This window comes from Chromobacterium sinusclupearum (genome assembly GCF_002902845.1).
In the GTDB taxonomy this organism is placed as follows: domain Bacteria; phylum Pseudomonadota; class Gammaproteobacteria; order Burkholderiales; family Chromobacteriaceae; genus Chromobacterium; species Chromobacterium sinusclupearum.
Map to the genome: position 1 here is coordinate 56,508 of NZ_PPTF01000019.1, position 114,625 is coordinate 171,132.

At 63.6% G+C, this 114,625-nt stretch carries 95 protein-coding genes, 9 tRNA genes and 1 riboswitch (2 of these 105 only partly in view); of the genes, 46 read left to right on the plus strand and 58 right to left on the minus strand.

Going from position 1 to position 114,625, the window contains the following annotated elements; all coding sequences use genetic code 11:
* Together C2134_RS05500 and C2134_RS05505 are read left to right on the plus strand one after the other, a co-directional pair.
* Positions 1-906, plus strand: partial view of an HBL/NHE enterotoxin family protein gene (locus C2134_RS05500; protein WP_199179880.1) — the 3' portion only. Its footprint begins 180 nt before the window's first position; only the last 906 of its 1,086 coding nucleotides appear in the window; its start codon lies off the left edge, out of view; its stop codon occupies positions 904-906.
* Positions 907-960: 54 nt separating this feature from the next.
* Positions 961-1,761, plus strand: a complete 801-nt coding sequence (locus C2134_RS05505; protein ID WP_103318198.1) for a hypothetical protein — start codon at positions 961-963, stop codon at positions 1,759-1,761.
* 83 nt (positions 1,762-1,844) lie between these two features.
* On the opposite strand, the gene C2134_RS05510 is transcribed toward C2134_RS05505, so the two are convergent.
* The 10 genes from C2134_RS05510 to aldA form a co-directional block, all read right to left on the minus strand.
* Positions 1,845-3,821, minus strand: coding sequence for a flagellar assembly protein A (locus C2134_RS05510; protein WP_158248705.1), 1,977 nt, complete (start codon positions 3,819-3,821; stop codon positions 1,845-1,847).
* A gap of 285 nt (positions 3,822-4,106) precedes the next feature.
* Complete coding sequence (locus C2134_RS05515; protein WP_158248706.1) at positions 4,107-5,729, minus strand: methyl-accepting chemotaxis protein; 1,623 nt, start codon at positions 5,727-5,729, stop codon at positions 4,107-4,109.
* Positions 5,730-6,001: 272 nt separating this feature from the next.
* Positions 6,002-7,192 (minus strand): radical SAM/SPASM domain-containing protein, encoded by a 1,191-nt coding sequence (locus C2134_RS05520; protein WP_103318456.1) that lies wholly within the window; start codon positions 7,190-7,192, stop codon positions 6,002-6,004.
* A gap of 134 nt (positions 7,193-7,326) precedes the next feature.
* Positions 7,327-7,563 (minus strand): hypothetical protein, encoded by a 237-nt coding sequence (locus C2134_RS05525; RefSeq protein ID WP_103318204.1) that lies wholly within the window; start codon positions 7,561-7,563, stop codon positions 7,327-7,329.
* 272 nt (positions 7,564-7,835) lie between these two features.
* Complete coding sequence (locus C2134_RS05530) at positions 7,836-9,077, minus strand: MFS transporter (protein ID WP_103318206.1); 1,242 nt, start codon at positions 9,075-9,077, stop codon at positions 7,836-7,838.
* Positions 9,078-9,122: 45 nt separating this feature from the next.
* Positions 9,123-9,878, minus strand: coding sequence for an IclR family transcriptional regulator (locus C2134_RS05535; RefSeq protein WP_199179881.1), 756 nt, complete (start codon positions 9,876-9,878; stop codon positions 9,123-9,125).
* An 85-nt stretch (positions 9,879-9,963) separates the two neighbouring features.
* On the minus strand, positions 9,964-11,583 hold the full coding sequence (locus C2134_RS05540; protein ID WP_103318208.1) for a GMC family oxidoreductase: 1,620 nt from the start codon (positions 11,581-11,583) through the stop codon (positions 9,964-9,966).
* Complete coding sequence (locus C2134_RS05545) at positions 11,580-12,827, minus strand: mandelate racemase/muconate lactonizing enzyme family protein (RefSeq protein WP_103318210.1); 1,248 nt, start codon at positions 12,825-12,827, stop codon at positions 11,580-11,582. Before C2134_RS05545 ends, C2134_RS05540 begins: the two co-directional genes overlap by 4 nt.
* Positions 12,824-14,104, minus strand: coding sequence for an MFS transporter (locus C2134_RS05550; protein ID WP_103318211.1), 1,281 nt, complete (start codon positions 14,102-14,104; stop codon positions 12,824-12,826). Before C2134_RS05550 ends, C2134_RS05545 begins: the two co-directional genes overlap by 4 nt.
* A gap of 158 nt (positions 14,105-14,262) precedes the next feature.
* Positions 14,263-15,687, minus strand: a complete 1,425-nt coding sequence (aldA, locus tag C2134_RS05555) for an aldehyde dehydrogenase (protein ID WP_103318213.1) — start codon at positions 15,685-15,687, stop codon at positions 14,263-14,265.
* 317 nt (positions 15,688-16,004) lie between these two features.
* Here aldA and C2134_RS05560 point away from each other — a divergent pair, with 317 nt between their 5' ends.
* Positions 16,005-16,427 (plus strand): hypothetical protein, encoded by a 423-nt coding sequence (locus C2134_RS05560; RefSeq protein ID WP_233196363.1) that lies wholly within the window; start codon positions 16,005-16,007, stop codon positions 16,425-16,427.
* A 242-nt stretch (positions 16,428-16,669) separates the two neighbouring features.
* Positions 16,670-17,671 (plus strand): transporter family protein, encoded by a 1,002-nt coding sequence (locus C2134_RS05565; protein WP_103318215.1) that lies wholly within the window; start codon positions 16,670-16,672, stop codon positions 17,669-17,671.
* Positions 17,672-17,732: 61 nt separating this feature from the next.
* Here C2134_RS05565 and C2134_RS05570 read toward each other — a convergent pair whose 3' ends face one another.
* The gene (locus C2134_RS05570) at positions 17,733-20,546 is read right to left on the minus strand and encodes a bifunctional diguanylate cyclase/phosphodiesterase (protein WP_103318217.1); all 2,814 of its coding nucleotides are present in this window, start codon (positions 20,544-20,546) and stop codon (positions 17,733-17,735) included.
* Between the two features lie 248 nt (positions 20,547-20,794).
* Here C2134_RS05570 and C2134_RS05575 point away from each other — a divergent pair, with 248 nt between their 5' ends.
* The 3 genes from C2134_RS05575 to C2134_RS05585 all read left to right on the plus strand — a co-directional run bounded on the left by C2134_RS05575 (position 20,795) and on the right by C2134_RS05585 (position 23,934).
* Positions 20,795-22,114 (plus strand): TRZ/ATZ family hydrolase, encoded by a 1,320-nt coding sequence (locus C2134_RS05575; RefSeq protein WP_103318218.1) that lies wholly within the window; start codon positions 20,795-20,797, stop codon positions 22,112-22,114.
* 4 nt (positions 22,115-22,118) lie between these two features.
* Positions 22,119-22,820 carry a bifunctional 2-polyprenyl-6-hydroxyphenol methylase/3-demethylubiquinol 3-O-methyltransferase UbiG gene (gene ubiG, locus C2134_RS05580; protein ID WP_103318220.1) on the plus strand — a complete coding sequence of 234 codons (702 nt, stop codon included), beginning with the start codon at positions 22,119-22,121 and terminating at the stop codon, positions 22,818-22,820.
* 445 nt (positions 22,821-23,265) lie between these two features.
* On the plus strand, positions 23,266-23,934 hold the full coding sequence (locus tag C2134_RS05585; protein WP_071109666.1) for a GntR family transcriptional regulator: 669 nt from the start codon (positions 23,266-23,268) through the stop codon (positions 23,932-23,934).
* 78 nt (positions 23,935-24,012) lie between these two features.
* On the opposite strand, the gene C2134_RS05590 is transcribed toward C2134_RS05585, so the two are convergent.
* The 5 genes from C2134_RS05590 to C2134_RS05610 form a co-directional block, all read right to left on the minus strand.
* Entirely contained in the window at positions 24,013-25,200 is a 1,188-nt protein-coding gene (locus tag C2134_RS05590; protein WP_103318222.1) for a metallophosphoesterase family protein, read from the minus strand.
* A 30-nt stretch (positions 25,201-25,230) separates the two neighbouring features.
* Positions 25,231-27,117, minus strand: coding sequence for a c-type cytochrome (locus C2134_RS05595; protein ID WP_103318224.1), 1,887 nt, complete (start codon positions 27,115-27,117; stop codon positions 25,231-25,233).
* Positions 27,118-27,173: 56 nt separating this feature from the next.
* The gene (locus tag C2134_RS05600; RefSeq protein ID WP_103318226.1) at positions 27,174-30,626 is read right to left on the minus strand and encodes an alpha/beta fold hydrolase; all 3,453 of its coding nucleotides are present in this window, start codon (positions 30,624-30,626) and stop codon (positions 27,174-27,176) included.
* 288 nt (positions 30,627-30,914) lie between these two features.
* Positions 30,915-31,412, minus strand: coding sequence for a dihydrofolate reductase (locus tag C2134_RS05605; RefSeq protein WP_103318228.1), 498 nt, complete (start codon positions 31,410-31,412; stop codon positions 30,915-30,917).
* The gene (locus tag C2134_RS05610; RefSeq protein WP_103318461.1) at positions 31,409-32,203 is read right to left on the minus strand and encodes a thymidylate synthase; all 795 of its coding nucleotides are present in this window, start codon (positions 32,201-32,203) and stop codon (positions 31,409-31,411) included. The genes C2134_RS05605 and C2134_RS05610 overlap by 4 nt, the downstream gene beginning before the upstream one ends.
* Positions 32,204-32,340: 137 nt before the next feature.
* Here C2134_RS05610 and flhB point away from each other — a divergent pair, with 137 nt between their 5' ends.
* The 6 genes from flhB to C2134_RS05640 are packed head-to-tail and all read left to right on the plus strand — an operon-like array spanning position 32,341 to position 39,506.
* The gene (flhB, locus tag C2134_RS05615) at positions 32,341-33,507 is read left to right on the plus strand and encodes a flagellar biosynthesis protein FlhB (RefSeq protein ID WP_103318231.1); all 1,167 of its coding nucleotides are present in this window, start codon (positions 32,341-32,343) and stop codon (positions 33,505-33,507) included.
* A 6-nt stretch (positions 33,508-33,513) separates the two neighbouring features.
* Positions 33,514-35,595 (plus strand): flagellar biosynthesis protein FlhA, encoded by a 2,082-nt coding sequence (flhA, locus tag C2134_RS05620; RefSeq protein WP_103318233.1) that lies wholly within the window; start codon positions 33,514-33,516, stop codon positions 35,593-35,595.
* A gap of 6 nt (positions 35,596-35,601) precedes the next feature.
* Positions 35,602-37,086, plus strand: a complete 1,485-nt coding sequence (gene flhF, locus C2134_RS05625) for a flagellar biosynthesis GTPase FlhF (RefSeq protein WP_103318235.1) — start codon at positions 35,602-35,604, stop codon at positions 37,084-37,086.
* Positions 37,087-37,089: 3 nt separating this feature from the next.
* Positions 37,090-37,959 carry a MinD/ParA family ATP-binding protein gene (locus C2134_RS05630; RefSeq protein WP_103318237.1) on the plus strand — a complete coding sequence of 290 codons (870 nt, stop codon included), beginning with the start codon at positions 37,090-37,092 and terminating at the stop codon, positions 37,957-37,959.
* Complete coding sequence (locus tag C2134_RS05635; protein ID WP_103318239.1) at positions 37,956-38,699, plus strand: RNA polymerase sigma factor FliA; 744 nt, start codon at positions 37,956-37,958, stop codon at positions 38,697-38,699. Before C2134_RS05630 ends, C2134_RS05635 begins: the two co-directional genes overlap by 4 nt.
* Before the next feature lie 57 nt (positions 38,700-38,756).
* Positions 38,757-39,506: a flagellar motor protein gene (locus C2134_RS05640; RefSeq protein ID WP_103318240.1), complete on the plus strand. Its 750-nt coding sequence runs from the start codon at positions 38,757-38,759 to the stop codon at positions 39,504-39,506.
* Between the two features lie 52 nt (positions 39,507-39,558).
* Here the strand turns inward: C2134_RS05640 and C2134_RS05645 are convergent, their stop codons facing one another.
* Positions 39,559-40,959, minus strand: coding sequence for an exonuclease domain-containing protein (locus C2134_RS05645; RefSeq protein ID WP_233196364.1), 1,401 nt, complete (start codon positions 40,957-40,959; stop codon positions 39,559-39,561).
* A gap of 185 nt (positions 40,960-41,144) precedes the next feature.
* On the opposite strand from C2134_RS05645, the gene C2134_RS05650 reads away from it, so the two are divergent.
* The 4 genes from C2134_RS05650 (at position 41,145) to C2134_RS05665 (ending at position 41,462) form a co-directional block, all read left to right on the plus strand.
* A tRNA-Arg gene (locus C2134_RS05650) sits at positions 41,145-41,221 on the plus strand.
* A 5-nt stretch (positions 41,222-41,226) separates the two neighbouring features.
* Positions 41,227-41,301: transfer RNA gene (locus C2134_RS05655), tRNA-Glu, on the plus strand.
* Positions 41,302-41,307: 6 nt separating this feature from the next.
* Positions 41,308-41,384 (plus strand) — tRNA-Arg (locus C2134_RS05660).
* 3 nt (positions 41,385-41,387) lie between these two features.
* A tRNA-Glu gene (locus C2134_RS05665) sits at positions 41,388-41,462 on the plus strand.
* 87 nt (positions 41,463-41,549) lie between these two features.
* Here the strand turns inward: C2134_RS05665 and C2134_RS05670 are convergent.
* The 5 genes from C2134_RS05670 to C2134_RS05690 all read right to left on the minus strand — a co-directional run bounded on the left by C2134_RS05670 (position 41,550) and on the right by C2134_RS05690 (position 48,666).
* Positions 41,550-44,000, minus strand: coding sequence for an ABC transporter permease (locus C2134_RS05670; RefSeq protein ID WP_158248707.1), 2,451 nt, complete (start codon positions 43,998-44,000; stop codon positions 41,550-41,552).
* A gap of 65 nt (positions 44,001-44,065) precedes the next feature.
* Entirely contained in the window at positions 44,066-46,486 is a 2,421-nt protein-coding gene (locus C2134_RS05675; RefSeq protein ID WP_103318246.1) for an ABC transporter permease, read from the minus strand.
* A 10-nt stretch (positions 46,487-46,496) separates the two neighbouring features.
* Positions 46,497-47,174: an ABC transporter ATP-binding protein gene (locus tag C2134_RS05680; RefSeq protein WP_103318248.1), complete on the minus strand. Its 678-nt coding sequence runs from the start codon at positions 47,172-47,174 to the stop codon at positions 46,497-46,499.
* A 17-nt stretch (positions 47,175-47,191) separates the two neighbouring features.
* On the minus strand, positions 47,192-48,481 hold the full coding sequence (locus C2134_RS05685) for an efflux RND transporter periplasmic adaptor subunit (protein ID WP_199179882.1): 1,290 nt from the start codon (positions 48,479-48,481) through the stop codon (positions 47,192-47,194).
* Positions 48,478-48,666: a hypothetical protein gene (locus tag C2134_RS05690; protein ID WP_071109654.1), complete on the minus strand. Its 189-nt coding sequence runs from the start codon at positions 48,664-48,666 to the stop codon at positions 48,478-48,480. The genes C2134_RS05685 and C2134_RS05690 overlap by 4 nt, the downstream gene beginning before the upstream one ends.
* 226 nt (positions 48,667-48,892) lie before the next feature.
* Between C2134_RS05690 and C2134_RS05695 the strand changes: the two genes are divergently transcribed.
* From C2134_RS05695 to C2134_RS05705, 3 genes are all read left to right on the plus strand, one after another.
* The gene (locus tag C2134_RS05695) at positions 48,893-50,236 is read left to right on the plus strand and encodes a sigma-54-dependent transcriptional regulator (protein ID WP_103318250.1); all 1,344 of its coding nucleotides are present in this window, start codon (positions 48,893-48,895) and stop codon (positions 50,234-50,236) included.
* Positions 50,220-51,431 (plus strand): sensor histidine kinase, encoded by a 1,212-nt coding sequence (locus tag C2134_RS05700; RefSeq protein WP_103318251.1) that lies wholly within the window; start codon positions 50,220-50,222, stop codon positions 51,429-51,431. The genes C2134_RS05695 and C2134_RS05700 overlap by 17 nt, the downstream gene beginning before the upstream one ends.
* 121 nt (positions 51,432-51,552) lie before the next feature.
* Positions 51,553-54,234: a TonB-dependent receptor plug domain-containing protein gene (locus tag C2134_RS05705; RefSeq protein WP_103318253.1), complete on the plus strand. Its 2,682-nt coding sequence runs from the start codon at positions 51,553-51,555 to the stop codon at positions 54,232-54,234.
* A 134-nt stretch (positions 54,235-54,368) separates the two neighbouring features.
* On the opposite strand, the gene C2134_RS05710 is transcribed toward C2134_RS05705, so the two are convergent.
* The 4 genes from C2134_RS05710 to C2134_RS05725 form a co-directional block, all read right to left on the minus strand.
* A tRNA-Glu gene (locus C2134_RS05710) sits at positions 54,369-54,443 on the minus strand.
* Positions 54,444-54,446: 3 nt separating this feature from the next.
* Positions 54,447-54,523 (minus strand) — tRNA-Arg (locus C2134_RS05715).
* A gap of 6 nt (positions 54,524-54,529) precedes the next feature.
* Positions 54,530-54,623 (minus strand) — tRNA-Ser (locus C2134_RS05720).
* 61 nt (positions 54,624-54,684) lie between these two features.
* On the minus strand, positions 54,685-55,911 hold the full coding sequence (locus tag C2134_RS05725) for an aspartate kinase (RefSeq protein WP_103318256.1): 1,227 nt from the start codon (positions 55,909-55,911) through the stop codon (positions 54,685-54,687).
* Positions 55,912-56,130: 219 nt separating this feature from the next.
* Between C2134_RS05725 and C2134_RS05730 the strand changes: the two genes are divergently transcribed.
* The 10 genes from C2134_RS05730 to C2134_RS05775 all read left to right on the plus strand — a co-directional run bounded on the left by C2134_RS05730 (position 56,131) and on the right by C2134_RS05775 (position 66,777).
* Positions 56,131-57,069 carry a hypothetical protein gene (locus C2134_RS05730; RefSeq protein ID WP_146042098.1) on the plus strand — a complete coding sequence of 313 codons (939 nt, stop codon included), beginning with the start codon at positions 56,131-56,133 and terminating at the stop codon, positions 57,067-57,069.
* Between the two features lie 16 nt (positions 57,070-57,085).
* On the plus strand, positions 57,086-57,454 hold the full coding sequence (locus tag C2134_RS05735) for a response regulator (protein WP_043623469.1): 369 nt from the start codon (positions 57,086-57,088) through the stop codon (positions 57,452-57,454).
* A 31-nt stretch (positions 57,455-57,485) separates the two neighbouring features.
* Positions 57,486-57,788, plus strand: a complete 303-nt coding sequence (locus tag C2134_RS05740) for an STAS domain-containing protein (protein ID WP_052246700.1) — start codon at positions 57,486-57,488, stop codon at positions 57,786-57,788.
* Complete coding sequence (locus C2134_RS05745; protein ID WP_103318260.1) at positions 57,778-59,991, plus strand: chemotaxis protein CheA; 2,214 nt, start codon at positions 57,778-57,780, stop codon at positions 59,989-59,991. The genes C2134_RS05740 and C2134_RS05745 overlap by 11 nt, the downstream gene beginning before the upstream one ends.
* Positions 59,978-61,573 carry a methyl-accepting chemotaxis protein gene (locus C2134_RS05750; protein WP_233196365.1) on the plus strand — a complete coding sequence of 532 codons (1,596 nt, stop codon included), beginning with the start codon at positions 59,978-59,980 and terminating at the stop codon, positions 61,571-61,573. Before C2134_RS05745 ends, C2134_RS05750 begins: the two co-directional genes overlap by 14 nt.
* A 17-nt stretch (positions 61,574-61,590) precedes the next feature.
* Complete coding sequence (locus C2134_RS05755; protein ID WP_071109643.1) at positions 61,591-62,136, plus strand: chemotaxis protein CheW; 546 nt, start codon at positions 61,591-61,593, stop codon at positions 62,134-62,136.
* A gap of 67 nt (positions 62,137-62,203) precedes the next feature.
* Positions 62,204-63,823, plus strand: coding sequence for a methyl-accepting chemotaxis protein (locus C2134_RS21490; protein WP_233196366.1), 1,620 nt, complete (start codon positions 62,204-62,206; stop codon positions 63,821-63,823).
* 76 nt (positions 63,824-63,899) lie between these two features.
* Complete coding sequence (locus C2134_RS05765) at positions 63,900-64,463, plus strand: chemotaxis protein CheD (protein WP_233196367.1); 564 nt, start codon at positions 63,900-63,902, stop codon at positions 64,461-64,463.
* Positions 64,460-65,563 carry a protein-glutamate methylesterase/protein-glutamine glutaminase gene (locus tag C2134_RS05770; RefSeq protein ID WP_103318263.1) on the plus strand — a complete coding sequence of 368 codons (1,104 nt, stop codon included), beginning with the start codon at positions 64,460-64,462 and terminating at the stop codon, positions 65,561-65,563. Before C2134_RS05765 ends, C2134_RS05770 begins: the two co-directional genes overlap by 4 nt.
* 20 nt (positions 65,564-65,583) lie before the next feature.
* Positions 65,584-66,777 (plus strand): EAL domain-containing response regulator, encoded by a 1,194-nt coding sequence (locus tag C2134_RS05775; protein WP_233196368.1) that lies wholly within the window; start codon positions 65,584-65,586, stop codon positions 66,775-66,777.
* 9 nt (positions 66,778-66,786) lie between these two features.
* Here C2134_RS05775 and C2134_RS05780 read toward each other — a convergent pair whose 3' ends face one another.
* Positions 66,787-67,776, minus strand: a complete 990-nt coding sequence (locus C2134_RS05780) for a serine/threonine protein kinase (protein ID WP_103318265.1) — start codon at positions 67,774-67,776, stop codon at positions 66,787-66,789.
* A gap of 83 nt (positions 67,777-67,859) precedes the next feature.
* On the opposite strand from C2134_RS05780, the gene C2134_RS05785 reads away from it, so the two are divergent.
* From C2134_RS05785 to C2134_RS05795, 3 genes are all read left to right on the plus strand, one after another.
* Entirely contained in the window at positions 67,860-68,120 is a 261-nt protein-coding gene (locus C2134_RS05785; RefSeq protein ID WP_103318266.1) for a hypothetical protein, read from the plus strand.
* Positions 68,121-68,249: 129 nt separating this feature from the next.
* Positions 68,250-69,194 (plus strand): cation diffusion facilitator family transporter, encoded by a 945-nt coding sequence (locus tag C2134_RS05790; protein ID WP_103318268.1) that lies wholly within the window; start codon positions 68,250-68,252, stop codon positions 69,192-69,194.
* A gap of 97 nt (positions 69,195-69,291) precedes the next feature.
* The gene (locus C2134_RS05795) at positions 69,292-69,531 is read left to right on the plus strand and encodes a hypothetical protein (RefSeq protein WP_146042099.1); all 240 of its coding nucleotides are present in this window, start codon (positions 69,292-69,294) and stop codon (positions 69,529-69,531) included.
* A gap of 70 nt (positions 69,532-69,601) precedes the next feature.
* On the opposite strand, the gene C2134_RS05800 is transcribed toward C2134_RS05795, so the two are convergent.
* The 6 genes from C2134_RS05800 to flgA form a co-directional block, all read right to left on the minus strand.
* The gene (locus tag C2134_RS05800; RefSeq protein ID WP_103318271.1) at positions 69,602-69,871 is read right to left on the minus strand and encodes a hypothetical protein; all 270 of its coding nucleotides are present in this window, start codon (positions 69,869-69,871) and stop codon (positions 69,602-69,604) included.
* A gap of 110 nt (positions 69,872-69,981) precedes the next feature.
* Positions 69,982-71,307 carry a DEAD/DEAH box helicase gene (locus C2134_RS05805; RefSeq protein ID WP_103318273.1) on the minus strand — a complete coding sequence of 442 codons (1,326 nt, stop codon included), beginning with the start codon at positions 71,305-71,307 and terminating at the stop codon, positions 69,982-69,984.
* 120 nt (positions 71,308-71,427) lie between these two features.
* Positions 71,428-72,348 carry a CobD/CbiB family protein gene (locus C2134_RS05810; RefSeq protein ID WP_043623501.1) on the minus strand — a complete coding sequence of 307 codons (921 nt, stop codon included), beginning with the start codon at positions 72,346-72,348 and terminating at the stop codon, positions 71,428-71,430.
* 132 nt (positions 72,349-72,480) lie between these two features.
* Positions 72,481-72,945, minus strand: coding sequence for a flagella synthesis protein FlgN (locus C2134_RS05815; protein ID WP_103318275.1), 465 nt, complete (start codon positions 72,943-72,945; stop codon positions 72,481-72,483).
* A 42-nt stretch (positions 72,946-72,987) separates the two neighbouring features.
* The gene (gene flgM, locus C2134_RS05820) at positions 72,988-73,290 is read right to left on the minus strand and encodes a flagellar biosynthesis anti-sigma factor FlgM (RefSeq protein ID WP_103318277.1); all 303 of its coding nucleotides are present in this window, start codon (positions 73,288-73,290) and stop codon (positions 72,988-72,990) included.
* An 87-nt stretch (positions 73,291-73,377) separates the two neighbouring features.
* The gene (flgA, locus tag C2134_RS05825; RefSeq protein WP_103318278.1) at positions 73,378-74,055 is read right to left on the minus strand and encodes a flagellar basal body P-ring formation chaperone FlgA; all 678 of its coding nucleotides are present in this window, start codon (positions 74,053-74,055) and stop codon (positions 73,378-73,380) included.
* Between the two features lie 140 nt (positions 74,056-74,195).
* Between flgA and C2134_RS05830 the strand changes: the two genes are divergently transcribed.
* Positions 74,196-76,286 carry an autotransporter outer membrane beta-barrel domain-containing protein gene (locus tag C2134_RS05830; RefSeq protein WP_103318280.1) on the plus strand — a complete coding sequence of 697 codons (2,091 nt, stop codon included), beginning with the start codon at positions 74,196-74,198 and terminating at the stop codon, positions 76,284-76,286.
* A 66-nt stretch (positions 76,287-76,352) separates the two neighbouring features.
* On the opposite strand, the gene thrC is transcribed toward C2134_RS05830, so the two are convergent.
* The 4 genes from thrC to C2134_RS05850 all read right to left on the minus strand — a co-directional run bounded on the left by thrC (position 76,353) and on the right by C2134_RS05850 (position 80,743).
* Positions 76,353-77,762 (minus strand): threonine synthase, encoded by a 1,410-nt coding sequence (gene thrC / locus C2134_RS05835; protein WP_103318282.1) that lies wholly within the window; start codon positions 77,760-77,762, stop codon positions 76,353-76,355.
* Entirely contained in the window at positions 77,759-78,094 is a 336-nt protein-coding gene (locus tag C2134_RS05840) for a hypothetical protein (RefSeq protein ID WP_071109634.1), read from the minus strand. Before C2134_RS05840 ends, thrC begins: the two co-directional genes overlap by 4 nt.
* A complete protein-coding gene (locus tag C2134_RS05845; protein WP_103318284.1) occupies positions 78,087-79,397 on the minus strand; it encodes a homoserine dehydrogenase in 1,311 nt (436 codons plus the stop codon). The genes C2134_RS05840 and C2134_RS05845 overlap by 8 nt, the downstream gene beginning before the upstream one ends.
* A gap of 113 nt (positions 79,398-79,510) precedes the next feature.
* Complete coding sequence (locus tag C2134_RS05850) at positions 79,511-80,743, minus strand: pyridoxal phosphate-dependent aminotransferase (RefSeq protein WP_103318287.1); 1,233 nt, start codon at positions 80,741-80,743, stop codon at positions 79,511-79,513.
* A gap of 230 nt (positions 80,744-80,973) precedes the next feature.
* On the opposite strand from C2134_RS05850, the gene C2134_RS05855 reads away from it, so the two are divergent.
* Positions 80,974-81,342 carry an Mth938-like domain-containing protein gene (locus C2134_RS05855; protein WP_103318289.1) on the plus strand — a complete coding sequence of 123 codons (369 nt, stop codon included), beginning with the start codon at positions 80,974-80,976 and terminating at the stop codon, positions 81,340-81,342.
* Here C2134_RS05855 and C2134_RS05860 read toward each other — a convergent pair.
* Positions 81,339-82,652: an MFS transporter gene (locus C2134_RS05860; RefSeq protein WP_103318290.1), complete on the minus strand. Its 1,314-nt coding sequence runs from the start codon at positions 82,650-82,652 to the stop codon at positions 81,339-81,341. The genes C2134_RS05855 and C2134_RS05860 overlap by 4 nt on opposite strands.
* A 436-nt stretch (positions 82,653-83,088) precedes the next feature.
* Positions 83,089-84,405 carry an NAD(P)/FAD-dependent oxidoreductase gene (locus tag C2134_RS05865; protein WP_103318469.1) on the minus strand — a complete coding sequence of 439 codons (1,317 nt, stop codon included), beginning with the start codon at positions 84,403-84,405 and terminating at the stop codon, positions 83,089-83,091.
* A gap of 12 nt (positions 84,406-84,417) precedes the next feature.
* Between C2134_RS05865 and C2134_RS21150 the strand changes: the two genes are divergently transcribed.
* Entirely contained in the window at positions 84,418-84,708 is a 291-nt protein-coding gene (locus C2134_RS21150; protein WP_146042100.1) for a hypothetical protein, read from the plus strand.
* A gap of 111 nt (positions 84,709-84,819) precedes the next feature.
* Here the strand turns inward: C2134_RS21150 and ubiB are convergent, their stop codons facing one another.
* The 6 genes from ubiB to queA form a co-directional block, all read right to left on the minus strand.
* The gene (ubiB, locus tag C2134_RS05870) at positions 84,820-86,346 is read right to left on the minus strand and encodes a ubiquinone biosynthesis regulatory protein kinase UbiB (RefSeq protein ID WP_103318292.1); all 1,527 of its coding nucleotides are present in this window, start codon (positions 86,344-86,346) and stop codon (positions 84,820-84,822) included.
* A gap of 8 nt (positions 86,347-86,354) precedes the next feature.
* The gene (locus C2134_RS05875; RefSeq protein ID WP_103318294.1) at positions 86,355-86,942 is read right to left on the minus strand and encodes a ubiquinone biosynthesis accessory factor UbiJ; all 588 of its coding nucleotides are present in this window, start codon (positions 86,940-86,942) and stop codon (positions 86,355-86,357) included.
* 20 nt (positions 86,943-86,962) lie between these two features.
* On the minus strand, positions 86,963-87,478 hold the full coding sequence (locus C2134_RS05880) for a M15 family metallopeptidase (protein WP_103318296.1): 516 nt from the start codon (positions 87,476-87,478) through the stop codon (positions 86,963-86,965).
* A complete protein-coding gene (ubiE, locus tag C2134_RS05885) occupies positions 87,478-88,212 on the minus strand; it encodes a bifunctional demethylmenaquinone methyltransferase/2-methoxy-6-polyprenyl-1,4-benzoquinol methylase UbiE (RefSeq protein ID WP_103318298.1) in 735 nt (244 codons plus the stop codon). The genes C2134_RS05880 and ubiE overlap by 1 nt, the downstream gene beginning before the upstream one ends.
* A 2-nt stretch (positions 88,213-88,214) precedes the next feature.
* Positions 88,215-88,586, minus strand: coding sequence for a gamma-butyrobetaine hydroxylase family protein (locus C2134_RS05890; RefSeq protein ID WP_103318300.1), 372 nt, complete (start codon positions 88,584-88,586; stop codon positions 88,215-88,217).
* A 167-nt stretch (positions 88,587-88,753) separates the two neighbouring features.
* Positions 88,754-89,776 carry a tRNA preQ1(34) S-adenosylmethionine ribosyltransferase-isomerase QueA gene (gene queA / locus C2134_RS05895; protein ID WP_103318302.1) on the minus strand — a complete coding sequence of 341 codons (1,023 nt, stop codon included), beginning with the start codon at positions 89,774-89,776 and terminating at the stop codon, positions 88,754-88,756.
* Between the two features lie 272 nt (positions 89,777-90,048).
* On the opposite strand from queA, the gene aroQ reads away from it, so the two are divergent.
* The 5 genes from aroQ to C2134_RS05920 all read left to right on the plus strand — a co-directional run bounded on the left by aroQ (position 90,049) and on the right by C2134_RS05920 (position 94,492).
* A complete protein-coding gene (aroQ, locus tag C2134_RS05900) occupies positions 90,049-90,519 on the plus strand; it encodes a type II 3-dehydroquinate dehydratase (RefSeq protein ID WP_199153618.1) in 471 nt (156 codons plus the stop codon).
* 36 nt (positions 90,520-90,555) lie between these two features.
* Complete coding sequence (gene accB, locus C2134_RS05905; RefSeq protein WP_103318303.1) at positions 90,556-91,014, plus strand: acetyl-CoA carboxylase biotin carboxyl carrier protein; 459 nt, start codon at positions 90,556-90,558, stop codon at positions 91,012-91,014.
* A gap of 117 nt (positions 91,015-91,131) precedes the next feature.
* A complete protein-coding gene (gene accC / locus C2134_RS05910) occupies positions 91,132-92,490 on the plus strand; it encodes an acetyl-CoA carboxylase biotin carboxylase subunit (RefSeq protein ID WP_103318305.1) in 1,359 nt (452 codons plus the stop codon).
* A complete protein-coding gene (prmA, locus tag C2134_RS05915) occupies positions 92,490-93,386 on the plus strand; it encodes a 50S ribosomal protein L11 methyltransferase (RefSeq protein WP_103318307.1) in 897 nt (298 codons plus the stop codon). Before accC ends, prmA begins: the two co-directional genes overlap by 1 nt.
* Positions 93,383-94,492 (plus strand): DUF3426 domain-containing protein, encoded by a 1,110-nt coding sequence (locus C2134_RS05920; protein ID WP_103318309.1) that lies wholly within the window; start codon positions 93,383-93,385, stop codon positions 94,490-94,492. Before prmA ends, C2134_RS05920 begins: the two co-directional genes overlap by 4 nt.
* Positions 94,493-94,559: 67 nt before the next feature.
* On the opposite strand, the gene C2134_RS05925 is transcribed toward C2134_RS05920, so the two are convergent.
* A complete protein-coding gene (locus C2134_RS05925) occupies positions 94,560-95,444 on the minus strand; it encodes a LysR family transcriptional regulator (RefSeq protein ID WP_103318311.1) in 885 nt (294 codons plus the stop codon).
* 102 nt (positions 95,445-95,546) lie between these two features.
* On the opposite strand from C2134_RS05925, the gene C2134_RS05930 reads away from it, so the two are divergent.
* The 3 genes from C2134_RS05930 (at position 95,547) to ptsG (ending at position 100,946) form a co-directional block, all read left to right on the plus strand.
* Positions 95,547-95,939: a DoxX family protein gene (locus C2134_RS05930; RefSeq protein WP_103318312.1), complete on the plus strand. Its 393-nt coding sequence runs from the start codon at positions 95,547-95,549 to the stop codon at positions 95,937-95,939.
* A gap of 552 nt (positions 95,940-96,491) precedes the next feature.
* Complete coding sequence (ptsP, locus tag C2134_RS05935) at positions 96,492-99,005, plus strand: phosphoenolpyruvate--protein phosphotransferase (RefSeq protein WP_103318314.1); 2,514 nt, start codon at positions 96,492-96,494, stop codon at positions 99,003-99,005.
* 174 nt (positions 99,006-99,179) lie between these two features.
* Positions 99,180-100,946: a PTS glucose transporter subunit IIBC gene (ptsG, locus tag C2134_RS05940; protein WP_103318316.1), complete on the plus strand. Its 1,767-nt coding sequence runs from the start codon at positions 99,180-99,182 to the stop codon at positions 100,944-100,946.
* 70 nt (positions 100,947-101,016) lie between these two features.
* Here the strand turns inward: ptsG and cfa are convergent, their stop codons facing one another.
* Both cfa and C2134_RS05950 read right to left on the minus strand, forming a co-directional pair.
* Entirely contained in the window at positions 101,017-102,171 is a 1,155-nt protein-coding gene (gene cfa, locus C2134_RS05945) for a cyclopropane fatty acyl phospholipid synthase (RefSeq protein ID WP_103318471.1), read from the minus strand.
* Between the two features lie 198 nt (positions 102,172-102,369).
* A complete protein-coding gene (locus tag C2134_RS05950) occupies positions 102,370-103,167 on the minus strand; it encodes a Cof-type HAD-IIB family hydrolase (RefSeq protein WP_103318317.1) in 798 nt (265 codons plus the stop codon).
* A gap of 280 nt (positions 103,168-103,447) precedes the next feature.
* Here C2134_RS05950 and C2134_RS05955 point away from each other — a divergent pair, with 280 nt between their 5' ends.
* A complete protein-coding gene (locus tag C2134_RS05955; RefSeq protein WP_103318473.1) occupies positions 103,448-104,644 on the plus strand; it encodes an MFS transporter in 1,197 nt (398 codons plus the stop codon).
* 60 nt (positions 104,645-104,704) lie between these two features.
* Here C2134_RS05955 and C2134_RS05960 read toward each other — a convergent pair.
* From C2134_RS05960 to hppD, 6 genes are all read right to left on the minus strand, one after another.
* Positions 104,705-104,780 (minus strand) — tRNA-Phe (locus C2134_RS05960).
* Between the two features lie 6 nt (positions 104,781-104,786).
* A tRNA-Phe gene (locus C2134_RS05965) sits at positions 104,787-104,862 on the minus strand.
* 157 nt (positions 104,863-105,019) lie between these two features.
* Positions 105,020-105,664 carry a maleylacetoacetate isomerase gene (gene maiA, locus C2134_RS05970; protein WP_103318319.1) on the minus strand — a complete coding sequence of 215 codons (645 nt, stop codon included), beginning with the start codon at positions 105,662-105,664 and terminating at the stop codon, positions 105,020-105,022.
* Positions 105,657-106,634 (minus strand): fumarylacetoacetate hydrolase family protein, encoded by a 978-nt coding sequence (locus C2134_RS05975; RefSeq protein WP_103318321.1) that lies wholly within the window; start codon positions 106,632-106,634, stop codon positions 105,657-105,659. Before C2134_RS05975 ends, maiA begins: the two co-directional genes overlap by 8 nt.
* A 181-nt stretch (positions 106,635-106,815) precedes the next feature.
* Complete coding sequence (locus C2134_RS05980) at positions 106,816-107,946, minus strand: homogentisate 1,2-dioxygenase (RefSeq protein WP_103318322.1); 1,131 nt, start codon at positions 107,944-107,946, stop codon at positions 106,816-106,818.
* Positions 107,947-108,160: 214 nt separating this feature from the next.
* Complete coding sequence (gene hppD, locus C2134_RS05985; protein ID WP_103318324.1) at positions 108,161-109,234, minus strand: 4-hydroxyphenylpyruvate dioxygenase; 1,074 nt, start codon at positions 109,232-109,234, stop codon at positions 108,161-108,163.
* 425 nt (positions 109,235-109,659) lie between these two features.
* Here hppD and C2134_RS05990 point away from each other — a divergent pair, with 425 nt between their 5' ends.
* Positions 109,660-110,145 carry an Lrp/AsnC family transcriptional regulator gene (locus tag C2134_RS05990; protein WP_043623593.1) on the plus strand — a complete coding sequence of 162 codons (486 nt, stop codon included), beginning with the start codon at positions 109,660-109,662 and terminating at the stop codon, positions 110,143-110,145.
* Between the two features lie 89 nt (positions 110,146-110,234).
* Here the strand turns inward: C2134_RS05990 and C2134_RS05995 are convergent, their stop codons facing one another.
* From C2134_RS05995 to metK, 4 genes are all read right to left on the minus strand, one after another.
* Positions 110,235-110,780 (minus strand): TIGR00645 family protein, encoded by a 546-nt coding sequence (locus C2134_RS05995; protein ID WP_103318326.1) that lies wholly within the window; start codon positions 110,778-110,780, stop codon positions 110,235-110,237.
* A gap of 51 nt (positions 110,781-110,831) precedes the next feature.
* Positions 110,832-111,668 (minus strand): methylenetetrahydrofolate reductase [NAD(P)H], encoded by an 837-nt coding sequence (metF, locus tag C2134_RS06000; protein ID WP_103318328.1) that lies wholly within the window; start codon positions 111,666-111,668, stop codon positions 110,832-110,834.
* A 130-nt stretch (positions 111,669-111,798) separates the two neighbouring features.
* A complete protein-coding gene (gene ahcY / locus C2134_RS06005; RefSeq protein WP_103318330.1) occupies positions 111,799-113,199 on the minus strand; it encodes an adenosylhomocysteinase in 1,401 nt (466 codons plus the stop codon).
* A 73-nt stretch (positions 113,200-113,272) separates the two neighbouring features.
* A riboswitch (S-adenosyl-L-homocysteine riboswitch) is annotated at positions 113,273-113,362 on the minus strand.
* Positions 113,363-113,597: 235 nt separating this feature from the next.
* Positions 113,598-114,625, minus strand: partial view of a methionine adenosyltransferase gene (gene metK, locus C2134_RS06010; protein ID WP_043623605.1) — the 3' portion only. 142 nt of this gene lie beyond the right edge of the window; only the last 1,028 of its 1,170 coding nucleotides appear in the window; the start codon falls outside the window, past its right edge — the gene reads right to left on this strand; its stop codon occupies positions 113,598-113,600.

Consider the following 114,625-nt stretch of genomic DNA (forward strand, 5'->3'; position numbering starts at 1 on the left):
GGCCATGCCGATCAATACCTGACGCAAATCCAGCCGCAGATCATCACCAACATCGCCAATATCGGCAATTACTACGCGCTGCAAAATGCCATCCCGACCGTGCTGCCTCCCGGCACCAGCAAGGCGGAATGGCTCAATACCCTGGCCGCCCTGCGCGACCAGGCCCAGTCATACCAGGCTTTGTCCAACACCACCCGTCTGGTCATCATCAAGCTCAACGACAACCTGATCGTCGACTCCCAGGCCTTCATGAGCATCGTTGCCAATCTCAACACCAAGGTACAGGGCGATAACGGCGTGCTGGCGCAACTGAACAAGGAAATCGACCAGATCAATTCGGCCATCACCGGAGCCATCGCCGGCATCGTGGCAGGCGGCCTGCTGGTGATTGGCGGCGCCTTCGTCACTGCCGTGGGCGCCGTGGCGGACTTTGTCACTGCCGGCACCTCCACCCCGGTGGTGATAGGCGGCGTGGCGATGATGGTGGCTGGGGCCGGCGGCATCACGGCTGGCGCCATCGTGCTGCACAACTCCTTGAACACCCGTCAGGACCTGTACCAGAAGCAAAGCAGCCTGAAGAGCGAAGTCCTCACCGCGACCCAGATAGGCAACGGCTACCAGGGCCTGCAGGTGCAAGCGCAAAACGCCGTGACGGCCGCCACCCAGATGAGCAACGCCTGGGATGCGCTCACGGCTGACCTGGGCAGCCTGATCACCGACATCGACAAGGGCATCACCAGCCCGGATGCGCTGCGCCAGCTGTGGCTGACCGCAGCCAACACCACGGTGAAGACCGTCCTGACCGACGTGAGCACCATCAAGAGCCAGATGGCCGGCATCTCCCCGCTGCCGGTGCCCAAAACCACCACTATCTCCGACTACATCGGCGCGCTGGCCGCCGCCTAAGTCCCCTCGCAGCCGGGCCCGTCCCGGCTGTTTTCTCATCTGGAGAACCCCAGCATGGCAAACGGCATTCTCACTCAGGCACTGAACAACCTGCTGCAAACCGAAGCCACCATCCGCGCCTTCCAAGGCTTGCCGGACAGCGCAGTCAGCATCCAACGCAATGCGGAACAAGTGGTGGACCAACTGGTGCCGCAAATCCGAACGCTGCAAACCGATACCCAAAGCGTGGGCCAGCGGCTGCAGTCGCAAGTCCAGGGCTTGCTGGCCAACTTCGATCAAGCCAGCCCGCAACAGATCAAAGACAGCGTCAGCCAGATGCAGGCCGAAGCGGGGCCGTTGTCGCAGCAGCTGCAAACGGTACAGCAGGCCTGCTTTTCCTCTAACAACCAGTTGGCTAGCGACAGCCAGCAGCTGCAAGCCATCACTGCTCAACTACAGGCCAACATCGCCGGGCTGCAGTCCAACTTGGCCGGGGCGCAGCAGGAGCTGGACGCGCTGAACAAGAAAAAGCTGTATCTGATCGGCCTGGGCATACTCGGCCTGCCCGGCCTGATCGCCATGGCGGTCTTGTTGAGCCAGGCGCAGGATAAGGTGAACAGCCTGGAAGGGCAGATCAAGTCGCTGCAAAGCCAGATCAACCAGCAGCAGAGCTTCCGCGACCAGACCAGCCACTTCAGCGGCGACATGTCGGACCTGATCGACAAAGTCGGCAAGATCAACAACAGCCTGCAGTTTGTATCCAGCGATCTGGTCAATGCGCTCAATGATCTGGACCAAAGCAACAAGGCTGCCGCCAAGGTCTTCCTCACCGCCGCATCCATGGAAATCAACACCATGTTGCAGGATGCTTCCTGATGCGGGTAGACCAAATGCCACATTAGACGAGGATGGAATGACAGGGCCTGCACCCATGCCAGGCCCTTGTTTGCTCCATGGCTTTAAAGGGGCGTAAAGCGGATTGAGTATTGCCAGATAAAGCAGCCGTTCTGATCGGAAAACAAGAGTTTGGTCTGGCTATCGGCCGTGCGCAGACGCGCCCGCAATGCTTCCACGGTCAAGGTAGACAAGGCTTGGGCGCCGCTGGGCAGCGTCAAGGCGCGGACCACGGTTTCGCCGGTGATTTCCTCCAGTTTGCACTGTATCCCGGCAGCGGCCGCTTCGCGCGCCTTGGCAAGCTCCTCCGCCTGGGCGCGGACAAAGGATTGGGCGTCCTGCATCGTCCTCATGCCCGCATTGAGCTGGTTGATTTGTTTGATTTTTGGCGCCAGCTGTTCCGACTTGCGCTTCAAGCTGGCTTGCTGTTCCGGCGATAATTGCAGTTCGCCTTTCTTGACGCGGGCAACCACGCCGAAATAACGCTTGAGTTCGTCTTCTTGGGTCAATAGCGCCAGCGCCTTTTTCACCGTTTCAAGCTTGTGCAGCCCTTCCTGTTCTTGCTGTTGTATCGCCTCCAGGCGACGGCCAAAGCCGGACAAATCCGGTAGCAGCATGCAAATCGCCGTTTCCTGATCCGCCCGCGCCCCGGCCTTGCCAATATGGACCTGTTTGGCGGCGATGGCGCAGCCGCTGGCCTGCTGGATGTCCACTTCATCCGCCAGGATGGTGCAGCTCTTGGCCTCGACGATATTCACGCGCTGGCCAATCACAATCGCATTTTCCGCGCGCGCGATGGTGATCTCGCCCTGCTCGGCGCGCACCTGGGCATTGGATACCAGCCCCTCCACGCTGATCGGCCCGGCATCGTTGTGGGCGGCGCCGCCCACCAGATTCTGCTTCAGCAGGATGCGTCCGCCGGTGGAGCGGACCGTGCCGTAAACATTGTTGAACATGGTCAGGTTCTTGCCGGTAACGATGCGGCGTTCCTGCACCTCGCCATGCTCCTCGTATTCATCGCCCTGCAAGGCCAAATCGCCGGTCGTGCGGACGCTGACGCCTTCGCGACCGATGATTTTGTCGACAATCGAGATCTGGTTGGTTTCGCTATCGATATTGAGGAAGCCATCGCAGATGGCGACGATCAGCTCATGGCCCTCTTTGTCGATCTGCACTTCCGTCCCGCTGCCGGCCAAGGTGCCCAGATCAAAGTCAAACGGCTCCGGCACATGGATGATGCCGCCGCTGAGGGTACGGCCGGGACGACCGGGACGACAGGGCGTCTTCATCAGCAGCACGGCCCGGGCCTTGATCTGAGGATAGCGGTTTTGGAATTGCGTCAGATCGACGCGGCCGCCGGCAAGCTTGCGCGGGTGATCGTCGCGGTGGATCTCCGCGGTCTGCTCTTGCACCCCGGCATCGACGCCGGGCACCGGCGCGCGCGCAGTGGCAATCAGATAACGGCCGGTCTTGTGTTGAGCGAGGATGTCCTTGATCACCGCCTGGTGCAGGCCAAAGCGCACGCCCTGCTGCCACATGAAGGCAACCAGTTCGTCAAATTCCAGCTGGGTGACAATGGTTTGAATCTCTTCGCGCCGGCCAATCACAATGGCTTGTCCTGAGGCATCCCTGCCATAGACCGGCACCTCAACGGTTTGCGTCAGATACAGCTGCTCAAACAGATACTCGATGCCGGCTTCGGCCCGGATCAAGCCTCGGTAAAGCACTTGCCGCTCGGCAAGAAAAGGCAGGACGCACTGGGCGATATAGTGCGGTTGGGTCACCGCGGGATGCGCGGGGTCAAAATCATATAAGTAATGGCACAGCAGGTCGTAATTCAAGCCATACAGATAATAGCCGGCGCTGAACAGGTGATCGATCGCCTGGCGGAAGTCAGAGGCCGAACCCACCGCATCCGGCAAAACAAAAAAACCATCCGACCGTATTTGCAGGAAATGCGGCAAGGTCAAAGGCTGGCTGTGGTCGATGGGCCGGCCAGGTTCAACGGGCTGGGTTATCGTCGGATCGATGGTGTTGGGCATGATCGCTTCTGTATGGACTCTCGCCGAGTATCCGTCGCGGCCTTGCGTGGGCACTCTGCTGGCGGCGACCATGTTGGAGGATTTCTAGACTGTCCCACACTAGCAAGCTAGCAAACTCCCGCGCGGTTTGCCGATTTTGCCCTAGCGGATACGTCAACAGCCAGGCCGCCATCCCGTCGGTCTGGCTGTCAGCTCATGCCCCCCGTTGTCGATGCCGCGCGCCGGGGGGATGAATCCGGCGATGCGGGCATGACCCCGCGGCGGGATGCCCTCCATCAATCTCCCTCACAAACGGTATTGCTTGAGCGTGGCAATCTGCTGGTTTGCCAAATCATCCAGGCGCACGGCGTTATTGGCCGCCTCCTGCGCGGCGGCGGACGACTCCTCGGTCATCTGCGCAATATCCTCCACCCGCTTGGCGATGTTGTTGGTGGCATTGCCCTGCTCTTTGATCGCGCCGGAAATCTCGGCCACCATGTGCACGGTATCGTTCGTCGCCTGGCCTATCTGGGTGATCGCCTTGTCGGCATTGTCCGCGCGCTCCACGCCGTTGCGGACCAATTCTTCCGCGGTATTCATGTGCTCGGTGGCGGTGGCGGAACGGTCCAGCATGGCGGTAATGGTGGTGGAGATTTCCTGGGTGGACAGCGAGGTGCGCTCCGCCAGTTTTCTGACTTCATCCGCCACCACGGCAAAGCCGCGCCCCATCTCCCCGGCCCGCGCCGCCTCGATGGCGGCGTTCAGCGCCAGCAGATTGGTCTGATCGGCAATGTCCTTGATCACGCCCACCACGGTATTGACCTGCGTGCTGAAGTTTTCCAGATCGCGGATGCTGGTGCCGGCGCTGGCCACGGCGCGCGAGATTTCGCGGATATCCTGTATCGTCTGGGCAATGGTGTTCGAACCCTGCTGCGCCAGCTCGCCGGCATTTTGCGCCAGCTTGCGCGATTCCTCCGCCCGCTCCGCCACATGATTCACGCTGACCGTCATCTGCTCGATGGTGGCCGCCATATTGGCTGCGGATTCGCTTTGCGCCTCCGCGGCGGACGATACCTGGGTGGCGGTTTGCGACAGGTTTTGCGAGGCGCCGGCCACGTTGTTGGCGCCCGCCAGGATGGACTGCAGGCTGCTTTGCAAATTCTCCAGCAAGGCATTGAAGGCGAGCGAGGTTTTGGCGATCTCGTCATTGCCGCGCACCGGCGCCCGCTGCGTGAAATCATGGCTGCGGCTCACCGACTCCAGCGTGCCCTGGATATCGTTCAAACCGCGGCTGATGGTGGCGTAAAGCGACCAAGACAATATCAGCATCACGGCGACCACGACGGCTATCAGCATGCCCATCTGCACCATGACGCCATGGTAAGCCTTGTTATTGGTTTCCAGGGTGTCGAAGGAAAGCTTGATATTGTATTCGATATGGTCGGCCAGGCTTTGGCGCAAGGCGAGAGCGGCCTCCTTGATCGGGCCATTGGTGATCATTTTTGCCGCTTCCGCGCTGCCGCCGGGGGTGCGGTTCATGGCGAAGAAGCTATGCATCGCCGTTACATAGGCGGCCAGATTATTGCGATCAGTAGCCAGCAACTGCCGGTCCTTGTCATCCGAAATGTCGTTTTTCTCATAGGTGGCGAAAGCGGCCTCCGCTCTTTTCACCGCCGCATCCGCTTCGGCCTCCGCCGCCTGCTTGGCGGCCAAATCGCTAGACACCGCATGCTTGGTGACGGCGGACCGCACATCCATGAAGGCATAAGTGGCGGCATTCAGATCGCGCACGCTGGGCGAAAAATTACTGACTACATCGTCGAAACGCTGCTTCGACTGCCCCAACTGGTACACACCCATCGCGCCCAACGCGCCCAAAGCAATCAACGCCACCAGAATCGTCAGCAGCAATTTCCGGATGATGGTCATAACCTTCTCCACGCAATCATGCCTCCCGCGGGCCATCGCCAGACGGGGCGTTGTGACTTTCAGCTTGCGTTCAATTTATAGAGCATTGTCAATGCCACTACTAAGCAAATATACGAGGAGGGAGCGGACAGCCGCGCCGAGGGAGATCGCCCTGCGGCAGATTGAAAATCACTGGATATCCGGCAGCGGCATGCCAATGACAAACCGCGCCAGCGGATGGCTAGCGCGGTTTATCGATTCGGGCTGGCGCAATGGATGCGCGCCCTGGCGACTCAAGGCATGATTTCAACGTATTCGTAAACTTCGCAATCGCGCAGCTGCCGGCGCACCGGCAAGCTTGCGCGCTCAAACCAGGCTTGCGGCTGATGGCGGTCCACCTCCTGGCCGATGAAGCGCAATAGCTCGCAGATCGGCTCCACGACCTGGGTCCGATAGTCGACATCGCCCTGCTCATAGCCCCGGTACAAGTTCTTCATGCAGTTGCCGCGGCACCAGCTATAGGCCTCGCAATCGGGGCACGGCATGGCGGCGGTGGCCTGCAGCGGGCTGGCGCGCAGCCAGTTGCCCTTTACATCGCCCATTTTCATCTGCGGCAAATACAGCATGTCTGGACAGGGGTAGATTTCGCCGCTGGGCATCACATTGAGCAGATGGGTGGAAACCCGGCATTGGGTGCGGCCGGCGTAGCGCTCCTGCGCCAGGGCGGGGAACAGCTTGTTGCGGACAATGCCCATCAGCGGGATCAATGGATAAATACGCTCCGTACAGGCGAAGAAGCGCTCAATCAGCCGGATCAGCACGGCCTTGCGCTTGGCGATGGCGTCTCCGCCATACATGGCGTCGGCCACAAACTGCCAGTACAGGTAATCGAACGGCGAATCCGCCGCCAGCAGCTGGTCCAGCTCTTCAAACGTGGTATCGGCATTGCCCCAGGTGACGCGGGCGGTCAGGCTGCCGCCGAGATGCGGCCGCACCTTGGCCAGATTGCGCAGCACCTGGCGGTAAATGCCGCGGCCGCGGTAGCCGTCGGTGATGGCCTCGCCGCCGTCTATGGACACCAGCACATTCGACAGCCGCGCCAAAGCCCAGGCGGGCACATCGTCCAGCAGCGTGCCGTTGGTCTGCAGCTGGAAGCGGAAGGCGGGAAAGCGCCGCATCACCTCTAGCATCAGCGGCAGATTCAGCGTGGGTTCGCCGCCGTAAAAAGTAACGTAAACGTCCTTGCCGGCCAGATGGGTATCGACAAAGGCGGCCAGTCGTTCGATGTCGTATTCAAGCTCGGTTTGCGAACCCAGCACCTCGCCCACGCCCAGCGAGCAATACGTGCATTTCAGATTGCATTTCAGCGTGGTCAGCAGTTGCAGCTCCACGCGCGCGCCGACGATGGGCGGTTCGGCGCCGGCCTTGGGCGGACAGGATTCGTGAAAACGGATAGGCGTGGCAGGCAGGGAAGAGACGGTCATATCGATGCTCCGGTTGGTGAAACCGGGCATCTTGCGCCTGGGCCGACCGCTCATCTTTGATCTGCGCCAACGTCCCGGCGTCAGATGACAGGCTGCCACAGCGTTGACTGGCTAAGCCAATATGCCAAGGCAACTCACTGAAACTGATCGCCATAGTTCTGCAGCGTCTTGCGCCCGCACGCTTGGCAAATCACATAGCGATCCACCAGATCGATGGCTGCTGCGCCGCCGCCGCCCCAACCGGAAAAGAAACCATCCAGAAAAGCCTTGAGCTTCTCCTTGCGGCTAGCGCCGTACTTGGACGGCTTTTGCTGGATCCACTCCCTATGCTCGGTTTGTTTGCCGCATGTCTCGCAAAATTGCTTGGCCATCTCTGCGGTTCCCTATGTGATCCCGACTCAATGTGCGGAAATCGGCAGCGCGCCATCGCCCGGCTGCGACAATGGCCATTCCTATCCTGCCTTTCTACATAGGCGCGATTTTGATTCTTTTGTCATAAAAATCAATGTGATCGCTTTTGGCATACTAAAACGACAACAGTGCCCGTCACCGCTCACCATGACAGAGCGCCGCGCCGCTCATGCTCGCGCGTCGTGAACAAGCACCCCAGTAGCCACGAAGCCGGTTTAGCTTTCGGATGAAGCTAGAGCCTGGCCCCGATGCGGCGCAGGTAGTCGATGAAAGGAAGCCGCCCCTGGCGCTGCTGCAGCGTCCATATGGCCAGCCCCAAGAGGGCGGCGGCCATGGCTGTGGATACCGCGAAATAGCCCACGGTGCCCAGCGCCCCCATCGCCAGCGAGCACAACAGCGGCCCCAGCGTGCCGCCCAGCGCGTACAGCGTCAGCAGGGCCGCGCTGGTTTCCACCCGTCGCTCGGCCGGCATGGCATCGTTGGCGACGCCGCTCAGCGTGCCGTAGAAAGTAAAAGCCACGCAGACGTACACCAGCACCAAGGGCAGCAGCAATACCGTATCCAGCAGATGGGTCAGCAGCAGCGAAGCCACCACCACGGTCAGCGCAGTGCGCGACAACAGCAGGCAACGGTCGCTGCGGTCCGCCCATTTGCCCATCGGCCACTGCAACAGCGGCGCGGCCAGCAGCGCCAGGCCCATGAAATTGCCGATCTGGTGCGGCAGATAGCTCAACTGGCTCAGCACCACCGGCAACATGCTGTAAAAGGCGCTGTTGAAACAGCCCGCGATCAACACGCCGTACAGCGCCAACGGCGCCAGCCGCCGCAGCTCGCCCACGGTGCGCAATGTGCGCAGCACCACGCTGCCGGCCGGCGCGGCCACCAAGGTCAGCGGCCGCTGGCTGGTCAGCGTCACCGGAATGATGGCCAGCGCGAACAGCATGGCCACCACGATGAAGGGCCAGCCTGGCTGGGTCAGCGGCAGCTTGAGCAGCCATTGGCCGGCGCTGGCGCCGAGGTAGCTGACCATCATGTACAGCGAGAACAACTGGCCGCGCTGCGCATTGCCGACGCAGCCATTGAGCCAGCTCTCCACCACCATGAAGATGCCGACGATGGCCAGGCCGTTGACGAAGCGCACCAGCGCCCACAACAGGGGCGAATGCACCAGCGCCTGCGCCAGCACCACGATGCAGATGACGGCCGCCAGCGCGGCAAAGGCGCGGTGGTGGCCATAGCGGTGCACAATGGCGCTGCAGAAGAAACCGCCGATGAAGAAGCCGGCGTAATAGGCCGACTGCACCAGCCCGGCCACCGTCACCGGCACGCCCTGCTGCAGCAAGGCGAGCGAGGTCTGGGTATTGCTCAGCGCATTGCCCACCATCAGCAAGGCATAGCCCAGCAACAGGCTCGCCACCACGCGCAGCAGCCTGCTCCATTTATGCACCTCTACGACTTCGCCATCCCCGGCCATGCCTTCCCCTCGTCCGCCCTGCTGTATGGTTACGCCATCCGGATTCTACGCAATACGGGCCGCCAGTTGGCGGGCAGCCTGGATCAACGGGCCGGAATACGCGCGTATCTGGGCGTCGCTGAGCGACTCCGCTCCAATACAGATGCTGACGGCGGCCACGGGTTCCCCGCGCAAGTCCGCCACCGGCGCCGCCAGGCAGCAGGTCCGGCTGTCTATCTCGCCGCGGGTGACGGCATAACCGAGCCGGCGCGCGCGTTCCAGCTGTTCGCGCAAGGCGCCGATGTCTTCATCGGCCAGCAGGCCCAGTTGCCGCTCGGCCTGCAGATAGCTGTCCAGATAGGGCGTCGCGCGCAGGCTGAGGATGGCCTTGCCCGCCGCCGCGCGGTGCATGGCCAGCGTCTGCCCGACGTGCACCGGGTAGCCCTTGCCCAGATACGACTCCAGACAACCCAGCACCACCACCTTGTTGCCCACCGGTATGCTCAGCAGCACCGTCTGGTGGATTTCATTCTTGAGGATTTCCGCTATCGGGTGGAAGTACGGCAGGATGCTCTGCCGGCTGTAGATGGCGGAGGCCATCTGAAAAATCTTGGAGCCTATGCAATAGGCGCGCTTGCGCCCCGGATCCAGCGACACCATCTGCGATTCGAGCAGGCTGCCCAGGATGCGGTAGCAACTGGCGGCCGGAATGCCGGTATGGCTGCTGATCTCGTTCTGCGTCAGCGGATACGGCGCGTGGACCAGCAGCTGCAGGATGGCGATGGAATGGTCCACGGCGGGGGCGGTGGGTCTGTCTTGCACGGCTTCTACCAAGTCAAAGCCCGCCGCGGCCACAGACCGAGCGGGCAGGTTCGAAATCAGTTCAAAAAATAGCGCTGGGCAGCGGCTAGCGCCAGTCGTCCAGGATCATCTGCGCGCCCTTCTCCGCCACCATCATCGTCGGCGCATTGGTATTGCCGGAAGTGATGTTGGGGAAGATAGACGCGTCCACCACGCGCAGCCCTGCCACGCCGTGCACCTGCAAGCGGCTGGACACCACGCTGCGTTCCGGGTCCGGCCCCATCGCGCAAGTGCCGCACAGATGATAGATGGAACCCGATTCCTGGCGGAAGAAGTCCAGCAGGCTGTCCGCATCCTCCGCCATCCGGCCGCCGGGGCTGACCTCCTCCACCGTCACCTCGCGCAGCGCGCGGGTGGCGGACAGGCGGCGGATCAGCCGGCAGCCCTCCACCGCCTCGCGCCGGTCATGCTCGGTGGACAGGTAGTTGGGGCGGATCGCCGGCGCGGCCTGCGGATCGGCGGACGCTATGTGTATCTCGCCGCGGCTGGTGGGCCGGCACGGATTCACGCAGATCAGATAACCGGAATACGGCTCCGGCTTCAGCTTGGCCTTGGCATTCTTCGGAATCGTGTAGGACAAGGGGTTGAAATACAGCTGCAGATTGGCTTGCCGCGCCGCTTCGCCGCCGCGAAAGAAACCGCCGGCCTGATTGACGCTGAGCGAGAGCGGGCCGCTGCGGTTCACCGCATAGCGCAGCGCCGCCCAAGCCTGGCCCAGCGGATTGCCCAGCTCGTCGTTCAGCGTCCTGCGGCTGGACTTGTAGTAGAACGACACGCACAGGTGATCCTGCAGATTGCGCCCCACCGCCGGCAAATGGCGCACCGTCGGAATGCCCAGGCCAGACAGGCGCGCCTCGTCGCCGATGCCTGACAGCTGCAACAGCTTGGGCGAATCCACCGCGCCGGCCGCCAGGATCACCTCCTTGCGGGCGCGGAAAGTCCGCTCCGCGCCGTTCTGCAGCACCGTCACGCCGCATGCGCGCTTGTCGTCGTCGAAAAGCACGCGCTGGGTGCGGCAATGGGTTTCCAGCCGCAGATTGAGGCGGGACAATGCCGGCCGCAGATAGGCGCGGCTGCTGGAGGCGCGCACGCCGCCGTCGATATTGGTCTCGTAGAGGCCGGCGCCTTCGAAGCGCTCGCCGTTGAAGTCGTCGCTGCGCGGCAGGCCCAGCTCGTCGCAGGCGGCCAGGTAGTCGGCGCAGATCGGATGGGCATGCGGCTTCAGCGGCGTCAGGCCGATGGCGCCGCTGCCGCCGCGCCAGCGCGTTTCGCCGCCCGGATGGCGTTCCAGTTTTTTGAAATACGGCAGCACATCGGCGTAGCCCCAGCCCGGGTTGCCGGCAGCCGCCCAGTCGTCGAAATCCGCCGGCTGGCCGCGCACATAGATCATCGCGTTGATCGAGCCGGAGCCGCCGACCACCTTGCCGCGCGGCGCGTAGAGCTTGCGCCCGCCCAGGTTAGGCTCCGCCTCGGTGTAATACATCCAGTTGCTGGCCGGATTGTAGTAATGGTTGACGTAGCCCACCGGCAGGCGGAACCAGAAGGAATCGTCCTTGCCGCCGGCCTCCAGCAGCAGCACGCTGTGCCGGCCGCACTCGCTGAGGCGGCTGGCCAGGATGCAGCCGGCCGAGCCGGCGCCGACGATGATGAAATCGTATTCGCTCATAGCATTCCGCCATTGTTCCAACGGTTGTTCCAGGCGTCGCGCGATTGCGGACGCACGTCGAACGGCTTGTCGTCCATCAGCAGGTGCAAGCTGTGGCCCTGGTAAGGCGAATGGGCGCGAACCACGTCCATGTTCAATTCCACGCCCAGGCCCGGGCGATCGGATGGGATGATGAAGCCATCTTCCCACTGGATGGGCTGCTTCAGCACCTCGGCGTGGAAACCGCCCCAGGTCATGATGCTTTCCTGAATCAGGAAATTGGGGCTGGCCGTGGCCAGATGGATGCTGGCGGCGGCGCCGACCGGGCCGTTGTACAGATGCGGCGCGATCTGCACGTAGAAGGCCTCGGCCATGGCGGCGATTTTCTTCGCTTCCAGCAGGCCGCCGACGCGGCCGACATTCATTTGCAGGATGGACGCGCCCTTGCCGCGCAGCAGGTCCAGGAACTCGTACTTGGTGGTCAGGCGCTCGCCGGTGGCCACCGGGATGCTGGTGGCGGCCGCCACCTGCGCCATGGCATCGGTCTGGCCCGGCGGCACCGGCTCCTCGAACCACAGGGGGTCGTACTTCTCCAGCCGCTTGGCCAGACGAATGGCGGAAGCCGGCGTCATCTGGCCGTGGGTGCCGAACAAGAGATCGCAACGGTTGCCCACCGCCTGGCGGATCTTGGCGCAGAACGTCTCGCAACGGTCCATCAGCTCCAGCGACAGATGGTGGCCGGAATACACTGAATACGGGCCGGCCGGATCAAATTTCAGCGCGGTGAAACCCTGGGCCGCGAACTGCGCGGCACATTCCGCCGCCAGGTCCGGATCGTCGTAATCGAACTGACCCTGGGCATTGCGCGGGTAGAGATAGGTGTAGGAGCGCAGCCGCTCATGCACCTTGCCGCCCAGCAGCTGGTAAACCGGCTGGTTGGCCGCCTTGCCGATGATGTCCCAGCAGGCCATTTCCAGACCGCTGACGATGCCCATCATGCTCAGGTCCGGCCGCTGGGTGAAGCCGCTGGAATAGCATTCGCGGAAGAAGCGCTCCACCTGATGCGGGTCATGGTCCAGGAGATAGCGCTCGAACACGTCCTGGATGGCCGGCACCATCACGCGGGGATGGAAGGTGGCGGCGTAGACTTCGCCGACGCCCTCGATGCCGCAGTCCGTCTTCAGGGTGACAAAGATCCAGTACATGCCGCCTACATGCGGTGGCGGCACCGCCACCACATGGGTTTCCATCGATACGATTTTCATGCGTTCTCCTCCTGTCGCTGTTGCGACTTTCTGAATCGGTAGATGACAGCCGCGCCCAGGCAACCGCACAGCGCGATGTAGCCGAAATACAGCTGGTAGCCGAGCACGCCCGGATAACGCGCGCTGATCCAGCCATTAAGCAAGGGCAGGAAAATATCCGGCAGATAGCCGATGACCGAGACCAAGCCGATGGCCAGGCCGGTGACGCGCAGCGGAATCTTGCAATCGTCCAGCAACGACCAGTACAGGCCGCGTATCGCATAGGTCAGCACGCCCACCAGCAGCACCAGCGCCAACAGCGGGTAGATGCCGGCGGAAACCGGCAGCAGGATCAGTCCGAACAGCCCCAGCGACGAGAAAACCATGCTGCCGGCCAGCACGCCGGTGCGGGAAAAACGGTCGCCCAGGAAACCGCCGCCTATGCCACCTATCGGCCGCATCCACAGCTTGGCCACGGTGATGAAGCCGGCCGCCACGGCGCTGAGGCCGTAATGCTGCTGCAGGTAAGCGGAAAACGAATACGTGGCCCAGAACAGCTGGTAGCCGCACAGCACGATCAAGGACATCAGCCATACCTGGCGCTGGCCCAGCAGCAGCTTCAGATCGTCCCATTGCGAGGTGGCGCGGCTTTCCTTTTGTTCCGCCTCGCCACGGCCCTTGTCCAGGAAAATCCAGATCAGCGCGGCGATGGCGAGGCAGGTGAAGGAATACAGATAAATCACCTGCTGCAGCGCCAGCCGGCCATCGCCGTCGCCATCCATGTGATAGGCGAACAAGGCCAGCGCCAGCGTGGCCAGCAGCGCCTCCACCAGGCCGCGGCCGCCGTCCAGCACGCCGAAGAAGCGTCCTTGCTCGTTAGCCGCCGCCAGCATCTTCACGCCTTTCAGCAGGGCGGCCCAGAAGGTCAAGCCGGCCGCCAGCCCCCAGCCAATGAAGATGATCTCCAGCGCGCGGTAGCCCGGAAACGTGGAGAACCACAGGCCGAGCAGACCCACCGCCGCCAGCGAGAAGCTGATCAACAGCCGCGGCGACATGCGATCCGCCAGCCAGCCGCTGGGCAGATAGGCCAGCGCGTAGACCACGCCCAGCATCGAATAGAACACCCCGAGGTCGCCCACGGTGATGCCGAAGCTCTGCAGGATGGTGGTCTCGAAGTTCTGCCGCAGATACAGCAAGGGATAAATGGCGCCGGCCGCCACCAGCAGCAGGCCGAACTGGAAGTAGCGCCCGCGGCCGAGCGCGGCGCGTTCCGGCGCCAACACACGCGTTTCGTTCATTCAAGCTTCTCCTCTGGTCTGCGCCGGACGGGCCGGCGCGCTTTCTCTTTGTCGTGTTTTGCCGCCTGCCTAGCGGCTTATATTTATTTCCCGGCATGGGTACAGCAGGCCGCCCGCCGGGTAAGCGGCGGAACGGCAGTTTGGGTAATGGGGGAAAATCAGTACTTCATGATCACCAGGCGGGTCTGCGTGAACTCCAGCATGCCGTGCTTGCCGTCGTCGCCGCCCAGGCCGGAACGTTTCCAGCCGGAGTGATAGCCCTGGTACGGATCGGCCGGCGTGCGGTTGACGTACAGTTCGCCGGCCTCGATCCGGTTGGCGAAGCGCATCACGGTGCGATAGTTCTCGGTGTACAGCACCGAGGCCAGGCCGAACTGGTGGTCGTTGGCCAGACGCAGCGCCTCTTCGGCGGTCTGGTACTTCAGCACGCACAGCACCGGGCCGAAGATCTCTTCCTGCACGATCTCCATGTCCTGGCGGCAGCCGGTCAGCAGCGTGGGCGGATAGAACCAGCCCTTGCCCTCGGGCAGCACGCCGCCGGTTTCCAGCACTGCGCCGTCATCCACCGCGCGCGCCACCATCTGGTGGATGTTCAAGCGCGACGAGGCGTTGACCAGCGGCCCCATGTAGTTGGGATGCTCGGCGCGGTTGCCCCATTGCCGGGCGGTGAAACGCTCCTTCAGCAGACGCACGAAGTCGTCGTATACCGATTCATGGACATAGGCCCGCTCCACCGAGGTGCACACCTGCCCGCAATGGCTGAGCGCGGAGCCGACGATGTCGTTGGCGGCCTGCGCCAGATTGGCGTCCGGCTCGATGATGGCCGGCGTCTTGCCGCCCAGCTCCAGCGAGGACTTGGCGATGTTGACCTGCGAATACTCCAGCACCTTGCGGCCGGCCCCCACACTGCCGGTCAGCGTGATCATGCCCACCTTGGGGTGGGTGCAGATGGTTTCCGCCACCTGGTGGCTCATGGTCAGAATATTGACCACGCCGGCCGGCAAGCCAGCCTGCTGCACGGCTTTGGCGATTTCAAACGCCGAGCACGGCGTGTTGTTGCTGGGGCGGACCACCACGGCATTGCCGGCGATCAGCGCCGGCGCGATCTTGCGCAGCAGGGTGTAGACGGGGAAATTGAACGGAATCAGGCAGGCCACCACGCCGATGGCTTCGCGCATCAGCAGCAGGTTTTCATCCGGGTTGTCGCTGGGGATGACTTCACCTTCCAGGCGGCGCGCCCATTCGGCGTGATAGCGGGTGATCTCGGCGGCGTAGCGCGCCTCGGCGGTGGCATCCGCCAGGCTCTTGCCGGACTCGGCGGCCAGCGCCTGGCCGATCTCGCCGGCGCGGGCATCCAGCGCGTCGGCCAGCTTGTGCAGATATTGCCCGCGCGCGACGCTGGGCAGCGCGGCCCAGTCCTTTTGCGCCCGCGCCGCGGCATCCACCGCCGCGCGCGCCTCTTCGGCGCTGGCGGACGGGACTTGGGCCACTATTTGCTCGGTGGCCGGGTCCTGCACGTCGATGGCGCCGCCGCCGATGGACTCGACAAACTGGTTATTGATGAAATTGCGGTAATCACGCATGTCTCTGGCCTCGTGCTTGTGTTGGCATCCATCACACCAGCCAGGCCAGACAGCGTCAAAACAATTTCAGATATGGATTTTTTATTTCATATATGAAATCAAAGTCCTTCCATCCCTCCCGAGTCCCACGCGCCGCCCTTCCCTGGCCAGCCTTCCTCGCCACAGCGAGGCCCTCGCAGCAGCGCATCGATGAGCAATCATTGCGCCAGCCGCCAGGGTACAAAATTGGAAACCATTGCCGGCGTGAAGTTCGCGGATGAGCAAACAGGGCCTGCCAAAGTCAGAGCATGCAAGCAAGATTCAACAAGGAACACATCATGAAACGCATGCTCGTCGCCACGGCATTGGCCTCCTGCGCGCTCGCCGCCACTCTGCCCGCCCGGGCCGACGTGGGCGTGTCCGTCCATATAGGCGAGCCCAGCTTCTACGGCCAGCTCGACATCGGCGGCGCGCCCGCGCCGCAACTGGTCTACCCGCAGCCGGTGATCGTCCAGCCGGTGCCGGTGGCCGCCCCGCCCATCTATCTGCGCGTGCAGCCGGAGCATATGCGGCACTGGGACCGTTACTGCCGCCAATATCATGCCTGCAACCACAGGGTCTATTTCGTTCGCGACGAATGGTATAGACAGGTTTATGTGCCGCACTACCACACGCGCTACTCGATGCCGCCGCACGATCATCATGAATATCATGAGGCCTGGCACGGCGATCATGATAGGCGCGACTGGTATCAGCGCTGACAGCCATTCACGCCAAGGGCGTGCGGCAAGCACGCCCTCTTCACACAAATTAATCACGCCGCATCGGCATCATGTTCTGCTTTTACCGTTGCAGACAGTGTAATTCGCCGAAATGGACAACATCCGAGAAATTGGATTTCAATAAGCGGCTTCCGCCCACAGCGTGCGGCATTTTGCCGCAGCCTCAGCAGCGACGGCCTTGGCCATACTTCCCAGACAATGTGAACAAAAAGGGAAATCCCATGACCGCTCGTCATCTCGTCAAACTGCTGCCGGCCCTCCTCGCCGTCACCGCCTCTTCCGGCGCCTACGCCTGCGCCAGCTGCGGCTGCACGCTGAGTTCCGATTGGGAAAGCCAGGGCTTCACCACCCAGCCCGGCCTGAAAATGGACATCCGTTACGATTACCTGGACCAGGACCAGCTGCGCAGCGGCAGCGGCACCATCTCGCCGGCGGCGGCCAGCCAGCTGAATCAAGGCAATCAGGAAGTGGAGAAGTACACCCGCAATAATTATCTGACGCTGGGTTTCGACTATTCCTTCTCGCCGGCCTGGGGCGTCAACGTGACGGTTCCGTACATCGATCGCAAGCACAGCACACTGGGCACCGGCTCCGATGGTTACACCGCGGCCAGTGACGGCGGGGCATACAACTCCAGCACCTCCGGCCTCGGCGATATCAAAGTGATCGGCCGCTATCAGGGCTTCGCCGAAGCGCGCAACTTCGGCCTGCTGTTAGGCCTGAAGCTGCCCACCGGCAGTCACACCGAAACCGGCACCTCCACCGACCCGGCCAATCCGGGCGCGCCAGCCGTGATCGACCGCGGCCTGCAACCCGGCACCGGCACCACCGACGCCATCTTCGGCGCCTACTATTTCGGCGAATTCAACCGCAACTGGAGCTACTTCACCCAGGCCACCGTGCAGAGCGCGCTGGATACCTCAGACCAATACCGCCCCGGCACCGGCGTCAATCTGAATCTGGGCGTGCGTTACACCGGCTTGGCCGGCTGGATGCCGCAATTGCAGATCAATGCCCGCTACGTCCAGCACGATGCCGGCAACAACGCCGATACCGTCAGCACCGGCGGCACGCTGATCTACCTGAGTCCGGGACTGACAGTGCCGCTGACCAAACAGACCTCGATATACGGCTTCGTACAGCTGCCGCTATACCAGAACGTCAACGGCGTGCAACTGGCGCCGCGCTATACCGCGTCCGTGGGCGCGCGCATTTCGTTCTGACCACGCGGCAAGAAAAAGGCCCGCGTCTTCTGCGCGGGCCTTGTGCATGCCTGAACGGCTGTCACCCATCCTGCGGCAGCAGGCTGCCCTGGGTCAGCAGCGCGGCGAACTCCTCCGCCGGCAGCGGCTTGGCGATCAAATAGCCCTGGACGAAATCGCAACCCTCTTGTTCCAGGAACTGCCACTGCTCCATCGTCTCCACCCCCTCCGCCACCACCTGCATATTCAGGTTCTTCGCCATATTGATGATGGCGCGGGCGATGGCGCTGTCGTCGGCGTCCTGCGGGATGTCGCGGACGAAGGAGCGGTCGATCTTCAGCTTGTCGGCCTTGAAGCGCTTGAGGTAGGACAGGCTGGAGTAGCCGGTGCCGAAGTCGTCGATAGACAGCCGCAGCCCCATGCTCTTCATGGTGTCGATCGCCTGGATGGTGGCCTGCGCGTCCTCCATGATGACGCTCTCGGTCACTTCGATATCCAGGGCGTGGCCCGGCAGATCATGCGACGACAAGGCCTGCTGCACCTGTTCGGCCAAGTCGGGCTGGCGGAACTGCAGCGCCGACAGGTTGATGGCCAGCGTCACCTCCGGCAAGCCGGCCTGGCGCCACGCCACCATCTGCCGCGTGGCCTCGGCGATCACCCAATTGCCGATCTGCACGATGAAGCCGCGCTCCTCGGCCACCTGGATGAAGCGCACCGGGCCGAGCAGGCCCAGCGACGGGTGGTTCCAGCGGATCAGCGCCTCGGCGCCGATGATGCAGCCGGTTTTCATGTCCACCTGCGGCTGGTAGTGCAGCACGAACTCGTCGCGCTCCAGCGCGAAACGCAGCTGGCTTTCGATGGCCAGGATCTCGCGGGCGCGGGCGTTCAGGTCCGCGGTGTAGAACTTGTAGCTGTTGCGGCCGGAGGACTTGGCGTGGTACATCGCCGCGTCGGCGTTGCGCACCAGGGTTTCGTAGTCGCGGCCGTCGTCCGGGTAGACGCTGATGCCGATGGACGGCGTGATGGTGATCACGTGGTTGTGCAGCTCGATCGGGCTGGCGAACACCTCGCGCACCCGCTCCGCCGCCAGCGCCGCCTCGCCCGGATCGGAAATCAGAGGCAAGAGGATGATGAATTCGTCGCCGCCCTGGCGCGCCAGCATTTCGCCCGGACCCAGCACCGAGCGGATGCGGTCCGCCGCCACCTGCAGCAGGGTATCGCCGGCCGAGTGGCCCAGCGACTCGTTGACGGTCTTGAAGCGGTCCAGGTCCAGCAGCAGCAGGGCCAGCCGCTGGTTGTCGCGCACCGCGTTGTGGATGGCCAGCTCCACCCGGTCCTGCATGTGCACGCGGTTGGGCAGGCTGGTCAGCACGTCGAAGTGCGCCAGGAACTGGATGCGGTCGTCAGCGGCCTTGCGCTCGGTCAGGTCGCTGAAAATCGCCACATAGTGGGTGATCTCGCCCAGGCTGTTGCGCACCGCGTTGATCGCCAGCCACTCCGGATACACCTCGCCGTTTTTGCGGCGGTTCCACAGCTCGCCCTGCCAGGAGCCGTTCTCGCCGATGGCCTGCCACATCTGTTCGTAGAACGGCGCGTCGTGGCGGCCGGACGACAGGATGCTGGTCTTCTGGCCCAGCACCTCGTGCTGGGTATAGCCGGTGATTTCGGTGAAGGCGCGGTTGACGCTGCGGATGCGCTTGTCGGCGTCGGTAATCATGATGCCTTCGACGGTGTTCTCGAACACCTTGGCGGCCAGTTGCACCCGCTCCTCGGCCGCGCGCTTTTCCGAGATGTCGCGCACCATGCGCCACACCGCGTTGATGCGGCCGAAGGCGTCGCGCATCGCCACCGTCTTGACGCTGACCGGCACCTGGTTGTCGAAGCGGTTGAGATAAGTGGCTTCGAATTCGTCGCAATAGCCGAAGCGCAACACCTTGTTGTCCAGATTGAAGCGCTCCAGCGCCTCGCTCTCCTCCGCCACCAGGCTCCAGAAATTCTGCTGCTTGAGCTGGTCCAGGCTGTAGCACATCAGGTTGAGGAAGGCCGGGTTGGCGTCGATGACCTGCCCGTCCAGCGAGCTGATGACGATGCCGTCCAGATTGGACCAGAACAGCTCGCGGTATTTGTTCTCGGAGCGGCGCAGCGCGTCTTCCACTTCGCGGCGGCGCGAGATATCGGCCTCCAGCGCCAGCGTCTTGGCGCGCAGCTCGTCCACCAGGCGTTTCAGTTCCGAACGGGTCCACTCCAGGTGGGTGCCCAAGCGGCCCAGCTCGTCGCGGCGCGACCATTCAAACGGCGTGTCCAGTTTCAACTCGGCCAATAGCCGCGCCTGCTCGGTCAGCAAGCGCATCGGCCGCAGGAAACGCGAGTGCAGGATGCTCATGATCAGCATGATGGACAGCACCAGCTGCGCCGCCAGAATCGTCAGGATGTTCTTGACCTGATTGCTCAGCGCGATGGCCAGGTTCTCGTTGTCGAACTCCATCGTCACCTGGCCGATGGCCTCGCCGCGGTAGATGACCGGCTTTTCGACAAAGGACACGCTGCCGATGCGGCGCTCGCTGTGCACCGCCGACAGAAACACCTGGTTGGATTGGGTGTCGGTGACGCGGATGGAGATCACGCGCGGGTCTTCCATCACCGACGCGATCAAGGGGTTGCCGGCCTGGCGGCTGAGGTTCCACAGCGGCTCCTGCATGCCGAGGGCGACGATGTCGAGCAGACGCCGCTGGTCGGTGTCCAGCTGCGCCGTCAGATTGTCTTTCTGGATGTTGAAACTGAGATAGCTGATGATGGAGGCAGGGATCAGCAAGCCGAGTATCACGGCGATGAGAAACACGTCCCTCAGATTCAGGCCAGTGCTGGCAGTGGTTTTATCGTCTGCTTGTTGAGCCATGTCGCGCTAGTCTTTGCTTCGCCGAAGTTTCGGAGTTCGTATCCGGAGTGGGTTTTATATGTGCAATCAGCAGTATACACCGGCGTCGGCCGGCATTTCCTCTATATATCCACAAGTCATCTGCAATTGTCATTTTCACGCATGGATGCGCCAATACCGCTGGAGATAAAGGGCGGCGCATTGCCTTGCCGGGGCCACAGGGCCTAAAATCCACGACACTTTTTGACAACGCGTTCAGGATTCACACCATGCCGCAATCACGTTATGAAAAGATTATCTCCGCCCGCTGGATCATCACCGTGGAAACGGATGGCGAAATCCTGGAAAACCACGCGCTGGCGATCAAGGATGGCAGGATTGCCGCCATTATTCCAGCGGCCGACGCCGCCGCGCTGGAAGCCGACGAACGGCTGGAGCTGCCCGACCACGTGCTGATGCCCGGCCTCGTCAACCTGCACGGCCATTCGGCGATGACGCTGCTGCGCGGCCTGGCCGACGACAAGGCGCTGATGGACTGGCTGCAAAACCACATCTGGCCGGCCGAAGGCAAGCATGTGCGCGACGATTTCGTGTTCGACGGCGCGCTGTTGGCCATGGGCGAAATGATCCGCGGCGGCACCACCACCATCAACGACATGTATTTCTACAACGCCGCGATGGCGCGCGCCGGCCTGGCTTCCGGCATGCGCACCTTCGTCGGCTGTTCCATCCTGGAATTCCCGACCAACTACGCGACCAACGCCGACGATTACATCGCCAAGGGCATGGCCGAGCGCAGCCAGTTCCTGGGCGAAGAGCTGGTGACCTTCACCCTGGCTCCGCACGCGCCCTACACCGTATCGGACGATACCTTCCGCAAGGTTGTGACGCTGGCCGAGCAGGAAGACATGCTGATCCACTGCCACATCCACGAAACCGCCGACGAGGTGAACAACAGCGTCAAGGAGCACGGCCAACGCCCGCTGGCCCGCCTGCAGCAGCTGGGCATGCTGTCGCCGCGGCTGGTGGCCGCCCACATGGTGCATCTGAACGACGCCGAAATCGAGCTGGTGGCGAAATACGGCGTGTCCACCGCCCACAATCCGGCCTCGAACATGAAGCTGGCCTCCGGCATCGCTCCCATCGGCAAGATGCTGGACGCCGGCATCGCCGTGGGCATCGGCACCGACGGCGCCGCCTCCAACAACAAGCTGGACATGCTGGCGGAAACTCGCCTGGCCGCCCTGCTGGCCAAGGTGGGCACGCTGGACCCGACCACCGTGCCCGCCGCCGCCGCCATCCGCATGGCCACGCTGAACGGCGCGCGCGCGCTGGGCATCGCCGAGAAGACCGGCTCGGTCAAGGTGGGCAAGGATGCCGACCTGATCGCCATCGACCTGTCCGAACTGGAAACCGCGCCGGCCTTCGACCCGATCTCGCATGTGGTGTACGCCGCCGGCCGCGAGCAAGTCAGCCACGTCTGGGTCAAGGGCCGCGCGCTGATGGCCGGCCGCAAGCTCAAGACGCTGGACGAGGCCACTCTGAAAGCCCGCGCCGACGACTGGCGCAACCGCATCCTGGCAAAGTAAAAGCATGAGCAACGTAGACGAACTCGAAATCGACAAATTCAGCCAGCTGGCGCACAAGTGGTGGGACAAGGACAGCGAATTCAAGCCGCTGCACGAAATCAACCCGCTGCGTCTGGACTACATCGACCGCCACGCCTCCCTCGCCGGCAAAAAGGTGCTGGACGTGGGCTGCGGCGGCGGCATCCTGGCCGAGAGCATGGCGCTAAAAGGCGCCCAGGTGACCGGCATCGACCTGGCCAAGAAGTCGCTGAAGGTCGCGCAGCTGCACAGCCTGGAATCCGGCGTGCCCATCGATTACCGCTGCGTGCCGGTGGAGGAACTGGCGGCGGAGATGCCGGCCAGCTTCGACGTGGTGACTTGCATGGAAATGCTGGAACACGTGCCGGACCCGCAAAGCGTGGTGCGCGCCTGCGCCACGCTGGTCAAGCCGGGCGGCTGGGTGTTCTTCTCCACGCTGAACCGCAACGCCAAGGCCTATATGCTCGCCGTCCTCGGCGCGGAGTATGTGCTGAACATGCTGCCGCGCGGCACGCATGAATATGCGCGCTTCATCAAGCCGTCCGAGCTGGGGCGCATGGTGCGGCACGCCGGCCTGGGCCTGCACGGCCTCAGCGGCATGGGTTATAACCCCATCACCCGCATCTACTCCTTGAACGACGATACCGACGTCAACTACCTGATGGCCACCCGCCGCTCGGCGGAGTAAGCCTCCCGCGCGCCGCTCTAGCAATCTTGGACGGCGCGCGCCTCCCTCAGACCCGCTAACAAAACCCCTGATCCTGCGTTGCGCCGCCTTGCCGTACGATTTGTACTGTCTGCGTCGGCGCGCCTTGGCTCAGGTTCTCTAACGAGGTTTTGTCAGCGGCTCTATGCGCAAGCACTCAGCCCCTTCCGCGCCGCTGGCGACAGATAATTCCACGCCCAGCTGTCAACAGAAACACAAAACATGCGTTTTAATCGTCTGATTGATATCATGGCCGCCCTTTCTGAAGCAGATGCATGATAATGCGCCACCGCAGGGTTGCGTCATTAGGCTCGACGCCCGCACTGGATACAAACCGGCAAACCAACAGGATATTGCCGGACAATCTGGCATCATCATGCCTTACAATACGTACGAGAACGATAACATTCCATTCCGGAGATGACGCATGACATTCAAGGCCAACGACCTGTTGACCGAACAGATCGCCCAATATCTCGGCAGGCAGATCATCCAAGGCGAGATGAAACCGGGAGAGCGGATACAGGAACTGCGCATCGCGTCCGAGCTGGAAGTCAGCCGCGGCTCGGTGCGCGAGGCCTTGCTGATTTTGCAGCGCCGCCATCTGGTGGACATCTTCCCGCGCCGCGGCGCGGTGGTGGCCAGCATCAGCGCGCGCGACGTGCGGGACTTCTTCGATCTATGGTTTCTACTGCTGGAGCGCGTGGTGCAAAATCTGGCCGCCGGCTGGCAGAACGACGACCTGGCGCGCTTCATCGAGCTGATGGCGCAGCTGGAAGAAGCCAAGCGCCGCGATGACCTGCAAGCCTTCTACGATTACGGCATCGAATTCCTGTCCGCGCTGTACCGTCATGCCGACAACCGTTACCTGACCGACACCCTGAACGACATGCTGCCGCTGACCCAGCGCTGCCTGTACGCCATTCTGCGCGCCGGCCAGAGCCAGATGGAGCGCACCCACCTGTTCCTGGAAAGCCTGCTGAAAACCTTGATCGCGCGCGATACCGCGCGACTGAAGCAAATGGTGGCCGATTTCGGCCGCGATTACAGCCAACTGGCGCAAAGCGCGGCCGAGGCCTTGGAGGGCCGCGGCTGAGCGTGGCAGGCGCTTGCCGAGGCATGGAATGACAAGGGCTGCCCCAGGCAGCCCTTTGCTTTTGTCCATCTCAGGCCATCACGGCAATGGCCAGCGGCGCTGCCCGTTTTCGTCGTACAGGGTTTCCGTCAGCGCCATGCCATTCAGTTCCAGCCGAATGAAGCCGTTCAGCACCCGCTGCGGGTACTGGCTGTCGTCGGCCGAGCGCGTTTCCGCCCATGCCACCTGCGGCTTCCCGTCCAGAATGCTGGCCGGGCCATAGGGAATGGCGCCATGGCCGACGCAGCGCCCCAGCATGCCGTTGCGCGGCTGATAGCAGATCACATTGTGCAGATGTCCCCAGTACCAGTAGTCCGGCGCCCGCCCCAAGGCCGCGGTCACTTCGTCGTACAGCGGGGTGGTCGCCGAACCGTCTATCGAATAACCCTGGTGGTGCGACAGCAGCAATATCTTGCCCTGCCAGCCGGCGGCCATGTTTTTCAGCCAAGCCGCCTGCGCGTCGCCCAAGGCGCCGTCCATATACAGTTTGTACTTGTCCGACCAATAGGCGGTATCCAGGCCAAGAATCAGCCAATTGGCGTTGCACAGGCTGAAATAGCTGGTGCCCTGCTGCAGCGGGAAGCGCAGCCCTAGCTCCTGGAAATAGCCAAACGCGCCGCTGTACATCTCATGGTTGGAGTTCAGCGTGAATTGCCCGCGTCCGCCGGCCGGCCAGTTGGCAAAGTCGCGGCTCTCATCCGGGCTGGAGCCGGCGTAATAGACATCGCCCAGGTGGATGGTGTAATCGGCCGGCTGCTTGGCCATCGCCGCCGCCACCTTGCCGGCGATATAGTCGCCGCTGCCCCAGTCTCCAGCGATATTGAAGCTGACCTGATCAGGCAGGGTCAGCGCCGCCGGCTGGCTCGCCCACGGCGCGCGATTCGCCAGGTGCTCGAACCAGGCCACCAGCGACTCGCCCCATAGCGGGTCCAGCAGCTCCCACTTGCGGCAGCCCAGCAGCGTGCCGTCATCCATCACGCGGGTGGGCAGCTCGGCCTCGGTAGTGGGCAGCGGCTTGCCGTCCAGCACGCCCTCGAGGATGGACAGGCCATGGGCAAACTCCCACGGGATGCCGGCCGAAGAGGTGGAGCCGCTATTGATCACCTCCCACACCTGATCATGCGCCTGCTGCAAGCGCGCCAGCATCTGCTGCTTCTGCTGCAGATTCTGTTCGGTCGCCGCCAGATCGCTCTCAATCCTGCTCTTCCAATCTGCAAACACATCCATCGCCCGCCTCCTTGTTTCATCGCCGATGATTTACAGCGTCTTCATGTACTCAATCAGCGCCCATTTATCGCTGTCGCTCAGATGAACGCCGTATTCATGCCCGGTGTTGTGATTGCCCGGCAAGCGCGTATCGAACTGGAAGTAACCGCCGCCCTTGCTGTCCGGCCCGCCGCTGAGAAAACCCACATTGCGGGTGTCGAACACGCTGGAGCCGCGATAGAACATCTTGGGCCGCTTGTCCGATGGCTGCAGCAGGTCCCACAAGGTCGGCACCGAACCGTTGTGCAGATAGGGCGCGCGTAGCCAGATGCCATCGGTGGGCGTATTGCTGTAGCTCTGCGTCTTCCTATAGGCGCCAAAATCGAACGGCGGTTTCTTGAACTGATGAAATTTGTCCACCAGGCCGACGGTGAAAGAGTTGACGCGGTAGGGATCGGTGCCCAGCTCATCCAGCCCCACCGTCACCTGCCCGGTGTCGGCTTTGCCAAAATCATGGCACTGGGCGCAGTTCTGCTCCCACAGCGTGCGCCCGCGCGCCACCCGCACTTGATCGAGGCCGCCGAACGGCCATTTGGGCGGTTCATGCGTCAGCAGCCAGTCGGTCACGCGCTGGAATTCGGCCGGCAGCACCGACTGCGGCGTCGCCCCCACGGCCATGGCCGCGGCATAGTTGCGCTCGTGGATGTCGTTGTTATTGCCGTCCCAGTGCAGGTACATTGATTCGCGCGGCTTCTGGTTCCAGATTTGCGGCAAGTCCACCGTGCCTATGGTGGAGTCGTCCGGGAAACCGAAGATCGCCATCTTGGTGGGGTTGAAGGTGTCGGTGCGTCCCGGCCCCTGCAGCGGCCGCAGCTTTTGCCAGGCGTACTGCTTCTCCTGCTTGAGAAAAGCCTGCTGGGTGGCCGGCACGATCAGGAAGCGGTAGAACAGCTTTTCGATGGGCCCCAGATCGTAATGCTGATTGATGGCGTCCATCACCTTGGACTTGAAGTCCGGATCGCCGGCGCAGTCGTAGAGGAACCACTGGAACGACTCCAGATCCAGCAGCGCCGCCGGCGCCGTGGGCACCGGCACCGGCACGTCATCCGCGCTCTTGCGGTACTGGCCGGTATGGCACAGGGCGCAATTGGGCTCCACCGACGGATAGCCGATCTGCCGCTTGGCCAGTCCGATGGGCAAATCATGTCCGCCTTCATAGATGAAGCCGAAAGTCTGCCAGCCCGTTCCCATTCTCGGCATGCGTTGCGCGCACACCTGGGGCAAAACCGCGAACACATACAACGGAATGCGGGCGTCCGGCCCCAGGCCGATGGCGGCATACTTGAAATGCTCGACATCGGATTGCAGCGCGGGCTGCGGCACTTCGCGGAACAGATTGGTCCAGGTTTCATAGCCGACGAAGGCCAATACCAGCACGATGACAATCGCCGCCTTGCGCCTGGCGCCGCTGAAACCATGCGCCACGCAGCGCCACAGGGTGCACAGACCGGAGCACAGCAAGGACCACGGCCGCTGCTCCGGCGGCATGCCGGCATACAGCAGCCCGCCCAGAATCAGGAACATCGCTCCGTCCGAATACAGCAAGGGCCGGAAGGCGTCCGGATAACCCGAAGTCTGGATCAGGTAGACCCAGAACACCGCGGCGATCAGCCTGGACAGCACGCACAGCCAGGCATACACCGGGTAGCGCGTGGCGCAGATGCCGGCCGGCGCATAGAACAGGCTGATCCCCACCAGCAGCATGCCGGCGTTTTGCAGCCAAGGGTAAACCGCCTGGGTAGGCAGGCCGAAGCTGGCATTCAGATAGCCCGGCCAGAACAGCGCCGGCACCGCGAATACCATATTGATGACGATCCCGATCCAGATGAAACGCTGAAACCACCGGATCCAGGGGTTGGCGGAGCATGCGTTTTCCATGACTTGTCCTCGTGGCGGCAGAGAACCCGCGCCGCAAGGCGCGGGTACGGCAAGAGTCAAACCTGAGCGGTCTTGTCCAGATGGGCGGCGATGGCCGGATAGACATCCGCGGCGGCGTCCTTGCCGAAGATGCAGTCGATATGGCCATACCCCGGCACCACCACGCGGCTGTAACGCTCCGGCCCATAGCGCTCCACCAATTTGTCGTAGGTGCGCTGGGTACTCTCCGGCAGGTAACACTCGTTGTCCGCGCCGCTGATGAACAGAATCGGCAGCTGCAGCCGCTCGAAATGCGGCATGTAGACATCGGCGCCGTCGAACGCCACCAGCCGGCCTTCGCGGCACATGCGCGCCAGATGCTCCATCGTGCGCATATTGGCGATGCCGAACAGTTCGTGCAGATTGTCATGCAGGGTTTCGTTCAGCGTGGCATGCCGGTACAGGGACGCGTACATGAAGGTGATGCGGTGGCACACCGGGTTGTCGCAATAGCCCTGCGCCTCCTCCAGCGCGTAGTCCTTCAGCGCGGCGTCGTACAGCTTCTCGAACCAGCTCGAGTCAGAAGCGGTGTAGGCCGTCAGCGAATGCACGCCGAGTTTGTCCAGCACCGACGGCAGATGCAGCCCGGTTTTGACCTTGGTGGCCGGCGGCACCACGATGTCTGCGGCGATCTGCGAGCACACCACCGAACGCACGCCCTCCAGACCGGCCAGCAGCGACATGAAAAAGGTGGTGGCGCCGTAGCAATGCACCACGCATTGCACATCGGGTGCGCCGGTCCGCTCCCGGATCTGCCGGATCGCCGCCGGGAAGTCGTAGCGGGCCACCTGGTCGCCGTCCCACTGTTGCTTGCTGGCGTCCAGCAGGATGCTGACGCGGAAGTCCAGCAGCCACACATCGTAGCCTCGCTGGTACAGGTACTCCACAAGATTGGTGGGGATGGTGTCGGTGGAAAAGATATTGGAGCCCACGCCCAGGCCATGCACCAGCATGACCGGCCCCTTGCCGCCGCCCTGGTAGCGGGTCAGGCGCAGATGGACGCCGTCGTCGGTCGCAAAAAACACGACCTCAGGCGCGCCGACGTTCAACGGCCGCTTCTTGCGCGGCGGCGCGTCCGGGTTGAAATAGACATTGGGCGCCAGCACCCCGCCGTAGCTGTCCCACAGCACGCCGGCAAAGTATTCCCCGAAGCGCGCCAGCTGCTTGAGCCGCTCGGCTTCGCTCTCCACATTGAGCACCTTCATCGTGGTCATCTGCCGCGCGAAATCCGCCGGCTCGATATGCAGCACGCCGCTGCCCACCACTTCTCCGCCCTCATCCCCGCCGCGATACACGGTGACGTACAAGGTGCTGGTATCGGACCACGCCTGCAGCACGCTGTGGTTGCTCGGCACGGACTTGAAGGCGCTGAAGAAGTATTCTGCGCCGTCCTCCGCCGTCAGCCGCATCTTGTAGTTCATGTGCCGCACGCCCACCTGATCGGGAAACGTTTCGAACAGATTGAATACGCCGTGGGTGACGGTCAACGGCCGCGGCGACAGCGCCGGCGTGTCCAGGGTGCCGACAATGGTCGCCGGGTGTTGCGGGTTCGATATCAGTTGATCCAGATCGTCCGAGCGCACGGTGACCGTGAAGCCCATGTTCGACCCCGCATCCTTGCCAGCCTGATACGCCGCCTGGTAGGCCGCCAGATCGGTGCCGGCCGGCTGGCGGCGGGCGGTGGAGAAGAAGCCCTTCATCGTCTCGGTGAATTCGATGCCGGGTTTGGCGGGCGACTGACGCCGGCGCGGCGCCGACGGCAAGGCATAGTCTATGGTCCAGCCGCGATCGGCCGCCAACAAGGCCATCGCCCGCTCGCTGACCGCGGAGATGGTGAGCAAGGGATTGACCGCCAATGAGGTGGGGATCACGGAACCATCGGTGACATACAGCCCCGGATAGACCGCGTCTCCAGCCGCGCCGCTGAACACCTGGCCCTTGTGGTTGACCACGCCCTGGGCCGCGTCCTCGCCCATCACGCAGCCGCCCAGCGGATGAACGGTGATCAGGCTGTGGCGAAACAGGTCGGTCCAGATCGGGTTGCGCACATAGATGCCGCCCAGCGCGCGGGTCGACTCCAGCAGCCGCGCGTTGCCGATCTCGAAATTGGGCTGCTCGCCCACGCCAGGCCATTCCAGCTTCAACTGGTCATGCTCGTCCAGCGCCATGGTGCCTGCGCCATCGTCGTGGCTCATGATCAGATACGTCTGCAGCCGGTTCATCGCGCCGTGATAGGGCCCGCGCAAGGCGCTTTCCGCCTCTCGCGCAAGGTATTTGAGCTTGGCCAGCGGCCCGCTCTCCGCCGCTTGCCCCAGCTCCGCCGAAGCCGCCGCCATCGCCGGCACCATGGCAACGCCTATCGCGCCCGGAATGGAGCCCTCCTCTATCACCATGCGCTTGCGCCAGTCGGTCTCGTCGCGCATGTCGATGATGGAGGTGATACAGGGCCCCACTGGACCGATGTCCTTGCCCGAATGGCTGCCGAAGCCGATGCCGTTGATTTTGTCGTCGTTGTTGTAGCCGAAGCCCAGGATGTCGCCGTTGCCGCTCATGTGCTTCCCGAGCTCGCCGGACAGCGCGAGTCCTTGATCGCGCGAGCGCAGCAGGATCTCGGTGGAGCCCAGGGTGCCGGCGGACAGGATGACGATGTCGGCCTTGACGAACAGCGTCGGCGCGTCGAATTGTTCCCGGCCGGTGCCCACGTACTGGTAATGCACGATCCAGCCGTCGCCGTCGCGCTGCAGATAGCGCACCGAGGCCTGGCAGAAAATTTCCGCGCCATGATTGCAGGCGTCGGGCAGATAGTTCATCAGCGTGGTGTTCTTGGCCTTGTTGTTGCAGCCGGAAACGCAGTCGCCACAGTAATTGCACGGCTGTTGCTCCACGCCGACGTGATTGAGATCGTCCGGAAACGGCTCGAAAGTGACGTTGATCGGCGGCCGATAGAAACTGTGCTTGTCCTTGAGCCGCTCCGAGGATTTCTGGTTGGCCTGCAGCTTGGGCAAGGGCGGAGCCGTGTCCGGATAGGGATTGGGCCGCAGCATCTCCTGAGCGCGGGCGAAGCCGTCTTTCAGCAGGGTGTCGGCGTGCTCCCGCACCGCGCGCGGCCAACGCGGATCTTCAAACACCTGCGGCTCCGGCTGCAGCGAGACATTGGCGTTGATCAGCGAGGTGCCGCCCAGGCCGCATCCCACCATGACGTTCTGCTGCGGATTGACGTGCAGATCATACAAGCCGGTGCGCGAGCCGAGATGGCCGTCCGGATGGTGCACCTGGAATTCCGGCGTGGCTTCGGCCAGCGTGGCCGGGTATTCGCCGGGAACGATCTCGCGCCCGCGCTCCAGCAGACAGACGCTGCGGCCCGCCCGCGCCATGCGGGAAGCGGCAATGCCGCCGCCGTAGCCGGAACCGATCACCACGACTTCGTAATGCTCTTTGATCTCGCTGATGGGGGTGGAGATGCGCGCCATTCTCGTGCTCCTGTATCGGATAGGATTTCAGGCCACGAATACCATGCAGAAGGCGCGGCGCAGTCAGGCTGCGGGCGCGAGGCCGGCCAGGCCGGCGTTGTTATTGATTTGAGCGTTTGAACACGCGCTAAACGCTTTTCATCAGGTCTAGATCAAAAAAATAACGTTATCAATGATAAATGATTAGGGCTGATCATAAAGACATTCCGCTTCTGCAAATGACAAAGCCGGAAGCAAACGCTTCCGGCCAGATAATCCACAGGCGCGGCGTCTCGCGAATACGCTGAGTCAGCGGCGCAGGTACTCGACAAAGGCGTAAGCCAGCCCGTTGGCGCCCACCGTCGGCTCGCGCGCGGTCTCGCGCCAGTCAGCGGCGGAAAACGCCGGAAAATGTGCGTCGCCGTCGAAAGCCTGGCCGATCTCGGTCAGGCACAGCTTATCGGCGATGGCCAGCGCCTGGCGGTACAACTCGGCGCCGCCGATCAGGCAGGCCTCGTCCACCGCGCCGGCCAAGGCCAGCGCTTCCTCCAGGGAATGGGCCACTTCCGCGCCGTCCGCGCGCCAGTCGGCTTGGCGCGTCACCACGATATTGCGGCGCCCCGGCAGCGGCCGGCCAATCGAGTCCCAGGTCTTGCGGCCCATGATCACCGGCTTGCCCAAGGTCACCGCCTTGAAATGCTTCAGGTCTTCCGGCAGATGCCAGGGCAGCGCGTTGTTGATGCCTATGGTGCGGTTGGCGGCCATCGCGGCCACCAGCGTCAGCATCGGTTTGCTCGCCTCGCTCATACCGCCACCGGCGCCTTGATGTGCGGATGCGGATCATAGCCTTCCAGCGCGAAGTCCTCGAACGTGAAGGCGAACAGGTCTTTGACTGCCGGATTCAGTTTCATGGTCGGCAGCGGGCGCGGCTCGCGCGTCAATTGCAGCCTGGCCTGCTCCAGATGGTTGCTGTAAAGATGGGCGTCGCCCAGGGTGTGGACAAAATCGCCTGGCTGCAAGCCGCAGACCTGCGCCACCATCATGGTCAGCAAGGCATAGCTGGCGATGTTGAACGGCACGCCGAGGAAAATATCGGCCGAGCGCTGATAAAGCTGGCAGGACAGCTTGCCGTCGGCGACGTAAAACTGAAACAGGCTGTGGCACGGCGGCAGCGCCATCTGGTCCACCAGCGCCGGATTCCACGCCGATACGATCAGCCGGCGCGAGTCCGGATTCTTCTTGATCATGTCCAAGAGCTGGCTGATCTGGTCTATGCTGCGGCCATCCGGCGCCGGCCAGCTGCGCCATTGATAGCCGTACACCGGGCCAAGGTCGCCGTTCTCGTCGGCCCACTCGTCCCAGATCGATACGCCGTTTTCCTTCAGATAACGGATATTGGTGTCGCCGGACAGGAACCACAGCAGCTCATGGATGATCGATTTCAGATGCAGCTTCTTGGTGGTGACCAGCGGAAAGCCGTCCTGCAGATCGAAACGCATCTGGTAGCCGAACACCGAACGGGTGCCGGTGCCGGTGCGGTCGGCCTTGTCATGGCCGTGTTCCAGCACATGGCGCATCAGGTCGAGGTACTGTTGCATGTCGATTTTCCCCACTCCGCCAAGGCGGCAAAACCAAAGGCCCAGATTGTAACACTGGCCGGAGCGGCCCGGCATACGCTAACATTCATTTTAAAATCAAGACAAAAGCATTATTAAAGCAAAACTGAAACGAGCCCATGGCAGAAGACTCTGACCTCGAACGCACCGAACCCGCGTCAGCCAAACGGCTGTCAACGGCTCGAGAAGACGGCAATATTCCCCGATCGCGGGAATTGTCGACGTTCGCCATCACCATGGCCGGCGTTTCCCTGCTGATGGTGCTGGGCGGCAAGATGGCCGTTTTCCTGCGCGAAACCATGCGGCAACTGCTCACCTTCAATCAAAGCACCGTGCAGAACACCGAGCCGGCGCTGCGTCAATTCAAGGAAGCGATCTTCGGCGCGCTGTCGCAATTGGCGCCGTTTTTCGGCGGGCTGGTGCTGGTAGCCCTGTTCATCCCCACCCTGGTGGGCGGCTGGAATCTCACCACCAAGGCGCTGGAGCCGAATTTCGGCAAGCTCAATCCCCTGCCCGGCATCAAGCGCCTCTTTTCGCTGAATGCCGCCACCGAGGGCCTGAAAGCCATTCTGAAAAGCCTGCTGATCGGCGGCATCGCCACCTGGTACATCTGGAAAGAGCGGGATGAGATCATCGGTCTGATCGCCATGCCGCTGGAAGCCGCCATCCTGAAGATGACCGACATGATCATCCACACCTTCTTCATCGTCACCGCGGCGATGATACTGCTGGTGGCGATCGATGTTCCCTATCAACTGTGGAGCTACTACAAGAAACTCAGGATGACCAAGGAAGAGGTCAAGCAGGAATACAAGGAGGCGGAAGGCTCGCCGGAAGTGAAGGGCCGCATCCGCCAGATGCAGCGCGAAGCCGCGCGCAAGCGCATGATGCAGGAAGTGCCCAAGGCCAACGTGATCGTCACCAACCCAACCCACTTCGCGGTCGCGCTGAAGTACGAAGACGGCATGCGCGCGCCGCAGGTGGTGGCCAAGGGCTCGCTGAAACTGGCGGAAAAGATCATAGACACCGGCAAGGACAGCCGGGTGCCGGTGATGCGGTCGCCGCGTTTCGCCCGGGCGCTGTATTTCAATGCCGAACTGGGCGAAGACATCCCGGCCGCGCTGTACGCGGCGGCGGCCCAGGTGCTGGCCTATGTGTTCCAGCTGCAGCAATACCAGTCGGTCGGCGGCGCGGCTCCGGTGTTCCCTGACCAGTTGGATGTGCCCGAGGAGCTTGACCCGTACAGCAAACGTCCGCAAGATTCGGCGCCAGAAGAAAGCCGATAAGCCAGCATGGACGCCATCCTCCAAATACTGCGAAACATGAAGATCGCCCAGCTTGCCGGGCCGCTGCTGATCATCCTCATCCTGACGATGATGATCCTGCCGCTGCCGCCGGTGCTGCTCGACATCTTCTTTACCTTCAACATCGCGGTGTCGGTAATCGTGCTGCTGGTGGGCATCAATGTCCGCAAGCCGCTGGACTTTTCGTCCTTCCCGTCGGTGCTCTTGATCACCACCATGCTGCGGCTGTCGCTGAACGTGGCCTCCAGCCGCGTGGTGCTGCTGGAGGGCCATACCGGCCCGGACGCCGCCGGCAAGGTGATCGAATCGTTTTCCCACTTTCTGGTGGGCGGCAATGTCGCCATCGGCATCGTGGTGTTCATCATCATCACCATCATCAACTTCGTGGTGATCACCAAGGGCGCCGGCCGGATCGCCGAAGTCTCGGCCCGCTTCACCCTGGATGCGATGCCCGGCAAGCAGATGGCCATCGACGCCGATCTCAACGCCGGCCTGATCGGCGAGGACGATGCGCGCAAACGCCGCGCCACCATCGCCGAGGAAGCCAACTTCTTCGGCGCCATGGACGGTGCCTCCAAATATGTGCGCGGCGATGCCATGGCCGGCATCCTGATCATCCTGATCAACGTCATCGGCGGCCTGATCGTCGGCGTGGTGCAGCACGACCTGCCAGTGGGCCAGGCGGCGGAAACCTACACCCTGCTGAGCATAGGCGACGGCCTGGTGGCGCAGATCCCGGCGCTGATCATCTCCACCGCCGCCGGTATCGTGGTGACGCGCGTCGGCACCGATCAGGACATGTCGGAGCAGTTCCTGACCCAGCTGTTCACCAAGCCGCAGGTGCTGTACATCACCTCGGCGGTGATCGGCATGATAGGCCTGGTCCCCAATATGCCTCATCTGTCCTTCCTGCTGATCGCCGGCTGTCTGCTGGCGCTGGCGCGGACGATGGAGAACCGCAACAAACAGCAACTGGCCAAGGAACTGCAGGCCGCCCAGCCGGCGCCGGCGCCGGAGCAACAAGCGGCGGAGGTCGGTTGGAACGATGTGCAGCATGTCGACCAATTGGGCATGGAAGTCGGTTACCGGCTGATCCCGCTGGTGGACCGCTCGCAGGATGGCGAGCTGCTGCGCCGCATCCGCGGCATCCGCAAGAAGATCGCCCAGGACCTGGGCTTCCTGGTGCCGCCGGTCCACATCCGCGACAACCTCGAAATCAAGCCCAGCGCCTACCGCATCCTGCTCAAAGGCGTGGAAGTCGGCCAGGGCGAGGCCTTCATCGGACAGTTCCTGGCGATCAATCCCGGGCGCGTCACCAGCGAGATCGGCGGCACACCGACCACCGATCCTGCCTTTGGCCTGCCGGCGGTGTGGATAGACGCCGGCAAACGCGAGGAAGCGCAAAGCCTGGGCTACACCGTGGTCGACGCCAGCACCGTGGTGGCGACCCACATCTCCAACCTGTTGCAGACCCATGCCGCGGAATTGCTCGGCCGCGAAGAAGTGCAGGCGCTGATCGACCATCAGGCCAAGGAATCGCCGAAACTGATTGAAGACCTGGTGCCCAAGGTGGTGCCGGTGGGCACCTTGCAGAAAGTGCTGCAGCAATTGCTGACCGATGGCATCCACATCCGCGACTTCCGCACCATCATTGAAACGCTGGCCGATCATATCCCGCAGAATCAGGACATAGACGAGCTGACCAGCGCGGTGCGCACCGCGTTGTCACGCGTCATCGTGCAGCAGCTGTTCCCCGGCGAATCGGAACTGCCGCTGATGACGCTGGAGCCGCAGCTGGAAAACGTGCTGATGCAGGCGGTTCAATCCAAGGCCGGCGGCGGACTGGAGCCGGGCTTGGCGGAAAATCTGCTGTCCAGCGCCGCACAACAGACCGAGCAAGTGGAAATTCAAGGGTACAATCCGGTATTGCTGACGGCGCCGGGCTTGCGGCCGCTACTGGCCCGCTTCTTGCGTCGGGCATTGCCGCAGCTGCGTGTGATTTCGCATAATGAGATTCCAGACAATAAATCCATTCGTATAATTGCGGTAATAGGTGGCAGCAAGGGCTAATCGACAATGGTGGTGAAAAAGTTCTTCGGGAAGACCACTCGAGACGCACTCAGGCAAGTTCGCGAAGAACTGGGGGCGGACGCCCTCATTTTGTCCAATCGCCCCACCATGGGCGGCGGCGTGGAAATCATGGCGGTGGCCGATTCCGACGTCGCCAACCTCGCCAGCACCCTGTCCACCTCCAGCAGCAAGCATCCGCCGCGCAACGCCCCGCCGGTGGTCAACCGGCCGCAACAACCGGCCCCTATTCCCCCTGCCGTCAACGGCAACGCCATGAACCGGGCCATCGCCCGCACTTACGCCATGCCGGTGGAGCCGCTAGAAAGCCCGGCCCCGCCGCGCGTAGACGCGGTCCAGCCGCGGCTGGAGCCGGTTTATGCGCCGCCGCAGCCGGCCCCCGCCATGGCGCCGCAATATCAAGCCCCGGCCATGCCCGCGCAGCCTGCGCCGGCTGTGGCCCAAGCGCCGCGCGCCGCGCCCGCCTCGCCGCCGCCTCGGCTAGACATCGCGCCGCCAACGCATGCCAATGGGGAGGAGCCGGAGCAGATGGCGCAGGAATTGAAACTGATCGGCGACGAGATCAAGCTGCTCCGCAGCCTGCTGCAAAGCCAGTTGGCCAGCTTCGCCTGGTCCGATATGGAAGGCAAGGCGCCCAACCGCATCGAATTGTTCAAGCACCTGCTGGCGATGGGTTTCTCCGCCCAGTTGATCCGACAGCTGATCGAAAAAATGCCGGCGCAGTATCAGGGCGAAGTGGCGGTGAAATGGGCGCGCTCCGCCCTGGTGCATAACCTGAAGTGCGCCGACGCCGACCGCGAAGTGATGGACCGCGGCGGCATCTTCGCGCTGGTCGGCCCGACGGGCGTCGGCAAGACCACCACGGTGGCCAAGCTGGCGGCGCGGGCGACAATGCGCTTCGGCGCCCAGCACGTGGCGCTGATCACCACCGACAGCTACCGGATCGGCGCGCAGGACCAGCTGCGCATCTACGGCAAGATCCTCGGCGTGCCGGTGTTCTCCATCCAGAACGAGGGAGATCTGCAGCTGACGCTGGCCGACCTGTCCAATCGCCACATCGTCTTCATCGACACCGTGGGCATGGGGCAGCGCGACGCCCGGGTGCTGGCGCAGATCGACATGCTGCGCACCGCCGGCCGGCCCATCGAACGGCTGCTGCTCCTGGCCGCCAACACCGATGGCCACACGCTGGAAGACGTGGTGCGGCGTTACCGCGGCGAGGGTCTGACCGGCTGCATCCTGTCCAAGATTGACGAAGCCGTGGCGCAAGGCCCGAGCCTGGACGTGATCATCCGCAATCGCCTGAAGCTGTTTTACATCACCAACGGCCAGCGCGTGCCGGAGGACTTGCACTCCGCCAATGCCGCCTTCCTGGTGGACCGCGCGATGCGGGCGCAACAGATCGGCTCGCCGTTCTCGCTGCAGGGGGACGAACTGCCCATCATGAACGCCGCCCAGTCAGGTTGGTTGTAAGAGATGCAGGACCAAGCCGCCAGTCTCCGCTTGCTCGCCGCGCAACAGAAGCGCGCCCCCAGCTTCGCCTTCATCGGCTCGCCGCACGCCGGCGCCACCACGGTGGTGACCGAGCTGTCGCTGGGACTCGCCTACGCCGGGCTGCGGCCGCTGGTGGTAGACTGCTGCCTGGGCCAGGTGCAGACGCGCCGGCTGGGCGTCCCCGCCACCGCCACCCTGGAAAGCCAGGTGACCAGCGTGGGCGGGCTGGACGAAATGATGATTCTGTCGCGCCAGGGCGTGCAGCTGATCAATCTGTACGCGCGGCCGGAGCAGCGCGCGCTGTTTTCCGCCCAATTGTGGCTGAGGATGGGCAGCGAGTTCGGCGCGCTGGAGCGCGATGCCTCCGCCCTGCTGATCGATGCGCCTAACCCAAGCCAGGACGCGATCCCTGCCAGCGTGGCCGACAATCTGATTTTGGTATTAACACCGGATGCCGATTCTCTGACCACCGCCTACGCTAATATCAAGCGGCTGGCCAGCCTTTATGGCCGCCAGCGCTTCAATGTGCTGATCAACCGCGCGCGCCATCTGGACGAAGCGCGCGAGCTGTTCACCCGGCTGTCGGCGGTGGCCAGCGAGTTTCTGACGGTCTCGCTGCGCTGGGTGGGCTTCGTGCCGCACGACAATGCGGTGCGACGCAGCCAGACGCTGCACCGCCCGCTGATGGAGGCGTTTCCGGACAGCGAGGCCGCCGCCGCCTTCTCGCAGCTGGCTGCGGTCCTGCTGCAATGGGACGCGCCGGAAACCGTGCGTGACAGCACCGGATACATGGACTTGCTGATTGCCGCCTCGCGCGATTGGGCCGAGGCGGATGGAGCCAAACTGTTATGAACCCGTCCTTCCGCCGATCGGGCTACGTCGCAGCCGCCCCCAGCGTCGAGATCGACGTGGAGGCCTACGCGCCGCTGGTGCGCAAGCTGGCGAGCATCATGATCGCCCGGCTGCCTGCCTCGGTGGAGTTGGGCGACCTCATCCAAGTGGGCATGATCGGCCTGATCGAGGCTTCGCGCCAATTCGACCCGGCCCAGGGCGTGATGTTCGAAACCTTCGCCAGCCAGCGCATCCGCGGCGCCATGCTGGATGAGCTGCGCCGCGAAGACTGGTTGCCGCGCCAGGCGCGGCGCAACTCGCGACAGATCGAGGAAGCCATCTGCAAGCTGGAACAGCTGCAGGGGCGCGCGCCGCTGGAATCGGAAATCGCCGCCGAACTGGGCATGGAGCTGGAGCAATACCAGGAAATGCTGGGAGAATGCAAAGGCACCACGCTGCTGCATTTCGAGGACTTCAACAGCGGCGACGACGAGCACGGCCATAATCCTGTAGCCAATGTCGCCGATGATGACTCGCCGGACCCGCTGGCCGCGCTATCGGACGACAGCTTCCGCCAGCAGCTGATCTCCGCCATCAAGCTGCTGCCGGAGCGCGACCAACTGGTGATGGCGCTGTATTACGAGCAGGAACTGAACCTGAAGGAAATCGGCGCGGTGCTCGGCGTCACCGAGTCCCGCGTCTGCCAATTGCACAGCCAGGCCATCGCCCGGCTGCGCGCCAAACTGAAAGACTGGCTGTAAGGGAGAGTTCGGTGATTAAGGCGCCGGATTTCAGACCAGATCAATAACGGAAACCATGTGGACAAGATCAGTTTAATCGCAGTGGTGATGGGCTTGACGGCCATTATTGCGGGGCAAGCCATCGAAGGGGGCAGCATCGGCTCGCTGATGCAGCTGACGGCTTTCATGATCGTCATCGGCGGCACCACCAGCGCGGTGATGCTGCAAAGCACGCCCAAGCAATTCATGGCCGGCCTGCGCATGCTGCGCTGGGTATTCCGCCCGCCCAACTTCGACCACGAACGAATGATCCGCGAAGTGGTCAGCTGGAGCCAGGGTTCGCGCAAGGGCGGCCTGCTGTCGCTAGAAGGCATGATCGCCCAGCAGCGCGATCCCTTCACCAAGAAGGCGCTGCAGATGCTGGTGGACGGCACCGAGCCGGAAACGCTGCGCGCGGTGATGGAGGTGGAAATCAGCATGTTCGAGCATGCCCGCAAGCAGGCCGCGCGCATCTGGGAATCGGCCGGCGGCTATGCGCCGACCATGGGCATTCTGGGCGCCGTGCTGGGCCTGATCCACGTGATGGAAAACCTGTCGGACCCGTCCAAGCTGGGCGGCGGCATCGCCGTGGCCTTCGTCGCCACCGTATACGGCGTCGGCTCGGCCAACCTGTTTTTCCTGCCGATGGGCAACAAGCTGAAGCACTTGGTGGCTGCCGAGGTCGCCATGAAGGAGCTGGTGGTGGAAGGCGTGGTCGCCATCGCCAACGGCGAAAACCCGCGCATCATTGAAAGCCGGCTGCGCGGCTACCTGGCAATGCACGAATAAACCTCGGCCATCGGACATCAAAAAGGCAAGCTGCGCAGCTTGCCTTTTCTGTTTACAGCATGCGCAATTCGCGGTCCGGCTTGCGCAGCTCGCTCTCCAGCAGCTTGTAGTAATCGAGATCGAATGCCGGCTCGCCTTCCAGCGCCCCGCCATTGCGGCGGCTGCCCAGGTAGCACCAGCGGTCGAACAGATGTTCCACCACGTCGCCGCACACGATGTCGCGCTCTTGCACCGCGATGGCGCCCTCGAACGGCCACGGCTTGACCTTCAGCCGCTGCAGAGCAGACAACAGACGAGCATTGTGGCTGTCCACCGCCTCCTGGCCCACGCAGCCGCCGCGGCAGCGGCCGATCTGGTAGGCCGCGCAGGGCATGCCTTTGCGGCTGGTCACCTGCTCCACCCCCAGCACGGACTGGCACAGGCCCTGAGCCAAGGCGATCTGCGCGAGCGCCTTGCGGCCCTCGCGCGCATTGCGGAACAGGCCGTACAAATCCGCCGTGCGGCTGAAATCGATATCGCGCGCCGACACCGTCAACGGGCGGACAAAGCCGTCGGCTCCAGTCTGCAGCTGCAAGGTGCACACCTCGCCCATCATCCTGGCCCGCGGATTGTGCGCCGGCTGCAAACGCCCCAGCCACTGCAGCTCCAGCAACTGCGCGCCAAACTCGCTCAAGCACTCGCGCCATTCCACCCGGGCCACCGGCTCGTCTATCCGCACTTCGTGGCGGCTGGGCTTGCGCTCGGCGAAATGCCCCAGCGTCTTGCGGTACAAATTGGGCGCGCGGCCCACATACAAGGCCCGGCTATCCTCGCCGAACAAGGCATACACCCCGGCGGAATCCGGCATGTCTTCGATCTGCCGCTGCAATTCCGCCGGCAGGCTGGAGACTTCGGCAGGTTGCGACAACAATTGCGCCGCCTCATGCGCCACTTTGTCCGCGCCCAGCTCGCGGCTGGCGATGCCGATGAAGCGGTATACCGCCTCGGCGTCGGCCAGGGCGCGGTGGCGCTCAGGCATGTCTATGCCATGGCGGGCGATCAGGCTATCCAGGCTATGTTTGAAATGCTGCGGGTACAGCCGGCGCGACAGCTTGACCGTGCACAGCGCGCGCGCCTGAAAACGGCGGCCCAAGCGGCGGAATTCGTTGCGCAGGAAGCCGTAATCGAAACGGGCATTGTGCGCCAGCAGCAGACGCCCTTGCAGGCGGGCCAGCAATTCGTCGGCCAGTTCGGCAAACGGCGGCGCGGCAGCCACCATTTCATTGCTGATGCCGGTCATGTTTTCGATGAAGGGCGGGATGGGCTGGCCGGGATTGACCAGCCAGGACAGGCGCTCGACGCGCTCGCCATCCACCAGCACCAGGCCGACTTCGGTGATGCGGTCGCGGGCGATGTCGCCGCCGGTGGTTTCCAGATCGACAATGGCGCAAGGCTGTTCAAACAGGGTATTCAATCTCGCTTCGCTTTCCTTGGCGCAGCCATGAATCATGACGTTTAGTTCAAAATGTTGGCCTGCCGCGACAGGAACAGGCGGCCAGTTTACCGGCTTTATAAAAAAAATCCTACGCTGTGTTGACACCCATATTTCACCTCTGTATTATCCGGTCTCTCGCAAGACACAACGTCTCGCGACACAGCGCACCCGTAGCTCAGTTGGATAGAGTATCTGGCTACGAACCAGAGGGTCGGGCGTTCGAATCGCTCCGGGTGCGCCAGGCATGTCCCTATAGTTTAGCGGTTAGAACACCGCCCTTTCACGGCGGTAGCCGGGGTTCGATTCCCCGTGGGGACGCCACAATACGCACCCGTAGCTCAGTTGGATAGAGTATCTGGCTACGAACCAGAGGGTCGGGCGTTCGAATCGCTCCGGGTGCGCCAGCTGTCCCTATAGTTTAGCGGTTAGAACACCGCCCTTTCACGGCGGTAGCCGGGGTTCGATTCCCCGTGGGGACGCCAGGATTCAGAAAAAGCCCAGCATTGCAAAATGCTGGGCTTTTTCGCGTTTCCACGCCGGAACGCAGGCGGCTTGCGCCGCCCCGCCGCCTAACTTTGCAATGCCAGCGTCGGCCGCAGCCGCATGGCGCCGAGCACATGGCGGCACACCGCCAGCGCCGCCACCACCAGGCATAGCAGCAAGGACAATAACAGCGTCCAGCCGCCAATCGGTGCCCTGGCGACAAAACCAGCCAGATAGTGGCGAATGAACAGCCAGGCTGGCGGCAGCGACAGCGCCGCGCTGACCGCCAACACCAGCAGGAACTCGCGGCTGACCAGCCCGGCAATCGCCAGGCCGCCGGCGCCATACAGCTTGCGCAGCACCACCTCCCGCGCCATGCGCTGCACCGAGTATGCCGACAGCACATAAATGCCGAAGGCGGCGATGAGCATGGCCACCGCAGAGGCAATCGCCAGCAACTGCGCTGTGCGGATGTCCTGGCCGTAGCGCTTGTCCAGTTGCTGGCCGGCGCTGACCGGCAGCAAGGGATAATCCGGAAAGTAGCGCGGCCATAGCTCGGCCAAGGCCTGCCGCATGGCGGACTCGCTGCCGCGGTAGCGTATCGCCAGCGTGCTGGCATAGGGGTTTTGCGAGCCAATCACGAAATACACCATCGGAATCGCCCGTTCACGCGAGGTTTGCTCGGCGATATCCGCCACCACGGCGCTGATCGGCTTCTTGCCGTCGGCAAAAGCCTCGGACTCGACAATGCGGCCAATGGCCTGCTGCGGCGAGGCGAAACCCAGGCGACGCGCGGCCGATTCGGACACGACCAGTCCCGCGCCGGGCCGCGCGGCGCCATTGCCGTCGCATGCCGCGGCGCTCCCCCTCGCCAACAACGGCAGACGATAGGTCGGCAAAAAACCGCAATCAACCATGCGATAGCGCATGTTCTGGTAGGTTCCGCCGGCCAGGCGGAAATTGTTGGCGTTGTTGCTGTCGCCAGCCGGCGGCCCATCCACGTAGCTCAGAGCCGCCACTTGCGGCTGGCGCGATAGCGCCGCGCGCAGCACCCTGCGTTGCGCCAGATCCTTGGCATTGGCGTCGCCCGCCGCCACGAACAGCAGCCCATCGCGCTCGAACCCAGCCGGCAGACGCGTGCCATGCCAGGTTTGCCAGGCCACGGCCAGCGTCACCCCCGCCAGGCCCATGGCGATGCCGAACTGTACCACCGTCAGCCCGCGCCGAAGCCAGACGCCTTGGCGGGTTTCCTGCTGATCGCGACCGGACAAAGCCTGGGTCGCGCGCACACGGGCGGCAATCCAGGCCGGATAAACGCCGCTGAGCCCGCCTAGCGCGGCGGCGCCTAGCAGCGTCAGCGCAATACTCCGCCAGCCTATCATGCCGGCCAGGTCGCGCTGCAACAGTTGGCCGAACAGGGGCAGCAGCAGCCAGGCCAACAGCAGGCCAAGCAGAGCCGCCACCAGCGCGATCAACATCGATTCGGCGATGAACTGCCCAGCCACCCGCCCCACGCCGGCGCCCAACACCTTGCGCACGCCGATTTCGCGCTGGCGCCGTATCGTGCGGACTGTCGCCAGATTGATGTAATTGATGGCTGCCAGCAGCAGGATCAGCAGGCCGATGGCGGCGCAGCCCAGCAGCATGGCGCGGTTGCCATGGCGCGCCGGGTCGGCGCTCTGATCGAGTTCCGGGTCCAAGTAGACATCCGGCAGCTTCACCGCGGAGAAGTCAATCAAGCTTCTCCCCTGCTGCTTGGCCTCAATCGCCTGAAGGCTGGGATCGCGATAGCTGGGAGATTGCTTCAAGGCTTGCGCCAGCAGTGGCCCGACCTCAGCCGCCTCATGCCCCGGCTTGAGACGGAAATACAAGGACGCGCCCCAGCTGAACCAGTGTGTATAGAAGTCGGCGTACACGCCATCGCTGGCCATTCCGCTCACCCGCCCGCCGAGAATGGCGTAGCGTTGGGTGGCGGTTGCCGGCGGGGTGGCGACAATCGCCGCCACGGTCTGCAGCTTGCCCGCTACGGAAAACGTCTTGCCCAGCGCCGCGGCGGTGCCAAACATCCGCATCGCTTCTTCTTCGGTCAACGCGGCGCTGTCGGGCCGGGTCAAGGCCTGATGCAGGTCTCCCGCAAGCGTTTTCAGCTCGAACAATTCGGCAAAATCCGGATCGACCAGCGTCACCCAGCGATTGCTGACCGCGTTGCCCACGCGCACCGGCGCGAAGTTGCCCATCGCCATGCTGACCCGCTCCGCCACGCCATGATCGCGCAGCACCTGGCCTGCAATCACTGGGACTTCCTGCTGCCAGTCATTGCGCACGCCATCCATATTCGGCTTGGCCTTCAGCATGTAAACGCGCTCGCGCCCGGCGATATGCCGGTCAAACTGCACAGAGTAGGCGACATAAGCCCACAGCAGCACGCAGCAGGCAAAGCCGATGGCCAAGCCGCCGATCACCAGCGCGGACCAGCCCGGTTCTTTAAGCAGCCAGCGCCAGCCGACGCGAAAATCTTCCCCTCGCAGGAAAGCCATGTGTTCTCCCCTATTCCATACAGGCCAGACCGTCGCCAGGCGCGCCCGGTCTGGCCATTTTCTTGTCAACCGCGCAGGGCCAATACCGGACGCAAGCTCAAGGCAGCCAGCAGATGGCGGCACACCGCCAGCGCCGCCACCACCAAGCATAGCAGCAAGGACAATAACAGCGTCCAGCCACCAATCGGCGCGCGCTCGACGAAACCGGCCATGTACTGCTGGATATACAGCCACGCCGGCAGCAAGCCGATGACCGCGCCCGCCAGCAGCACCCACAGGAATTCCCGGCCGATCAGGCTGGCGATGGCGGCCTTGCCCGCGCCGTGCAATTTGCGCAACACCACTTCGCGCGCCATGCGCTGCACGGAATAGGCGGCGAGCACATAAATGCCAAAAGAAGCGATCAGCAAAGCGACGCCAGCCGCCGCGGCCAGTAGGCCCGCCTGCCTGGCGTCAGAAGCGTAACGCTGATCCAGCCTGTAACGCGCGCTTTCCATCTTCAAGGGATAGTCCGGGAAATAACGCGGCCACAAACCGGCAATGCCCGCGCGCACCGCGGCTTCGCTGCCCTGGAAACGCACGGACAGCACGTCGGCGACATGCCCGCTCGCCAAATACAGCCAGGAACGCGCTTTTTCATGCGCCGACTGCAGGCGAATATCCGACACCACACCCACCACCATGCAGCCGTCACCAGAGCCTTCGGCCCGCAGTTTTCTGCCCAGCGCCAACTGCGGCGCGGCATAACCCAGATCGCGCGCGCCAGACGCGCTCAGCACGCACTCGCGCCTTGCCTCATCCTGCGGGCTGGCGCAGCCGGGCAGCAAATGCCCGGCCAACAGCTTGACGCAATAGGTCTCCAGATAATCGCAGCCAACGCTGCGCACTTCCAGATTGACCGAGCTGCCCCCGTTCTTGACGCTGGTGAGGTTCATGCTGCTGTCGGCCAAGTTATTGACGCTCAGCGCCGCGCCGCGCACGCCGGGCAAGGCGGCCACCGCGGTACGCAGGGCCGCGCGCTCGGAGACGCTGCTGCCAGTCTGCAGGGTCAGCAGCCCCTCCACCTGCAGGCCGGTGTCCAGCCGGCTGCCATACCAGGCCTGCCAAGCGATGGCCAAGGTCACGCCGCTCAGCGCCATGGCGACGGCGAATTGCGTCACCGTCAAGGCGCGGCGCAGCCAGACGCCGCGCGCCGTTTCCTGCTGATCTCGCCCAGACAGCGCCTGCGTAGCCCGCACCCTCGTCGCCACCCAGGCCGGGTAAGCGCCCGCCAAGCCGCCCACGGCCACCGCCGCCAGCAGGGCCAGCGCCACGCTGCCCAGAGTGAACATGCCGGCCAACTCACGTTGCATCAGGAATGCGAAACCCGGCAGCAGCAGCCACGCCAGCAGCAAACCCAGCATCATCGCCAGCACGGACACCAGCACGGACTCCAGCAGGAACTGCCCGGCCACGCGGCCCACGCTGGCGCCCAATACCTTGCGCACGCCTATTTCGCGCTGGCGGCGTATCGTGCGCACCGTGCTCAAGTTGACGTAATTGATCGCCGCCAGCAGCAGGATCAGCAGGCCGATGGCGGCCAGCCCCCACACCTCGCCCGGTTTGGCATGGTCTTGACCGTCGCCCCCCAGGCCGGAGTCCAGCTTGGGGTCCAGGTACACATCGGCCAGCGAGGCTGCGTCATACGTCACCATGGGCCGGTTCTTCAGCATTTGCCGAAACTCCGGAGGCAAGCCGCGCGAGAAGGCGGAATGCTCGAAAGCCTGCTGCAGCTTGGCCACCACCTGCTCGCTGGAAACGCCGGCGCGCGGCTGGAAATAGACACTGCCTGACACCCCGCCCCAGTTATCCAGCATGGCCCGCGCCATTTTGTCATCCATCACCGAGAAATGGCGCGCCGCCAAAATGTCATAGCTCCGGGTGGAGGTGGGCGGCGGCGCCGCCACTACGGCGGCCACCACGATGTTCTCGCCGTTGATGCGCAGCGTCTTGCCGACCACAGCCGCGCTGCCGAACAATTGCCTGGCCTTGTCATCGGTCAGCGCCACCCGATCCGGCCGGCTCAACGCCGCGGCCAGATCCCCCGCCAGCACCTTGACTTCGAACAAGTGGGCGAAGTCAGGATCCACCTGCAACACCTCCTGCATGCTGACCGCCCGTCCCACCCGCACCGCCAACAGGCTGCTCCAGGCGATGCTGGTCCGATCGACCAAGCCGCCGTCGCGCATCGCCTGAGCGGCGGGAAAAGGCGCGACGTTAAGCCACTTGTTATCCATGCCCGGCAGATTGAAGCGCGCCTCCAGCTGGTAGACCCGCTCCCTATCCTGCAGATGCTGGTTGTATTGCAGCGAATAGCGCGCGTAGCCCATCAACAGGAAGCAGCAGGCGAAGCCCACCGCCAGGCCGGCGATCACCAACGCCGACCAGCCCGGCTCCTTGATCAGCCAACGCCAGCCGACCCGAAAATCTCGCAGGATTTCATGCATGCCCGTCTCCTTACAGCTGGATGGCGTCAACCACTACGCGGCCGTCCAGCATATTGATCGTGCGCGAGGCCAGCGCGGCGTGGGACGGCGAGTGGGTGACCATCACCACGGTGGTGCCGTCGGCGTTGATTTCCCGCAGCATTTTCATCACCTCGTCGCCGTGGGCGCTATCCAGATTGCCGGTGGGTTCGTCGGCCAGCAGCAAGGCCGGCCGCGACACCAGCGCGCGGGCGATGGCCACCCGTTGCTGCTGGCCGCCAGACAACTGCGACGGACGGTGGCCGGCGCGATGGGCCACGCCCAGCCGCTCCAGCGCCGCGTCCACGCGCTGCTTGCGTTCGGCCGACGGCACGTCTGAATACTCCAGCGCCAGCGCCACGTTTTCGCGCACCGTCAGCTCCTCGATCAGGTTGAAGCTCTGAAAAATGAAGCCGATGCGGCCGCGCCGCAGCTGGTTGAGCCGCGATTCGCTCCAACCGGCGACGTTTTGGCCGTCGAACCAGTATTCGCCGCCATTGGGCACGTCCAAGAGGCCCAGCAGCGACAGCAACGTGGACTTGCCGCAGCCGGACGGGCCGGTCACCGCCACGTACTCGCCGGCCTCGATTTCCAGATCCACGCCATTGAGCGCGCGGGTTTGCACTTCGCCGCCGATATGCAGCTTGCTGATGTTCTTCAGCTTGATCATCGTTTTCTTCTCCCTTGTCATTGCAGCGTCAGTTGCGCGTATTTGCCGAAGGCGGCGTAAGACGAGACGATGACCCGCTCGCCGGCCTTCAATCCGTCCACTACTTCCAGCTGGGTCTGGCTGCGGCGGCCCAGGCGGATGGCGCGGCGCTCGGCGCGGCTGCCGTCGGCATTCAGCACCATGGCCCATGCGCCGCCGGTATCGTTGACGAAAGCGCCGTTGGGCAACACCAAGCCCGACACCGCCTGTCCCAGCATCAGCCTGCCGTCCAGCCCCTGGCCCGCGTTCAGCGCGCCGGCCGGCTGCGCGTCGAACAACAGCTCAAGCTGGAAATGGCCGTCCTGCACCTGCGGATTGATATTGCTGACTCTGGCGGTCGTCGTCGCGCCGCCGTCCAGCTCGATGGCGGCCTGCTGGCCGCGCTTCACCCGCGCCAGATAGAACTCGTCCACTTGCGCCGTCAGCTTGTAACGGCCCTGCCCATCGACCCGGCCCACGCGGTCGCCCGGCTTCAGCGAGCTGCCGACCTGGGCGGTGAAATTGGTCAGCTGGCCATCCATGGGCGCGCGCAGCGACAACGCCGCCAGGCTGTCCGATGCCATCTTTGTGCCGCGGCTCAGCTCATCCTGCGCCTGCTGCATCTGCCGCAACGCATTTGCCTTGATGCCCAGCTCGCGCGCCTGGCTCTGCTGCTCGTCGCGGTAGTCTTCGCGATACTGCTGCAGCCGGTCGCGCGAATCCTCCAGCGCGGCGGTGGAGATAAAACCCTGCGCCGCCAGCGTCGCATCGCGCCGGTATTGGCGCTCCTGCTGCTTCAGTTTCAGGGCCAGGTCGCTTAGCCGGCGGCGGTAGTCGCTGCGCGTCGCCTCCAACTGTTCGCGGGTGGACGACAGATTGGCGTACTGCTGCGCCAGATCGGACTTGCGCGCCAATAGGTCCAGCTGGCGCTGCGGATTGGACAGCCGCAACAGCACCTGGCCGGCCTTGACCTTGTCGCCATCGTGAACCAGCACCTCGTCCACCCGGCCGCCCTCTACCAGATCCAGCAGCACCGACTGCGCCGGCTGCACCGTGGCGCGCAGGATCACCTCGTCGCTGAAGCGGCCCTGGGTGACGGTGGCGATCTGCAGCTCGCTCGCCGCCACGCGCAATCCGGACGGCTGCCAAGCCCACCATGCCGCAGCGCCGCCCAAGGCCAACAACAGCGCGGCCAGGCCAGCCAGGCGGCCGCGGCTCCAGCGCTTGCGCGCCACCACCTCATCCATGGCCGCGCCGCTGACCGGCGCCTCCGCATGCGCCTCGCTCACGCCACTCCTCCCGCCAGCCAGGACAATTGCAGTTTCAGACTGAATACGCCCAGATTGGCCGCCACCCGCATGCCGCCCGCTCCCAGGTGGCAGGCGAAAGACAGCGACGCCTCCTCCAGGACGATGCCCATCAGGACCAAAACGGCAAACAGCGCCAACACTATCCAGGGAAATTTGCGGTTCATGACATCACCTCGCTTCGACTATGCCCTTGTCACAGCAAGCTCCGTGCCAGAATTTAAATCATTGAATATGAATGGAAAATTGATTCAGCCTCCCAAAACCGTCCGGAACCGGACAGCCATCGGCGTCCGATAGCGGACACTGTCCGCCCGGCGGACAGCGCCGCACTTGCCAAGCCGCCGGCGACGACGCAACATCATGACTTTGTGCTAATTAAAAGGTGGGCCGATGAGCCGCCCCGTGATCTTGCTGATAGAAGACGACGAAGACGTCGCGCTAGCAGCGCGCATGCTGCTGCGCAAACTCGATGCCGACTTCGTCCACCTGCCGCATCCGCAGCTGTTCGATGCTTGGCAACGCCATCGTCAAGCCGATATCGTGCTGCTGGATCTGAACTACTCCCCCGGCGCGATAGACGGCGCGGAAGGCTTGGCCATGCTGGCCAGGCTGCGCGCGCTGGCTCGGCCGCCGCAGGTCTTCGCCTTGACCGCCTATGCCGACGTGCCGCTGGCGGTGGCCGCGCTGAAGCAAGGCGCCAGCGACTTCATCACCAAGCCCTGGCAAAACGACAAGCTGCTGCAGACGGTGGCCAGCGCGCTGCGCGCATTGCAAGCCGCGTCACCGTCCAGCCACGCGGCGGACGACGAACTGCTAGGCCAATCGCCGGCGATGCGGACTTTGCGCGCGCTGATCGCCAGCGTGGCGCCCACCGATGCCAATGTGCTGATTCTGGGCGAAAACGGCGTCGGCAAGGAGCTGGTGGCGCGGGCGATCCATCGCGCCTCGCAGCGGCGTCATGGCCCCTTCCAAAGCGTGGACATGGGCGCGGTGCCGGAATCGACGTTCGATAGCGAACTGTTCGGCCACCGCAAGGGCGCGTTCACCGACGCCCGCGCCGACCGCACAGGCCGCTTCCAGAGCGCGGCTGGCGGCACGCTGTTTCTGGACGAGATAGGCAATCTGCCCTTGGCCAACCAGGCCAGGCTGCTGACCGCGCTGGAACGCCGCCAGATCACGCCATTGGGCGCAGACCGGCCGGAAGCGCTGGACGTGCGGGTGGTCAGCGCCACCAATCTGCCGGAAATCCAGCTGCATGATCCGCAATGTTTCCGCCGCGACCTGCTGTTCCGCCTCAATACCATCGTGCTGCGCGTGCCGCCGCTGCGCGAGCGGCGTGAGGATGTCCCGCTGCTGGCGCGACACTACCTGCTCCATTACGCCGAGCAATACCGCAAGCCCTTGCGCGAGCTGTCCGAAGCCGCGCAGCAAAGCTTGCAGGCGCATGACTGGCCGGGCAATGTGCGGGCCCTGCGCCACGCCTGCGAACGCGCGGTCATTCTGGCCCAGGGCGAGCGTTACCAGGCGGCGGATTTCGATTTGGCCGGGGTCCCGGCGATGGAAACGCCTTTGGCGGCCCCAGCCGGCGGGCTGAAACTGGAAGAACAGGAAAGGCAGACCATACGCCAGGCGCTGGAGCAATCCGCCGGCAACATCAGTCACGCCGCCAAGCTATTGGGCCTGTCGCGCGCCGCGCTGTATCGCCGGATGGAAAAACATGGCCTTCAAGCTTGAGCGCCTGCGCGGCCTGATCCTGTCGCAAAGCGCCGGCCTTGCCGCCATCGCCGCCACGGCCATGGCATGCCGCGATGCCCCGCGCGTGCTTGTGCTCTGCCTGTTGGCCGCGCTGTTGCTGGCCGCCTGGCAATGGCGCAGCAGCGCCTTGCTGGGCAAGCTGTCGGTCCAGGCGGCTGCCGAAGCCGAGCCGGAACCGCCCAGACCATCTGCGCTGGCCGTCCATCCGCCGGAAATCCGCCTGGAGCACGCGCCAGTGGCCTTGTTCCGGCTCAGCGCCGACCATGTCGAACCACTGAACGCCCGCGCCCGCAAACTGACTGCGCCCGGCAACAGCCGTGATCCCGCCGCCCTGTATCAGGCCTTGCAGGAGCAAAGCAGCGACCGCCGCTGGATACGATTTGAAACCGAGCGCGGCGTGGAGCGGGCGCTGGCCTCGGCCAGCAGCCTGGTGATAGAAGGCCGCCCCGAGCGGCTGCTGGCGGTGCTGCCGCTGGAAAGCGAACTGGAGGCGGAAACGCTGCGGGCCTGGCAGCAACTGGTGCATGTGCTGACGCATGAGATCATGAATTCGCTGACGCCGGTGGCCTCGCTCTCGCGCAGCGCCGCCGGCATGCTGGAAGACACGCCGGCGCTGCCTGACGATTTGCGCCAGGAGCTGGAGCTGGCTTTCTCCGCCATCAGCCGCCGGGCCGACAGCCTGGCCGATTTCGTCACCAGCTACCGCAATCTGTCCGCCGTGCCGGACCCCAGCCCGGAAATCGTCGACATCGCCGAATTGTTCGAACGCCTGCAGGCGCTGACCGCGCCCGCCTGGCGCGCCCGCGGCGGCCAGGCCGTCTTCCTGGTGGAGTCGGCCGCCATGGAGTTGAAAGCCGACGGCGGGCAGCTGGAGCAAGCCTTGATCAACCTGATCAAGAACGCCTACGAGGCCACCGCCCACCTGGCCGAGGCCAGGCTGACTGTCAGCGCCAGCCTGGGACGCGGCGGCCGGCTGAAGCTGGAAGTCAGCGACAACGGCCCCGGCGTGGCGGACGACAAGATCGAACAGATCTTCACGCCGTTTTACTCCACCAAGGCCAAAGGGCGCGGCATCGGCCTGGCGCTGGTGCGCCAGCTGGTCAACAACAACGGCGGCACCGTGCGCTATGCCCGCAGCCTGGGCGGCGGCGCCCGGCTGATCCTGACATTCTGAACTAAGCGATATATTCCTAAGTCATTAGTTTTGCAATAATTATTGGCTAAACAAAAATGACATAGTGTTAAATTGTGTTTTCCGAAATTTGCATAGGACCAGCCAAGCCTGGTTAGATTCCGTGAAAACACAGTTTAATTTTCATTTTACTGTCATTGCAGCAGCCCTGCTGTCTTACACCGGCTTGGCGCACGCAGACGACTCCCAGCCCGACGCGCTGGACAAAATCACCGTCACCGGATCGCGCATAGCGCGCTCGGCCAAGGAAGGCCCGACCAGCGTCACCGTCCTCACCGGCGCCGACATCGAAAAACAGGGTTACACCAATGTCTACGACGCGCTGAACAATCTGACGCAAAACACCGGCTTCACCCAGGGCGCGGACTTCGGCAACACCTTTACCCCCGCCGCCAACGCGATCAGCCTGCGCGGGCTCGGCCCCAACCATACGCTGACGCTGATCAACGGCCGCCGCATGGCCGACTATCCCACCGCCTACGATGGCCAAGTCAACTTCGTCAACTTGGCCGATATCCCATCGGTGCTAATCGACCGCATCGAAATCCTCAACGGCGGCGCATCAGCCATCTACGGCTCGGATGCCATCGCCGGCGTGGTCAACATCATCCTGAAAAAGCACCTCGATGGCGTCAACCTCAACCTCAAAGTCGGCGGCGCCGAGCATCATGGCGGCGAGAATGCCCGCCTGCAGCTGACCGGCGGCAAAAGCTGGGATCAGCTGAACGTGATTTACGGCCTGGAGCTGAGCCAGCGCAATCCGATCTGGTCGCGCCAGCGCGGCTTCATGTCGGACGCCACGGCGCAGGGCGAGGCGCCGGCTCCCATCCTGGCGCGGCGCATCGCAGGCGGACGCTATCTGGACGCGGGCAGCGCCTGCGGCAACTTCGCCGGCATGTTTGCAGGCAGCGTACAAACCGTAGGCAATGCCCAAAAAGGCTATTGCGCCAGCGGGCTGCTGAAGCCGTCCTACTGGACGATCCAGACCGGCCAAACCACGCAGAACGGTTTTTTCAGCGCCAACTATCTGCTCAACCCGCACGCCGAATTCTTTACCGATGCCATGCTCGGCTTCAAGCGCACCGAGAACAACACCCGCGGCCCCAGCTGGACAGCGGCGGCGGGCCAGGGCAATTATTTCCTGAACCAGAACACCGGCAATTATGAAAGCTGGGCCAAGCGCTTCGCGCCGGAGGAACTGGGCGGCGCCAGCAATTACAACCGCAAGTGGGATGATCTGGCCGCCAACCTGACCCTGGGCGTGCGCGGCGATCTGATTGGCAGCTGGAATTACGAAGCGGCCTACAACGCTTCGCTCTACACCAGCCAGACCACCACACCCGCGCTGTTGAGCAGCGTGAATAGCTATTTCCTGGGGCCCCAACTCGGCACCGACAGCAGCGGCGTGCCGATTTACGCGCCCAACCTCGGCCGTTTCTACCAGCCGCTGACGCCGGCCCAGGCATCCAGCCTGATAGACAATAGCGTCAGCCACAATAAATCCTGGCTGCAGGTGCTGAGCCTCAGCGCCAGCGGCGAGGCCTTCCAGCTGCCGGCCGGTCCGGCCAAATTGGCCGGCCTGCTGGAATGGGGCAGCCAGGGCTTCAGCAACGAGCCGGACCAAAGGCTGAACCAGGGCGTGTTCTACAACGCTTCTCCAGCCATCAATGCCAGCGGCTCCCGCTCGCGCCAGGCGCTTGGGGCCGAGCTGCTGCTGCCGCTGGCCAAACCGGTCAACCTGACGCTGTCCGGCCGTTATGACCGCTATGAGATCACCGGCAACAGCGAAGGGAAGTTCACCTATGGCGCCGGGCTGGAGTATCGCCCCGCCAGCAGCCTGCTGCTGCGCGGCAACTATGCCACCAGCTTCCGCGCGCCGGACATGAGCTATCTGTTCCAGACCCAAACCCGCGGCTACTACTCCTCCACCACAGACTACTGGCGCTGCGCCCAGTCCGGCCAGCCGCTCGCCAATTGCCAGTACGCCGGCATGTCGCCGGGCTCCAACTACGTCAGCAATGGCAACCCCAATCTGAAGCCGGAAAACGGCAAGTCCTATGGACTCGGCTTCGTCTGGTCGCCAAGCAAGGATGCCGACCTGTCGCTGGATTACTGGAATATCACCATCAACGATCTGGTCACCACGCTGAGCGCCGATAAACTACTGCGCGACGAAGCCGCATGCCGCGGCGGCACTCTCGACATCCATTCATCGGCATGCCAAGACGCGCTCAGTCGCGTGCAGCGCAATCCGGCCAATGCGCTGGTGGATCCGGGCGCCATCAACACCATCGTGGTCAATCCGATCAACGCCGCCAGCGAGCGCACCAGCGGCATCGACCTGAGCGGCAAGTACCGTTTGCGCACGGCAAAACTCGGCGACTTCCTGTTCAAGGCGACTTACACCAAGGTGCTGACGCATACCTACCAGCAGTTTGCCAACGATCCGGTGCAGAACGAATTGACCGACTTGACCAACACCGACTGGCCGGACAAGCTCAGCCTGACCACCGACTGGAACATCGGCGACTGGTCCAGCACGCTGCAGTTGACGCGCTACGGCAAGATTCCCAACGGCGCGGGCACCGGCTACCTGACACCCACCGTGCTGGCCAACCTGAGCATCACCTATCAGGTCAACAAGAAAACCTCGGTCGGACTGATCGTCAACAATCTGCAGGACTTCATCAAGAAAGACTACACTGGCGGCTGGCCTTACTACCCTGTGGGCAGCTACACGCCTTACGGCCGGCAAGCCTGGCTTGAACTGAATCACAAGTTTTGAGAGGGGAATATCAAGCGACGGGATGCCGATAGGCATCTCGTTTTTATTTGCGCGCGGGAAACCGCAAATCTCTCGCGGATGACGGAAATGCGAAAAAGCCCAGCATTTTGCAATGCTGGGCTTTTTCTGAATCCTGGCGTCCCCACGGGGAATCGAACCCCGGCTACCGCCGTGAAAGGGCGGTGTTCTAACCGCTAAACTATAGGGACAGCTGGCGCACCCGGAGCGATTCGAACGCCCGACCCTCTGGTTCGTAGCCAGATACTCTATCCAACTGAGCTACGGGTGCGTTATCTGGCGGAGAAAGAGGGATTCGAACCCTCGATACAGGTTTAAGCCCGTATGCTTCCTTAGCAGGGAAGTGCCTTCGACCACTCGGCCATTTCTCCGTTCAGAGAGCGCCATATTAAATATCGACGCCCCTGGTGTCAAGCATCAATCCGAAATTATTTACGCCGGCTGGTCCAGTCCGAAAACCTTATGCAATACGCGAACCGCCAGTTCCAGGTACTTTTCGTCCACCAGCACCGACACTTTGATTTCCGAGGTGGAGATCATCTGGATGTTGATGCCCTCTTCCGCCAACGTGCGGAACATGGTGGAGGCGATGCCGCAGTGCGAGCGCATGCCCACTCCGACAATGGAAATCTTGGCCACCTTGTCGTCGGCGTCGATCTTGGCGGCGCCGATATGGGTCTGCACTTCGCGCAGGATGGACAGCGCGCGCTGGAATTCGCCGCGCGGCACGGTAAACGAAAAGTCCGTGGTGCCGTTCTCGCCGACATTCTGGATGATCATATCCACTTCGATGTTGGCATCGGCGATCGGCCCGAGGATCTGGTAGGCGATGCCCGGCTTGTCCGGCACGCCCTTGACATTGATGCGGGCTTCGTTGCGATCGAACGCGATGCCTGCCACTACCGCCTTTTCCATGCTCTCATCTTCCTCAAACGTAATCAGGGTGCCCTCGCCTTCTTCCTCGAAGCTGGAGAGCACGCGCAAGCGTACCTTGTATTTGCCGGCGAATTCCACCGAACGTATCTGCAAAACCTTGGAGCCGAGCGACGCCATCTCGATCATTTCTTCGAAGGTGACCGTCTTCAGGCGGCGCGCCTCCGGCACCACGCGCGGATCGGTGGTGTAGACGCCGTCCACGTCGGTGTAGATCTGGCACTCGTCGGCCTTCAGCGCCGCGGCCAGCGCCACGGCGGAAGTATCCGAACCGCCGCGGCCCAGCGTGGTGATATTGCCTTCCTCATCTACGCCCTGGAAGCCGGCGACGATAACCACGCGGCCTTCTTTCAAATCGCCGCGCATCACATGCTCGTCTATCGACTGAATGCGCGCCTTGGTATGCGCCTGGTCGGTCACCACCTTCACCTGCCAGCCGCAATAGCTCTTGGCCGGCACGCCGATTTCCTTCAATGCCATCGCCAACAGGCCGATGGTGACTTGCTCGCCAGTGGACACCACCACATCCAGCTCGCGCGGATCGGGATAGTCCTGAATGTCCTTGGCCAGGGCGATCAGGCGGTTGGTTTCGCCGCTCATCGCGGAAACCACCACCACCACATCATGCCCCTGGGCCTTCCACTTGGCGACGCGGCGGGCCACATTCTTGATGCGCTCGGTCGTCCCGACCGATGTGCCGCCGTACTTCTGTACGATGAGTGCCATACGTGCTTCTTAATTGATAAAAGTTGAATATCGAGCTTCGATTCTGACCATAGAATGTCCAGAATTGCAAGACGGAAATGCCCTGCGCCTATCCCCTGGCGAAATATCCGTCTATTCCCGGCGTGGGTTCGCCAGCACATCCGGCAGGCTGTTTGCATCCCCACAGCGCAACGGCTACAAACAGTATGAAGACTATGTATCCGAAGACGGGACCGATGCATGATTGCCCCTGTTCAACCCTGGCGCTGGATCCGGCTGGAAATAGGCTTGGCCATCAACGGGGCAATACAGTATGCCTTGTTCATAGATCATCCCCTGTTCTGGCCCGCCGTCGGCCTGAGCACGCTCCTGATCACGCTGCTGGTATTGTGGCCATCATCGGCGCCCGCCATTGCGGCGCATGACGGCGACCAATCCGCGTACTGGCGCAGCGTGGCTGCCCATGTCTACGCGCTGCTGCCCCTGTGGGCCGGCCATGTCGCGCTGGGGCGGGAGCAGATAGACGAAGCGGCCCTGCAGTTGACCGCCCGCTTCGACCACATGCTGCGCCAATTGGACAGGCCCTCCCCGCCATCGGATGATTCGCCCCATCCTCTGGCCGCGGCGCAGAACAAGCTGACCGATGCGCTGGAAGCGATGCAACTGCCGGCGCCGCTGCAAAAGCAACTGTTGCCGCAATTGCAGCAATTGAAGCAATCCGGCCAGCAACTGGCGCTGCTGGCTAAAAACCTGCCTGCCGGCGAAGCTTCGCCGGCAGCCGCTGCCGAGCAGATCGGCGAGCAAGTCGGCTTATTGCTGCGGCAACTGGAGTCCATCGATGCCGATGTCCACGACAGTTGCCGCGCCTGTCAGATGAAACTGGACGACCCTGCCGCCAGCCAGGATCTGCAGGCGACGATAGAAGAGGTGTTGACTCATTTGCAGTTCCAGGATCGGGTCAATCAGATTTTGTCCCATGTGCAAAACGATATCTGGCAACTGGAAGCCATGCTGCATGAATCCTTGAACAGTCGAGAGGACGCGCTGCCTGAGCCGCCGGATACCGAGGCCTGGCTCACCGCCCTGAAAAACAGCTACACCACCCATGAACAACGCGCGCTGCACAACCGGGATCAAAACGACAAAACGCCCGGCGCCAGCGACATCACTTTTTTCTGAATGACGGGGAAGGCGGATGAGCAAAACGATATTGATCGTCGACGACTCCACCACGCTGCGCCAAGTGGTGAGGATGACCCTGGTCGGCGCCGGCTATGAGGTGCTGGAGGCCGGCAACGGCAAGGAAGCGCTGGACATCCTGGACGGCCGCAAAATCCACCTGATCATTTCCGACGTCAACATGCCGGTGCTGGACGGCATCGAATTGCTCAAGAACATCAAGCTATTGGCCCACTACAAGTTCACTCCGGTCATCATGCTGACCACCGAATCCTCCGAGGATAAAAAACGTGAGGGAAAGGAGGCCGGCGCCAAGGCCTGGGTGGTCAAGCCATTCCAGCCGCCAGCGCTGCTGACAGCCGTTTCCAAACTGATCCTGCCCTGAACGGCAACCGATACCTGACGCAGGAGAGGACATGACGCTTTCCCTTGTCGCCGGGCATGAGCAAACCATCTACCAGGCCGCGCAATGGCGCGCCGATCTGGAACAGGCGCTGCGCAGCGAAGAGGACATCGTGCTCGACTTGTCCACCATAGAGGAGCTCGACTGCGCCGGCGCCCAGGTGCTGATCTGGCTGCGCCGCGAAGCAGAACGGCGCGGCCGCAAAGTGGACCTGCGCGACCCCAGCCGCTGCGTGCGCGAGTTCGCCCTGCTGATGGGCCTCCAGCGCGAGCTGCTCCCCGCCGCAGACAACGAGGAGACCGGCGATGGATCTTGAGCTGGCCATGCAAACCTTCCTGGAGGAAGCGCGCGAACTGCTTGGCGACATGGAAGGCATTCTGCTGGACATCGATCCGGCTCGCGCCGATGGCGAACAGCTGAACGCGCTGTTCCGCACCATGCACACCATCAAGGGCTCAGCCGGCCTGTTCGGCCTGGATGACATCGTCGGCTTCACCCATCAGGCGGAAAATCTTCTGGATCAGCTGCGCGACGGCCAACTGCGGCTGGACGATGAGCTGGTGGGACTGCTGCTGCGCTGCCACGACCACGTCAAGCTGATGATACAGGCGCTGGACGACAAGGCCGATCTGGCGTCTCTGCACGACGCGGCCTTGCTGGAATCGCTGCAGGCTTATCTGGCCGCGCCGCCCCCGGCGCCCGCGCCTGAACTCGCCTCGGCCATGGAGGCGCAAGAAGGACAAGCCGAACAAGACCCGCCCGACGCCCTGCCGCCGCAAGAACCCTGGCTGCTGTCGCTGCGCTTCGGCCCGGATGTGCTGCGCAACGGCCTCGACCCTTCTTCCTTCCTGCGTTATCTGGCCACGCTGGGCAGCATCGAACAGATCGAAGCGGTCAGCTGCAATCTGCCCATCGGCGAGGACTTCGACGCCGAAACCAATTATCTGCGCCTGGAAGTGCTGTATCGCAGCGACATCGACGAACAGACGCTGAACGAGGTATTCGAATTCGTCCGCGAGGACAGCGAGCTGCATATCTGGCCGCTCGGCCGCGCAGGCGTCCATCTGGCGGAGGCTTACGCCAATGCGACGCCGGCAGAGGCCGAGGCGGTGCGACTGGCTTGGCGGCGGTTCGGCGCGCTGGGCGATGACGAAACCGAAGTCCAAGCCATCGAGCCGGCGCAGCCTCCCGCCGCCGAACCCGAGCCGCCGCGCGAGGCCGCCGAAGCGATTCACGAGCCGGCTCACCCAACAACGGACACCATGCCGGCCGCCGGCGAAAGCCGCCGCCAGCACGAGAGCAAATTTCTCAAGGTGGAAGCCGGCAAGCTAGACAGCCTGATCAATCTGATCGGCGAACTGGTCATCGCCGGCGCGGCGGCCAATCTGCTGGCCCGCCGCTCGCAACAGCCGCAATTGGTGGAATCGACGCTGGCGATCGCCAATCTGATCGAACAAATTCGCGCCGGCACCCTGTCGATGCGCATGGTGCAGATAGGCGAAATCTTCCAGCGCTTCCCCCGCGTGGTGCGCGACGTCTCGCGCGAGCTGGGCAAGGACATCCAGCTGCACATCGTCGGCGCGGAAACCGAACTGGACAAATCGATGGTGGAAAAGCTGGGCGACCCGCTGCTGCACATCGTGCGCAACGCCATCGACCATGGCATAGAATCGCCGCCCATCCGGCAAGCGCACGGCAAGCCGGCCACCGGCAATCTATGGCTGAACGCCTATCACGAATCCGGCAGCATCGTCATCGAAGTGGCGGACGACGGCGGCGGCCTGGATCGCCAACGTATCCTGGCCAAGGCGCGCGAACGCGGCCTGCTGGGCCACGAGGACGAACCGCCGGACAGCGTGGTGTTCCAGCAGATATTCGAAGCCGGCTTCTCCACTGCCGACCATGTGACCAATCTGTCCGGCCGCGGCGTGGGCATGGACGTGGTCAAACGCGGCATAGAACAACTGCACGGCACGATAGAGATCGACAGCGAAGCCAGCCGCGGCACCACCTTCCGCCTGCGGCTGCCGCTGACGCTGGCCATCATCGACGGCTTCCTGGTCGATGTCGGGCATTCCACTTTCGTGCTGCCGCTGGAAGCCGTGGTGGAGTGTATAGAGCTGCCGGCCGATCTGCCGGAAAACGGCGTGCACGACTGCATCAACCTGCGCGGCGAACTGCTGCCGCTTCTGCATCTGGGCCGCTTCTTCGAACTGCCGCCCATCGCCGCCGCCCGCCGCAACATCGTGGTCGCGCAATACGGCGAGCGCAAGGCCGGCCTGGTGGTGGACGCGCTGCAAGGCGAGTTCCAAACCGTGATCAAACCGCTGGGCACGCTGTTCAGCGCGCTGAAAGCGATCAGCGGCTCCACCATACTCGGCACTGGCGAAGTGGCGCTGATTCTAGACGTGCCGGCTCTGATCCAGCACGCCTGCCGCAAGGAGCTGGAGCGCCTCGCCCACACCATGCCCTCCACCGCCGATATCCTAGCCAACGGAGCACGCCATGACGGCCCTTAAAGACATGCGCATCGCCACCCAGCAAGCACTCGGCTACGGCGCCATCATCGCGCTGCTGCTGGCATGCATCGCGCTCGCCATGCTCGGCCTCCAGGATCTGGGCGAAGTGATCCACGGCATCACCGTCAACAATCAGGAAAACCGGCTGGCGCATCAGCTGCTGGAGCAGAACCAGGAAGTACGCATCAATATCCGCACCTCCCTGCTGGCGGACCAGCCGGGAGAAACCATGCAGGCCAACCAGGCGTTTCAGGATTCGCTGCGCCGTTACCAGGACATCGAACAACAGCTGGCGCAGCTGTTCCAGCGCGAGTCAGACACCCGAGTCCGCGAGCGCGAGCTGATGGGCGCGATCCAGACCGCCAGCCGCGACGCGCACCAGGGCTACCAGCGAGCGCTGGAACTAGCCATGCAGCAGAGAGGCCCGGAAGCGCGCGCGCTGGCCACTGCCGGCAAGGGCGCGATTTTGAATCAGAGCATCGCCGCGCTGGCCGAGTATGAAGACCAGCTGAACAAGAGCCTGGTGCAGCAAAGCGAACACACCACCGCATCCAGCCGCAATCGCCTGTTGCTCATGGCTGGATTGGCCATCGCCGCCAGCGTGCTGATCGCCTTGTTCACCCGCAATGAACTGCTGCGCACGCTGGGCGGCGAGCCGCGACAGGTGGCGGCCATGATGCACGAAGTGGCCAAGGGCAATCTGCAGTGCCGGATTACGCTGCGCGAGGGGGACCGCGGCAGCCTGGCGGCCTCCATCATGCAAACCGTGCAGACGCTGGCCACCATCATCGCCGAGGTCAAGGGCGGCTCGGAAAGCCTGTCCGTGGCCGCGCAGCACATCCACGCCACCTCGCAGCTGCTGGCGCAATCGGCGAGCGAGCAGGCCTCGGGCCTGGAGGAAACCTCCAGCTCGGTGCAGCAGATGTCGGCCTCGATCAATCAGACCAGCGACAACGCCAGGATGACGGAAGGCATCGCGGAAAAAGCCTCCAGCGAAGCCGCCGCCGGCGGCCAGGCGGTGCAGGAAACGATACGGGCGATGCGCCAGATCGCCGACAAGATCAGCATCGTCGACGACATCGCCTACCAGACCAATCTGTTGGCGCTGAACGCCGCCATCGAGGCGGCGCGCGCAGGCGAGCACGGCAAGGGCTTCGCCGTGGTGGCGGCCGAAGTCCGCAAGCTGGCGGAGCGCAGCCAGGTGGCGGCGCAGGAAATCAGCACCCTGGCGCGGGGCAGCGTCGGACTGGTGGATCAGGCCGGGGGCCTGCTGGAGGAGATCGTCCGCTCCAGCCGCCGCACTTCCGACCTGGTGCAGGAGATCGCCGCCGCTTCCGGCGAGCAGTCCGGCGGCGTCGGCCAGATCAGCCTGGCGATACAGCAGCTGAGCCACACCACGCAGCAGAACGCCAGCGCCAGCGAAGAGCTGGCCGCCACCGCGGAACAGATGAACCGCCAGGCGGAAAACCTGCATGATCTGATCGGCTTCTTCCATCTGGGTACGCTGCAGGGCGGCTCGCACGGCGCGCCCGCGGCGCCGCGGGCCAGCCACAGCGCCGATGCTTTCCGACGCATCGAATGACCACCGGAGACGCAGCCATGGCAGCACTGAACATTCTGCGCCGCAGCGACGGCCACCCGGTCCAGGAGGAACAAGGCGACATTCGCCAGTTCCTGACCTTTCAACTGGCCGGCGAAACCTTCGCCGTCGGCATCCTGCGGATACGCGAAATCCTGGAATACATCAAGCTGACCACCGTGCCGCTGATGCCGCCGTTCATCCGCGGCGTGATGAACTTGCGCGGCGCGGTGGTGCCGGTGATCGACCTGTCGCTGCGCTTCGCGCGCGATCAAACGGCGATCAACCGCCGAACCTGCATCGTCATCATCGAAATGGAACATGCGGAACAGTGCCAGCTGATCGGCGTGCTGGTGGACACCGTGCACGAAGTGCTGGCCATCCCGGACAGCGAAATCGAGCCGCCGCCGCAGTTCGGCAGCAAGATCCGGGTGGACTTCATCGAAGGCATGGCCAAGGTGGACAGCCACTTCGTGGTGCTGTTGAACGTGGACAAAGTGCTGTCGCTGGAAGAAATGTCGCTGCTGTCCGAACTGAGCCGCCAGGAAATGGCAGAGGAGGAGTGATGCGCGCTCGCCATCATGCAGTTGCGGGCCGTCGTGGACAGCCACCGGCCCGACGCGGAGACCCCCGATGAAAAACCTCACCATCCGCCAACAATTCAGCCTGTTGATCGTCTGCGTGCTGCTGGGACTGGGCCTGCTGACCGTCACCGCCTGGCAGGGCTTGCGCACCGTGATGATCAATGGCGCGCTGTATCATCAGATAGTCATCGGCAAGGATTTCATCAACGACCTGGACCCGCCCAATCAGGACCTGGTCGCCGCCTTTCTGGCGGTGAACATGCTGCGCAACACCACCGACCCCTCGCTGCGCCAGCAGTGGTTCAACCAGCTGCGAGCCAAGCGCGCCGAGTTCTATGACAGCCAGAAAAAGTGGCAGGCCAGCGATCTGCCGCCAGATATGCGCGCCATGCTGGAACAGAAAGTCAAGCCCACGGCGGATGCCTTCTTCCAGGAATTGGAGACGCATTTGCTGCCAGCGCTGGAAGCCCATGATCAACTGGAGATCAACCGCTCATTCGACCGGCTGTCGGCCGACTATGAGCTCAACCATCAGGCCATCCTGCCCTTGATCGACAAAACCAACCAGATGCAGCAGGCAACGGAAACGGAAGCCGAACGCAATACCCGGCTCACCTTCTCCTTGCTCGGTTCGGTCAGCCTCGCCGTGCTGCTGCTGCTGACCGGCTCCTTGACCTGGATATACCGTCAGCTGGTGCGCCAATTGGGCGGCGAGCCGCAGGCGGTGGCCGATATCGCGCGCGAAGTAGCCGCGGGCCGGTTGAACATCACCACCACGCCCGCGCCGCAGGAGAGTCTGCGCGACGCCATGCAGCAAATGTGCCAGCAACTGCGGACCATCATCGGCGATGTGAAGATAGGCGCGGATGGCATCGCCAGCGCGGCCCAGCAAATCAGCGCCACCTCCATGGCCTTGTCGCAAAGCGCCAGCGCCTCGGCCGCCGGCGTGGAACAAAGTTCGGCCTCGATCGAGCAGGTCTCGGCCTCGGTCAGCCAGACCAGCGACAACTCGCGCACCACCGAAGCCATCGCCGAAAAGGCATCGGAAGAAGCCACCGAAGGCGGCAAGGCGGTGCAGCAGACGGTGCTGGCGATGCGCCAGATCGCCGAACGGGTCGGCATCATCGACGACATCGCCTACCAGACCAATCTATTGGCGCTGAACGCCGCCATCGAGGCGGCGCGGGCAGGCAAACACGGCGCCGGCTTCGCCGTGGTGGCGGCCGAAGTGCGCAAGCTGGCGGAGCGCAGCCAGGTGGCGGCGCAAGAAATCGGCGAACTGGCCGAACACAGCGTCACCGTGGCCGAGCAGGCCGGCCGCCTGCTGCTGGAGATCGTCCGCTCCAGCGGCCGCACCGCCGACCTGGTGCAGGAAATCGCCGCCGCCACCCAGGAGCAGGCCGGCGGCATAGGCCAGATCAGCCAGGCCATTCAGCATCTGAACCATTCCACCCAGCAGAACGCCGCCGCCAGCGAGCAGTTGGCCTCCACCGCGGCGGAGATGAATATGCAGGCGGAGCGGCTGCAACAGGCCATGGCCTTCTTCCATCTGGGCCATACGGCGGGGATGGCAGCCGGCGCTGCGCCCGCCTTAGCCATGGCGGCAGCGCCGGCCTTCACGCCGGATGCGGCCAAAACGGACGAGCACGACGATATGTACCGTTTCTGAAACTCGGACTGTACTAGATTGAAATGACACACAAGCCGCCGGCTCGACCCGACGCAAAACAAGGAAGCCTTGCATCATGGCGCCATCCCCGCCCAGCGCAACAGGAGCCCCGCCCGCAGCCGATTCGTCCAGCGACGCGGTATTCCTGCATCCTGGCGAATGGCACTTCGGCGGCAGCGGCACCCGCATCCGCACGCTGCTCGGCTCCTGCGTGTCGATTGTGCTATGGCACCCGCAGGCCCGCGTCGGCGGCATGTGCCATTACCTGCTGGCCCAGCGCAACCACCGCCGTACCGAAACCCTGTCCGGCCGCTACGGCGACGAGGCGATGCTGTTGCTGCTGCGGGAAATTCTGGCCTGCGGCCTGCCGCTGCAGGAGTTTCAGGCGCGGCTGGTCGGCGGGGCCTCGATGATGCTCAGCCGCGAACGCAAGCTCAGCCACGATGTCCCGTCGCGCAACATCAATCTGGCGCGCGCGATGGTCAAGCAGCTTGGCCTGCGGCTGCAGGGGGAAGACTTGGGCGGCAACTGCCCGAGGCTGGTGCTGTTCGATGTCGCCAGCGGCAATGTTTGGATCAAACAATCACAAGAGGCCGAGCTGGAAGCGATGCCGCCTCCCAACGCAAGGACGCGCACATGAGCATCAAGGTTCTGATCGTCGACGACTCCGCCGTGGTGCGGCAGGTGTTGAGCCAGGTTTTCGACAAGGCCAGCGGCATCGAGGTGATGGACGTCGCAAATGATCCGTATATGGCGATGGACAAGATGAAGCTGCATTGGCCGGACGTGATCGTGCTGGATGTGGAAATGCCGCGGATGGATGGCATCACCTTCCTCAAGCAGCTGATGGCGACCCGTCCGACGCCGGTGGTGATCTGCTCCTCGCTGACGCAAAAAGGCACCGACATCAGCATGCAGGCATTGGCGGCCGGCGCGGTGGAGGTGATCGCCAAACCGGCGGCCGGGGTCAAGGGCTTCCTGGAGGAAAGCGCAAATCAACTGGTGATGGCGGTGCGCAGCGCCGCCGCCGCGCGCATGAACCGGATGCGGGTGATGCCGTCGGCCAGCGGCGCGGCGCCCAGCGGTGGCAGCAGCGCGGCGGCGCTGGAGACGCGCCCCAAGTTGTCGGCGGACGCCATCCTGTCCGCGCCGACCGGCAGCAATGTCTTCGCCACCACCGAACGCATCGTCGCCATCGGCACCTCCACCGGCGGCACCCAGGCGCTGGAGGCCATCCTGACCGAGCTGCCGCGCACCTGCCCGGGCCTGGCCATCGTGCAGCACATGCCGGAGAAATTCACCCGCTCCTTCGCCGACCGCCTGAACAGCCTGTCGCAAATCGAAGTCAAGGAGGCCAGCAACGGCGACCGCATCCTGCCCGGCCGCGCGCTGATCGCGCCAGGCGGCAAGCATATGATGGTCAAGCGCAGCGGCGCCTACTACCAGGTGGAAGTGGTGGACGGCCCGCTGGTCAGCCGCCACAAGCCATCGGTGGATGTGCTGTTCCGCTCCGCCGCCAAGTTCGCCGGCCGCAACGCGCTGGGCGTCATCATGACCGGCATGGGCGACGATGGCGCCAAGGGGCTGAAGGAAATGCATGACTGCGGCGCCAAGACCATCGCCCAGGACGAAGAAAGCTGCGTGGTGTTCGGCATGCCCAAGGAAGCGATCAAGCTGGGCGCCGCCGACGAAGTGATGTCCTTGGACATGATCGCCAAGGCGATCTGCCGGCAGGGATAGGCGCCGCCATGGTGCTGCAGATGGACGATGTACTGGTGGTGGAAGACAGCGCGGTGCAACGCCAGCATGCCTGCGATCTGTGCCGACAGCTCGGCATCGTCAATCTGCGGCAGGCGGCGGATGGCAACGAGGCGCTGGCGCGGATGCGCGAACAACTGCCCAGCCTGGTGCTGATCGATCTGGAAATGCCGCAGCTGGATGGCGTGCAGCTGATCCAGCAGATGGCCAAGGAAGGCTTGTCCGCGCCCATCATCGTCACCTCCGGCAAAGACTACCTGTTGATTTCCACCGTCGAACTGATGGGGCGGGAGCTGGGCCTGCCGGTGCTGGGCGGCATCAAGAAGCCGCTGCAGCAACAGGCGCTGGAGGATCTGCTCCGACGGGTATGGACGCCGCCATCGGAAAGCGGCGCCGAGGTGGAGCTGTGCCAGGATAAGGACGTGCGGCTGGCGCTGGACCAAGGCCAGCTGGTGCCGTATTACCAACCCAAGGTGACCCTGGATGGCGGCCTGTTGAAAGGCGCGGAAATGCTGGTGCGCTGGCATCATCCGGAGCTGGGGGTGATCCCGCCGTCGCGCTTCATTCCGGTGATAGAAGCCTGCGACTGGGCTACCGAGCTGACGCTGACCATGCTGGAACAAGGCTTGCAACAATGGCAGGAGTGGGCGCGGCGCGGCCTGCGGCTGCCGCTGTCGGTCAACCTGTCCGCGCTGTCGCTGAAAGGCACGACCCTGGCCGACGAGATAGACCAGCGCATCCGCGCCAGCCGGGTGCCGCCTCGCTTCATCGTGTTCGAGATCACCGAAACCGCCGTCGCCGACAACCTGGCCGAAGCCATAGGCATCGCCGCGCGGCTGCGTCTCAGCGGCGTCGGGCTGTCCATCGACGACTTCGGCACCGGCTTCGCCACCTTCCAGCAACTGATGCGCTTCCCGTTCACCGAGCTGAAAATCGACCAGTCGCTGGTGACGTCGATCTCCAACAAGCCGCACCTGGAGGCGGTGTTCAACAGCATACTGGAACTGGCGCGCCGGCTGCAGCTGACCACGGTGGCCGAAGGCATCGAAACGCCCAAGGACCTGAGCTTCGTCGGCGAGCGCGGCTGCGTGATGGGACAAGGCTATTATTTCGCCAAGCCGCTCGCGGCCGATCAATTTGAAAGCTGGGTCAAGAACCGCATGCAGCGCAAGCCCGAACCCAGCCAGGAAAACTAATTCAGCGCGTCAGTTGGACCACAGCGGCGGCTCGTCCATCAGCGCGATCTGCTCGCGCAGCCCCAGAATCTGCTCCTCCCAATAGCGCGGGCTGCCAAACCACGGGAAGGCCGCCGGAAACGCCGGATCATGCCAGCGCCGCGCCAGCCAGGCGCTGTAATGGATCAGCCGCAGCGTGCGCAGCGCTTCCACCAGGTTCAGCTCGCGCAAATCGAAGTCGCAGAAGTCTTCGTAGCCGGCCAAGACTTCGGCCAATTGGCGCGACTGCTCCTCTCGCTCGCCCGACAAAAGCATCCACAAATCCTGTACCGCCGGTCCGCTGCGGCTGTCGTCGAAATCGACGAAGTGCGGACCGGCGTCGGTCCACAACAGATTGCCGACATGGCAATCGCCATGCAGCCGCAGAGCGGCGACATGGCCGGCGCGCTCGAAACAACGCGCCACGCCGTCCAGCGCCTGCTCCGCCACGCCGCGATATACCGATGCCAGCTCCGGCGGCAGCCAGTCGCCGGCCAAGATGAAGGCGGCCGGCTCGCGGCCAAAGCTTTGCAAATCCAGGACCGGACGATGCTGATAAGCCTCGGTCCGGCCCAAGGCGTGGATGCGGCCGAGAAAACGGCCAATCCATTGCAGCGTGTCGGCCCGGTCCAGCTCCGGCACCCGGCCGCCGCGGCGCTCGAACAAGGCGAAGCGGAAACCGCCGTGATGATGCAAGGTCTGGCCCTGCAACAGCAGCGGCGGCACCGCCGGGATCTCGCGCTCGGCCAGCGCCAGGCTGAATGCGTGCTCCTCCAGGATGGCCGCGTCGCTCCAGCGCTGTGGCCGGTAGAACTTGGCGATCAGCGGCGGCGCGTCATCGATGCCGATCTGATAGACGCGATTTTCATAGCTGTTCAGCGCCAGCAGGCTGCCGCTGGCCCTCAGGCCCAGGCTCTCGACCGCATCGAGAATGGCGTCCGGCGTCAAGGCGGCGAACGGGGGAAGCAGTGTGTTTTCCATCGCTCGATTATAGCGGCGCGCGCCACAAAGCGGCCGCTGATCTGCTAAGCCTAAAGTGTGGTATCGGCGCGCGGAGGCAAACGATGAAACTGCATCTTCCTCACCCCCATCTGCATTTCGACGGCGAGCAATGGCAACAAGGCACCGAGCGCTGGGCCGATATCACGCTGCAAGGCTGGCTGCTGTTATTGGACAGCCAAGCTCGTCGCCAAGCCTGGTTGCGCTGGCGCGAGCGCCGCCCGCCCGCGCGCGAGGTCTTGCTCGGCCTCGCCTGCTGGCTCAGCGGCAGCATGGTGTTGCTAGGCCTGGTCTACTTGCTGTACCTGCTTTCCACGCACTGGTAAGCCATGTGGACGACAGGGTCTCTGCAGCTCATTCTCGTTTTCATTATCATTTACTTTTGCAATCGAAATTTAATGACCGATAGCAAAAACAATGAGAAAATAGCGCCTTCCCTCGTACGGACAACCGAGATGAGCCACAGCCACCACCACATCGACACGCGCAAGGAACCGGACAGCGCCGAACGCCAGCAGGCCGCGCGCACCAGCACGCTGGTCAGCGTGGTGGTCAATATCGTCCTGTCCACGGTACAGATCATCGTCGGCGCCTGGGCGCACTCTTCCGCCCTGATCGCCGACGGCATCCATTCGCTGTCCGACCTGTTCGCCGATTTTGTCGTACTGTTCGCCGGCAAGCACAGCGGCAAGGGCCCGGACCACGATCATCAATACGGCCATCAGCGCTATGAGAACGCCGCGTCTTTGGTGCTGGGCCTGCTGTTGCTGGCCGTGGGCGGCGGCATGCTGTATTCCGCCGCGAATAAATTCATCCATCCCGAAGACATTCCGTCGGTGCATGCGCTGGCCTTGTGGATCGCCGCGCTGGCGCTGATCGCCAAGGAAAGCCTGTTCCGCTACATGCTGGCGGCTGCGCAGCGGGTGCGCTCCAGCATGCTGGTGGCCAATGCCTGGCACGCGCGCTCCGACGCCGCGTCATCGCTGGTGGTGGCGGCCGGCGTCGCCGGCAACCTGCTGGGCTATCCGATACTGGACCCGGTGGCCGCGCTGGTGGTGGGGCTGCTGGTGGGCAAGATGGGTTGGAGCTTCGCCTGGGACGCGCTGCATGATCTGATGGACCGCGCCGCCAGCGAAGACGATGTCGCGGCCATTCGCGCCACCTTGCTGGACACCCCAGGCATCATCGGCGTGCACGACCTGCGCACGCGCAAGATGGGCGATCTGATCCTGGTGGACGTGCATCTGGAAGTCGACGGCAGCATCAATGTGTTCCAGGCCCACGCCATCACCGAAGAAGCCCAGCAGCGCGTCATGCGCAGCCATCCGGTGCTGGACGTGATGACCCACATCGACCCAGCCGAGCACTATCAATCAAATAGCATAACCATCGCCAGTTGATGGTATAGTAGCCGGCTGCAACTTTTGCGGCGCCAGCCCGTCTATTGCTAACATGACGCCACAACTCCGATACTCACAACGCAGATTGCTGCAGATCATGACGGCGCTGACCGTGCTGTGGCAGTTCGAGACCTATGCCGTAGGCCACGCGCCGCTTGCGCCGGCCGCGGAGGAACCCGCCATCAGCACCTGGAGCGAGCATTTGCCGCCGGACACGCCTTTCCTGCTGGTGCAGGAGGTCCGCGACCAGTTCCGCCATACCGACGCCAAGCGCGATGCCGGCACCCCGGTGCGCGACATCGCCGCGCTGCCGCCCCGGCCTGACGACGCCGCCTGACGGCGCAAGGCAAAAGGGCCGGTTGTCTCGCGACAAACGGCCCTTGCGCTTTCATTCCCGGCTCAACGATTCATAGCGCTTTCGGCAACTGTCCCTGCGGATTGCAAAGCGGGCAGCCCGGATTGCTGCAATGAATCGAGCTGTTATGCACCAGCCCTCGCAGCTGGGAAAGCCGCTCAAAGTCGGCCGCGCCATCCCGGCTCTTTTTCGTCAGCAAAGCGCTGCCATGGCTGCTCAGCGTCGGCTCCATCGCCATCTGCAACGGCTCCGCCTGCGCGGCCGCGCCAGCGCCCAGCATCACGCCGCCAGCGCTCAATACATAAACCAGACTTTTCTTCATACGCATTCTCCCCTTTGCAGGATCTGATGTCCTGACATGTTTGAAGCATATCTCCGCCCGCGCGGAGTCGTTGAAAAAACAAACCCCGCCAAAGCGGGGTTGCGTCAAAATCAGCGAATCAGCTCCACTTTGTAGCGTGGAGGCAACAGCAAAGCCGGAATCTCGCGCTTGCCTTTGCGGCTGCGGCGGCCAGGCGGGCGCGGCTGCTTCAGGCCTTCGCCCTTGACGGCCGCCAGCACCGGCATCGACGACATCGCAGGTTCGCGCTGCGCCGGTTTCGGCCGCGGCAACCAGGATGGCCAGAAGCCATCCACGTTCTGCGGCGGCAGCGTCTGTTTGGTCAGACGCTCGATCGCCTCGTGCTGCTTGGTTTCTTCCGGGGACATCAGCGAAATCGCCACGCCCTTGGCGCCTGCCCGGCCGGTACGGCCGATCCGATGCACATAGTCCTCGGGCGAGTTCGGCAGCTCAAAGTTCACCACATACGGCAGCTCGGAAATATCCAGGCCGCGCGCGGCCACGTCGGTGGCCACCAGCACGCGCAGATTGCCGTCCTTGAATCCGGCCAGCGTCTCCAGCCGCGCGCCCTGCGTCTTGTCGCCGTGAATCGCCTCGGCATCCAGGCCGTCGCGCTTCAGATCGCGCGCCAACTGGTCGGCGCTGATCTTGGTCTTGCAGAACACGATCACCTGGCTCATCTCGCGCGAACGGATCAAGTGGGCCAGCAGCTGGCGCTTCTTGAAGTTGTCCACCTGGAACACCAGCTGCTCGACTTGGTCGTTGGTGGCGTTCTGACGGGCCACTTCCACCGTCTGCGGCGAATGCATGAAGTCCGCCGACAGCCGACGGATTTCCGGGGCAAAGGTGGCGGAGAACAGCAGCGTCTGCCTGTCCTTGGGCAGCATGCCCATGATCTTGCGGATATCCTGGATGAAGCCCATGTCCAGCATGCGGTCGGCCTCGTCCAGCACCAACACTTCCACCTTGTTCAGCTGAATCGACTTCTGCTGGATGTGATCCAGCAGACGGCCCGGCGTGGCGATCAGGATTTCCACGCCGCGGCGCAATTCCTGCGTCTGCGGGTCCATATTGACGCCGCCGTAGACGGTGGTGGCGCGCAACGGCAGGTATTTGGTGTAGCTCTTGACGTTCTCGCCGATCTGGTCGGCCAGTTCCCGGGTCGGGGAAATCACCAGGGCGCGCACCGGGTGCATGGCCGGCGATACGCTGGTATTGGCAAACTTCTTCAGCCGCTCCAGGATGGGCAGCATGAAGGCGGCAGTCTTGCCGGTGCCGGTTTGCGCCGCAGCCAGCAGGTCGCGGCCCGACAATACCAGCGGGATGGCCTTTTCCTGGATCGGCGTCGGCTGGCTATAGCCCTGCTCCTCGATCGCTCGCAGGATCTCAGGCGACAAGCCCAGTTCCGAAAACAACATTTAACACACTCCTGCAATACGGAGGGGCACGTTGCGCCATTGCGCCAACGCGCCCCGATGTTCATCAATCGACCGGCGGCGGATAAAGCAATTGCCACTCCTGAGAGTGGCAACACACCGTCAGCCCATATGGCTGGCCACGCTGATCAACAGCACAACCGCCAGCCACAACAAGGCGGATCGCCATACCAAACCCACCGCGCTTCTCAGGTAACTGGGATCGGCTTCGTCGCCCAAGCCCAGCTCCGGACGGTATTTCACCGAATAATCCTGGCGCAGCGGATCGCCCAAGCGGACGCCCAGCGCGCCGGCGGCGGAGGCCAGCAAAATCCCATTGGCGTAGTTGCCCCAGGTTCTTGCCTGGGAACGCCAGCAGTACACGGCATCCTCGAAATCGCCCATCACGGCGAAAGCCGCCGCCGTCAAGCGCACCGGCAGCCAATCCAGCCAAGCCGCCGCTCTGGCGGCAAACAGGCCAAACAAGTCATCTGTCGCGCCGCGGATGCCCCACTTCTGATTCAGCATAGAACACAAGCGGTACAGCAAGGCGCCGGATGGGCCCGGCAGCAACACGAACCAGAACATGGTTCCGAACACGTGGCGGTAGCTGTCCACCACGCCTTGCTCTATCGCCAGACGGGAGATCTCCTCCACCGACAACTCGGCAGTGGGTTGCCCGGTCCAGTTGGCCAGCGCTACGCGCGCATCCAGGTCCCGTCCCTCCGCCAGGGCCAGCGAAATCTCGGAAAACGCGCTGGAAAAATGGCGGAAGCCCATGGTCAGATACAGGATCAGCACGTTGAAGGCCAGCGCCAGCAAGGGACTGACCGCCTTCAGCGAATAGAACACCAACAGGCTCAGCGCTATGGCGGGCACAATGGCGGCCAGCCAAGCCAGCACGCCGTGACGTTCGGCACCGGCATTCAAGTTGCGCTCGAGATGGTTGGCGTAACGGGTGAACAACAGCCACACCCGGTTGCGGTTGCCGAGCGGCCGCAACTGTTCCAAGGCCAGGGCGAGAATCAAGGAAATCAGGGTCATGGGTTCTGGATGTGATTTTCACGGGACCGCTGGGGAAGATACCACAAAGGGGGCGACTGCGCCCAGCCGCGATGATTCGGACAGCGGGCAAAGAAAAGGCGCCTTGCGGCGCCAAGCTAACAGACCGGCGGCTCAAGCCGATCCCAATAAGCGGCGGCCGGTCACCACGTCGGGACGATTGCCGTCGCGGTCGTAGCCCAGCGTGGAGGCGGCCGCCGCGCGCAATGCGGTCAAGGCGCCCTCAACTTCCTGCAAACGTTCGGATACGAAGCCGGCGTTAAGCTGGTTGACGCCCTGCGCGCGGCCAACCACGTCTTCCAATTGCACCCAGGCTTCGCAGGCGGCTGGCTTGTCGGCCAGCCAGATATACAAGGTATCCTTATCCTGCACACCCTGCCCCGCCAGCAGCTTGCCGCGCAAGGCGGACTGCTGCGCCAGTTCGTCCAGCACTTCGCTCTTTTCGTCGGCCAGCGCATCCAATTGGTGCTCCAGCCTATGGACCAGCAAGGATTGCTCCTGCTCCAACAACGCAAGCAGCCGGGACATGAGTGCTATCTCAGCCCGGCACAACTCTGTGAATTCATCTATGACAGACATCTTGTCGCCTCATCGCTACCGGCGATCCGCCCGGTTCGCCGCTCAGCCGTGCAGCAGTTCCTGAGCCGAGGAGATCAGACCGTCGGCAATCTTGTCGGCATTGATGCTGAAGCTGCCGTTGGCGATGGCGGACTTGATCGACTCCACCTTGGCGGCGTCGAAAGACGGCTGCTGCGCGCTGGGATCATTGCCGATGGCGCTCAAGCGGCTGGCCACCGAATTGATCTTCACACTGTCGCTGCTCGCGCTGCTGTCGCTGGTGCTGGAACTGGACGGCGCCCGGGGAGTGGTCTTGCTCTGGGTGCTGTAGGTACCCGACAGCTTGCCCGAATTGTCGATTTTCATGGCCTGGCCTTCCAGAAGCTATACTCAACTGACTCTATTATCGACCGAAAAAACAATCTCTTGAACTATTTTTCTAGACGATATCTGCTAAAAAACCACAGCGACGCTGCCATCCTGCCGAACCATGCCGCGCACCACCCTTCCCGTGCTGAGCCGCACATTGACCTGCTCGCCCAAAGCGGCGTTGCCCATCGCCATGCCCTCCGCCTCCGCGGCGAAGCCTTCGCCTTCCGCCGACACCTTGACCTGCTGGTTCACCCGCACCAGATAGGGCGCCCGCACCATGAAGTTGCGCAGCCAGGCGCCAGACGGCGCACCTGAGCGCATCACCTGCCCCACAGCCTGGCTGGCATCGGTCAGCACATTGCTGGCTAGCGCCGGATTGCTGATCTCGACCATTCTGACATCATCCGCCGTCAGCTGCTCGCCTGGGGCCACGGCCCGGTTCAGCGCCACGCCCAATCGCTTTTCATTGATCATCACCGGCAGGCGCAAGGTCCAGCCTAAATCGGGACACGAGAGCAAAACCGCTGTCGCGCCAGTGGTGACTGCCGGATTGGCCCATTCCGCCTTCGGTTTGGCACAGGCCGGCACAGCCAGCCTGCGATCCAGTTGCCCCAGCTTCCAACTGGCCTCGCGCAAGCCCAGCTCGCGTTTCAAAAACTGCTCGGCCAGCTTTTCCAACACGCCCAGATTCTGGATGCCGTCGGCTCGGGCCGACAGGGCCAGCAGCAGGCAGCAACCGCACAAAAAAAGTCTTCGCATGGCTGCATTTTAGCTCAAGCGCCCCATGACATGGGATGTCATTGACAAGTGGCTGCAACATTCGAATAATCGTTTGAATAGAGTTTAGACTCTTAAACCAAATAAAACATTTGCATGCTCGTTTTCACGAGGAGACCCTGATGCGCATCCGCTTGACCGCTCTCGCCCTGGCCACCGCAATGGCCCTGCCCGCCGCTGCCAATGCTTACAGCAATATCTACTTCTTTGGGGATAGTCTGTCCGATGTGGGCGCATTCCAACTGCTGCCCACGCCTACCGGAGGTCAATGGCCGCTTAATGCTCGCTGGACCACAGGTAATGGCGCCAACTGGACTGACGTGCTCAGCGGTCATTACGGCCTAAACTCCGTCGCCAATAATCCGAGCAATGCGAATACCAGCAAGCAGGGCAACAATTATGCCCAAGGCGGGGCCATCGCCCAGGACTACACATCGGCGACGACCAACTTCCCCACAGCAGCCGCAGGCATCGAATCGGTCGGTCCCGACAACGCTACCAAAATCCTAGAGTTGCCCACCCAGATCCAGAATTACCTGACCGCCACTGGCGGCAAGGCCGACGCCAATGCCTTGTACACCGTGTGGATCGGAGGCAATGACGTGATCGCCGCGCTCTCTACCGCATCGAGCACCACCGGCCAGCAATTCATTACAGCGTCCGCCCAGGCTGCCGCCACCAGCGTAGGGATGCTGGAACGCGCAGGCGCCAAAACAATCATTGTTCCGACACTGCCAGACATGTCGGCTGCGCCGCTGGCAATATATGCCTCGCTGCAAGCGGTGCAACAAAAACTTGGCCTGACTGACAATCAAGTGAATACCGCCTATGGCGCAGCATGGCAACAATTGAGCGCCGCATCCGGCGCGGGCAACGACCCCAAGTTGATCCAGGCCGCTCTGGCCGCGGCAAACAGCGCTTTGAGCCTGCCGACAGGCACGGTTGCGGCGTTCTACAACGGCACATCGACCCAAGCTGGGGTGCAACCTAGCCTGCAGCAATTGTCCTCCGGCTATAACCAGCTAGTAGACATGATGTTGAGCGGCAGCAACCTGCAGCACAATGTGGTGCGCGCCAATGTCGCCTTGCTGTTCCAAGAAATCCTGGCTAATCCGGGCAAGTATGGTTTCACCAATGTGACCGGCTCGGCCTGCCCCCAATCCGCCATCAGTTGCCCAGCCAACGTTCTGCCTAATCAGGTCTATGTTTTCACCGACCCTCTGCATCCGACGCCGGCTGCGCATAAGCTGATAGGCGACTATACCTACGGCCTTCTGCAAGCGCCGTTGTTCGCCGCCGCCATGCCTGAATCTGCCTTGAACAACGCCCGCCAGCTCGGCAGTGCGCTCGATGCCCGCTACCAGGCTATCCGCTCGCAACAGCGCGCCGTCGGCACGGTCAGCGCCTTTGTGGACGGCGCATTCAACCAGGACAAGATTGCTTACAACGGACTGGAATCCAAGCCCAAGGGCCAGCTATACACCCTGGGCCTGGATTTCCAGGCCACGCCGGCGCTGAGCATGGGTCTCGCCATGTCACGCCAGCAAGGCAAGTCCGATGTGACGAGCTCCGGCACCCCTGGCACGCTGAACGACCGCACCACGCTGATGACCGGCCTGGTGAGCTACAACCAGGACAAGTTCTGGATAGACGGCGACGTGCATGTCGGCTCCGGCGACGTCGACACCAGCCGCAGCGTGACGGAAGGCCCGGCGACGATCAACATCGGCGGCAAGACGCGCCAGACGCAGTACGGCATGCGCATTGGCGGCGGCTATCGCCTGCAATACGGCAGCCTCACCCATGGCCCGGTGGCGGGTCTGGATTTCGCGCACGCCAAGGTTGGAGGATTTACCGAACAAGGCGGCAACAGCAGCAGCATGTATTTCAACGAGCAAACCCGCAGCTCACTGGTGGGCCGCGTGGGTTGGCAGCTGGACGCCACCGTGGGCCAGTTCAGCCCTTACGCCAAGGTCAGCTACGCCCACGAGTTCAAGCAGGATGACCGCAATGTCACCGCAGGCCTCGCCACCGCTCAGGGCGACTGGACGACCAATCTGGGCAAACCCGCCAGCAACTGGATGGAATGGACGGCGGGCGTCAGCGCCAACTTCAACAAGAAGGTCACCGCCTTTGGCCAACTCACCGCCACCAGCGGCAAGAACGGCGGCAACCAAACTGGCGGCAACATCGGCGTGGCCGTCTCGTTCTGATCCTTCACGCAAGAAACAAAACAGGCTCCGCATGCGGAGCCTGTTTTTTTATGCCATCACGGCGGCTTAGGCCAAGGTCTTCTCGATCAAGGCCTTGACCTGGCCGGCATCCGCCGGCAGCGTCACCACGCGCTGCGGCAAGGATTCCAGCCGCTCGAAACCAGCCGGCCGCGGCGGGTCGCGATCCAGCGCCTCGCGTATGGTTTCGGCGAACTTGGCCGGCAGCGCGGTTTCCAGGCAAACGATGGTTTCGCCGGGACGGCGCAGCGCGCGCGCCACCTTGATGCCGTCGGCGGTGTGGGTGTCCACCACTACGCCGTCCTCGGCGTCGACTTGGCGGATGGTGGCGAGGCGGTCGGCGTGCGCGCTCCTGCCGGAGACGAAGCCAAACTGCTCGCGCACGCGGCTCATCGTTTCCGCATCCAGCTGGAAGCCGCCGCCGGCGTCCACCTCGGCCCACAAGCGCTTCACCGTCTCGCCGTCGCGGCCCATCAGGTCGAACACGAAGCGCTCGAAGTTGGAGGCCTTGGAGATGTCCATGGACGGGCTGGAGGTGACATAGGTGCGCTCGCTGCCGCGCGGCGCGTAGCGGCCGGTGCGGAAGAACTCGTCCAACACGTCGTTTTCGTTGGTGGCGACGATCAGGCGGTCTATCGGCAGGCCCATCTGCCGCGCCACATGGCCGGCGCAGACATTGCCGAAGTTGCCGGACGGCACGCAGAAGCTGACTGGCTGATCGTTGCTGTCCGTCGCGCGGAAGTAGCCGTGGAAGTAGTACACCACCTGGGCCACCACGCGCGCCCAGTTGATCGAGTTGACGGTGCCGATCTTGTGGCGCGCCTTGAAGGCATGGTCGTTCTGCACCGCCTTCACGATGTCCTGGCAGTCGTCGAACATGCCCTGGATGGCGATGTTATGGATGTTTTCATCCTGCAGGCTGTACATCTGCGCGCGCTGGAAAGCGCTCATCTTGCCGTCCGGGCTCAGCATGAACACATGGATGCCGCGCTTGCCGCGCATGGCATACTCGGCAGCGGAGCCGGTGTCGCCGGAGGTGGCGCCCAGGATGTTCAGCGTCTCGCCGCGCTTATCCAGCACGTATTCGAACAGCTGGCCGAGGAACTGCATGGCCATGTCCTTGAACGCCAGCGTCGGGCCATTGGATAGCTCCAGGATGACCAGGCCGTCATGCAGGCGCTTGATCGGCGTGATGGCCTCGCTGCCGAAGGTTTCCGCGCGGTAAGCGCGCTCGACGATGCCCTTCAGGTCTTGCGCAGGGATGTCGTCGGCGAACAGGCGGATGATTTCAAACGCCAGCTCGGCATAGCTCAAGCCGCGCCAGGCCTCCAGCGTGGCGCGGTCAATCTGCGGGTAGCGCTCCGGCAGCAGCAGGCCGCCGTCCGGCGCCAGGCCCATCAGCACGGTTTCGCAAAACGGCAGCGGCGCCATGCCGCCGCGGGTACTGACATATTTCATTGCTGTGTTTCCAGATATTGGCCGCAGGCGGCGGACGCCTCCTTCAGGCGCTGTTTGCCGCGCGGGTCGTCTTTCTTGATCTGGCCGGTGAGCACGCCCATCACCTCCTCCGCGGTGAAGGTATTGGCCAGTTTCTCGCTGGCGCACTGGCAATAACGCTGCACCTGCTCGTTGCCGGGCTGGCCGACGCCGTCGGAAGCCGGCGTGCGCTTCAGGCAACCGCGCATCAGGAAACCCTGCAGCAACTGATGCTGACCGGGGCTCAGCGGCGTCGCCGCGGCGACGCCGGTAAACAGCGCGGCGTACAAGCCGGCTTGCAAAGACTTAGTCATTCAACTCTTCCATCCTCAGACGCACTACCTTGCCAGCCACGCTGTCCAGCGCTTCGATGCTGGCTATGGCCCGATTGATCGCTTTTTCCTGCACGCGGTGGGTCAGGATCACCACTTCGGCGGTGCCGTCGCTGACCGATCCCTTCTGGATCAGCGCCTCGATCGAGATGCCGTTCTCGGCCAGCAGGCGGGTGATATTGGCCAGCACGCCGGCGCGGTCCACGGCGCCGATGCGCAGGTAATAGGAGCTGGTGACGTCCGCAATCGGCAGAATCGGCAAGTCCTGCAACTGGTCCGGCTGGAAGGCCAGATGCGGCACGCGATGCTCCGGGTCCGAAGTCAGCAAACGGGTGACATCGACAATGTCGGCCACCACCGCCGACGCGGTGGGCAGGGCACCTGCGCCGGCGCCGTAATACAGCGTCGGCCCCAGCGCGTCGCCCTTGACCAGCACCGCGTTCATCACGCCGTTGACGTTGGCGATCAGCCGGCTTTCCGGAATCAGCGTCGGATGCACGCGCAGCTCCACGCCCTTGTCGGTGCGGCGGGTCAGGCCCAGCAGCTTGACGCGGTAGCCGAGCTCCTCGGCGTAGCGGATGTCGCGCCCATCCAGCTTGCTGATGCCCTCCAGATAGCACTGATCGAACTGCATCGGGATGCCGAAGGCCAACGCCGCCATGATGGTCAGCTTGTGGCCGGCGTCGTGGCCTTCGATGTCGAACGTAGGGTCTGCCTCGGCATAGCCAAGCCGCTGCGCCTCGGCCAGCACGTCGGCGAAACTGGCGCCCTTGTCGCGCATCTCGGTCAGGATGAAGTTGGAGGTGCCGTTGATGATGCCGGCAATCCATTCGATGCGGTTGGCGGCCAGGCCTTCGCGCAAGGTCTTGATGATGGGAATGCCGCCGGCCACGGCCGCCTCGAACGCCACCATCACGCCCTTCTCCTGGGCGCGGGCGAAAATTTCCGTGCCGTGCAACGCCAGCAGCTTCTTGTTGGCGGTGACCACGTGCTTGCCGTTGGCGATGGCCTTCAGCACCAGCTCCTTGGCGATGGTGTCGCCGCCGATCAATTCAACCACGATGTCCACGTCCGGGTTGTTGACGACCAGCAGCGCATCGTCCACCACCTGCACATCCGGCCCCAAGGCGGCGCGGGCCTTGGCCACGTCGCGGTTGGCGGCCTGGATCAGACGGATTTCGCGGCCGGCGCGGCGGGTAATCTCGCCGGCGTTGCGTTTCAACACGGTGGCGGTGCCGCCGCCGACGGTGCCGACGCCCATCAGGCCGATATTGATCGGTTTCATATACATCTCCATTCTGTCCCTGGTTTTTATTCGGCTCAAGGCCGTCTGGACAGGCTGCGCCTGTCCGCACGGTCCTGGCGGCGAGGTTTCCCCCGCCGCCCGCTTTCATGCGCTTATTCGGCGCTGCCGTGGCGCTTGCGGTAACGCTCGAGGAAGCTGGCGATCCGGCCGATGGCCTCGATCAGATCATCCGAGTTGGGAAGGAATACCACGCGGAAGTGATCGTGCGCAATCCAGTTGAAGCCGCTGCCCTGCACCAGCAGCACCTTCTCCTGTTGCAACAGCTCCAGGATGAACTGCTGGTCGTCGGCGATCGGATAAACCTTGGGGTCCAGCTTGGGGAACAAGTACAAGGCGCCCTGCGGCTTGACGCAGCTGACGCCCGGGATCTCGGTCAACAGCTTGTGCGCCAGATCGCGCTGGCGCGCCAGGCGGCCGCCCGGCGCCACCAGGTCGTCTATGCTCTGGTAGCCGCCCAGCGCCGTCTGGATCGCATACTGCGATGGCACGTTGGCGCACAGCCGCATCGAGGCCAGCATGTTCAGGCCCTCGATATAGTCCTTGGCATGCGTCTTCTCGCCGGACAGCACCATCCAGCCGGCGCGGTAGCCGCAGGCGCGGTAGTTCTTGGACAGGCCATTCAGCGTCACCACAAAGAGGTCCGGCGCCAGCGAGGCGATGGAAGTGTGCTTGACCGCGTCGTACAGCACCTTGTCGTAGATTTCGTCGGCGTAGATGATCAGCTGGTGCTGGCGCGCCAGGTCGACGATCTGCTGCAGCAAGGCCGGCGGATAGACCGCGCCGGTCGGGTTGTTGGGGTTGATGATGACGATGGCGCGGCTGGACGGGGTGATCTTGGCGCGGATGTCGTCGATGCTGGGGAACCAGCCCTGCTCTTCGTCGCAGACGTAGTGCACGGCCTTGCCGCCGGCCAGGCTGACCGCCGCGGTCCACAGCGGATAATCCGGCGCCGGCACCAGCACTTCATCGCCGTTGTCCAGCAGCGCCTGCATGGCCATCACGATCAGTTCGGACACGCCGTTGCCGATGATGATGTCGTCCATCGCGACATTGGGCAGGTTCTTCTGCTGCGCGTAATGCATGATGGCCTTGCGCGCGGCGAACAGGCCCTTGGAATCGGAATAGCCGGAGGCGGCCGGCAGGTTGACGATCACGTCTTCGATGATCTCGTCCGGCGCGAAAAAACCAAACGGCGCCGGGTTGCCGATATTCAGCTTGATGATGCGATGGCCCTCATCCTCCATCTTCTTGGCGTGCTCGAGCACCGGGCCACGAATGTCGTAGCAGACGTTGGCGAGCTTGTTGGATTTATGTACGGGCTGCATGGAGGGGGTTTCCGTTTCGGGCTGCCCGCCAGACGCTATGGCGTTTCTTTGGCGGTGTGGCTGTTTCATGGGATCTCTCGTATTGGTTGGCCGGCGGGAAACCACATACAGGGCGTGGTCGCGTCCACTCCGGGTCTGGGTATAATCCTATCCCAATCTTTGACGCACTGCACAGCGCCGACGCGCGGCGCGCGCATCGTCCGCAACCCAGAGTCAATGGAGCCATTCCGATGAAAATGCATCAGTCGCTGGGACAGGGCAAAAACCTGTTCACCGGCTACGGCGAAGGCCATGTGCTGATCAACGCCCAACGCCACGACGGCAACCTGATCGTCAGCGGCGACGAGATCGTCAGCTGGGCCGCGCCGGACTTCCCCAACCTGGCCGCGGAGCATTTCGAGGTCTTGCTGGCTTATCAGCCGGAAGTGGTTCTGTTCGGTTCCGGCAAGAGCCAACGCTTCGTCCATCCCAAGCTGTACGCCGCGCTGACCCAGGCCGGCATCGGCATCGAGTGCATGGACACCCAGGCCGCCTGCCGCACCTTCAACATCCTGCTGGCGGAAGACCGCCGCGTGATCGCCGCGCTGCTGGCGATCTAAGCCGCCTCCTCCGCCCGCGTCCGCGCGGGCTCGCGGTGATAGGCCCACACCACGCCCGCCGCAGCCAAGGCCAATAGCGCGAGCAGGGCGAACAGCGCCGGCTGGCTCCACGACAGCCCGATCAGCACGCCGCCCAGCCACGGCCCCAGCACCGAACCGATGCGGCCGATGCCGAGGCTCCAGCCTACGCCGGTGGCGCGCAGGCAGGTGGGATAGGCGCTGGCCGCCAGCGCATTGACCGCCGGCTGGACGCCGATGACGCAGAAGCCGGCGCAAAACAGCAGCCCATACAGCCACAAGGCCTCGCCTTCGATGCCGCCCAGCGTCCACAAGCCCAATGCCGCCAGCAGAAAGCTGGCCAGCAACACCTTGCGGAAGCCCAGACGGTCTATCCAGTGACCGAAGGCCAACGTGCCCACCACTCCGCCCAGTTGCAGCATGCTGCCCGCCAGCAGGGCATGGCGCATGTCCAGCCCTTGCGCCCGCAGCAGCGATGGCATCCAGTTGGACAGGAAATACAGCACGATCAGATTCAGAAAACTGAGCAGCCACAGCAGCAGCGTGCGCCGGGCCAAGCCATGGCGGAACAGTTCGATCACCGGATTGCGCGAAGCCGGCTGTTCCGCCAGCCACGGCTGACAATCGGCCGGCAAGGCAGGGTCCATCCGCCGCAGCCAGAACAGGGCCTGCGCCGGCCGACCGCGCAGCAGCAGGAATTTCGCCGACTCGGGCAGACCGCGCAGCATAGGCAGCCACAAGAGCAGCGGCGCGGCGCCGCCGACGATGAACACCGCGCGCCAGCCATGGGCCGGAATCAGCCAGGCGGCCAGCAAGCCCCCCAGCAGCGCGCCGGCGGTGAAGCCGCAGGAAATGATCATCATCAGGCTGGCGCGCCGCCGCGCCGGGCTATATTCGCCGGCCAGAGCCATCGCATTGGGCATGATGCCGCCCAAGCCGATGCCGGTGATCAGCCGCAGCGCGATCAACTGCGGCAGGCTGGCGGCCAGGGACGTGGCCAGCATGCCGGCGGAAAAGAGCAGCGTGCACAGCAGCAACACCGGGCGGCGGCCGATGCGGTCCGCCACAGCGCCGAACAGCAGCGCGCCCAGCATCAGCCCCAGCAGGCCGGAGCCGAACACCGGCCCCAGCGCCGCCTTGGCAATGCCCCAGTCTTCCAGCAGGGCCGGCGCCACATAACCCATGGCCTGCACGTCGAAGCCGTCCAGAATCATGCACAAGCCGCACAGAATCAACAGCCGATACTGAAATGCGCCCAACGGCCGCTCGTCCAACCACTTGCCCAGCTCCATGCCCGCCCCTTCGATATGCAAATGTCAAAACAGCATCGAGGAATGCGGGGAATGGGTCAAGCTGCGGCGCAGCACCAGATGCTGGCAAGCAAATACAAAAGAATAATAAATGACGGCATTAATCGGCAGCGTCCCACTCCCCTTTGGCCCGTGCCGGCAAAACAGACTTGGGCCAGGGGCTTTTAAGCCGCCGTTTTTTTGATCGGCGGCGCCTGGTCCAAGCCTGTTTTGTCGGGGTTTCTCGGGCCGTAGGGGCGGCCTGGGGGTGCCGGGGGGCTGGCCGCGCAGCCCCCTGGCCTGCCCATCGGGCAGCCTAGCCATGCAAACATCCATCCGTACAGCGGACTCCACATAAAACAAAATGCCGCTCACTTTCCGCAAGTGAACGGCATTCGCTAAAACCTTCCGAGCCGGACCTAAACGGCCCAGCACACCATCAATGCAGCTTCAAGGCCGGCCGCGCCGCGCGGCGCAGCTTGTCGCCGATGAACAGCAGCACCGCCAGCACCCAGCCGTGCACTGCCGCCTGGTGCATGCGGTACAGCGAGGCGTAGATCAGCTTCGCGCCGCGGCCTTCCACGTGGTAATCGCGCTTCGGCCCCACCACGGCCGCCAGGCTGCCGACCGCGGTATGCTTGCCCAGCGACACCATCATGCCCTGCGGCTTGAAGACAAACGGCCGAGCCGGCTTGTCGTCCAGCCGGCGCGCCAACTCTTCGGCCAGATAGCGCGCCTGCTGGTGCGCCACCTGGGCGGTGGCGGACAGCATGCGGCCGCTGTCGCCGTCCGGCGCGGCGGCGCAATCGCCCATCGCGTAGATGCAGTCGCCGCCGGCACAATGCAGCCGGGTATCCACCACCAGTTGATTGACGCGGTTCACTTCCAGACCGTCCAGCGTGGCCAGCCAAGCCGGCGCCTTGACGCCGGCGGCCCACACCGTAATGTCTGCCTCGATCTTGCGGCCATCCTTCAACGCCACGCCATCGGCCTCCACCGCAGCCACCAGGCTATTGGTCAGCACCTGGATGCGCTTGCCGGCCAACTGTTCCTCGGCGTAAGCGGACAGCGACGGCGGCGCGGCGGCCAAGATACGTTCGGCGCCTTCTATCACGCTGATCCTCACCCGCTCCGGCTGCAGACGCGCGCCGTAGTGGTGCAGTTCGCACATGGTATGGTTCAGCTCGGCGGCCAGTTCCACGCCGGTGGCGCCGCCGCCGACGATGGCGATGGACAGCGCGCGCGCCGGCGCCGCGGCGCCGCTGGCGCGGAAGGCCTGCTCCAGCACCCGATGGCGCAGCTTTTCGGCATCGGCCGGCGTGTTCAGGAACATCGCATGCTCGGCCACGCCGGGCGTGCCGAAGTCGTTGGCCTGGGCGCCCACCGCGATCACCAGCCAGTCATAGGACACATCGCGCGCCGGGCTCAGTTCGTTCCCATCCTGGCTCTGGATGGCAGACAACCGTATCGTGCGTTGCGCCTGGTCCAGGCCGGTCATGTAGCCGAATTCGAAATCGTAGCCGTTGCGGTAGCCGTGGGCGAAGTAATTGACTTCGTCCTCGCCGGTATTCAGCGCGCCGGTGGCGACTTCGTGCAGCAGCGGTTTCCAGATATGGGTGGGCGAGCCATCGACCAGCACGATCTGCGCGCGGTGGCGCGCGCCCAATGTGCGGCCCAAACGGGTGGCCAGCTCCAGCCCCCCGGCGCCTCCCCCGACAATGACGATGCGCGGCAGCGCCGCGTTGCGGCTTAACATAAGCAGCTCCTGATGAGTGGTATTTTTGGCCAAGATTACCGTATTTTTCCTGCCATCAACGGTGAACGGCGAAAATTAGCCAGCGTCATGGGCGGGTCATGCCAATGGCGCGTAAACGCTGCGGATAATCGCGCGCCGACGGGTAGCTTATCCACAGCCATGCTAGATTTTGATTTTTATCCACAGATCATGCGCATGATCCATGCTTGCGCCAGCAGCCTAGTAGGGCGGATGCCCCACAGGGGCGATCCGCCATGCCGCGGCATCGCCGGCCGAACCTTTCGAATGAATGCGTTCGCATGAAGGCATTGCGCGGGCAAGACCTGCCGGCCTGCCCGCCCCACGCGGTTGACGTAAGAATCGACGGGCCAGCGCGGAAGTGGGGCGGATCGCCCCGCAAGCGGGGCATCCGCCCTACAGCAGATTTTTGGCCAGCAGCGCCGCCAGCAGCAGGGCGATCAGCAGCAGCAGGAAATTCTGCCGCTTCTGTTCGCGCATCAGCTGGATATAGCCTTCCACCAGCAGGTCGGTCTTGGCCGAGCTCAGCGTATCGTTCAGCTTGCGCGGCAAGGTCGGCAAGGTAGTAGCCCATTGCGGCGCTTCGTGCTTCAGCGTGCGCAACAGGCCGCGCCAACCGACCTGCTCGTTCATCCACTTGGTCAGGAAGGGCTTGGCGGTGTCCCACAAATCCAGCTCCGGGTCCAGCTGGCGGCCCAGACCTTCGATATTCAGCAAAGTCTTCTGCAGCAACACCAGCTGCGGCTGGATTTCCACATTGAAGCGGCGGCTGGTTTCAAACAGCCGCAACAGCACCATGCCGAAGGAAATTTGCGACAGCGGCTTCTCGAAGATCGGTTCGCACACGGTGCGCACCGCGGCTTCCAGCTCCTCGGCGCGGGTATCCTTGGGCACCCAGCCCGATTCGATGTGGGCGGTGGCCACGCGGTGGTAATCGCGGTTGAAGAAAGCCAGGAAGTTGACCGCCAGATAGTGCTTGTCGGTATCGGTGAGGCTGCCGACAATGCCGAAGTCCAACGCGATATAGCGGCCGTCGGCGGCCACGAAGATATTGCCCGGATGCATGTCGGCATGGAAAAAGCCGTGGCGGAACACTTGGGTGAAAAAGATTTCCACGCCGTAGCGGCTGAGCTTGCTCAGATCGATGCCGGCCTGTCGCAGCCGCTCCACCTGGCCTACCGGAATCCCATGCATCCACTCCAGCGTCAGCACTTCGCGGCTGGAGTAGTCGTAGAACACTTCCGGCACGATCAGCTTGTCCGAGCCCTTGAAGTTGCGCCGCAGCTGCGAGGCGTTGGCCGCCTCGTGCATCATGTCCAGCTCGTCGTGCAGGTATTTGTCGAACTCGGCCACCACTTCGCGCGGCTTGAGCCGCTTGCCGTCGGCGAACAGCTTCTCCACCCAGCCGGCCAGCGTGCGCATCAGCGACAGGTCCTGCTCGATCACCGGCAAAATGCCGGGCCGCAGCACCTTGACCGCCACTTCGCGGCCGCGGCTGCCGTCCGCTTGCCGCAGCCAGGCCTTGTGCACCTGGGCGACGGAGGCGCTGGCCACCGGGGTCTGGTTGAAATCGACATAGATTTCATCGATCTTGCGGCCCAGGCTGCTTTCCACCGCCTGTTGCGCCAGCGCGCCGTCGAACGGCGGGACCCGGTCTTGCAGCAAGGCCAGCTCGTCCGCATATTCCGGCGGCAGCAGGTCGCGCCGCGTGGACAGCACCTGGCCGAACTTGACGAAGATCGGCCCCAGGCTCTCCAGCGCCATGCGCATCCGCGCCGGCAGGGGCGCGGAGGTGTCGCGCGGGATAGGACACAGGCGGAGCAGCTTGTGCAGGAAGGCCAGCCTGGAATGCCCTTCCAGGAAATCATCCAGACCGTAGCGGTACAGGGTGGCAACAATCTTCAGCGAGCGCGATATCGACATAAAGTCCGTCAGGTCTGGGAATTCTGTTTATGGTTGAGCGCGGCTTCCAGCCGCTCCAGCCGCTTGTCCAGCCGGCCGGCGTCATCACGCAGCTTGTCCACGTCTTGCACGAAGCGGCCCACCTGATGCCGTCCAGCCAGCACGGCGCCGTCTTCGCGCAAGTGCTCCAGCCAGTTGTCGGCCAGGCGGAAGGCCAACTGCCCCTTGAAGCCGAACAGGCCGCGCGCCAGCGTTTCGATGCGCTGCGCCGCCACATCGCCAAGCACCCGCGACAGGTCTTCGCTGGCGTGCCATTGCAGCTGGCCGATAATGCGGCCGAGCGCGGCAGCCAGCTCGGCGTCGCCCTCCAGCGCGATGTCAGACAACTGCGGCGCCTGGCCGGTCAGGTGAGAGAACAGCACGCCGTGGCGCAACACCAGCTTGGCTTCCGGCTCGCCCTCGCAGGCGGCCAGCCAGCCCTCATCGGTAATCACGCCGGCCACATGCAGCGGCGGCAGCGCGATGGCGACCCGCCGGCCGAAAAAGCGCGCTAGCTCGGCGCGGCGCGCCGGATGCTGGTTCAAGAGATGATTGAATGCGGCGATGGTCAGAGCCATGTGTTTACTCCGGTGAACCGTCACGCCCGCCAGCGCCAATGCCAGGGCTCGTACAGATAGCCGCTGGCGTTGCCGCGCGGGTAGCTCAGATGAAAGCCGAAATCCGCCGCCCGCCGCTCAAGCCAGCCAAAGGCGGCGGTGGTTTCAAACGCTTCCTCCAGCGGCGGCGAGCCCGGCGCGCCGATATCGACGGCGCAGCCGCTATGGTGCTCGCTGAAGCCGGGCGCGGCGCTGACTCGCAGTATCTCGTCCAGCCGCTGGCCGCGCGCCAGTTTGGCGGCCACGATTTCATGCTGCCGCGCCACGCTGCGAAAAGCCGACAGCAGGAACATCTCCACGCCCTCGTCCGCCGCCGCGCGTCGCATAGCCTGCCAGGCGGCCGCCGCCGCTGGGACGAGCAGAAACTCTCGCCCTTCGGCATTGGTCTCCGCCAACGCCAGCTCGGCCGGCTCGGCATGGATTTCCAGCCCCCGCGCGAGCAAGTCAGCCGGAGCGATACCCAGCTCGGCCAGACGCTCCGCCAGCTCCGGCGTCATCAGAACTTAACGCCCTTGTGCAGCGCAACAACGCCGCCGGTCAGATTATGGTAGTCCACCTTGCCGAAGCCCGCGTCCAACATCATCTGCTTCAGCGTCTCCTGATCGGGATGCATGCGGATCGATTCGGCCAGGTACTGGTAGCTGTCGGCGTCGTTCGCCACCAGCTTGCCCATGATGGGCAGGGCCTTGAAGGAGTAGAAGTCGTAGAGCGGCGACAAGGGCTTCCACACCTTGGAGAACTCCAGCACGAACAGCTTGCCGCCCGGCTTCAGCACGCGGCACATCTCCTTCAGCGCCGCGTCCTTGTGCGTCATGTTGCGCAGGCCGAAAGCCACCGACACCGCGTCGAAATAATTGTCCGGGAACGGCAGCTTCTCGGCATCAGCCAGCGACACCGGCAAGATCATGCCTTCGTCCAACAGGCGGTCGCGCCCCACGGTCAGCATTGAGCTGTTGATGTCGGTCAGCCAGACTTCGCCGCTCTTGCCCACGCGCTTGGCCCAGCCGCGCGCCAGATCGCCTGTGCCGCCGGCGATGTCCAGCACCTTGTCGCCGGCGCGCACGCCGGAGGTGGTCAGCGTGAAATGCTTCCACACCCGGTGCAGACCGCCGGACATCAGGTCGTTCATCACATCGTACTTGCCGGCCACCGAGTGGAAGACTTCGGCCACCTTGCTGGCCTTCTCGCTCTCCGCCACGGTCTTGTAACCGAAATGCGTGGTCTTATCCATGTTCACTCCCTGCTCGCGCCGGCGGCGGCGAGCTTGTCCAGATATTGCTGCCAGTACTGGTCGCGCTTGGCGCCCAGCTCGTATAGATAGCTCCAGCTGTAGAGGCCGCTGTCGTGGCCATCGTCGAAGGTGATCTTCAGCGCATAATGGCCCATGGGCTCCAGCGCGGTGATGCCGACATGGCGCTTGCCGGTCTGCAGCTTCTCCTGACCCACGCCATGGCCGCGCACTTCGGCCGAAGGCGAATAGACGCGCAGATACTCGCACGGCAGCTCGAAACGGGCGCCATCGTCAAAGGCGATCTCCAGCACCTTGGAGATTTGGTGCAGCTGGATTTCCACCGGCTGCGCGGCGTCGGGGGTGAGTCCGGACATGGCCTTATCCTCGGTTAAATCCTGAAAAAACTCATTAGCCACTTAATCCACGAAAACCACAAAAAAACGACCGTAAACAAAGCGCTTAAAACTCACACAGACTTCCACACCTTCTTTGTGCGTTTTTTCGTGTCGTTTCGTGGATTTCGTGGCTAAAAAATGCTCAATCAATCTTTCCGTTCCAGCAGCATGGCGTCGCCGTAGCTGAAGAAACGGTATTGCTGCTCCACCGCATGGCGGTAGGCATGGAACATCTCGTCATAGCCGGCGAAGGCCGACACCAGCATCAGCAGCGTCGATTTCGGCAGATGGAAATTGGTCAGCAGGCGGTCCACCACGCGGAAACGGTAACCTGGCGTGATGAAGATGTCGGTCTCGCCGCGTCCCGCTTTCAGTTCGCCATGCTGCGCGGCCGATTCCAGCGCGCGCACGCTGGTGGTGCCGATCGCCACCACGCGGCCGCCGCGGGCGCGCGCCGCGGCGACCGCGTCCACCGTGGACTGCGGAATATCGTAGATCTCGCTGTGCATCTTGTGATCGGCCACATTGTCCACCTTCACCGGCTGGAAAGTGCCGGCGCCGACATGCAGCGTGACGAAGGCGGTGGCGATGCCTTGCGCCTGCAGCGTCGCCAGCATGTCATCGGTGAAGTGCAAACCGGCGGTAGGCGCCGCTACCGCGCCCTGCTCGCGGGCATAGACGGTCTGGTAGCGCTCGTCGTCGTCCTGCTCGGCGCTGCGTTCGATATAAGGCGGCAGCGGCAGCTTGCCGGACGCCTCCAGAATATCGTAGACGTTCTCTTCGGCCAGGAAACGCAGCTTGAACATCGAGTCGTGGCGTTCCACCATCTCCGCTTCCCAGCGGCCGGCGAAAATCAGCCGGCTGCCCGGTTTGGGCGACTTGGACGCGCGGACATGCGCCAGCGCGGTGTGGTCGTCCAGCACGCGTTCAATCAGCGCCTCAACCTTGCCGCCGCTGGCTTTTTCGCCGAACAGGCGGGCGCGGATGACGCGGGTGTCGTTGAACACCAGCAAATCGCCGGCTTGCAAACGCGATGGGAAATCGGCGAAAGTGAGGTCGGACAGCATCATGCCGTCCACATGCAACAGTCGGCTGGCGCCGCGCACGGCCGGCGGGTGCTGGGCGATCAAGGCCTCAGGCAGGTGGTAATCGAAATCGGAGAGCTGCATGGTGAAAGCTATGGTTCAGAACCGGCCGATTATACCTGCGCCCAACCATCGGGCACAGTGCCGGGAACGCCAATACCCAATGCCATGACGTACTAGACGCGTAAATATTTTCTTGACATATTGCAGATACGCTACACTGCGGCACCCTGATTCAGCTAAGTTTTTTACTCTAAAACCAAGATCTTGCCCTGCATTCCAGCCGCTAAACGATTGTTTTAATTTCTGCAAACGCTGGACATCTTGCGGCGAAGTGCGGCAAACTCGCGGCCAAGATGAAAAACGGGAGTCAGGCCTTGAGCCGATCCATCCTTGTGCTGCACGGTCCCAACCTCAATCTGCTAGGGGTCAGGGAGCCACAACACTACGGCCGGGACACACTTGACGCCATCAACCAGCGGCTGGCCGATCAGGCCAAAGCCGCCGGCTTTGCTTTGACAGCATTGCAGAGCAACGCCGAGCATGTACTGATTGAACGCATACATCAATGTCTGGATGACGGCACCGCCTTCATCCTGATCAATCCGGCGGCGTTCACCCATACCAGCGTCGCGCTGCGCGATGCGCTGGCGGCGGTGAAAGTGCCGTTTATCGAAGTGCATCTATCCAATGTCCATGCCCGTGAACCCTTCCGCCAGCATTCGTATTTTTCGGATCTGGCGCTCGGAGTGATTTGCGGGTTGGGCCCCCACGGTTACGAGCTGGCGCTGGCGCACGCGCTGCGGCATTTGTCCGCGCAGCCCTGATCGCCGTAACTGAACACCCCATTCGAAGGATCAACAATGGATTTGCGTAAACTCAAGAAACTGATCGACCTGGTCGAAGAGTCCGGCATCGCCGAACTGGAAGTGACCGAGGGCGAAGAAAAAGTCCGCATCACCCGCGTATCCGCCAACCAACAGCAAGGCTACGCCCAGCCGGTGGCGCAAATGTACGCCGCCGCGCCCGCCGCCCCTGCGGCTGCCGCGCCGGTTGCGGCCGCTGCCCCGGCCCCTGCCGCCGCCAATGAAAACGCGATGAAGTCGCCGATGGTCGGCACCTTCTACCGCTCGCCCAGCCCCGGCGCCAAGTCCTTCGTCGAAGTGGGCCAAAGCGTCAACGCCGGCGACACCCTGTGCATCATCGAAGCGATGAAGCTGATGAACGAGATCGAAGCCGACCGCTCCGGCGTGATCAAGGCCATCCTGGCGGAAGACGGCCAGCCGGTGGAATACGGCGAGCCGCTGTTCGTCATCGAGTAAGACGCTCCGACGACCTCGCGAGATTCAGGGCACGGCCAAGGTCTGTGCCCTTGTCGTTTGACGTGACAGCAAAGGCCGGTCGATCATCCCAACGCTGGCCGGCTTGTGGAGAATTCCATGTTCGAAAAAATTCTAATCGCCAACCGTGGTGAAATCGCCCTGCGCATCCAACGCGCCTGCCGCGAAATGGGCATCAAGACCGTGGTCGTGCATTCCGAGGCCGACCGCGACGCCAAATACGTGAAGCTGGCCGACGAGTCGGTGTGCATCGGCCCCGCCCCGTCCGCCAAGAGCTATCTCAACGTGCCGGCGCTGATCGCCGCCGCCGAAGTCACCGACGCCCAGGCCATCCACCCCGGCTACGGCTTCCTGTCGGAAAACGCCGACTTCGCCGAGCGCGTCGAGCAATCCGGCTTCGTCTTCATCGGCCCGCGCCCGGACACCATCCGCCTGATGGGCGACAAGGTATCGGCCAAGAACGCGATGATCGAAGCCGGCGTGCCCTGCGTGCCCGGCTCCGACGGCGCCTTGCCGGACGACCCGGTGGAAATCACCAAGATCGCTAAGAAGATCGGCTTCCCGGTCATCATCAAGGCCGCCGGCGGCGGCGGCGGTCGCGGCATGCGCGTGGTGCATACCGAAGGCGCGCTGATCAGCTCGGTGCAGATGACGCGCACCGAAGCCGGCGCGGCGTTCGGCAATCCCACCGTCTACATGGAAAAATTCCTGGAGCATCCGCGCCACATCGAAATCCAGGTGCTGGCCGACGAATACGGCAACGCCATCTATCTGGGCGAGCGCGACTGCTCCATGCAGCGCCGCCACCAGAAAGTGATCGAGGAAGCGCCGGCGCCAGGCATCACCGACAAGCAGCGCCAGAGAATCGGCGAAGCTTGCGCCGAAGCCTGCCGCCGCATCGGCTACCGCGGCGCCGGCACCTTTGAATTCCTGTTCGAAAACGGCGAGTTCTACTTCATCGAGATGAACACCCGCGTGCAGGTGGAACACCCGGTGACCGAAATGATCACCGGCGTGGACATCGTGCAGGAGCAGATCCGCATCGCAGCGGGCGAGAAACTGCGCTATAAGCAAAAAGACATCGTGATCTCCGGCCACGCCATGGAATGCCGCATCAATGCCGAGGACCCGTTCACCTTCGTGCCGTCTCCCGGCAAGATCGAGAGCTACCACCCGGCCGGCGGCCCCGGCATCCGCATCGACTCGCACATCTACCAAGGCTACGTCGTGCCGCCCCACTATGACTCGATGGTGGGCAAGCTGATCGCCTACGGCGACACCCGCGAGCAAGCGATGGCCCGGATGCGCGTGGCGCTGTCGGAAATGGCGATTTCCGGCATCAAGACCAATATCCCGCTGCACCAGGAGCTGTTCATGGATGCGGCCTTCCAGCGCGGCGGCACCAGCATCCACTACTTGGAAAACCGCCTGTCGCAGCAGAAAAAAGGGAGCGCCTGATGGCCTGGTTGCAAGCCACCATTGATTCCGATTCCTCTGTCGCCGAACGGCTAGCCGACGCGCTGATGGACGCCGGCGCGCTGTCCACCGCCATCGAGGACGCCTGGGCCGGCACCGACAAGGAGCAGCCCATCTTCGGCGAACCGGGCGAGCCGGTTGACCAGCTATGGAGCCAGAGCCGCATCATCACGCTATTCGACGAGAACGACGACCCGGCGCTGCTGATCGCCGCCGCCGCCACCGCCTGCCAGCTGACCATGCCCAGCTACAAGATCGAGCGCGTGGAAGAGCAGGACTGGGTGCGGCTGACCCAATCGCAGTTCGACCCGATCCGCATCTCCGACCGGCTGTGGATCACCCCCACCTGGCACGAGGCGCCGGAACCGAACGCGGTCAACCTGCAGCTGGACCCGGGCCTCGCCTTCGGCACCGGCAGCCACCCCACCACCCGGCTGTGTCTGCAATGGCTGGACAAGCAGCTGAAAGGCGGCGAGTCCGTGCTCGACTACGGCTGCGGCTCCGGCATCCTGGCCATCGCCGCGCTGAAACTCGGCGCGGCCTCGGCCGTGGGCATCGACATCGACCCGCAAGCGGTGCGCTCAAGCAAGGACAATGCCGAGCAGAACGGCGTGCAGGCCGACTTCTTCCTGCCGGACGCCAATCCGCAAGCCCAATACAACGTAGTGCTGGCCAATATTCTGGCTAATCCGTTGCGCATGTTGGGCGACTTGCTGGCAAGCCATGTGAAAACCGGTGGTAGAATCGTGCTTTCCGGCATCCTCGCCGAGCAGGCCGACGAGCTGTCCGCCATCTATAACCAGTGGTTTGAGATGGACGCGCCTGTGTTCGACGAAGGGTGGACACGATTGACAGGAACCCGACGCGCCCAGGTATGACATATACGACACAGTGCCCAAACTGCCAGACCCGTTTCAAGGTCAACGACGTCCAGCTGGCCGCCGCCGACGGACTGGTTCGCTGCGGGCGCTGTTCGCATGTCTTCAAGGCGCCGGATCATTTTGTCATCACGCAGCCGGCGCCCGCGCCGGTTGCGCCTCCCCCGCTGATTACCACGCCGCCGCCAGCCATCACGTCGACCGCCGCGCCCGAGCGCGACCCGATGGACGACTTCGAGCTGGAGGTGCCGGACTTCGACCCGCACGCCAACGCCGCCGAACTCTCCTCGCCGATAGCAGCGGCGCCGCAGTACGACCTTCCTGCCGAGCACGCCGCGCAGCCGGCCGAGCCGCCGGCGGAAGAAGTCGAAGCCTTCCAGCGCGCGCTGGCCGAGGCCATGCAGAACCGCAACATCACGGCGCCGATAGGCAATCCCTTCAATGAGCCGGCCCCCGGCCCGGCCATCGCCGCGGAACCGGAAGTATTTGGCAGCCGCCGCCGCGCCGAGACGCCGCCGGAACCGGAGCCGATCAAGCCCGCGGCCCGTATCGAGCCGGAGGAGCCGCTGTTCACCGACGCCGATGCCGAGGAGGAAGACGAGGCCCGCAAGCAAAAGCCCGCCGCGCCCTGGCTCAACGGCTTGCTTGCGGCATTCGCCTTGCTGGGATTGCTGTTTCTGGCCGCGCAGCTGGTCTACATCAATCGCACCCGCATCGCCGCCGAGGCGCCGGAAGCCCGTCCCGCGCTGGAACAGCTGTGCAAGTCCATGGGCTGCGACGTGCCCTGGCCGACCGACATCGCGCTGATCCGCACCGAATGGTCGGAACTGGCCTTCGTGCCGGACTACCCCAATCTGATCCAGCTGTCCGCCACGCTGAAGAACCACGCCCAGTACGCCCAGGCTTACCCGATGCTGGAAGTGACGCTGAAGGACAGCGACGACCAGGTGCTGATCCGCAAGGTATTCACGCCCAAGGAATACCTGAAGCCGGACGACCTCAAGCTGGGGCGCTTCAATGGCAACAGCGAAGTCAAAGTCACCATGCGGCTGGACGCCGGCAAGGTGCACGCCATGGGTTACAGCCTGTATTGGTTCTACCCCTAAGCCACGACTTCGCGCCTGATCTCATCGCTAGCCCGTCGGCGGAACGCCCGCCATGCGGGCTTCCGCCCTAGCGGAAAAACTCTTCCAGATACTCGACAAACACCCTGACCTTGCCCGGCACATGCCGCCGCACCGGATACACCACGGACAGATCCAGGCAGTGCCAATCGTACTCCTGCAGCACCGGCACCAGGCTGCCATCGGCCAGCGCTTTCTCCAGCAGAAAACGCGGCTGCAAGACGATGCCCATGCCGTGCACCGCGGCGTCGGTCAATACGTCGCCGTTATTGGCCCGCAGCGCCCCCTTCACTCTCACCTTGTCCTGGCTGCCGTCGGGCCCGCGGTAATCCCAGATGTTGGGCTGAGCGGTCAAGGCGTACAGCAGGCACTGATGCTCGGCCAGCTCAGCCGGGTGGCGCGGCGTGCCGTGGCGCGCCAGGTAGTCCGGCGATGCCGCCACCAGGTCGCGGATCTGCGCCAAGCGCCTGGCCACCAGGGTGGAGTCGGTCAGATTGGATACCCGCAGCGCCAGATCGAAGCCTTCCTCCACCAGATCCACCCGCCGGTCGTTCAGGTTCAGCTCCACTTCGATGCGCGGATGGCGCTGATGGAAGCCGCCGATGATGGCGCCGAGGTAGCGCATGCCGAACGATACCGGCGCCGACAGCCGCAAGCGTCCCACCGGCTCGCTGGCGCCGTGCGACAGCCGCGCGTCCAGTTCATCCAGCTCCGCCAGCAGGCTGCCCGCCTGCGCCAGATAGGTCTCGCCGGCTTCGGTCAGCGACAGCTTGCGCGTGGTGCGATGCATCAGCCGCGCGCCCAAGCGGTTTTCCAGCGCCGCCACCAGCTTGGTCACCATCGCCCGCGACAACTCCAGCCGCTCCGCCGCGGCGACAAAGCTGCCCAGTTCCGCCACGGCGACGAAGGCGCGTATTTCCGAAAAACGGTCCATATAGTTTCTTATTGGTAAATAATAATTTCAATAGAACGATATTTATTGAATATAAGGCCGATGGTCAAATAGCGCCATCCCCATTCTTCAGGAACAAACACCATGAACCGTCTGCAAAATCCCTACCTCGCCACGCTGTTGCTGCGCGTGGCGCTGGGTCTGATGTATCTGTCGCACGGCGCATTGAAACTTTTCGTCTTTGGTCCGGCCGGCACCGCCGGCTACTTCGCCAGCCTGGGTTTGCCCGGCTTCTTTGGCTATATCGCCATCCTGGTGGAAATCGGCGGCGGCCTGCTGCTGCTGGCCGGCATCCAGGCGCGCTGGGTGGCGCTGCTGCTGATTCCGCAGCTTCTGGGCGCCATCGTGCTGGTTCATGCCGCCAATGGCTGGATGTTCGCCAATGCCGGCGGCGGCTGGGAATATCCGGCCTTCCTGATCGCCGCATCGCTGGCGCTGTTCCTGCAAGGCGATGCCAAGCGCGCCCGCGCCGCCTGAGACCCGCTAATCAAACCCTTGATCCTGCGTTGCGCCTCCTTGCCGTACTCAAGTACTGTCTGCGTCGGCGCGCCTTGGCTCAGGTTCTCTAACGAGGTTTTGTGAGCGGCTCTAAATGCCCTTTCATCCGGCCCTCCCGGGCCGGATGCCGCCTTTCTCCGTTTTAGAGTTGCATTACAAAAATGCAACAACCGCCCCGCCGCCCTTCCCGCCGCTAATTCCAGCGCAATCAAGCTACAATAACGGGCTTGCCCAGCTATGGTGCAACGCAGCACTTAATTCGAACAATTCAGACTTGCACATTTTCTTGATTGCCATCAAGCTGCTGCGTAATTTGCGTGTAGTTTAACTACAAACCTTGGCAAGATATAACGCAACCCAGTCGTCGATGTCTGCAGATGGCGACCTGTATATAATCGCCGAAAGCCAGTCAGGACAAGCCAAGCCGTCAAGAGGCGCAGAAATGGCCCTTGAGCTGGCGCAAACAAGAACCGGTTTGATTGACGCTCGTAATAAAACGACTGGAATTATCCACGAATTGAGGAGTTTCTCATGGGCACCTCCGCACCAAGACTAGACATCCTGGCCCCCCTCTCTGGATGGCTGGTCCCCTTGGACAGCGTTCCGGACCCGGTATTCGCCGGCAAAATGGTCGGCGACGGCATCTCGCTTGACCCCACCTCCGGCAGCCTGCTGGCGCCGGTCGGCGGCGTGGTCAGCAACCTGCATCCGGCCCATCACGCCCTCACCATCACCACTGCGGAAGGCGTGGAAGTCATGGTGCACGTGGGCATCGATACCGTGATGCTGAAGGGCGAAGGCTTCTTCCCGCTGATCGAACAAGGCCAGCAAGTCAGCGCCGGCCAGCCGGTCATCGACTTCGATCTGGACCTGGTGGGACGCAAGGCCGCCAGCCTGTTGACGCAGATCATCATCACCAACGGCGAGACCGTGGCCCGCATGCAGCCGGCCACCGGCATGGTGGATGCCGGCAAGAACGTGGTGCTGTCGCTGCAGCTGGCCAACGGCAAGGATGTGCTGCAAGCCGTCGTCGGCGAGCCGCAACTGTCCGCCGACATCACCATCGGCAACCCGGCCGGCCTGCATGCTCGTCCGGCCGCCGTGTTCGCCAGCAAGGCCAAGAGCTTCGGCTCCGACATCCAGCTGCTCCTGGATGGCAATGAAGCCAATGCCAAGTCGGTGGTCGCCATCATGGGCCTCTCCACCAAGTTCGGCGACAAGGTGCGCATCCGCGCCCAAGGCGACGATGCCGCCGCCGCCATCGCGGAACTGACCCAACTGCTGAATGACCGCTGCGGCGAGAAAGCCGACGAGGCGCCGCTTGCGCCGGCTGCCGCTCCGGCCTCGGCCCAGCAACAGGACAGCGATACCCAGCTGGCTGGCGTGGGCGCTTCGCCCGGCATCGCCATCGGCCGCATCGTCCATCACCGCCTGCAGGAATTCGACGTGCCGGAACAGGGCAAGGGCGCCAATGTGGAACAGCAGGCCTTCGCCCGCGCCACCGAGGAAGCCGCCGCCCAGCTGGATCTGGTCAAGGCGCAGCTGACCGACCCGGCCAAGCAGGCCATCCTGTCCATGCACCAGGAGCTGCTGCAAGACCCGGACCTGCTGGCGCAAACCTATACCGGCCTGGCCGACGGCAAGTCCGCCGCCTGGTCCTGGCGCGCCGCCTTCAGCGCCTACTCCGCCCGCCTGGAAGCGCAGGACAACGCCCTGCTGCGCGAACGCGCCAACGACATCCGCGACGTGGGCCGCCGCGTGCTGGCCCTGCTGGCCGGCGTGAAGCAGGCCTCTCTGGAACTGCCAGCCGGCTCCATCCTGATCGCCGAAGACCTGGCCCCGTCCGACACCGCCTCGCTGGATCCGTCCAAGGTGATGGGCTTCTGTACCCGCACCGGCGGCGCCACCAGCCACGTGGCCATCCTGGCGCGTTCGCTGGGCATCCCGGCGATCTGCGGCATCTCGCAGTCCGCGCTGAAGCTGCCGGAAGGCCTGCAAGTGATTCTGAACGGCAATGAAGGCACGCTGGCCATCGCCCCGACGGCTGAAGACCTGGCCGCCGCCGAGCAGGAAATCGCCCGCCTGGCCGAACGCCGCGCGTCCGAAGCCAAGAGCTCCATGCAGCCGGCCGCCACAAGCGACGGCGTGCGCATCGACGTGGTGGCCAATATCCGCAACGCCGCCGACGCGCGCGAAGCGGTGGCCAAGGGCGCCGAAGGCGTGGGCCTCTTGCGCTCGGAATTCCTGTTCGACAACCGCGACACCGCGCCGACCGAACAGGAACAGGCGGCAGAATATTGCGCCGTGGCCGAAGCGCTGGGCAAGGACCGCCCGCTGGTGGTGCGCACGCTGGACGTGGGCGGCGACAAGCCCCTGTCCTATCTGCCGCTGCCCAAGGAAGACAACCCCTTCCTGGGCCTGCGCGGCATCCGCGTCAGCCTGGACCGTCCTGACCTGTTGCGCACCCAGCTGCGCGCCATTCTGCAGGCCGCGCCGCTGACCAAGCTGCACATCATGTTCCCGATGGTGGCCTCGCTGGAAGAGCTGCGCGCCGCCAAGGCCATTCTGGCTGAGGAACAGGCCGCCGCCGGCGTCACCGACGTCAAGGTCGGCATCATGGTGGAAGTGCCGTCGGCTGCCGTGCTGGCCGCTCGCTTCGCGCCGGAGGTCGACTTCTTCTCCATCGGCACCAACGACCTGACCCAGTACGTGCTGGCGATGGACCGCGGCCACCCGCAACTGGCCAAGCAGGCCGACGCGCTGCACCCGGCGGTGCTGGCGATGATCGCGCTGACCTGCGAAGGCGCGCGCGCCCACGGCAAGTGGGTGGGCGTATGCGGCGGCTTGGCCTCGGACGAACGCGCCGCGCCGCTGCTGGTGGGCATAGGCGTGACCGAACTGTCCGCCAGCACCCCGGCCGTGGCCTCGGTCAAAGCCACGCTGTCGCGCTGGAGCCTGGACGAGTGCCAGCAACTGGCCAAGGATGTGTTGGCGCTGTCCACCGCGACCGACGTCCGCCACTACCTGAATCAACACGCTCGTTAATCGGATAAGCGCCGACGCGGCGGGAGCTGCGGCGCCGGATGGGGAGACCGCCAGGGCAACCTGGCGCCGTCCGGCGCCACCTAGCGCAGCGTCCAGCCACGGCGGTGCTTTATAGAGGGGACGGCCTCACAGCCGCTCGACATTCCATAAGCATGTCAAAGCAGGATAATAATCATGTTTAGTCAATCGTTCGCTTTTCTGCAGAAGATAGGCAAGGCGCTGATGCTTCCAGTAGCGGTGCTGCCTGTCGCGGGCCTGCTGCTCGGCATCGGCGCCACCGACTTCCACACCCAGAACGCCATCGCTCTGGCGATCCTGTCGCTGATGAAGCACTCCGGCGATGTGATCTTCGGCAACCTGCCGCTGATCTTCGCCGTCGGCGTGGCGCTCGGCTTCACGGAAAACGATGGCGTGGCCGCCATCGCCGCGGTGATCGGCCATCTGGTCACCACCGTCACCCTGGGCGTGATGGCCGGCATCATGGGTGTGGAAACCGCCACCATCATGGGCCTGCCGTCGATTCAGACCGGCGTGTTCGGCGGCATTCTGGCCGGCGGTCTGGCAGCCTATATGTTCAACCGCTTCTACCGGATCAATTTGCCCGAATACCTGGGCTTCTTCGCCGGCAAGCGTTTTGTTCCGATCATCACCGCCATCGGCGCCATCGGCCTGGGCGTGATCCTGTCCTTCATCTGGCCGCCGATCGGCAACGGCATCAAGGCGTTCTCGCAATGGGCCGCCGTCAGCGACCCGCGCACCGCCGCCACGGTGTACGGCTTCGTCGAGCGTCTGCTGATCCCGTTCGGTCTGCACCACATCTGGAACGTGCCGTTCTTCTTTGAAATCGGCGCCTTCCCCGACCCGGTGACCGGCAAGGTCATCCACGGCGACATCGCCCGCTTCTTTGCCGGCGACCCGACCGCGGGCATCCTGTCCGGCGCCTTCCTGTTCAAGATGTTCGGCCTGCCGGCCGCCGCCATCGCCATCTGGCACTCGGCCAAGCCGGAAAACCGCGTCAAGGTGGGCGGCATCATGATCTCCGCCGCGCTGACCTCGTTCCTGACCGGCATCACCGAGCCGATCGAGTTCTCCTTCCTGTTCGTGGCGCCGATCCTGTACGTGATCCACGCCGTGCTGGCCGCTTCCACCCAGTTCGTGGCCAACACCCTGGACATGCACATGGGCTTCACCTTCTCGCAGGGCGGCATCGACTTCCTGATGTTCAACCTGATCGGCGACAAGGCCAAGCACGCCTGGTACGTGTTCATCCTGGGCCCGATCTACGCCGTGGTGTACTACAGCGTGTTCCGCTTCGTCATCACCAAGTTCAACCTGAAGACCCCGGGCCGCGAAGATGAAACCCTGGAAAGCGCTGGCGCAGTCAGCGAAGACCAGCGCGCTCGCGAACTGGTGCTGGCCTTCGGCGGCCGCTCCAACATCCGCGGCCTGGACGCCTGCATCACCCGTCTGCGCGTGGCCGTGGCTGAAATCGCCAAAGTGGATCAAGCCAAGCTGAAAGCCATGGGCGCCTCCGGCGTGGTGGTGGTGGGCAATGGCGTGCAAGCCATCTTCGGACCCAAATCGGAAAACCTGAAAACCGATATGGACATCTATCTGCGCAGCGCCGGCAGCGATGCCGAACTGTCTTCCGCTCCGGCAGCCTCCGCGCCGGCGCCGGCAGCCGCTCCCGCGGCCGCCCCGGCTGCGGCCAAGGCCGATGTCGCCGCGCTGAAGCAGGCCCTGGGCGGCAACGCCAACCTGGGCAAGGTAGAGGCCATCGCCCATACCCGCCTGCGCGTGGAACTGAAGGATGCCAGCCGCTTCAACGAAGCCGCTGCCCGCGCCGCCGGCGTGAGCGCGGTGACGCAAGTGTCTCCGGGCACGCTGCACCTGATCGTAGGCGATCAGGCCGCCGCCCTCGCCGCGGCGCTGCAAGCCTGATAGGCCCTGTCTCCGGCCCAAACAAAACGCCAGCGGCTCGCCGCTGGCGTTTTTCATGACCCACCGCGCCTCAGCGCGCCACGCGCAGCCCGCCTTCAATCCCCTGCCGGCTGAACAGCACCTGCCACAGCTGGATGTCCCGCGCCCGGAACGCGCCGGCGCAGACATTCAGGTAATAGCAGAACATGCGGTAGAAACGCGGCGAATAATGGCCCGACAACTGCGGCCAGGCCTGCTGGAAACGCTGCAGCCAAGCCATCAGCGTCAGATCGTAATCGGCGCCGAAGTTGTGCCAGTCCTCCATCAGCCAATATTCCGAGCTGGCTTCGGCGATGTGGATGGCGGATGGCAGGCAGCCGTTGGGAAAGATGTATTTCTCTATCCACGGGTCCACCCACATATCAGTCACCTTGGCGCCTATGGTATGCAGCAAGAACAGGCCATCCGGCTTCAGATTGCGGGCGATGGTTTCAAAGTAGGCGCGGTAGTTGCGCGGGCCGACGTGCTCGAACATGCCGACCGACGCGATGCGATCCGCCCGCAGCTGCAGATGGCGATAATCCTGCAGCAGGATTTCCACGTCCAGCCCGGCGCAGCGCTCTCGCGCCAGCCGCTGCTGCTGTTCGGAAATGGTGATGCCGGTCACGCGAACGCCATAATGACGCGCGGCGTATTCCGCCAGCCCGCCCCAGCCGCAACCGACATCCAGCAGATGCATGCCCGGCTGCAGGCCCAGCTTGTCGCAGATCAGCTTGAGCTTGGCCTCCTGCGCCGCCTCCAGCGTGTCGGCGTCTTTCCAGTAGCCGCAGGAATATTGCATATAGGGGTCGAGCATGGCGGCAAACAAGTCGTTGCCCAAGTCATAGTGATGCTCGCCCACCCGGCGGGCGCGGCGCAAGGATTGATAATTGACCACTCTGGCCGCCAGCACGTACAGGATGTCGCGCCAACGGCGCGGCAGGCGATGCTCCAGACCGGCGCGCAACGTCCGCTGGAAGAAGATGTCCAGCCGCTCGCACTCCCACCAGCCATCCATATAGCTTTCGCCCAGCCCCAGCGAGCCCTGTTGCAGCACGCGCCGGTAAAACTGCGGATGTTTGACCTGGATATCGAACGGCCGGCTGCCGTTGACAGCGATGTCCGCCGCGGACAACAGCTCCTCGATCACCGCCTGCCCCGGTTGGCGAACGGCATTGCCCTCGTTTTCAAGACAAGATGAATTCATGGCATCCCCCATGGCCTCAGCCACACTGCACAGCGAACTCGATCGACAATCTTAAAATCAGTTTTGTTTTGGATGGAGACCCGCCAGCCCCAGGCCCGGCATGACGCCTTGACGCCGGCGGGCTGCGAAGTTTTCTCGGATGGTCTTAGCTTAGCGCGCTCCCGCGGCACTTGGCTAGCGGGAGCGAGAAGAGGCGATTTACAGCGCGAATAATTCGCGCAAGTGCCGCGCCACGCCGGAGTCGGCATGGCTGGCGATCTGCCGCGCATGCGGCAGCTCGCGGCGCAGCCGGGGATGCGCGTTGCCCATCAGCCGCGGATGGCCGGCAGCCTGCAGCAGCTCGATGTCGTTCTGCCCGTCGCCAAAGGCCAGGCACTCGCTGGCGGGAATCGCCAGCCTATCCAACACCAGTTGCAGCGCATGGCCCTTGGACACCCCTGCCGCCATCACTTCCAGGCAATGATCGAGCGAGAAGGTGATGTACAGCTGGTCGCCAAAGCGCGCTCTCAACTTGCGCTCCACCTCCAGCAAATGGGCGTGCGGCGCGATGTACAGCACCTTGCCCACGCGCGCGCCGTCGTGGCGGCCCAGATCGCACACCCGATAGACCATGCCGGAATCGCGGTGCATGTCCAGCAACGCTTGGCTCGGTTCGCTGATCAGCCATTCGTCGTCGAGGTAGAAGTTGACGATGGCGCCGGCGGCGAACTCCGGCTGCGCCATCTGGCGCACCAGCTCCGCGTCGATGTCCTGGCGGTGGATCAGCGCATTGTCGGGATCGTGCACGCGGGCGCCGTTCGAGGTGATCAAGTGGGCGCGCACGCCCAAGGCCTGGCGGATGCCCTTGACGTCGAGATAATGACGTCCGGTGGCGATGGCGAACTGGACGCCGCGCCGCTCCAGACGCTGCAGGGTGTCGGCGGTCAGCGGATCGACGGCATGATGCACATCCAGCAACGTGCCGTCCAGGTCGGAAGCGATGAAACGATAGGACATGGAAACTCCAATGCTGCGCGAAGCCAAGATTATACGCCGGCCGACCAAGCCGCACCGCGTTACGCGGCGCTATGCTGATTATCCGCAAATTGACAAAGCCATAAGCGGCAGATAACTTGGCCTATTCAGAGCCGCAAGCAAAACCTCGCAGGGAAGCTGGGCCAAGGCGCGCCGACGCAGGCAGTACGGCAAGGAGGCGCAACGCAGGGTCAGGGGTTTTGCTGGCGGCTCTTCGCAGAAAATTTCCTGCCCATCGGCAGGAAGCCTAATGGGAGCCGACATGGCCAATCGATATGGCGAGTTGTTCCGCACCCCCGGCGTCGTTACGCTAGCGCTGGCGGGCGGCGTAGCGCGCCTGCCCGGCGCCATGGTCGGCATCGGCGTCATCACCATGCTGTCGCTGACGCAGAACAGCTATGGCTTAGCCGGAGCGGTGGCCGCCACCTTGACGCTGGCCGCGGCTTTCCTGTCGCCGCAAGTCTCGCGGCTGGCGGACCGCTACGGCCAGAGCCGCGTGCTGCCGCCGGCCGTCGGCATCGGCGCATCGGCCCTGCTGGCGCTGGCGCTATGCAGCTGGCTGAGCGCCCCGCCCTGGGCCTTGTTTGTCTGCGCCGCGCTGGCCGGCTGCCTGCCCAGCATCCCGGCCATGACCCGCGCGCGCTGGGCCCGGCTGCTGGACGGCCGCACCCTGCTGCCCACCGCGTTTGCGCTGGACAGCGTGCTCAGCGAACTCGCCTTCGTCATCGGCCCGCCGCTGGCCATCGCCTTGTGCATGGGTTGGTTCGCGGAAGCCGGGCCGATCTGCGCCGTACTGATGCTGCTGCTGGGCGCCGCCGTGCTGCTGCGCCAGAAAGCCACCGAACCGCCGGTCCACCCAGATGCGCAGCACGGCGGCCGGCCGGCGCTCTTTTTGCGGCCGGTGCCGACGCTGGCCCTGCTGCTCGGCACCTTGGGCGCCATCAATGGGGCGATAGACGTCACCGCGGTCGCCATCGCCAAGGCGGAAGGCTCGCCGTCGGCCGCCAGTTGGGTGCTGGCGCTGTACGCGCTGGGTTCGGCCACCGGCGGGCTGACCTTCGGCGCGCTCAAGCCCGCCCTGCCCTTGGGCCGGCTGCTGCTGTATTGCTGCGTAGCCACCGCGCTCAGCTCCATCCTGATCGCCCTGGCGCCCGACAGCGCCTGGCTGGCGGCCGCCATGTTGCTGTCTGGCTTGTCGTTTGCGCCGACCCTGATCGTCGCCATGGAAATGGTGGAAAAATCCGTGCCGCGCGCCCGCTTGACCGAGAGCCTGACCTGGCTGGTCACCGGCATCCAGCTGGGATTGGCCGGCGGCGCCTCGCTGTGCGGCCTGTTGACGGACGACTACGGCCCACGCGCAGGCCAGAGCCTGGCCCTGGCGGCGGGCCTGGCCGCGCTGCTGGTCGCCTCCATGCTGCCGCGCGCGGCCATCCGCAAGGACGTCAAACCGGCTTGCTGAGCGCTGCGAGGCGCGGCAATGCAAAAAGCCGAACCCTTGCGGATTCGGCTTTTCGTAATCTGGTGGCCAGTCGCGGAATCGAACCACGGACACGCGGATTTTCAATCCGCTGCTCTACCAACTGAGCTAACTGGCCTTGCTGTGGTGGCCAGTCGCGGAATCGAACCACGGACACGCGGATTTTCAATCCGCTGCTCTACCAACTGAGCTAACTGGCCACTTCTTCTTTCAGCGCTAGTCGCGCCGTCAGAGCCACGCATTTAATCAGAGGACGGCTTTTGAGTCAAGGCATAATTGCAAAAAAACGGCTCGCCCTCCGCCTGAAAACATAAACAGCCCGGCCACTCAGCGCGCCCGGGCTGCCGGATCAAACACTTACACCGCGTCAGGCTGCTTGGCAGGATGCGCGTCGGCAAATGCAGGCAGCGCCTCCAACGCCTCCGCAATACGGACGATGGTCGGATACGACGCCAGGTCCACGCCGAAGCGGCGCGCGCTGAATACCTGCGGCAGCAGACACACGTCGGCCAGCGTCGGCGCGTCGCCCACGGCATAGCGCCCGGCCGATTCAGCCAATTGCCGCTCCAGCGCGGCCAAACCGGTGCGTATCCAGTGGCGTATCCACTCAGTCTTGCCCTCTTCGCCCACGCCGAACTCCGCCTGCAGATACTTGCCGACGCGCGGATTCTGCAACGGGTGGATGTCCGCGGCGATGGCCAGCGCGATCGAACGCGCCTGCGCCCGGAGCGCCGGATCGGCCGGCAACAGCCGCGGCGTGTCCGGATAGGCCTCGTCCAGGTATTCGCAGATGGCCAGCGACTGGGCGATCTTCACCTCGCCGTCGTCCAGCAGCGGCACCAGGCCGTGCGGATTGATGGCCAAGTACTCGGCGCTGCGCTGCTCGCCCTGCAGCAGATTGACCGCCCGGTACTGGTATGGCAAGCCCTTCAGGTTCAGCGCGATGCGCACCCGATACGCCGCGCTGGAGCGGAAGTAGCCGTATAGGACGCGCTCAGCCATGCGCCACCACGGCTTGCTCGATGGCGCCGAAGATGCTGCGGCCGGCGGCGTCTTTCATCTCGATGCGCACGGTGTCGCCCGCCTTCATGAACGCGGTTTTAGGCGCGCCATGCTCGATAGTCTCAATCATGCGCTGCTCGGCCAGGCAGCAGGAGCCGACGCTGCGGTCATGATTGGAGATGGTGCCGGAGCCGACGATGGAACCGGCCGCCAGCTCGCGGGTCTTGGACACATGCGCCACCAGTTGCGGAAAGCTGAACTGCATCTCCACGCCGCAATTGGGCTTGCCGTAGAACGCGCCGTTATAGTCCACCAGCAAGGGCAGATGCACCTTGCCGCCCTGCCAGGCTTCGCCCAACTCGTCCGGGGTGACGGCGACCGGCGAGAACGCGGTGGCCGGCTTGCTCTGGAAGAAGCCGAAGCCCTTGGCCAGCTCGGCCGGGATCAGGTTGCGCAGCGTGACGTCATTCACCAGCATCAAGAGGCGGATGTGCTTCTCATCGGCCGGCGCGCCCAAGGGCACATCGCCGGTGATCACCGCGACTTCGCCTTCGAAATCCAGGCCCCAGGCTTCGTCGCGCAGCGGGATGTCGGCCGTCGGCGCGAGGAAGGCGTCGGAGCCGCCCTGGTACATCAGCGGATCGGTGTAGAAGCTGGCCGGCACCTCGGCGCCGCGCGCCTTGCGCACCAGCTCCACGTGGTTCAGGTAGGCGCTGCCGTCTGCCCATTGGTAGGCCCGCGGCAAAGGACTCAGGCAACGTTTGGCGTCGAAGGAGACTTCGTCCGGCACTTGGCCATGGTTGATGGCGTTGTAGACTTCCTTCAGCCGCGGCTCGGCTTGCGCCCAGTTGTCCAGCGCGGCCTGCAGTGTGGCGGCGATGGCCGGCACCGCCACGGCGCGGGTCAGATCGCGGCTGACCACCATCAGCTGGCCGTCGCGGGTATGGTTATGATAGGTAGCTAATTTCATCTTGATGTTCTTTCTGCTAACAGGCAGTGACGCGCTTGCTTGGTATTTAAATGCTTAACGCGGCTTGAGGAGCATTTCGTCGCGAGCGGCCCGAGGTCGAAGCGAGACGCGCAGCTGTACAAGTGGTACAGCGAGCATCGCAGCTTCGAGATCGGCCCGCGCAGCAGAAATGAACTCAAGCTCAAGCTTTGGGCTTCCAGCTTTCCACGTAACCCTGCCACTCGACGGCGGCGAGGCCTGGGCCCTGCTCCAGCGCGTCGCGGGTATCGATCATCACCGCCACTTCGTCGGTGAACTTCTTCGGATCGCTCATCGCCTTGGCGAAGGCCTTCGGATGCGGGCCGTGGGTGAAACCGGCCGGGTGGAAGGTCATCATGCCAGGCTTGATGTTGTCGCGGCTGAAGAAGTCGCCCGCGTGGTAGAAGATCACTTCGTCGTAATCGTCGTTGTTGTGATAGAACGGCACCTTGAGCGCGCCCGGATCGGACTCGATCGGCCGCGGCACGAAGGTGCACACCACGAAGCCGTCTGCGACGAAGGTGGTGTGCGCCGACGGCGGCAGGTGGTAGCGATGGCTCATCAACGGACGGATGTCGCGCCAGTTGACGCGCGCCACCGACAGATTGCCGTGCCAACCTATGGCGTCCAGCGGGTTGAAGGGGTAGGTGACGGTAGACAGCGCGCCGCGGCGCTTGATCACCACCTGCCATGGGTCTTCGGTCTGCTGCGCGCGGAAGGCGTCGTCGATGGCCGGCACGTCCAGCACCGCCTCATCGAAAATGGCATGCGGCCCCACCAGGCCCTTGTCCGGCAATTGGTAGGCGCCGTTGCTGGTTTCGATCATCAGCATGGTGGTGGCTTCGGCCGGCTCGATGCGCCAGCTGGTGGAGCGCGGCACCAGGAGGTAGTCGCCGTCGCGGTAGCTCAAGTGGCCATAGTCGCAGAACAGCTCGCCGCTGCCGGCGTGGATGAACAGTAGATCGTCGCCGTCGGCATTGCGGAACAGCTGGGTCATCGCCTGGTCGCAGCGCCAGATGCGGACTTTGCACTGGGCGTTGTGCAACACCAGCGGCACCTCCCACGGCGCCGACGCGCCGTGCGGCAGTTCGTTCAGGTCGAAAGCGCGCGGGCGCAGCGGGCCTTCCCAGTCGCTCCAGCCGGTAGGCGGATGCTTGTGGTGCAAGTGGGAGGCCGGGCCGAAGAAGCCGCTGCGGCCGACTTCCCGTTCATAGATGCCTTCGGCCGGCAAGTCGGCGTGGGCCTGGCGCGAGATGGTGCCTTCGCGGTGCGGAAAACTGATCCATTTACGCATTTTGAGAATCCTGTTTCGCCGCGGAAATACACAGAAAACACGGAAGACATCCCGAGCGTGAATCCTTGCCTCGGGAGGCTCAAGGATGTTTGCCCGTTCTTGCTTTTCCGTGTCCTTCCGTGTGTTTCCGTGGCCAAGTTGCTTTGGGCTGCCGCCACGCGCCGGTTTGAACGGGAAGCGGCGACGCCCAGAACCGTTTTCAGTGGCTGGCCGCTCAGGCCTTCAGCACGCCGCGGCGGATCTGGTCTTCCTCGATGGACTCGAACAGGGCCTTGAAGTTGCCTTCGCCGAAGCCCTCGTTGCCCTTGCGCTGGATGATCTCGAAGAAGATCGGGCCGATCACCGTTTCGGTGAAGATCTGCAGCAAGATGCCTTCCACCGGCGCGCCGTCGATCAGGATGCTGTTCTTCTTCAAGCGAGCCACGTCCTCGCCATGGCCCGGCACGCGCGCGTCCACCTTTTCGTAATAGGTGTCCGGCGTATCCAGGAAGCGGGTGCCGCGCGCCTTCAGCGTTTCCACCGTGGCATAGATGTCGTCGGTGGTCAGCGCGATGTGCTGGATGCCTTCGCCGTTGTACTGGCGCAGGAATTCCTCGATCTGGCTCTTGTCGTCGGACGATTCGTTGATCGGGATGCGGATCTTGCCGCAGGGGCTGGTCATCGCCTTGGACACCAGGCCGGTCAGCTTGCCTTCGATGTCGAAATAGCGGATCTCACGGAAGTTGGCGATGTTGGTGTAGAAGTCGGCCCAGGTGGCCATATTGCCGCGCGCCACGTTGTGGGTCAGGTGGTCGATCAGGGTCAGGCCCACGCCGAACGGATGCTGGTCGACGCCGTCCACCGGCACGAAGTCCACGTCGTAGATATTGTGTTCCGGACCGTAGCGGTCGACGAAATACAGCGCGGAACCGCCGATGCCCTGCACTGCCGGGATGTTCAGCTCCATGAAGCCGATCGGGCGCTGATAGGGCTTGGCGCCATGCGCCAGCGCGTATTCGTAGGCCTTGGCGGCATCCTTCACGCGCCAAGCCATCGCACAAGCCGACGGGCCGTGCGCGTGGGCGAATTCGCTGGCCGGCTGGCTGGTTTCGGCGTTCAGGATGAAGTTGATGTCGCCCTGCCGGAACAGGCTGACGTTCTTGCTGCGGTGGCGGGCGACTTCGGTAAAGCCCAGCGACAGGAACAACTGGCGCAGCTTTTCCACGCCGGCCTCGTCGGGCGCGGTGTATTCGACAAACTCGAAGCCGTCGGTGGCGAGCGGGTTTTGCAGCATGGCTTCCATTTTCATCTGTTTCTCCTCTGTTATATAGATCGCGCTCCGATGATACGGAAAGCGATAATCCACTCGGTTTGAGCGTTGTGTGTAAACGTCTGCAGGCGATCCGCGTTATGTAAGCAGGCCGCCTGCCCGCCCGCTTTTGCGGGCGGTTGGCAGGTCGACAGGGTGGGAAGAGGCAGACGGGAAAACCGCGTTGCGCACCAGGGACGGGCGCATCGGCGCCGACCGCCGATGGCGGTACGGTTAGCTCTCCTCCGAATGAATCGTTATCTGCTGTCACACACCATCGACATGCGTCGGCAGTCTGGCGCTGCCGTTTGCGATTTAGGCTTTTTATTCTATGGAAAGTGCATAGCAATTATCTTGCCAAATTGCTTTCCATGATTGATATTGAAGAATAAAATGCCGCAACAAACCGATAATCAGGAGAAAATATGCCAAGTCTTACATTAGATAAGACGGACTTGCGTATTCTGGCCGAATTGCAGCTGGATGGCCGGTTGACCAATGTCGAGCTGGCCGAGCGCGTGGCGCTGTCGCCGTCGCCCTGTCTGCGCCGGCTCAAGCAACTGGAAGAGTCCGGCGTGATCCGCCAATACGTGGCGCTGCTCGATCCTGCGCATATCGGTCTGGGCCTGCAGGCCTGGGTGCGAGTGACGCTGGAAAAACGCGGCAATATGCACCTGCAAAGCTTCATCGAAGCGGTGCAGAACTGGCCGGAAGTCATCAACTGCTTCGCCATGACTGGCGAAATGGACTATCTGCTGCAGGTGTACTTTGAAGACATGGAGCACTTCTCGCGCTTCGTGATGGATGAGCTGCTGCAGCATCCCGGGGTGGAGGACGTCAAATCCAGCTTTGTGCTGAAGGAGATCAAGCGCACCACCGCGCTGCCGCTGGGACAGATGCGCGGCATGTGACCACTCCCCCGCAATAAGCAAAACGGCCCTTCGCGGGCCGTTTTGCGTTGCCGGAGCCTGTTCACATCGATTCGGCTCTAAACGGCAGATCAATGCCGCTGGTGCTGCGCGGTCGCGCTGGCCAGCAGCTTGTCGGTATAGGCGATGGCCGCGGCGGACAGCAGGAAGGCCAGATGCAAAAACAGCTGCCACTTGATGGTGTGCTCGTCGATGCGGCTGGCGTTGATGAAGGTTTGCAGCAGGTGGATGGACGAGATGCTGATGATGGCCATCGACAGCTTCACCTTCAGCACCGAGGCATTGACGTGGTCCAGCCATTCCGGCTGGTCCGGGTGGGTGTCGATGCGCAGGCGCGACACGAAGGTCTCGTAACCGCCCACCGTCACCATCACCAGCAGGTTGGCGATCATCACCACATCGATCAGCCCCAGCACCGCCAGCATGATGTCGGTCTCGGTCAGGTGATTCAGCCCTTCCAGCAGCTCCCACAACTGCGCCAGGAATTTCCAGGCATAAACGCCCTGCACCACGATCAAACCCAGATAGATGGGCAATTGCAGCCAGCGACTGCTGAAAATGATCTGGCCGAGCAGCGATTTTCTCGGCGGATTCTGGATGCTCAATGAGTCTTGCATAGGCTTTCCTGTCGTTGGCGGCCGCGGGCGGCCCATGCCGCCCGCGCGCCGTCACAGGCCCAGCCTCTGCCAGATGGTGGAGACCAGGCCTGCCTGGTTCAATGTGTAAAAATGCAGCCCCGGCGCGCCGCCTTGCAGCAGCCGGTCGCACAGCTCGGTCACCACATCCAGGCCCAGCGCGCGGATGGACGCGGTGTCGTCGTAATAGGCCTGCATGCGCAGGCGAAGCCAGCGCGGCACTTCCGCTCCGCACATGTCGGAGAAGCGGCACAGCTGGCCAAAATTGGAAATCGGCATGATACCGGGCACGATGGGGATGTCCAGTCCGCGGGCGCGGATTTCATCGACGAAGCGGAAATAGCTGTCGGCGTTGAAGAAATACTGGGTGATGGCGGAATCGGCCCCGGCGCGCACCTTGCGCACGAAATTGTCCAGATCGTCCTCGGCGGAGCGGGCCTGCGGATGGAACTCCGGATAGGCCGCCACCTCGATGTGGAAATGGTCGCCGTGCTCGGCGCGGATGAACTCCACCAGCTCGTTGGCGTAGCGGAACTCCCCCGCCCCGACCATGCCGGACGGGATGTCGCCGCGCAGCGCCACCAGGTGGCGGATGCCGTTGCCGCGGTATTCATTGAGGATGGCGGCGATGTTTTCCCGGGTGGAGCCCACGCAGGACAGGTGCGGCGCGGCGGCCTGTCCTTCGCTGCGGATTTCCAGCACGGTAGACAGGGTGCCGTCGCGGGTGGTTCCGCCGGCGCCGAAGGTCACCGAGAAAAACTGCGGCTTGAACTGCGCCAGCTGCTGGCGAGTGGTGCGCAGCTTGGCCACGCCTTCCGGCGTTTTCGGCGGAAAGAATTCAAAACTGAAGGTGCGCGGCGTTTGTGTCATCGTGATCCTCTCTATCGCTGTCCTGGCTATCTTGTCATTGTCGGCCTCTAGGTGCCGTTACTTGCGCGGGCCCGAAAAAAACGGACAGCACCATTCTAGGGGGGCTGTCCGTTTCAGTTTGGTTCAAAAATCAATAACGATAGTGATCCGGCTTATAAGGCCCTTGCTTGGGCACGCTGATGTAGGCCGCCTGCTGATCGGACAGTTCGGTCAGCCGCGCGCCGATGCGGCCCAGGTGCAGCCGCGCCACTTTCTCGTCCAGATGCTTGGGCAGCACGTACACTTTTTTGTCGTACTTCTGGCCGTTGGCGAACAGTTCGATCTGCGCCAGCACCTGGTTGGTGAAGCTATTGGACATCACGAAGCTCGGGTGGCCGGTTGCGCAGCCGAGGTTCACCAGGCGGCCTTCCGCCAGCAGAATGATGCGTTTGCCGTCCGGGAAGATGATGTGATCGACCTGCGGCTTGATGTTTTCCCACTGGTGCTGACGCAGGCTGGCGACTTCGATCTCGCTGTCGAAGTGGCCGATATTGCAGACGATGGCGTTGTTGCGCATCTTCTTCATGTGCTCGTGCGTGATCACGCCGACGTTGCCGGTGGCGGTGACGAAGATGTCGGCCTGGTCGGCCACTTCGTCCATGCGCACCACGCGGTAGCCTTCCATCGCCGCCTGCAGCGCGCAGATCGGGTCGATTTCCGTCACCCAGACGGTGGCGCCCAGGCCGCGCAGGCTCTGCGCGCAGCCCTTGCCCACGTCGCCATAGCCCAGCACCACCGCCACCTTGCCGGCGATCATGACGTCGGTGGCGCGCTTGATGCCGTCCACCAGGCTTTCGCGGCAGCCGTACAGATTGTCGAACTTGGACTTGGTGACGGAGTCGTTGACGTTGATCGCCGGGAACGGCAGATGGCCGTCTTTTTCCAGCTGGTACAAGCGGTGCACGCCGGTGGTGGTTTCCTCAGTCACGCCCTGAATGTGCTGCAGGCGCTTGGAATACCACTGCGGGTCGATGGCCAGATGGCGCTTGATCGAGGCGAACAGCGCGGTTTCTTCCTCGTTGGTGGGATGGGCGATGACGCCGATGTCCCTCTCCGCCTTGCTGCCCAGCATCAAGAGCAAGGTGGCGTCGCCGCCGTCGTCCAGGATCATATTGGCCGGCTGGCCTTCGGGCCACTCGAAGATCTTGTGGCTGAACTCCCAGTATTCGTCCAGGCTCTCGCCCTTGAAGGCGAACACCGGGATGCCGGCGGCGGCGATGGCCGCGGCGGCGTGGTCCTGGGTGGAGAAGATATTGCACGACGCCCAGCGCACTTCCGCGCCCAGCGCCGTCAGCGTTTCGATCAGCACCGCGGTCTGCACCGTCATGTGCAGGCTACCCGCGATGCGCGCGCCGCGCAGCGGCTGCGTGGAGCGATACTCGTCGCGGATCGCCATCAGGCCCGGCATTTCGGTTTCGGCGATGTTCAGCTCCTTGCGGCCCCAGCTGGCAAGGGAGAAATCTGCTACGTGATAATCGGAGAAATCAGCCATCGTGAAGCATCCTTGTTCACGCGGCCAGGCAGGATGCGGCCCACCCGTCATCCCATGCCCGCCACGGTCATGAGTCAGGTGAGCGCCGTTGCCTCGCCCGCCGGACGGCAGGCGGCACGCCAAGCCTGGGGAGAACACCCTCCTCGCAGCGCCCCTCGGCATGCCGGGTAATTATACCTAGTCCACGCGGAAAATATAGCCGTTGTCATGCTGGCGCGATACGCAAGCCATTCATCGCCAGCGTCCATGCCCAGACTTCCCGGCTGGCGACCAATAGCCGGCTATCCTGCCAATGCTCACAACAGCCGCCGCCAAGCACGGCAATTTCATTATGAAAGCGGATAAAAAAACCGCCGGCATGAGCAGGCGGTTTTCCAGACCATCGACAAGTTAGGCGCTTACAGGCCGGCGTCGGCGCGCAGCGCCTCCACCTTGTCGGTGCGTTCCCAGCTGAACTCCGGCTCTTCGCGGCCGAAGTGGCCGTAAGCGGCGGTCTTGCCGTAGATCGGACGCAGCAGGTCCAGCATCTGGATGATGCCCTTCGGACGCAGGTCGAAGTGCTTCTTCACCAGTTCCACGATCTTCTCGTTCGGAATGGTGTTGGTGCCGAAGGTGTCGACCGAAATCGAGGTCGGCTCCGCCACGCCGATGGCGTAGGAAACCTGGATCTGGCACTGGCGCGCCAGGCCGGCGGCGACGATGTTCTTCGCCACGTAACGGCCGGCATAGGCCGCGGAGCGGTCCACCTTGGACGGGTCCTTGCCGGAGAAGGCGCCGCCGCCATGCGGCGCCGCGCCGCCGTAGGTGTCGACGATGATCTTGCGGCCGGTCAGGCCGCAATCGCCTTGCGGGCCGCCGATGACGAAACGCCCGGTCGGGTTGATCAGGAACTTGGTTTCCGCGGTGATCATTTCCGGCGGCAGCACCGGCTTGATGATGTCTTCGATCACCGCCTCGGTCAGCGTCTTGTGGTCGATGTCCGGGGTATGCTGGGTGGACAGCACCACGGTGTCGATGCGCTTGGGCAGGCCGGTCGCGCCGTCGTACACGCAGGTGATCTGGCTCTTGGCGTCCGGACGCAGCCACGGCAGGCGGCCATCCTTGCGCAGTTCGGCCTGGCGCTGCACCAGACGGTGCGCGTAGTAGATCGGGAACGGCATCAGCGTCGGGGTTTCGTCGCAGGCGTAGCCGAACATCAGGCCCTGGTCGCCGGCGCCCTGGTTCAGATCCAGGCCTTCGCCTTCGTTGACGCCCTGGGCGATATCCGGCGATTGCTTGTCGTAGCAGGCCATCACCGCGCAGCCGCGGTAATCGAAGCCGAGTTCGGAGTCGTCGTAGCCGATGCGCTTGATGGTTTCGCGCGCGATCTTGATATAGTCGACATTGGCGGTGGTGGTGATCTCGCCTGCCAGCACCACCAGGCCGG

What these genes read in the sequence shown, in the direction of transcription:
- C2134_RS05545 (WP_103318210.1), bottom strand. Translation starts at nt 12,827, where the DNA reads ATGAAAATCGTATCGATGGAAACCCATGTGGTGGCGGTGCCGCCACCG.
- C2134_RS05735 (WP_043623469.1), top strand. Translation starts at nt 57,086, where the DNA reads ATGAGCAAAACGATATTGATCGTCGACGACTCCACCACGCTGCGCCAA.
- flhA (WP_103318233.1), top strand. Translation starts at nt 33,514, where the DNA reads ATGGACGCCATCCTCCAAATACTGCGAAACATGAAGATCGCCCAGCTT.
- aroQ (WP_199153618.1), top strand. Translation starts at nt 90,049, where the DNA reads ATGAAAAACGGGAGTCAGGCCTTGAGCCGATCCATCCTTGTGCTGCAC.
- C2134_RS05810 (WP_043623501.1), bottom strand. Translation starts at nt 72,348, where the DNA reads ATGACCCTGATTTCCTTGATTCTCGCCCTGGCCTTGGAACAGTTGCGG.
- C2134_RS05630 (WP_103318237.1), top strand. Translation starts at nt 37,090, where the DNA reads ATGCAGGACCAAGCCGCCAGTCTCCGCTTGCTCGCCGCGCAACAGAAG.
- prmA (WP_103318307.1), top strand. Translation starts at nt 92,490, where the DNA reads ATGGCCTGGTTGCAAGCCACCATTGATTCCGATTCCTCTGTCGCCGAA.
- cfa (WP_103318471.1), bottom strand. Translation starts at nt 102,171, where the DNA reads ATGAATTCATCTTGTCTTGAAAACGAGGGCAATGCCGTTCGCCAACCG.
- C2134_RS05840 (WP_071109634.1), bottom strand. Translation starts at nt 78,094, where the DNA reads ATGACTAAGTCTTTGCAAGCCGGCTTGTACGCCGCGCTGTTTACCGGC.
- C2134_RS05815 (WP_103318275.1), bottom strand. Translation starts at nt 72,945, where the DNA reads ATGTCTGTCATAGATGAATTCACAGAGTTGTGCCGGGCTGAGATAGCA.
- C2134_RS05855 (WP_103318289.1), top strand. Translation starts at nt 80,974, where the DNA reads ATGAAAATGCATCAGTCGCTGGGACAGGGCAAAAACCTGTTCACCGGC.
- C2134_RS05880 (WP_103318296.1), bottom strand. Translation starts at nt 87,478, where the DNA reads ATGACGCCGGAGCTGGCGGAGCGTCTGGCCGAGCTGGGTATCGCTCCG.
- C2134_RS05890 (WP_103318300.1), bottom strand. Translation starts at nt 88,586, where the DNA reads ATGTCCGGACTCACCCCCGACGCCGCGCAGCCGGTGGAAATCCAGCTG.
- accB (WP_103318303.1), top strand. Translation starts at nt 90,556, where the DNA reads ATGGATTTGCGTAAACTCAAGAAACTGATCGACCTGGTCGAAGAGTCC.
- C2134_RS05540 (WP_103318208.1), bottom strand. Translation starts at nt 11,583, where the DNA reads ATGAGCGAATACGATTTCATCATCGTCGGCGCCGGCTCGGCCGGCTGC.
- ubiG (WP_103318220.1), top strand. Translation starts at nt 22,119, where the DNA reads ATGAGCAACGTAGACGAACTCGAAATCGACAAATTCAGCCAGCTGGCG.
- C2134_RS05725 (WP_103318256.1), bottom strand. Translation starts at nt 55,911, where the DNA reads ATGGCACTCATCGTACAGAAGTACGGCGGCACATCGGTCGGGACGACC.
- C2134_RS05750 (WP_233196365.1), top strand. Translation starts at nt 59,978, where the DNA reads ATGACGGCCCTTAAAGACATGCGCATCGCCACCCAGCAAGCACTCGGC.
- C2134_RS05530 (WP_103318206.1), bottom strand. Translation starts at nt 9,077, where the DNA reads ATGGCCGGGGATGGCGAAGTCGTAGAGGTGCATAAATGGAGCAGGCTG.
- C2134_RS05845 (WP_103318284.1), bottom strand. Translation starts at nt 79,397, where the DNA reads ATGAAACCGATCAATATCGGCCTGATGGGCGTCGGCACCGTCGGCGGC.
- C2134_RS05990 (WP_043623593.1), top strand. Translation starts at nt 109,660, where the DNA reads ATGCCAAGTCTTACATTAGATAAGACGGACTTGCGTATTCTGGCCGAA.
- C2134_RS05875 (WP_103318294.1), bottom strand. Translation starts at nt 86,942, where the DNA reads ATGGCTCTGACCATCGCCGCATTCAATCATCTCTTGAACCAGCATCCG.
- C2134_RS05670 (WP_158248707.1), bottom strand. Translation starts at nt 44,000, where the DNA reads ATGGCTTTCCTGCGAGGGGAAGATTTTCGCGTCGGCTGGCGCTGGCTG.
- C2134_RS05925 (WP_103318311.1), bottom strand. Translation starts at nt 95,444, where the DNA reads ATGGACCGTTTTTCGGAAATACGCGCCTTCGTCGCCGTGGCGGAACTG.
- C2134_RS05515 (WP_158248706.1), bottom strand. Translation starts at nt 5,729, where the DNA reads ATGACCATCATCCGGAAATTGCTGCTGACGATTCTGGTGGCGTTGATT.
- C2134_RS05680 (WP_103318248.1), bottom strand. Translation starts at nt 47,174, where the DNA reads ATGATCAAGCTGAAGAACATCAGCAAGCTGCATATCGGCGGCGAAGTG.
- flhB (WP_103318231.1), top strand. Translation starts at nt 32,341, where the DNA reads ATGGCAGAAGACTCTGACCTCGAACGCACCGAACCCGCGTCAGCCAAA.
- C2134_RS05690 (WP_071109654.1), bottom strand. Translation starts at nt 48,666, where the DNA reads ATGAACCGCAAATTTCCCTGGATAGTGTTGGCGCTGTTTGCCGTTTTG.
- C2134_RS05565 (WP_103318215.1), top strand. Translation starts at nt 16,670, where the DNA reads ATGACCGCTCGTCATCTCGTCAAACTGCTGCCGGCCCTCCTCGCCGTC.
- C2134_RS05770 (WP_103318263.1), top strand. Translation starts at nt 64,460, where the DNA reads ATGAGCATCAAGGTTCTGATCGTCGACGACTCCGCCGTGGTGCGGCAG.
- C2134_RS05865 (WP_103318469.1), bottom strand. Translation starts at nt 84,405, where the DNA reads ATGTTAAGCCGCAACGCGGCGCTGCCGCGCATCGTCATTGTCGGGGGA.
- ahcY (WP_103318330.1), bottom strand. Translation starts at nt 113,199, where the DNA reads ATGGCTGATTTCTCCGATTATCACGTAGCAGATTTCTCCCTTGCCAGC.
- flgA (WP_103318278.1), bottom strand. Translation starts at nt 74,055, where the DNA reads ATGCGAAGACTTTTTTTGTGCGGTTGCTGCCTGCTGCTGGCCCTGTCG.
- C2134_RS05800 (WP_103318271.1), bottom strand. Translation starts at nt 69,871, where the DNA reads ATGAAGAAAAGTCTGGTTTATGTATTGAGCGCTGGCGGCGTGATGCTG.
- C2134_RS05790 (WP_103318268.1), top strand. Translation starts at nt 68,250, where the DNA reads ATGAGCCACAGCCACCACCACATCGACACGCGCAAGGAACCGGACAGC.
- C2134_RS05995 (WP_103318326.1), bottom strand. Translation starts at nt 110,780, where the DNA reads ATGCAAGACTCATTGAGCATCCAGAATCCGCCGAGAAAATCGCTGCTC.
- maiA (WP_103318319.1), bottom strand. Translation starts at nt 105,664, where the DNA reads ATGGCTGAGCGCGTCCTATACGGCTACTTCCGCTCCAGCGCGGCGTAT.
- C2134_RS05930 (WP_103318312.1), top strand. Translation starts at nt 95,547, where the DNA reads ATGAACCGTCTGCAAAATCCCTACCTCGCCACGCTGTTGCTGCGCGTG.
- C2134_RS05635 (WP_103318239.1), top strand. Translation starts at nt 37,956, where the DNA reads ATGAACCCGTCCTTCCGCCGATCGGGCTACGTCGCAGCCGCCCCCAGC.
- C2134_RS05560 (WP_233196363.1), top strand. Translation starts at nt 16,005, where the DNA reads ATGAAACGCATGCTCGTCGCCACGGCATTGGCCTCCTGCGCGCTCGCC.
- queA (WP_103318302.1), bottom strand. Translation starts at nt 89,776, where the DNA reads ATGCAGCTCTCCGATTTCGATTACCACCTGCCTGAGGCCTTGATCGCC.
- C2134_RS05780 (WP_103318265.1), bottom strand. Translation starts at nt 67,776, where the DNA reads ATGGAAAACACACTGCTTCCCCCGTTCGCCGCCTTGACGCCGGACGCC.
- thrC (WP_103318282.1), bottom strand. Translation starts at nt 77,762, where the DNA reads ATGAAATATGTCAGTACCCGCGGCGGCATGGCGCCGCTGCCGTTTTGC.
- C2134_RS05700 (WP_103318251.1), top strand. Translation starts at nt 50,220, where the DNA reads ATGGCCTTCAAGCTTGAGCGCCTGCGCGGCCTGATCCTGTCGCAAAGC.
- C2134_RS05920 (WP_103318309.1), top strand. Translation starts at nt 93,383, where the DNA reads ATGACATATACGACACAGTGCCCAAACTGCCAGACCCGTTTCAAGGTC.
- C2134_RS05585 (WP_071109666.1), top strand. Translation starts at nt 23,266, where the DNA reads ATGACATTCAAGGCCAACGACCTGTTGACCGAACAGATCGCCCAATAT.
- C2134_RS05860 (WP_103318290.1), bottom strand. Translation starts at nt 82,652, where the DNA reads ATGGAGCTGGGCAAGTGGTTGGACGAGCGGCCGTTGGGCGCATTTCAG.
- ubiE (WP_103318298.1), bottom strand. Translation starts at nt 88,212, where the DNA reads ATGGATAAGACCACGCATTTCGGTTACAAGACCGTGGCGGAGAGCGAG.
- C2134_RS05795 (WP_146042099.1), top strand. Translation starts at nt 69,292, where the DNA reads ATGACGGCGCTGACCGTGCTGTGGCAGTTCGAGACCTATGCCGTAGGC.
- C2134_RS05550 (WP_103318211.1), bottom strand. Translation starts at nt 14,104, where the DNA reads ATGAACGAAACGCGTGTGTTGGCGCCGGAACGCGCCGCGCTCGGCCGC.
- C2134_RS05695 (WP_103318250.1), top strand. Translation starts at nt 48,893, where the DNA reads ATGAGCCGCCCCGTGATCTTGCTGATAGAAGACGACGAAGACGTCGCG.
- flgM (WP_103318277.1), bottom strand. Translation starts at nt 73,290, where the DNA reads ATGAAAATCGACAATTCGGGCAAGCTGTCGGGTACCTACAGCACCCAG.
- flhF (WP_103318235.1), top strand. Translation starts at nt 35,602, where the DNA reads ATGGTGGTGAAAAAGTTCTTCGGGAAGACCACTCGAGACGCACTCAGG.
- C2134_RS05975 (WP_103318321.1), bottom strand. Translation starts at nt 106,634, where the DNA reads ATGAAATTAGCTACCTATCATAACCATACCCGCGACGGCCAGCTGATG.
- C2134_RS05785 (WP_103318266.1), top strand. Translation starts at nt 67,860, where the DNA reads ATGAAACTGCATCTTCCTCACCCCCATCTGCATTTCGACGGCGAGCAA.
- C2134_RS05730 (WP_146042098.1), top strand. Translation starts at nt 56,131, where the DNA reads ATGATTGCCCCTGTTCAACCCTGGCGCTGGATCCGGCTGGAAATAGGC.
- C2134_RS05765 (WP_233196367.1), top strand. Translation starts at nt 63,900, where the DNA reads ATGGCGCCATCCCCGCCCAGCGCAACAGGAGCCCCGCCCGCAGCCGAT.
- C2134_RS05805 (WP_103318273.1), bottom strand. Translation starts at nt 71,307, where the DNA reads ATGTTGTTTTCGGAACTGGGCTTGTCGCCTGAGATCCTGCGAGCGATC.
- C2134_RS05610 (WP_103318461.1), bottom strand. Translation starts at nt 32,203, where the DNA reads ATGCAACAGTACCTCGACCTGATGCGCCATGTGCTGGAACACGGCCAT.
- metF (WP_103318328.1), bottom strand. Translation starts at nt 111,668, where the DNA reads ATGACACAAACGCCGCGCACCTTCAGTTTTGAATTCTTTCCGCCGAAA.
- C2134_RS21150 (WP_146042100.1), top strand. Translation starts at nt 84,418, where the DNA reads ATGAGTGGTATTTTTGGCCAAGATTACCGTATTTTTCCTGCCATCAAC.
- C2134_RS21490 (WP_233196366.1), top strand. Translation starts at nt 62,204, where the DNA reads ATGAAAAACCTCACCATCCGCCAACAATTCAGCCTGTTGATCGTCTGC.
- hppD (WP_103318324.1), bottom strand. Translation starts at nt 109,234, where the DNA reads ATGAAAATGGAAGCCATGCTGCAAAACCCGCTCGCCACCGACGGCTTC.
- C2134_RS05830 (WP_103318280.1), top strand. Translation starts at nt 74,196, where the DNA reads ATGCGCATCCGCTTGACCGCTCTCGCCCTGGCCACCGCAATGGCCCTG.
- C2134_RS05605 (WP_103318228.1), bottom strand. Translation starts at nt 31,412, where the DNA reads ATGAGCGAGGCGAGCAAACCGATGCTGACGCTGGTGGCCGCGATGGCC.
- C2134_RS05505 (WP_103318198.1), top strand. Translation starts at nt 961, where the DNA reads ATGGCAAACGGCATTCTCACTCAGGCACTGAACAACCTGCTGCAAACC.
- C2134_RS05755 (WP_071109643.1), top strand. Translation starts at nt 61,591, where the DNA reads ATGGCAGCACTGAACATTCTGCGCCGCAGCGACGGCCACCCGGTCCAG.
- C2134_RS05980 (WP_103318322.1), bottom strand. Translation starts at nt 107,946, where the DNA reads ATGCGTAAATGGATCAGTTTTCCGCACCGCGAAGGCACCATCTCGCGC.
- C2134_RS05600 (WP_103318226.1), bottom strand. Translation starts at nt 30,626, where the DNA reads ATGGCGCGCATCTCCACCCCCATCAGCGAGATCAAAGAGCATTACGAA.
- C2134_RS05520 (WP_103318456.1), bottom strand. Translation starts at nt 7,192, where the DNA reads ATGACCGTCTCTTCCCTGCCTGCCACGCCTATCCGTTTTCACGAATCC.
- accC (WP_103318305.1), top strand. Translation starts at nt 91,132, where the DNA reads ATGTTCGAAAAAATTCTAATCGCCAACCGTGGTGAAATCGCCCTGCGC.
- C2134_RS05745 (WP_103318260.1), top strand. Translation starts at nt 57,778, where the DNA reads ATGGATCTTGAGCTGGCCATGCAAACCTTCCTGGAGGAAGCGCGCGAA.
- C2134_RS05510 (WP_158248705.1), bottom strand. Translation starts at nt 3,821, where the DNA reads ATGCCCAACACCATCGATCCGACGATAACCCAGCCCGTTGAACCTGGC.
- C2134_RS05595 (WP_103318224.1), bottom strand. Translation starts at nt 27,117, where the DNA reads ATGGAAAACGCATGCTCCGCCAACCCCTGGATCCGGTGGTTTCAGCGT.
- C2134_RS05590 (WP_103318222.1), bottom strand. Translation starts at nt 25,200, where the DNA reads ATGGATGTGTTTGCAGATTGGAAGAGCAGGATTGAGAGCGATCTGGCG.
- C2134_RS05950 (WP_103318317.1), bottom strand. Translation starts at nt 103,167, where the DNA reads ATGTCCTATCGTTTCATCGCTTCCGACCTGGACGGCACGTTGCTGGAT.
- C2134_RS05850 (WP_103318287.1), bottom strand. Translation starts at nt 80,743, where the DNA reads ATGCAGCCCGTACATAAATCCAACAAGCTCGCCAACGTCTGCTACGAC.
- C2134_RS05575 (WP_103318218.1), top strand. Translation starts at nt 20,795, where the DNA reads ATGCCGCAATCACGTTATGAAAAGATTATCTCCGCCCGCTGGATCATC.
- C2134_RS05675 (WP_103318246.1), bottom strand. Translation starts at nt 46,486, where the DNA reads ATGCATGAAATCCTGCGAGATTTTCGGGTCGGCTGGCGTTGGCTGATC.
- C2134_RS05525 (WP_103318204.1), bottom strand. Translation starts at nt 7,563, where the DNA reads ATGGCCAAGCAATTTTGCGAGACATGCGGCAAACAAACCGAGCATAGG.
- aldA (WP_103318213.1), bottom strand. Translation starts at nt 15,687, where the DNA reads ATGCGTGATTACCGCAATTTCATCAATAACCAGTTTGTCGAGTCCATC.
- ubiB (WP_103318292.1), bottom strand. Translation starts at nt 86,346, where the DNA reads ATGTCGATATCGCGCTCGCTGAAGATTGTTGCCACCCTGTACCGCTAC.
- C2134_RS05740 (WP_052246700.1), top strand. Translation starts at nt 57,486, where the DNA reads ATGACGCTTTCCCTTGTCGCCGGGCATGAGCAAACCATCTACCAGGCC.
- C2134_RS05570 (WP_103318217.1), bottom strand. Translation starts at nt 20,546, where the DNA reads ATGGCTCAACAAGCAGACGATAAAACCACTGCCAGCACTGGCCTGAAT.
- C2134_RS05955 (WP_103318473.1), top strand. Translation starts at nt 103,448, where the DNA reads ATGGCCAATCGATATGGCGAGTTGTTCCGCACCCCCGGCGTCGTTACG.
- C2134_RS05775 (WP_233196368.1), top strand. Translation starts at nt 65,584, where the DNA reads ATGGACGATGTACTGGTGGTGGAAGACAGCGCGGTGCAACGCCAGCAT.
- ptsP (WP_103318314.1), top strand. Translation starts at nt 96,492, where the DNA reads ATGGGCACCTCCGCACCAAGACTAGACATCCTGGCCCCCCTCTCTGGA.
- ptsG (WP_103318316.1), top strand. Translation starts at nt 99,180, where the DNA reads ATGTTTAGTCAATCGTTCGCTTTTCTGCAGAAGATAGGCAAGGCGCTG.